We start from the raw sequence: 109,630 nt of genomic DNA on the forward strand, positions 1-109,630 counted from the left end.
CCCAGGCCGGCCTCGCGGTCGGCGAGTTCGTGTGGACGGGCGGGGACTGTCACATCTACGACAACCACGTCGAGCAGGTGCGGTTGCAGCTGAGCCGCGACCCCCGGCCGTACCCGGAACTCGTTCTGGGCGCCCGGGATTCGATCTTCGATTACACCTACGACGACGTCGTCGTAAAGAACTACGACCCACATCCGGCGATCAAAGCCCCAGTCGCTGTATGAAGCGCGCCGGCCACCAGGCCGGCTGGGGCGGCTCGCAAGCCGGGATCAAGGAGTAGCGCGTATGACCGAGGTGGGCCTGGTGTGGGCTCAGTCGACCTCCGGCGTCATCGGGCGCGGCGGCGACATCCCCTGGAAGGTGCCGGAGGACCTTTCCCGGTTCAAAGAGGTGACCATCGGACACCCCGTGATCATGGGCCGGCGGACCTGGGACTCGTTACCGGCGAAGGTGCGCCCCCTGCCGGGCCGGCGCAATGTGGTCCTGTCCCGCGACACCGGCTTCGTCGCCGAGGGCGCGCAGGTGGCCGCGACCATGGAGGAGGCCCTCGCCCACGGCGCGGACGGCCCCGAGACGTGGGTCATCGGCGGCGAGCAGATTTATTTGCTGGGGCTGCCGTATGCCAGCCGCTGCGAGGTCACCGAGATCGAAATCGATTTGCGACGCGACGACGACGATGCGCTGGCGCCGACACTGGACGACACTTGGGTAGGTGAAACGGGGGAGTGGCTGGCCAGCCGCTCGGGGCTGCGGTATCGCTTCCACAGCTATCGGCGGCCCTCCGCGCACCCGTTCGCGCCCTCGGCCTGACCTGACATACTCGGACTCGGGGCGGGTCGGACAGCGTCAACCAGGCGTTTGGAGAGAAGGGGGAATTGGCAGTGAAAACCGAACCCGTGAAGACGTTCTCTCGAAAATTCATGGGCTACGACGCGGCCGCGGTTGATGCTCACATCGAGATGCTGACCACCAAGCAGCAGCTGCTGCTCGACGACGTCGAGAGCTTACGGGCCCGGCTGCAGGAATCCGGCGATCAGACGGCCGCGCTGCGCAAGGAGGTGGCCGTGCTCACGGACACCTCGCCGTCGCCGCACGCGGTGCAGCAGCGGATGGCGAAAATGCTGAGCCGCGCGGTCGACGAGGTGGCCGAGATGCAGGCCGAGGCGCGGGCCGAAGCCGATGCGCTGATCGCGGCGGCCGAAGCCGAGGCCGAAGCCGCGGAGCGAAAGCGCGACGAGGTGCTCTCCGACATGGCCGCCCAGCAGAAAGCCCTGGAAACCGAGTACGAGGAGACCAAGGAAAAGCTGGAGGCCGAACTGGCCGAGATGCGCGCCGAAACGCAATCGGCGATCGAGAAGGCGCGCCAGGACGCCGAGCGGGAGTGCGAGCAGCTCCTCGGCGACGCGAAAAAGGGCGCCGACCATTACCGGGAGAAGGCGCGGCGCGCGGTGGACGAGGCGACGGCGCAGCGCATCAAGATCCTCGAGCAGCTGATGGGCGTGTACCGCGACCTCGACGAGGTTCCGAAGGCCCTCGAGGCGGCTTACGAGGAACAAAACGACTCGGACGACGAGGGCGTGTTGAAACCGCTGGACCGCAAGGTCGCCGCGGGCTGACCCCACGCCGGCCCGGCCACCGGGGGTTGTCGCACCCAACAGGTATTCTCGGCGCCGTGCCAACCCGTAGGCTGTCGGCCGCCCAAGCCCGGCGGATAGCCGTTGCGGCCCAAGGCTTTATCGAGCCTCGGCCCGGTGGCGGGATCACCCGGGCGCACTTGAAGCGCCTGATATCCAGGATCCAAGTGCTGCAACTCGATTCGGTCTCGGTGGCGGTGCGCGCGCACTATGCCCCCGTCTTCAGCAGGCTCGGCTCCTACGACCGGGACGTGCTCGACCGCGCCGCCTGGGGTCCGCGGTCGTCGCGGCTGCTGGCGGAGTACTGGGCGCACGAGGCCGCGCTGATGGCCGTCGAGGACTGGCCGCTGTTGCGCTGGCGAATGCGCCAGTACACGCACGGCCGCTGGGGTACCCACATCGTCAAGGCCAATCCGCAGCTCGCCGACAAGATCGTCGCCGCCGTCGCCGAGCTCGGGCCGAGCACCGCCGGACAGATCGAGGCCCACCTCGAGGCCGGTTCGCGTGGGCCCAAAGGAAGCTGGTGGGGCAGCCGCAGCGACACCAAGTGGGTGGCCGAGGCGCTGTTTTCCGCCGGGGTGCTCACCACGGCCACGCGGGTCGGCTTCGCTCGCCACTACGACCTGGTGGAGCGGGTGCTGCCGGCCGCGGTGCTGGCCCGCGAGGTCGACGACGACGAGGCGATCCGCGAACTCACGTTGCGGGCCGCCACCGCGCTGGGCGTGGGCACCGAGGCCGACATCCGCGACTACTTTCGGTTGTCGGCCCAGCAGGTCAAGCCGGCGATCGCCGCGCTGGTGGCCGCCGGTGACATCGAACCGGTCGAGGTCGACGGGTGGTCGGCGCCGGCCTACCTGCGGGCGGGGCGCACCGTGCCCCGCGCCGATCGCGGCACCGCGCTGCTGTGCCCGTTCGACCCGCTCATCTTCTTCCGCCCGCGCGTCGAGAGATTATTCGAATTCCATTACCGCATAGAGATTTACACGCCGGCCGCCAAGCGGCAGTACGGCTACTACGTGTGGCCGCTGCTGATGGACGGGCGGCTGGTGGCGCGGGTGGACCTCAAGGCCGACCGCGCCGCCAACTCGCTGCGGGTCCTCGGCGCGTTCGGCGAGGCTCATCTCGCCGGCCGCATCCCGCGGCAAAAAGTCGCCGCGGCGCTGGCCGGTGAGCTCGAGTCCATGGCGTCCTGGCTGGGTCTGGGCGGGTTCAGCGTCGCCGGGCGCGGCGACCTGTCCGGCGAGTTGCGCGTGGCGGCTAAGCGGGTCAGCTGATGCCGGCGTCGACGTCCAAGGAGCTCAAGGCCACGCTGTGGAAGGCGGCCGAGAAGCTGCGCGGCTCCCTGTCGGCCGGCGAGTACAAGGACGTGATCCTGGGGTTGGTGTTCCTCAAGCGCATCTCCGAATCGCACTGGAAAGCGTTGGCGGACAACGTCACATCCGACGACCTCGGCCGCCTGGCCGACGACGCGATGGACGCGGTGATGACGGCGAACCCGGCGCTGGCCGGGACGCTGCCCCGGCTGTACGAAAAGCTCGACCCGCGTCGCCTCGCCGAGCTGGTGACCGTGCTCGACGGCGCACGAATCGGCGACGGCGGCGGGCGGGCCGGGGACCTGATGGGCGAGGTGTACGAGTACTTCCTGGGCAATTTCGCGCGCGCGGAAGGGCGCCGGGGCGGCGAATTCTTCACCCCGCCCAGCGTCGTGCGGCTGCTCGTCGAGGTGCTCGCACCCACCGGTGGGCGGGTGTATGACCCGTGCTGCGGCTCGGGCGGGATGTTCGTGCAGACCGAACACTTCATCGCCGAACGCGACGGCGATCCCGCGAAAGTCACCGTCTACGGGCAGGAAAGCGTCGAGCAGACCTGGCGGATGGCGAAGATGAACCTCGCCGTGCACGGCATCGACAACTCGGGCCTGGGCCCGCGGTGCGCCGACACGCTCGCCACCGATCTGCACGCCGGCGTGCAGATGGACTACGTGCTGGCCAATCCGCCGTTCAACATCAAAGATTGGGCCCGCGACGAAAACGACCCCCGCTGGCGCTTCGGTGTTCCGCCCGCGACCAACGCGAATTACGCCTGGATTCAGCACATCCTGTCCAAGCTGGCCCCGGGCGGCACCGCCGGTGTGGTGATGGTCAACGGCTCGATGTCGTCGAACGCGCTGGGCGAGGGCGACATCCGGGCCCGGATCATCGATGCCGACCTGGTGTCGTGCATGGTCGCGCTGCCCGCGCAGCTGTTCCGCAGCACCGGAATACCGGTGTGCCTGTGGTTTTTCGCCATGGACAAGGCGCACCGGTCCGGACAGGTGCTGTTCATCGATGCGCGCGGCCTCGGCTACCTGGTGGATCGGGCCGAGCGCGCCCTGACCCGCGCGGAGATCGCCCGGATCGCTGACACCTACCACGCGTGGTCGGGTGCGGCGTCCGCGCTCGCCAAAGGCGTTGCGTATCAAGATGTTCCGGGGTTTTGTCAGTCCGTGCCGGTGGACGCCGTCAGGGCCGCGGGCTACCCGCTGACGCCGGGACGCTACGTGGAGGCACCCGCCACGCCGGACGACGGCGAACCCGTCGACGACAAGATCGCGCGGTTGACCGACGACCTGCTGGCCGCGCTGGACGACTCGGCCCGCGCGGAAAACATGGTGCGCCAACAGGTGGAGCGGCTGCGGTGAAGACCGTCCTGGGCGAGCACCTCGACTTCAGCGCCGGAAGCAGCGCCCCGCCGCGAGACTGCGACGGGCGCGTCCCCGTCTACGGCGCCAACGGCGCGATCGGTTACGCCGCTGTCCACAACGCGACCGGGCCCTTGATCGTGCTCGGCCGCGTCGGCTCGTACTGCGGCAGCCTGCGCTACTGCGACTCCGACGTCTGGGTCACCGAGAACGCACTGGTGTGCCGCGCCAAAGACCCGCAAGAGACCCGGTATTGGTATTACGCCCTGCAGACCTGCCGGCTGGCCGATCACCGATCCGGGTCGGGGCAACCACTGCTCAACCGGAGAATCCTGAACGACGTTCCGGTGCCGACCGTCAACGGGCGCGAACGGCGGCGCATCGCCGAGCTGCTGGGAGCCTTCGACGACAAGATCGCCGCCAACGATCGGGTGATCGAGACGGCGGAACGCCTGATGGTCGCCCTCGCCGAATCGGCGCCGGATCGGGTGCGGCTGTCGAGCCTGGCCACCCGGTCGACGGCGACCCGCAACGTCAGCGAGTTCGACGCTCGCCTTGCCCACTTCAGCCTCCCGGCGTTCGACGACGGGGCAAGGCCCCGCCTGGTCGGCGCGGCGCAGGTGCGCAGCGCCAAGCTGCTCCTGACCCAGCCGTGCGTCCTGTTCGCCAAGCTGAACCCGCGGATCCCGCGGATCTGGAACGTGGTGGGCCTGCCGTCGGACATGGCGGTGGCCAGCACGGAGTTCGTCGTGCTGCTGCCGGTCGGCATCGATTCCTCCGCGTTGTGGTCGGCGCTGCGACAACCCGACGTCTCGCAACGGCTGCAGCGCCGGGTCGCGGGAACCTCGGGCAGCCATCAGCGAATTCAGCCCCGCGACCTGCTGGAGGTGTCGGTCCCCGACGTGCGCCGGTTGAGCCCCGAGGCGCTGCGGACGCTCACCGGCCTGGGTGCGCTGTGTCACGCACGCCGCACCGAGAGCGCGCGGTTGGCGGGGCTGCGCGACGCGCTGCTGCCGTCGCTGATCTGCGGCAGGGTGCGGGTCAGAGACGCCGATCCGCCCGGCACGCTTTAAGGTGAGCGCCGTGGCCGAGATCGCGCCGCTGCGCGTGCAACTGATCGCCAAGACCGACTTCTTGGCGCCCCCGGACGTGCCGTGGAGCACCGACGCCGACGGCGGCCCCGCGCTCACCGAGTTCGCCGGCCGGGCCTGCTATCAAAGCTGGTCGAAACCCAACCCCAAGACCGCGACCAATGCCGGCTACATCAAGCACATCATCGACGTCGGCCACTTTTCGGTGCTCGAACACGCGAGCGTGTCGTTCTACGTCACCGGCATCTCGCGATCGTGCACCCACGAGCTGATCCGGCACCGGCACTTCTCCTATTCGCAGCTGTCCCAGCGCTACGTCCCCGAGAAGGACTCGCACGTCGTCGTGCCGCCGGGCATGGAAGACGATCCGGAGCTGCAGCAGATCCTGGCCGCGGCCGCCGACGCCAGCCGCGCCACCTACAGCGAATTGCTGGCGAAACTCGAAGCGAAATTCGCCGACCAACCCAATGCGGTGCTGCGGCGCAAGCAGGCCCGTCAGGCCGCCCGCGCCGTGCTGCCCAACGCGACCGAAACCCGCATCGTCGTGACCGGCAATTACCGGGCGTGGCGCCACTTCATCGCCATGCGCGCCAGCGAGCATGCCGACGTGGAAATCCGGCGGCTCGCCATCGAGTGCCTGCGCCAGCTGGCGGCTGCGGCACCCACGGTGTTCGCCGACTTCGAGATCTCCACGCTGGCCGACGGCACGGAGGTCGCGACCAGCCCACTGGCAACCGAGGCCTGACGCGTAGACGCGCAACGCGCGCGTCTACGTGGGTGCTAAATACCTTGCTGCCGCCAGGTAACCTGAACACCGTGAGCACGGTCGGATTCGACGCCCCAGCGCGGTTGGGAACCGTGTTGACCGCGATGGTCACGCCGTTTCGCCCCGACGGCTCCGTTGACACCACCGCGGCCGCTCAGCTGGCCAATCACCTGATCGACGCGGGCTGCGACGGTCTGGTGATCTCCGGAACCACCGGAGAGTCCCCGACCACCACGGACGACGAGAAGCGGGAGCTGCTGCGCGTCGTGCTGGAGGCCGTCGGCGACCGGGCCCGCGTCATCGCCGGCGCGGGCACCTATGACACAGCCCACAGCGTCCGGCTGGCCAAGGCCTGCGCGGCCGAGGGCGCCCACGGGCTGCTGGTGGTCACCCCGTACTACTCGAAACCGCCGCAGAGCGGGCTGATCGCCCACTTCAGCACCGTCGCCGACGCGACCGAGTTGCCGGTGCTGCTCTACGACATCCCGCCGCGTTCGGTGATACCGATCCAGCCCGAGACCATCCGCGCGCTGGCCGCCCACCCGAACATCGTCGGGATCAAGGACGCGAAGGCCGACCTGCACAGCGGTGGTCAGATCATCGCCGACACCGGCCTGGCCTACTACTCCGGCGACGACGCGCTGAACCTGCCATGGCTGGCCATGGGCGCCATCGGATTCATCAGCGTGATTTCTCACGTGGCGGCGGGGCAGCTGCGGGAGATGTTGTCCGCCTTCAACTCCGGAGACATCGCAACCGCCCGCAAGATCAACGCCACCGTCGCCCCGCTGTGCGACGCGATGGCCCGCCTGGGCGGCGTGACGATGTCCAAGGCGGGCCTGCGCCTGCAGGGCATCGACGTTGGGGACCCGCGGTTGCCGCAAATGCCCGCGACGCCAGAACAACTCGACGCGTTGGCCGCCGATATGCGCGCGGCCTCGGTGCTGCGGTGACCCGAGGAGTTTCCGAGAAGTGGATGTAGACCTCGCCCCGCCAGGCCCGTTGGCCGCGGGAGGGTTGCGGGTCACTGCTCTTGGCGGCATCAGCGAAATCGGCCGCAACATGACGGTTTTCGAGCACCTGGGCCGGCTGTTGATCATCGACTGCGGCGTGATGTTCCCGACCCACGACGAGCCCGGGGTCGATCTGATCCTGCCGGATCTGCGGCACATCGAGGACCGGCTCGACGACATCGAGGCGCTGGTGCTCACCCACGCGCACGAGGACCACATCGGCGGCATTCCGTTCCTGCTCAAGCTGCGCCCCGACATCCCGGTGGTCGGTTCGAAGTTCACCCTCGCGCTGGTCGCCGCGAAGTGCCGCGAACACCGCCTCAAGCCGGTGTTCGTCGAGGTGGCCGAGGGCCAGAAGAGCACCCACGGCGTGTTCGAATGCCAGTACTTCGCCGTCAACCACTCCATCCCCGACGCGCTGGCGATCGCCGTGCACACCGGCGCGGGAACGATCCTGCACACCGGCGACATCAAGCTCGACCAGCTTCCGCTGGACGGCCGGCCGACCGACCTGCCCGGCATGTCCCGGCTCGGCGATGCCGGGGTGGACCTGTTCCTCTGTGACTCAACCAATGCCGAGCACCCCGGCGTCGGGCCGTCGGAAAGCGAAGTGGGCCCGACGCTGCACCGCCTGATCCGCGGCGCCGACGGCCGCGTCATCGTGGCGTGCTTTGCGTCCAACGTGGACCGGGTTCAGCAAATCATCGATGCCGCAGTCGCTTTGGGCCGGCGGGTTTCGTTCGTCGGCCGATCCATGGTGCGCAACATGGGCATTGCCCGCGAACTCGGATTCCTGCGGGTGGCCGACTCGGACGTGATCGACATCGGCGCCGCCGAGATGATGCCGGCCGAGAAGGTGGTGCTGATCACCACCGGCACCCAGGGCGAACCGATGTCGGCGCTGTCGAGGATGTCGCGCGGCGAGCACCGCAGCATCACGCTGACCGCGGGTGACCTGGTGGTGTTGGCGTCGTCGCTGATCCCGGGCAACGAGGAAGCGGTCTACGGCGTCATCGACGAGCTCGCCAAGATCGGGGCCCGCGTCGTCACCAATGCCCAAGCGCGCGTGCATGTTTCGGGACACGCCTACGCCGGGGAACTGTTGTTCCTGTACAACGGGATTCGGCCGCGCAACGTCATGCCGGTGCACGGGACGTGGCGCATGCTGCGCGCCAACGCCAAACTGGCGGCCCGCACCGGCGTGCCGGAGGAGTCGATCCTGCTGGCCGAGAACGGGGTGAGCGTCGACCTGGTCGCGGGTAAGGCCTCGATCGCCGGCGCGGTGCCGGTCGGAAAGATGTTCGTCGACGGCCTGATCAACGGCGACGTCGGCGACATCACCTTGGGCGAGCGGCTCATTCTGTCGTCGGGTTTCGTGGCGGTGACCGTGGTGGTCGCGCGCGGCACCGGGCGTCCGGTCGCACCGCCGCACCTGCATTCGCGCGGATTCTCCGAGGATCCCAAGGCGCTCGAGCCCGCCGTGCGCAGGGTGGAGGCGGAGCTGGAAGCGCTGCTGGCCGAGAACATCACCGATCCGAGCCGCATCGCGCAGGGCGTGCGGCGCACCGTCGGCAAATGGGTGGGTGAGACCTACCGCCGGCAGCCGATGATCGTGCCGACCGTCATCGAGGTCTGACCCGTTAGATCTTCTCCGCGTAGGCCGACCATTCCAGTTGCGAGGCTTTGAGTTTGCGGCCGGTGGGCTCGACATAGCGCTGGACGAGCTCGTCGGGACCGGCCTGCTCGACCAGCCGCCAGCCGTACTCGCCGAGGAACGCGGCGACCTCGTCGGGCTGCAGGCCGAAGTGCCACAGCTGCCGCCGCTGGCGCACGGTGCGGTACAGCGTGCGGGTGCCATACCGGTTGGTGCCGTCGATGAAATCCCTACGGACGTAGGTGAACACCAGACGGCTGCCGGGTGCGGTCACGCGCAGCCCGTCCAGCGTGCGCCGCACCGTCGCCTCGGTGAGGTACTGGGTGACGCCTTCGCAGATGAAGAAGACCCGGTAGTCGGTGCGGTAACCGTGCTCGGCGAGCGAGGTGAGCAGGTCGTCGTGTTCGAGATTCAACGCCACCAAGCGAACCGACAGCGGCAGCTCGCCGAGCACCCGGCGCACCGTCTTGAACTTCCTGGCGACGTTGACCGGCAGATCGACCTCGAACACCGGGATGCGCACCCGCCGCGTCAACAGATAGGCGCGGGTGTCCAGCCCCGCCCCGAGGATGACGACGGCGTTGATGTCGTCGAGCGACTCCTTGAGCTTGTCGGCGATAAAGCGCTTGCGGCAGGCCAGATTCGCCCACAATCCCGGACCGGTGAACTCCGAGCCGCGGATCATCAGCCGGCGAACCGGCGCGAACCGGGTCGCGCCGACGAGCCACCGCAGCGGGCCGGGCAGGAAGAGCTCGGCGAAGTCGTCGTCGACCAGGCGGCGTCCGGGCGGCTCGTTCTGCTCGACGGCGGCCAGCACCATCGGGCCAAATGCAGTCTGCGCAACCGGGTTTCGTGCCATGGCGGCTACTTGTTCAGGAATCCCGCGTCGACAGGCAGGGTCACACCGGTGATGTAACGCGCCTGGTCGGACACCAGCCACGCCACCGCGTTGGCGATGTCCTCGACGTCCAGCACCTCGACCGGCATGGCGTTGCCCATGGCTCCCGGTGTGTCCGTCGCGGCGGCCATCTTGGCCAGCCACTCGCGGGTGAACTCGTTGTTGATCATCGGCGTCTCGACGCCGGACGGGTGGATCGAGTTGACCCGGATCATCTGCCCGGCAAGCAGATTCGCGTAGACCCGCATCAGCCCGACCACTCCGTGCTTGGCGGCGGCGTAGCCGACGGAACCGGCGTCCGGGCTGCCGACCCCGGCCAGTCCCGCGCTCGAACTGATCAGCACGATCGACCCGCCCGTGCCCTGCTTGACCATGGTGGGTATCGCGACCTTGATGGTGTGGTAGACCCCGGTCAGGTTGACGTTGATGACGTCGTGCCAGCCGTCGTCACCGGATTGCATGGGGGCGATCCCGGCGTTGGCCACCACGATGTCCAGGCGGCCGAACTCGTCCAGGCCCGCCTGCAGCGCCGCCGACAGCGAGTCGCGGTCGCGGACGTCGCCCTGTCGGGCCACGATGCGGGCGCCGGTGTCTTCCACCAGCTTCACGGTGGCCGCCAGGTCGTCGGCGGTGGCCAGCGAGTAGGGGACGCTGGCGATCTGGTCGCACAGGTCGACGGCGATGATGTCCGCGCCGTCGGCGGCCAGCCGCACCGCGTGCGCGCGGCCCTGACCGCGCGCCGCGCCGGTGATGAAGGCGACCTTGCCCTTCAGGGGCCCTTGCGACGAGCGGGTCATCAGGGCCGCAACTGCCCTTTGGCCGGGTCGCCCGCCGGGACCGGCTGCAGCATCTTGATGTCGGGGGCCCCGTCCAGGTGCTCGCCGGCCGCGGTGAACATCTTGGTGACCGCCGGCGCGGTGCTGTGCGCCTTGAGCGCCTCGGCGTCGGCCCACTGCTCGACGAAGACGAAGGTCTCGCCCGACTGGTGCAGCGAATAGATCTGGCAGCCCGGCTCGTCATGCACTTCCTCGACCGCCCGCGTCAGGATGTCGCGAACGGTGTCGACCGACTCAGGTTTGACAGTCAAGGTGGCGACGACGACAACGGGCATTGCTGGCCTCCTGGGGCGCGGTGGGGGTGGGTGACGAGCACGACTTCTTGCAACCGAATGTCACCCTACTCACGCGATTTGGCGGCCGATTGGCCCCATGCCCGACAAGCCGGGCCGTTACCAGTGTGGCGGGTGGTGTAGATGATGCCGTTGCGACTACGCTTGCCGTCATGCCCAGTAAGACCGCCGCCCGCTCCGGAGGCCGAACGAGCAGGTCAAAGGCCACTTCGCGCGCCACCGGGTCCCGGGGTGCACGCCCGGCGGCGCCCCGCAAAAAGGCCGGCAAACCCGCCAGGCGGCGTAATCACGCGCCGCTGGTCGGCGCCGGGCTGACCTGCGGTCGTGCCGCGCGCGCCGTCTGGCTGATGGCCGCGCGGGGGACCGGCGGAGCGGCCCGGTCGATCGGGCGGGCCCACGACATCGACCCCGGGCATCGCCGCGACGGGATCGCGCTGCTGTTGCTGGGCTTTTCCGTGGTGGTCGCCGCGAGCTCGTGGTTCCACGCCGCCGGACCGGTCGGCACGTGGGTCGACACGCTGCTGCGGACCTTCATCGGCGCGGGTGTGCTGGCGCTGCCGGTCGCCACCGCCGCGGTGGCGGTGACCCTGATGCGCACCGAGCCCAATCCGGATGTGCGGCCCCGGCTGATCCTGGGCGCCAGCCTGATCACGCTGTCGGTGCTCGGCCTGCGCCACCTGTGGTCCGGTTCGCCGGAGGACCCCGAAGCGCGCCGCCGGGCGGCCGGCTTCGTCGGCTTCGCGATCGGCGGCCCGCTCTCGGACGGGCTCACGCCCTGGATCGCCGCGCCGTTGTTGTTCATCGGCTTCATGTTCGGCCTGCTGCTGCTGACCGGCACCACCATCCGCGAGGTGCCCGTGGTGATGCGCAACCTGTTCCACACCCGGTTCGTCGACGAGGACTACGACGACGAGCCCTACGACTACGCCGACGAGTTCGACGACGACGCCGAGGCGCAGCCCGCCGACTACCACGACGACGCGTCCTCCGTCCCGGACGAGGCGCCCCCGGCGTGGTCGCCGGACGACGATGCTCAGGCCGCGCTGCAGGACGACATTCCCACCGTGCCCGAGCCCGCCGTCCAGCCCGGCTTGCAGGGCTCGCGGGGCCGCAAGCGCGGGCGGTCGGCGGACAAGCACGACACCGTCGAACTGGACCGGGTCGTCGAGGGGCCCTACACGCTGCCCTCGCTGAGTCTGCTGGTGGCGGGCGATCCGCCCAAGAAGCGCAGCGCCGCCAACAACGTCATGGCCGACGCCATCACCGAGGTGCTGACCCAGTTCAAGGTCGACGCCGCCGTCACCGGCTGCACCCGCGGGCCGACCGTCACCCGCTACGAGGTCGAGCTGGGGCCGGGCGTGAAGGTCGAGAAGATCACCGCGCTGCAGAAGAACATCGCGTACGCGGTGGCCACCGAGAGCGTGCGCATGCTGGCCCCGATCCCGGGCAAGTCGGCCGTGGGCATCGAGGTGCCCAACACCGACCGGGAAATGGTACGGCTGGCCGATGTGCTCACCGCCCCGTCGACCCGGCGCGACCACCACCCGCTGGTGATCGGGCTCGGCAAGGACATCGAGGGCGACTTCATCTCGGCGAACCTGGCCAAGATGCCGCACCTGCTGGTGGCCGGCTCGACGGGTTCCGGTAAGTCCAGCTTCGTCAACTCGATGCTGGTATCGCTGCTGGCGCGCGCCACCCCGGAAGAGGTCAGGATGATCCTGATCGACCCGAAGATGGTGGAACTCACGCCGTACGAAGGCATTCCGCATCTGATCACCCCGATCATCACCCAGCCCAAGAAGGCGGCGGCCGCGCTGGCGTGGCTGGTGGAGGAGATGGAGCAGCGCTACCAGGACATGCAGGCGTCCCGGGTGCGGCACATCGACGACTTCAACGAGAAGGTCCGCTCCGGTGCCATCACCGCGCCGCTGGGCAGCCAGCGCGAGTACCGGCCCTACCCGTATGTGGTGGCGATCGTCGACGAGCTGGCCGACCTGATGATGACGGCGCCGCGCGACGTCGAGGACGCCATCGTGCGGATCACCCAAAAGGCCCGCGCCGCAGGCATTCACCTGGTGCTGGCCACCCAGCGCCCGTCGGTGGATGTGGTCACCGGTCTGATCAAGACCAACGTGCCGTCCCGGCTGGCGTTCGCCACGTCGTCCCTGACCGACAGCCGCGTCATCTTGGACCAGGCCGGCGCCGAGAAGCTGATCGGCATGGGCGACGGCCTGTTCCTGCCGATGGGCGCCAACAAGCCGATCCGGTTGCAGGGCGCGTTCATCACCGACGAGGAGATCCACGCCGTCGTCACCGCCTGCAAGGACCAGGCCGAACCCGAATACACCGAGGGCGTCACCACCGCCAAGCCCACCGGCGAACGCACCGACGTCGACCCGGACATCGGCGACGACATGGACGTGTTCCTGCAGGCCGTGGAGCTGGTGGTGTCCAGCCAGTTCGGCTCCACGTCGATGCTGCAGCGCAAGCTGCGCGTCGGCTTCGCCAAGGCCGGCCGGCTGATGGACCTGATGGAGACCCGCGGCATCGTCGGGCCGTCGGAGGGCTCCAAGGCGCGCGAGGTGCTGATCAAGCCCGACGAACTGGCGGGGACGCTGGCGCTGATCCGGGGCGGCAGCGACGCCGACGGCGGCGACGACGAGGACACCGAATAGCGCCGAACGTCACGCCAGCGTCACGTTGGGCCGCGAGCGTCAAGCCAGCGTGACTCTCGGCGGCCTAGAGCCTCAGCAGCATCCGCGAGTTGCCGAGGATGTTGGGCTTCACGTAGCTCAGGTCCAGGAACTCCGCGACACCGATGTCGTAGGAGCGGCACATCTCCTCGAACACCTCGGCGGTGACCGGCGTGCCCTCGATCTCGGTGAACCCATGCCGGGCGAAGAACTCGGTCTCGAACGTCAGCACGAACAGCCGCCTCAACTGCAGCTCGCGGGCGACCTCGAGCAGCCGGTCGACGATCGCATGGCCGATGCCGTGTCCGGTCAGCGCCGGGGTGACCGCGACGGTGCGGACCTCGCCGAGGTCCGACCACATCACGTGCAGCGCGCCGCAACCGACCACCTGGCCTGGAGAATCGGGGTGCTCGGCCACCCAAAACTCCTGGACAGCCTCGTAGAGCGTGACGAGGTTCTTCTCCAGCAGGATCTTTCCCGCGTAGGTGTCGACCAGGTCCTTGATGGCCGGCACGTCGGACGTTCGCGCGCGCCGAACCAGCGGACGAGGGCGCTGCGGACTTTGGGTCACGGCTAACAGTATCGACATCTGAAACGGGTGCGCTGGTCAACCGTTATTCTGATGCCGTGTCGGGGCAGCCGCAGACGGGTCCGATGGTAGGCCGCGCGAACATCGCCAACCTCGCCAATACGCTGACCCTGTTGCGGCTCGTGCTGGTGCCCATCTTCCTGCTCGCCCTCTTCGCCGGAGACGGCCACCAAAACGGTTTCCGCGTGGTCGCTTTCGTCATCTTCGCGGCCGCCTGCATCACCGATCGGCTGGACGGCCTGCTGGCCCGCAACTACGGCATGGCGACGGAATTCGGCGCGTTCGTCGATCCGATCGCGGACAAGACGCTGGTGGGGTCGGCGCTGATCGGGCTCTCGATGCTCGGCGAGCTTCCGTGGTGGATCACGGTGCTGATCCTGGTCCGCGAATTCGGGGTCACCGTGCTGCGGCTGGCCGTGATCCGCCGCGGCGTCATCCCGGCCAGCTGGGGCGGCAAGGTCAAGACCGTGGTGCAGGTGCTGGCCATCGGCCTGTTCGTGCTGCCCTGGGCGGCGACGCCGGGGCCGTTCCGGGTGATCGCCGCGGTGGTGATGGCCGTGGCGATCGTGCTGACGGTGATCACCGGGATCGACTACGTCGTGTCGACCGTCCGGGAAGTGCGCCGCACGCCCGGCTGAATCCGGCGCCATCCGACGGGAACCAGACCACCGCTGTCGGCGTTCACCTAATGAGCACCTGCCGGAGGCAAGCTGAGTACGTGCCGCGCAGGGCCGACTGGACGAAGGAGGGCGGGATGCCGCCATTGGTGCGAGAGGTCATCGGCGACGTGCTGCGCGAGGCCCGCACGACACAGGGCCGGACGCTGCGCGAGGTGTCCGATTCGGCGCGGGTGAGCCTCGGTTACCTGTCCGAGGTGGAGCGCGGCCGCAAGGAGCCGTCCAGCGAGCTGCTGAACGCGATCTGCGATGCACTGGACGTCCCGTTGTCGTCGGTTCTCACCCACGCCGGCCAGCGGATGGCCAGCGAGGAGCAGGCGGCCGTCGGTGCGGCCACGGACGGGGCGAGCGGCACCAGCATCAAGGTCGTCATCCCGCCGGTGGCATCGTTGGCGCTGGCCTGAGCGCCGGGGACCGATCCCGCGTAAGGGGTGGGGCGATTGGCGCCGACCCACTAAATTGAGCGACAGGCGCGGAGCCCCTCAGGCCCATCCGGGGACCATCCGGATCCTCAAGAAGCGAAGGTGGAGCTAACTCATGGCCAATCCGTTCGTCAAGGCGTGGAAGTACCTCACGGCGCTGTTCAACGCCAAGATCGACGAGTACGCAGACCCCAAGGTGCAGATCCAGCAGGCCATCGAGGAAGCGCAACGCACGCACCAGGCGCTGACCCAGCAGGCCGCGCAGGTGATCGGCAATCAGCGGCAACTCGAGATGCGGCTGAACCGCCAGCTCGCGGACGTGGAGAAGCTGCAGGTCAACGTGCGTCAGGCATTGACGCTGGCCGACCAGGCCACCGGGGCCGGTGACGCCGCGAAGGCCACCGAGTACAACAACGCCGCCGAGGCGTTCGCCGCCCAGCTGGTGACCGCCGAGCAGAGCGTCGAGGACCTCAAGACGCTGCACGACCAGGCGCTGGGCGCGGCCGCACAGGCCAAGAAGGCCGTCGAGCAGAACGCGATGGTGCTGCAGCAGAAGATCGCCGAGCGCACCAAGCTGCTCAGCCAGCTCGAACAGGCCAAGATGCAGGAGCAGGTGAGCGCCTCGCTGCAGTCGATGAGCGATCTGGCCGCCCCCGGCAACGTCCCCAGCCTCGACGAGGTGCGCGACAAGATCGAGCGGCGGTACGCCAACGCGATCGGGGCCGCCGAGCTCGCGCAGGGTTCGGTTCAGGGCAGGATGCTCGAGGTCGAGCAGGCCGGCGTGCAGATGGCCGGTCACTCCCGCCTGGAACAGATTCGCGCCTCGATGCGTGGTGAGGCCCTGCCGACGGGCGGGACGTCGGCCGCCGGGTCGACGCCCGCCACTCCCGCGCCCGCGGAGAGCACCAGCGGCTCGGTCCCCGAGAAGCCACTTGGCCAGTAGCCGAAGTGTCATGGCGGTGAAAGCGACGCAGCCCGGTCCGTGGCGCGCGCTGCTGCATCGGGGCCTGGCCACCGCCGCCGACCTCTCCGACCTGGTGGCCCGCCGGATCAGCGCGGCCGCGGATCCGCGCGCCCGGCTGCTGCGGCGGCGTCGCCGCGCGCTGCGGTGGGGCCTGATCTTCAGCGCCGGATGCGTGTTCTGGGCCGCGGTGACGATGCTGCTCGCGGCCTGGGGCTGGTTCGCCTTGCTGCTCGAAATCACCGGCGGCGTCGCGGTTTTCATGGCCATTCCGGCGACGCTGCTGCTGCTGCGCTATCGCTGGCTTAAGTCCGAGCCGTTGCCGACGCCGCGGACCACGAACGTGCGCCGGCTGCCGCCGCCGGGTTCGGCGGCGCGCCCCGCGATGTACGCGCTGGGCGCCTCCGAGCGCGGGTTTGCCTCGCTGGTGGCGGTGATCGAGCGGGGCGCGATGTTGCCCACCGCCGAGATCCGCGACCTGACCGCGGCCGCCACCCGGACCTCGGCGGCCATGGCGTCCACCGCCGCGCAGGTGGTGTCGATGGAACGGGCGGCACAGGCCAGCGAGGAATCGCGGTCGTATCTGGTGCCCACCATCAACGCGTTCACCGCGCAGCTGGGTGCCGGCGTCCGCCAATACAACGAAATGGTCACCGCGGCAGCGCAATTGGTGTCGTCGGCGAACGGCGACGCATCGGCCGCGTCGCAGCACTACCGCGCCGAACTGGCCGGGGCAACCGATCGCCTGATCGGTTGGGCGCAGGCGTTCGACGAACTCGGTGGATTGCGCGGCACCGGCTAGGCGCCGGGATCAGAACGTCAGAACGTCGCTTTCAGCGACGGCAGCACCAGCGCCGCCAGGCCGCGCGCGGTGGCCTTGAGCATGTCGAAGAAGTCGAAGTAGTCCCGCCACAACGTGATTCGCCCGTTCTGGACCTCGAACACGCCGCACACCCAGAACTGCAGCCGCAGCGGGCCGAAGATCAGCGCGTCGGTGCGTTCGGTGAGCACCGCGCCGCCGTCGGCCGCGATGCGGTGGATCTTCACCTCGAAGGCGGCGCGGCCCTCCATCTGGCGAAACAGCTTGATGGCCCTGGCCCGGCCATGGATGGTGGGCAGGCCGACGTTTTCGTAGACGAGATCGTCGGCCAGCGCGGCGCCGGCGGCGTCGTAATCCGCCTCCTGCAGGGCGTTCAGGAATCCTTCGACCGTGCGGGTGTTCGCAACGGTTGTCCCAGTCAGCTCGGTCATCTTGCCAGCGTAGGCGCGTGGCAACCGGGCGCTGTGGCAGGGTAAGCACGATGCGCGTCGCCGTGGTCGCCGGGCCGGATCCCGGGCACTCGTTCCCGGCGATCGCGCTGTGCCGGCGCTTCGCCGAAGCCGGCGACGAGCCCACCCTGTTCACCGGCTCCGAATGGCTGGACACCGCCCGCGGCGCGGGCATCGACGCCGCCGCGCTGGACGGGCTGGCGGCCACCGACGACGACGTCGACGCCGGGGCCCGGATCCACCGGCGCGCCGCGCGGATGGCTGTGCTCAACGTGCCCGCGCTGCGCGAATTGGCGCCCGACCTGGTGGTCTCCGACGTCATCACCGCCGGCGGCGGCATGGCCGCCGAGCTGCTGGGCATCCCGTGGATCGAACTCAACCCGCACCCGCTGTACCTGCCGTCGAAAGGGCTGCCGCCGATCGGCAGCGGGCTGGCGCCGGGCACCGGCATCCGGGGCCGGCTGCGCGACGCCGCGATGCGCGCGCTGACGGCGCGATCCGTGCGCACCGGCCTGCAGCAGCGCGCGAACTCGCGCGCCGAGATCGGGCTGCCGGCGCGCGATCCCGGGCCGCTGCGCCGGCTGATCGCGACGCTGCCCGCGCTGGAGGTTCCGCGCCCGGACTGGCCCGCCGAGGCCGTCGTCGTCGGGCCGCTGCATTTCGAGCCGACCGACCGGATCCTCGAGGTCCCGGCCGGCTCCGGACCGGTGGTGGTCATCGCGCCGTCGACCGCCCTGATCGGCACCGAGGGCCTCGCCGAGGTCGCACTGGGGTGCCTGACGCCGGGGGAGACCCTGCCGGCCGGATCGCGCCTGCTGGTGTCGCGGTTGGACGGACCGGAGCTGGCGGTGCCGCCGTGGGCGACGGTCGGGCTGGGACGCCAGGACGAGCTGTTGGCGCACGCCGACCTGGTGATCTGCGGTGGCGGCCACGGCATGGTGGCCAAGACGCTGCTGGCCGGCGTGCTGCTGGTGGTGGTGCCCGGAGGCGGCGACCAATGGGAGATCGCCAACCGGGTGCAGCGCCAGGGCAGCGCCCGGCTGATCCGGCCGCTGACCGCCGACGCGCTGGTGTCGGCAGTGAACGAGCTGCTGTCGTCGCCCGGGTACCGCGCGGCGGCGCAGGCGGCGGCCGCCGGCATCGCCGACGTCGCCGACCCGGTGCGGGTCTGCCGCGAAGCGCTGGCGGTGGCCGGATGATCCGCAGGGCGCCGCCTTTATGCTTCGGCGGGAGGCACCGATGAGGATCATCACGACAATCGCCACCGGCGCCCTGCTGGCGGGCGCGCTGGCCGGCGTGGCCGTCGCGCACGCCGACAGTCCCGAGGAACAGCAGGCCTGCCAGTTGATGGACGATCCGGCGGCCACCCAACAGGGACTCGCGCCGGCCGAATACGCCTTCATGCAGTTGCGCGCCACCATGTCGGCCCAACGCGCGCGCGACGTGATGTCCATTGCGGTGCAGGAGGACTGCCCCAACCACATCATCGACCTGCCGGCCAGCTGGCGGTAGCGCGCTTCGCTCAGGTGTCCGATGCCTGCGGGCTGGGTATGTTGACTGGCGTGCGGCTAACGGAGTTTCACGAGCGGGTAGTCCTGCGCTTTGGCACGACCTACGGGTCCTCGGTCCTGGTGGATCACGTGCTGACCGGCTTCGACGGACGCACGGCCGCCCAAGCCATCGAGGCCGGGATCGAGCCCCGCGACGTCTGGCGGGCGTTGTGCGTGGACTTCGACGTCCCCCGGGAACAGTGGTGAGCGCAGCGCGCTATTCGTATTTCGGGTACGCGTTCTGCCGCAACACCGTGGCGAGGTGCACGGCATTGCGGACGGCATTGCCGGTCGCGGACGCGACGGCTTCCGGCACATCGTCGAGGTCGGTGTAGTCCGTGCCCTGCATGGCCTCGCCGTTCCAATAGGTGCAGCCCTGCGCGGCGATGGAGAACCCGATGTCGTTGAGCGCCTGGAAAAGGTCGGCCACGATCTTGTGCGCCCCGTCCTCGTTGCCCACGACCGCGGCCAGGACCACCTTGCCCACCATCCGCGGCCTTCCCGCGTCGTCCGTGTCGGATAGCTCGGCATCGAGGCGCTCCAGGACGCGCTGCGCCACGCTGGACATGTGACCGACCCAGGTGGGTGTCGACACGATGACGATGTCCGCCGCCTTGACCTTGGTCAACAGCTCCGGCCACTCATCGCCTGGCCCCATGTCGGCCTCGACACCGGGCAGCAGGGCCAGGTCGACGCACCGCACCTTCTCGCCCTCGACGCCCGCACCGCGCAGCTGATCGAGCAACTGGTCGGCGAGCTTGTCGCTGCTGGACGGCGCCGGACTCTTCTTCAGCGAGCAGACCAACGCGATGGCGCGCAGGGACGGCGTTGCGGGTGCGGACATGCTGGCCACATACCCGGGCTCTTCGACGCCAAACGACGCCCGCGCCGTCCATCGGTCTACCGTGTCGTCCGGTGCAGCACGCAGTCGCCGCACAGAGAACTCCCCGGCAGTCGATAGAAAAGGCAGCAGCTGCGGCGCCTGAAGTCCAGGCCGGTGATGACGCCGGCCCCGGCCAGCACGCCGGTGTTCAGCAGCGACTGGGTCATCTGGACGATCGCGGGGCGCAGGCTGGGGCGCGCCGACGCCAGGGCCCGTGCGGCTCCCACCAGCGCGGAGGCGATGTTGCCCGCGAGCAGGGCGGGCGCCAGGTTGACCCGCAGGCCGGCGGCGAGCGGCCGCATGTGCTCGCTCACCACGATCCGGTAGAGCATGTCCGGTGCGGGGGAGGCGACGGGTTTCCCGGCGGGTTCGGGCAGTCGTAGCTGTGCACCGTCGTCGGCGCGTTGCAGGTCGTCGAGGTCGGGGACGACGCCGTGGCCGATCGCGCAGGCGAGCACCGGTGACCACAGCCGGGTGGCGTGAGCGAGGTGGACCAGTGACGCGCCGATCCGCAGATCGGTCGTGTGGTAGCGCCGAATGGTGGCGTCGATCAGGTCGGCGCAGCCGCCGGCGTAGGACTGTTTGACCGGATGCCAGCCCGCCGCGTCTCCACCCACGGTCAGGGTGAAAAAGCCTCCATAGCAAGCTATTTCAGCCAGCTGAGCGGAGATGTCCATTGCTTCGCAACCGCCTCTCGGGGAGTTCCGCCCCGGTTGTGGTGAGGATGCGTCGACGGCGAGTATCTGGCTCTCTCGGGTGGGCATGCCCATGGAGATCACAGTGGCCGGACCGCACCGGATTCACACCGGTTTCCTCGGGCTTTCCGGCCGGAAGGCCCGTCGACGCCGTTCGGTAGCCGATGGTGCCACACGTGATGGGAGACAACGGCGTGTCGAACTTGAATCGAACACCTGTTCGGCTACTGTGGGGAATGTTCGGCCAGTCACTTGTCGGTGGCCTTCTCTAGTGTCACCGCCAACCGACCGATACCGGTCAGACGAACACCGACTATAGGAGAGGCACCATGGCGCAAGCCCCCGACCGCGAGAAGGCTCTCGAACTGGCGATGGCCCAGATCGAAAAGAGCTACGGCAAAGGCTCGGTGATGCGTCTCGGCGACGAGACACGTCAGCCGATTTCGATCATCCCAACCGGATCCATCGCACTGGACGTGGCCCTGGGCATCGGCGGGCTGCCCCGCGGCCGGGTCGTGGAGATCTACGGCCCGGAATCCTCGGGTAAGACCACCGTCGCCCTGCACGCGGTGGCCAACGCCCAGGCCGCCGGCGGCGTCGCCGCCTTCATCGACGCCGAGCACGCCCTGGACCCGGAGTACGCCAAAAAGCTCGGCGTGGACACCGATTCCCTGCTGGTCAGCCAGCCGGACACGGGGGAGCAGGCCCTCGAGATCGCCGACATGCTGATCCGCTCCGGCGCCCTGGACATCCTGGTTATCGACTCGGTGGCCGCGCTGGTGCCGCGCGCCGAGCTCGAAGGCGAGATGGGCGACAGCCACGTCGGGCTGCAGGCCCGGCTGATGAGCCAGGCCCTGCGGAAAATGACTGGCGCGCTGAATAATTCGGGCACCACCGCGATCTTCATCAACCAGCTGCGCGAGAAGATCGGGGTGATGTTCGGTAGCCCCGAAACCACCACGGGTGGAAAGGCTTTGAAGTTCTACGCGTCGGTGCGCATGGACGTGCGCCGGATCGAGACGCTCAAGGACGGCACCAACGCGGTCGGTAACCGCACCCGGGTCAAGATCGTCAAGAACAAGGTGGCGCCGCCCTTCAAGCAGGCCGAGTTCGACATCCTCTACGGCCAGGGGGTCAGCCGGGAGGGCTCGCTGATCGACATGGGTGTGGAGCAGGGCTTCATCCGCAAGTCCGGCTCCTGGTTCACCTATGAGGGCGAGCAGCTCGGCCAGGGCAAGGAGAACGCCCGCACCTTCCTGAAGGAAAACGACGAAGTCGCCAACGAGATCGAGAAGAAGATCAAGGAAAAGCTCGGCATTGGCGCGGTCGTGACCGATGACGAAGTCCTGCCCGCCCCCGTCGACTTCTGAGCCCTCCCGCGAAGAGCAGGCGCGGGCGCTGTGCCTGCGCCTGCTCACCGCGAGAGCGCGCACCCGGTCCGAGCTGCACGGCCAGCTGGCCAAACGCGGCTACCCCGACGACGTCAGCGAACGGGTGCTCGACCGGTTGTCCTCCGTCGGCTTGATCGACGACGCCGACTTCGCCCAGCAGTGGGTGCGGTCCCGCAGGGCGCACGCCGGAAAAAGCAAGCGCGCCTTGGCCGCCGAGCTGCACACCAAGGGCGTCGACAACGAGGTGATCACTGCGGCGCTGGCCGGGATCGACGCCGGCGCCGAGCGGGACCGGGCGGAACAGTTGGTCCGGTCCAAGCTGCGCCGCGAGACGCTGAACGACGACGACGCGCGGGTGACCCGCAGGCTGGTGGGGATGCTGGCGCGGCGGGGCTACAGCCAGAACATGGCGTGCGAGGTCGTGTTCGCCGAGTTGGCCGCCGAGCGGGAGCGCCGCCGGGTCTAGGCTGGTGACGTGCGGTTTCTCGCACGCCGACTGGTCGCCGTACCATGGCCCCGTGACTCCGATGGTGCGAGAGACCGTGGCGGACGCCGCACCGGCGCGCACCTACCAAGTCCGCACCTACGGCTGCCAGATGAACGTCCACGACTCGGAGCGGTTGGCGGGCCTGCTGGAAGCGGCCGGGTACCGGCGGGCGGCCGAGGGCGCCGACGCCGACGTGGTGGTGTTCAACACCTGCGCCGTGCGCGAGAACGCCGACAACAAGCTCTACGGCAACCTCAGCCACCTCGCACCGCGCAAGCGCGGCAACCCCGAGATGCAGATCGCCGTCGGCGGCTGCCTGGCCCAAAAGGACCGGGACACGTTGCTGCACAAGGCGCCCTGGGTCGACGTCATCTTCGGCACCCACAACATCGGGTCACTGCCCACGCTGCTGGAGCGCGCCCGGCACAACAAGGTCGCCCAGGTGGAAATCGCCGAGGCGCTGCAGGAGTTTCCGTCGTCGCTGCCCAGCGCACGCGAATCAGCGTATGCGGCTTGGGTTTCCGTCTCCGTCGGATGCAACAACAGCTGCACGTTCTGCATCGTCCCGTCGCTGCGCGGCAAAGAGGTCGACCGCAGCCCCGGCGACATCCTGGCCGAGGTGCGGTCGCTGGTCGACGACGGCGTGCTCGAGGTCACGCTGCTCGGCCAGAACGTCAACGCCTACGGGGTGTCCTTCGCCGACCCCGCCCAGCCCCGCGACCGCGGCGCCTTCGCCCGCCTGCTGCGTGCCTGCGGCGACATCGCCGGCCTGGAGCGGGTTCGGTTCACCTCGCCGCACCCGGCCGAATTCACCGACGACGTCATCGAGGCCATGGCGCAGACCCCGAATGTCTGCCCCGCCCTGCACATGCCGCTGCAGTCCGGGTCCGACCGGGTGCTGCGCGCGATGCGACGGTCCTACCGCGCCGAGCGCTACCTAGGCATCATCGACCGCGTCCGGACCGCCATGCCGCACGCCGCCATCACTACCGACCTGATCGTCGGATTCCCCGGTGAGACCGAAGAGGACTTCGCCGCCACGCTGGACGTGGTGCGCCAGGCCCGGTTCTCGGCCGCGTTCACCTTCCAGTACTCCAAGCGGCCCGGCACCCCGGCCGCCGAACTCGACGGACAGATCCCGAAAGCCGTTGTGCAGGAACGCTATGACCGGCTGATCGAGCTGCAGGAGGCGATCTCGCTGGAGGGCAACCAGGCCCTGATCGGCCAGACCGTCGAATTGCTGGTCGCCACCGGCGAAGGGCGTAAGGACAGCCGCACCGCCCGCATGACCGGGCGGGCCCGCGACGGCCGGCTAGTGCATTTTGGCGTCGACACACCCGGGGACGTCAGGCCCGGCGACATCGTCACCACGGTGATCACCGGGGCCGCCCCCCACCACCTCATCGCCGACGCGGGCGTCGTCACGCATCGCCGCACCCGGGCGGGTGATGCGCAGGCCGCCGGGCAGCGCCCGCGCGGCATCGGCCTCGGCATGCCCGCCGTCGGGCCGCCCGTGGGCCCGGCCGAACCCCTTGGATGTGCGCTGTGAAAAAAGAGATGAACAACGACGACGTACAACTCGGCGCCCTGCGGAGCGAGATCGAGGCCGCCGAACGCCGCGTGGCCCGCGGAATCGACCCCGGCCCGCGGGCCTTCTTCGTGTCGATCCTGGTGTTCGTGCTGCTGGCGTCGTTCATCCTGCCGCACACCGGTGACGTGCGCGGCTGGGACGTGTTGTTCGCTAGCCACGGTGCCGGCGCGGCCGCCGTCGGCCTGCCGTCGCGCGTGTTCGCCTGGCTGGCGCTGGTATTCGGCGTCGGCTTCTCGATGCTGGCGCTGGTGACGCGGCGCTGGGCGCTGGCCTGGGTCGCGTTGGCGGGCACGGCGATCGCGGGTGCCGCGGGCATGCTGGCGATCTGGTCGCGTCAGACCGTGGCCGCGGGGCACCCGGGGCCGGGCTGGGGCCTGATCATCGCCTGGCTCACCGTGCTCGTGCTGACCTACCACTGGGCCCGCGTGGTCTGGTCGCGCACCATCGTGCAGCTCGCCGCCGAGCAGCAGCGGCGCCGTGTCGCGGCGGCGCAGCAGTCGGTCACGCTGCTGGACGGGCTGGACGATCCGGCGCCGCCCACCGCGGAGACGCGCGACGACCCCGGCGCGACCGACGGGGTCTGACGGGCCTAGGGCTTTCGGCGGCGACCCGCTGCGCCCGGCTGCGCCGCGCTAGCGATCGCCGCTAGGGCTTGCGGGTCAGGGCCTCGACGGCCGCCTGCGCCCACTGCCGCCACTGCTCGGCATTGGCCTTGGCCTCTTCGGCTTCCTTGGTGCGGCCCGCCGCCGCGGCCTTCTGCGCCTGCTGTTCGTATTGCTCGGCGCGGGCCTGGAACTGCTCGGCCCGGGCCTGCGCCTGCGGGTCGGACCAGCCGGTGTCGCCGGCGTCGCGCACCTTCTTCTCGACCGCGCGCAGCCGGCGCTCCAGCTCGGCGGACCGCTCGCGCGGGACCTTGCCGATCGCGTCCCACTTGTCGGTGATCGTGCGCAGCGCCGCCCGGGCGGCGTCGTGGTTGCTGGTGTCCAGCTTCTCCGCCTCGGCCAGCAGCGCCTCTTTGGCGGTCGCGTTGGCCCGGAACTCCGCGTCCTTCTCCGCCGTCACCGCGTTGCGGGCGGTGAAGAACACGTCCTGGGCGGCCTTGAATCGCCGCCACAGGGCGTCGTCGACCTCCCGGGTCGCCCGGCCGGCCGCCTTCCACTCGGTGAGCAGCTTGCGGAATTCGGCGCTGGTGGCGGCCCAGTCGGTCGAGTCGGACAGCGCTTCGGCCCGCTCGCACAGGTTTTCTTTGGCCTGGCGGATCCCCGAGCGCTCCCGGTCCAGCTCCGCGAAGTGCGCTCCCCGCCGCCGATTGAAGGCCTCCCGGGCAGCGGAGTAGCGCTTCCACAGCGCGTCGTCGACCTTGCGGTCCACCCCGCTGATCGTCTTCCACTCGTCGAGGATCGCGCGCAACCGGTCACCCGCGGCCTTCCACTGCGTCGAGTTGGCGGCCAACTCCTCGGCCTCCGCGGCGAGTGCCTCCTTGCGGGCGGTCTGGGTGGCGCGATGCTCCTCGCGCCGGGAGCGCTCTGCGGCGACGGCCGCCTCGGCGTGCTCGGCGATGGTGGTCAACCGGGCCGCCAGCGCATCGATATCGCCCAGCACGGCCGCCGTCGGCAGCGTCTCGGCCAGCTCGGCCGCGTGCGCCTTGATCTTGCGTGCGTCACCGGACCCGGAGGCCAGGCGCTCTTCCATCAGCGTGACCTCGGTGGCCAGGTCGTCGAAGCGACGGCCGAAGTGGGCGAACGCCGCCTCGCGATCACCGGCCTGCCAGGAGCCGACGATGCGCTCGCCGGCGGAGCTGATCAGCCATACCGTGCCGTCGTCGTCCACGCGCCCGAACTGGTGCGGATTGCTGCGCGGCGGCACCACCAGCGGGTGCGCGGTGGTGGGCCGCGGTGTCGGCCGGGGACCGGGCCGCGGTCCCGGACGCGGCGCGGGCCGAGCTGAATCGTCGCGAGGCTCGTCACCGGTCATGCGCTCGTCACTACCCTTTCAAACCCTTCCGCGCGGTCCGTGTCCCGCGCGCCTGCCGCGCGTAGCGGCACCGTCTCCTGCCTCTGCCGGATGCCCCGGGCCGGGTTCTCCCAACAGCTGCTTAACAGTATTCAAGCAGCTTGCACTGGCACGCGCCGCCACTTGCCATTCCCGACCAACCCGGCGGCCGCGAGGCACCCGTGCCGTCTCCGCGTGGGCGGGTACCGTCGTGCTATCGCGTCACCCCCTCGGAATTCGTCCAATCCTGGTGAGCGTTGTCTTCGGCTCTCGTCGGGGTCGCACGTCGATGGGAGGTCACCATCGCCAAAGTGGATATCGCCGCGCTGCTCGCGCTGATCGCCGCGCTGATGTCGGGCGTCGGCGACGTGATCCGGCAGCGCTCCGCGCAGGAAATCACCGACGAACAGGTGGGCCACCTCGAGCTGTTGCGGATGTCGTTGCGCGACGTCCGGTGGTGGCTGGGCGGGATCGCGGCGGTGGGCAGCTTCACGCTGCAGGCGGTGGCGCTCAGCCTGGGTTCGGTGGTGCTGGTGCAGGCCTTGCAGGTGACCGCGCTGCTGTTCGCCCTGCCGGTCTACGCCTGGCTGACCAAGCACCGGTTGAGCCGACGGGAGTGGGTGTGGGCGGTCCTGCTGGCCAGCGCGGTGGCGGTCTTCGTCACCGTCGGCGAGCCGGCCGCCGGCTACCAGCGGGCGTCGCTGGATTCCTGGGCGGTGGTCGCGATGGTGATCGGGCCGGCGATGGCGTTCTGCGTGCTGGGCGCGCGCCTCTGGTCGGGCCCGCTGGCCGCGGTGCTGCTGGCGTTGGTGTCGGCGTCGTCGTGGGCGTTGTTCGCGGTGCTCACCAAGGCGGTCGTCGCCGTGCTGCCGGGCGGGCCGGGGACGCTGCTGCGCACCCCGGAGCTATACGGCTGGTTGCTGGTCGCGGTGCTGGGGACGATCTTCCAGCAGTCGGCGTTTCGGGCCAGCGCGCTCACCGCGTCGTTGCCGACGATGACGGTGGCCGAGCCGCTGGTCGCGTCGGTGCTGGGGGTCACCGTGCTCGGTGAGACGCTCGGCGCCAAGGGCCCCGCCGTAATCGCCTTGGTGGCCGCGGTGGTCGTGGTCGTCGTCGCGACCACCGCCCTGGCCCGGGGAGAGGCCGCATCCATGAACGCGGCCGACGACGCGCCGGACGATCAAAGCGATGGTGTGACGCTGATCCCATCGCGCGCGGCGGGCGAGGTGTGGAAAAGGGCTGGCAGCGAACGGGCCTAGCCATCGCACACAGCTACCTGTGTAGTTCTCTTAGAGTTATCCCACGCGTTACATAGATTGCTGAAGTAATAGTTGAACGGTTACCTGCGGCGCAGTCAGCAGCGTGTGGAACGTCATAAATTTGTAGTTGAACTGAACGCAAATTGTGCGTGTATTTCCTTGCGCCACGGGGAAAGCTGGGTCGAACGGTCGCGAGGCGGAGGGGTCGAGAATGTCGAAAGTTGATGTCGCAGCGTTACTGGCTTTGTGCGCGGCGCTGGCATCGGCGGTCGGCGACGTGGTCCGGCAGCGCTCCGCGCACGAGGTCACCGACAAGCAGGTCGGCCACCTCGAGCTGTTCCGCATGTCGCTCAAGGACACCCGGTGGTGGCTGGGCGGCCTGGCCGCGATCACCAACTACAGCCTGCAGGCCGCCGCGCTGGCGTGGGGCTCGGTCGTGATGGTGACCGCGCTGCAGGTGACCGCGCTGCTGTTCGCGCTGCCCATCTACGCGCGGCTTGCCCAGCACCGGGTGAAGCCCCGCGAATGGGGGTGGGCGCTCATCCTGGCCGCCGCGCTGGCGGTCGTCATCATCGTCGGCGACCCGGCGGCCGGACATCAGCGCGGGCAGTTGCAAACCTGGCTCATCGTCGCCATGGTCATGATCCCGCTGCTGGTGGCCTGCGTGGTGGCGGCGCGGCGCTGGTCCGGCAGCCCATTCGCGGCCGTGCTGCTCGCGGTGGTTGCGGGTTCCTCGCTGGCGCTGTTCGCGGTGCTGACCAAGGGCATCGTCGAGATGGCCGAGAACGGCCCGCTGGCCGTGCTGACGTCGCCGGAATTCGTGCCCTGGCTGCTGGTGGCCCTGGCCGGGATGATCTTCCAGCAGTCGGCTTTCCGCGCCGGCACGCTGACCGCGTCGCTGCCGACCATGACGGTGGCCAAGCCGGTGGTCGCCGGCCTGCTCGGGGTTTTGGTGCTGGAGGAGACGATGAACGCCAGCGGCCCCAGAGCGTTCGTGCTGATCGGGGCGGTGGCGGTGGTCATCATCGCGACGATCGCGCTGGCGCGCGGCGAAGCCGCCACTATCGACCAGGCCGAGCAAGGGCCGGGTGGTGTCCCACGAAAAATACCGGCCCGAGAGATAACCGAAGACGACGATTTCGGCCCCTTCAGCGACCGTCTGGTCGTGGCGGACGGCTTCCCCCGGTGACGTCAGGCCCGGCACACCGCACTGGCGCCGGGCCGCCGCGTTAGTTTGGTGGCGTGCTGAGCGCCATTGCGATCGTCCCGTCGGCGCCGGTCCTTGTCCCCGAACTCGCCGGAGCGGCCGTCACCGAGGTGGCCGACCTGGCCGCGGCCACTCTTGCCGCGGCCGCTCTGCTGCCCGACCGCTGGGTGGTGATCGGGGTGGGACCCGACGACGACGTGCTGGGTCCCGACGCGGTGGGCACCTTCGCGGGTTTCGGCGCGGACGTCCGCGTCCGGGTGTCCCCGGAGGCCGACCAGGACGCCCCGCCGATGGCACTCCCGGTCTGCGCGCTGCTCGCCGGCTGGGTGCGCGGCCAGGCGCAGCCGCACGCCAGCGCGCAGGTCCGCGTCTACCGCGCCGACCACGACGCCGACACCGCGCTGCGCCTCGGCACACAGCTGCGCGCCGAGATCGACCGGGTGGCCGAGCCGGTCGGGGTGCTGGTCGTGGCCGACGGCGCGAACACACTGACTCCGGCCGCCCCCGGCGGATACGACCCGGACAACGCCGACGCTCAACGGGCCCTGGACGACGCGCTGGCCGGCGGCGACCTCGCCGCGCTGCGCCGCCTGCCGCAGCAGATCCACGGCCGGGTCGCATTTCAGGTGCTGGCCGGACTGGCCGAGCCCGGACCCCGATCGGCCAAGGAGCTGTACCGCGGAGCGCCCTACGGGGTGGGCTACTTCGCCGGCGCCTGGCAGCTGTGACCCCCGCCGTGCGCCCCCTGGCGATCATCGGCCCCACCGGCACCGGCAAGTCGCAGTTGGCCCTCGACTTCGCGGAGCGGGTCGAGCGGCTCGGCGTCCGCGCCGAGATCGTCAACGCCGACGCGATGCAGCTCTACCGCGGCATGGACATCGGCACCGCCAAGCTGCCCGTCGGCGCCCGCCGCGGCATCCCGCATCACCAGCTCGACGTCCTCGACGTCACCGAGACCGCGACCGTCGCGCGGTATCAGGCCGCCGCCGCGGCCGACGTCGAAGCGATCGTGGCCCGCGGCGCGCTGCCGATCATCGTGGGCGGCTCCATGCTCTACATCCAGTCGCTGCTCGACGACTGGTCGTTTCCGGCCACCGATCCCGCGGTGCGCGCGCGCTGGGAGCAGCGGCTCGCCCAGATCGGGGTCGGCGAGCTGCACGCCGAGCTGGCCCGCCGCGATCCGGCCGCGGCCGCGTCCATCCTGCCCACCGACGCCCGGCGCACGGTGCGGGCCCTGGAAGTGGTCGAGCTGACCGGTCAGCCGTTCGCCGCCTCCGCGCCGCGGATCGGCGCCCCCAGATGGGACACCGCCATCGTCGGATTAGACTGCGACACAACACTTCTCGACGAGCGGCTGGCCCGGCGCACCGACGCCATGTTCGACCAGGGTCTGGTCGGCGAGGTGATCGCGCTGCTGGACAAGGGCCTGCGCGACGGGGTCACCGCGTCGCGGGCGCTGGGTTACGCGCAGGTGCTGGCGGCGCTCGACGAGAGCGGTCCGGCGGGCCCCGGCGCCGATCAACTGCGGGGCGCGCGCGAGCAGACCTTCTTCGGCACCCGGCGCTACGTCCGGCGCCAGCGGTCCTGGTTCCGCCGCGATCACCGGGTGCGGTGGCTGGACGCGGCCGAGGGCGCCGCGATCGTCGACGCCGCCGTGCGAGCGTGGCGCCACGTATCCTGAGCAGGTGAATTTCGCGAAGGGCCACGGCACCGAGAACGACTTCGTGGTGCTGCCGGACCCGCAGGCCGAGCTGAGCCTGACCGGGGCGCGGGTGGCCGCGCTGTGCGACCGGCGCCGCGGGCTGGGCGCCGACGGGGTGCTGCGGGTCACCACGGCCGGCGCGGCGCTGTCGGCCGGCGTGCTCGACCGGGTGCCCGACGGGGTGGGCCCTGACGACTGGTACATGGACTACCGCAACGCCGACGGGTCCGTCGCGCAGATGTGCGGCAACGGCGTGCGGGTCTTCGCGCACTACCTGCGTGCCAGCGGCATGGAGTCTCGCGACGAATTCGTGGTCGGGTCGCTGGCCGGCCCGCGGCCGGTCGCGGTGCATCGCGCCGACGCGACCACCGCCGACATCAGCGTCGACATGGGCAAGGCCAACACGCTGGGCCCCGGTGACGCGGTCGTGGGCGGCCGGCGGTTCGCCGGACTGGCGGTGGACGTGGGCAATCCGCACCTGGCCTGTGTCGACCCACAACTGACGGCCGAGGGGCTGGCGGCGCTGGACGTGGCCGCGCCGGTGAGCTTCGATGCCGCCCAGTTCCCGGACGGGGTGAACGTCGAGATCGTCACCGCACCGGCCGGCGGGGCCGTGCGCATGCGCGTGCACGAGCGGGGAGTCGGCGAGACGCGCTCGTGCGGCACCGGGACGGTGGCGGCCGCGGTCGCCGCGCTGGCCGGTGCCGGGGCGGCCACCGGCGCCCTGACCGTTCGGATGCCCGGCGGCGAGGTCGTAGTCACCATCACCGACGCCACCAGCTTCCTGCGAGGACCGTCCGTACTGGTAGCCCAAGGAGAACTCAGCGAGGAATGGTGGCGCGCACAGCAGCGTTAAATCAGGTGCACGACACCGTTTTCGCGTGCATCATCTTTTATTGCCTATGACAGAACCAGAATTTCGTGATCACGCTCCGGGAATTGCGGAGCCCAGCACGGGCGAACTCGCCCTCGAAGATCGGTCTGCGCTGCGCCGGGTCGCCGGCCTGTCGACCGAACTCACCGACATCTCCGAAGTCGAATACCGCCAGCTCCGGCTCGAGCGGGTCGTCCTGGTCGGCGTGTGGACCGACGGCACCGCCGCGGACAGCGAAGCCAGCATGGCCGAGCTTGCCGCCCTGGCCGAAACCGCCGGCTCCGAGGTGCTCGAAGGGCTGATCCAGCGCCGCGACAAGCCCGACCCGTCGACCTACATCGGCTCGGGCAAGGCGCAGGAACTGCGGGAGGTGGTGCTGTCGACCGGCGCTGACACCGTCATCTGCGACGGTGAACTGTCCCCGGCTCAGCTGACCGCTCTGGAAAAGGCCGTCAAGGTCAAAGTGATCGACCGCACCGCGCTGATCCTGGACATCTTCGCCCAGCATGCCACCAGCCGGGAGGGCAAGGCGCAGGTCGCGCTGGCCCAGATGGAATACATGCTGCCGCGACTGCGCGGCTGGGGTGAATCGATGTCCCGGCAGGCCGGTGGCCGGGCCGGCGGCAGCGGGGGAGGCGTGGGCCTGCGCGGTCCCGGTGAAACCAAGATCGAGACGGACCGGCGGCGCATCCGCGAGCGGATGGCCAAGCTGCGCCGCGAGATAAAAGACATGAAGCAGGTCCGCGATACTCAGCGCAGCCGGCGGGTGCACAGCGACCTTCCCGCGATCGCGATCGTCGGCTACACCAACGCCGGCAAGTCGAGCCTGCTCAACGCGCTGACCGGGGCCGGGGTGCTCGTGCAGGACGCGTTGTTCGCCACCTTGGAGCCCACCACCCGGCGCGCCGAGTTCGAGGATGGCCGCCCGTTCGTGCTCACCGACACCGTCGGATTCGTCCGGCACCTGCCCACCCAGCTGGTCGAGGCCTTCCGCTCGACGCTGGAAGAGGTCGTCGACGCCGATCTGCTGGTGCACGTCGTCGACGGCTCCGACGTCAACCCGCTGGCGCAGATCAACGCGGTCCGCCAGGTCATCTCCGAAGTCGTCGCCGACTACGGGAGCGACCACGACGGCGCCGCGCCGCAGGAGCTGGTGGTGGTGAACAAGGTCGACGCCGCAAGCGATCTGACGCTGGCCAAGCTTCGTCACGCCCTGCCGGGCGCCATGTTCGTGTCCGCGCGCACCGGCGACGGCATCGACGCCCTGCGACGCCGGATCGCCGAGCTCGCGGTCCCGGCCGACACCGCCGTCGACGTGGTGATCCCGTACCACCGCGGCGACCTGGTGGCCCGCCTGCACGCCGACGGGCGCGTCCAGCAGGAGGAGCACAACGCCGAGGGCACCCGCATCCGGGCCCGGGTTCCGGTGGCGCTGGCCGGCCGGCTGCGCGAGTTCTCGGCCGACTGACCGCGCGTTCGCCCCGGCATCAGGGGCGATCCGTGCAGCGCAGGGCCCATCCGACCCCCTCGAGGCGGCGGTAGGCGACCCCGCCGGCTGCCTACCAACCGTCCGGTTGGTATATCTTGGGCTGCAGAATCCCCAGTCGCCGGAGGTCTTTCCATGAGCAGCGCCATCAAATACCAGCGCACGCTTTTCGAGTCAGAGCACGACCTGTTCCGTGAGTCCTACCGGGGCTTCCTGGAGCGCCACGTCGCGCCCTACCACGACGAGTGGGAGAAGGCGAAGATCGTCGACCGCGGTGTGTGGCTGGAGGCCGGCAAGCAGGGTTTCCTGGGCATGGCGGTGCCCGAAGAGTACGGCGGCGGCGGCAACCCGGACTTCCGGTACAACGCGATCATCACCGAGGAGACCACCGCCGGCCGCTACAGCGGCATCGGTTTCGGCCTGCACAACGACATCGTCGCGCCGTACCTGCTGGCCCTGGCCACCGAGGAGCAGAAGCAGCGCTGGCTCCCGAAATTCTGCACCGGAGAGCTGATTACGGCGATCGCGATGACCGAGCCGGGCACCGGTAGCGACCTGCAGGGCATCAAGACCCGTGCGGTCAAGCAGGGCGACCACTACGTGCTCAACGGCTCAAAGACGTTCATCACCAACGGAATCAACTCCGATCTGGTGATCGTGGTCGCGCAGACCGACCCGGAAAAGGGCGCGCAGGGCTTCTCGCTGCTCGCCGTCGAGCGCGGCATGGAGGGCTTCGAGCGCGGTCGGCACCTGGACAAGATCGGGCTGGATGCCCAGGACACGGCCGAGCTGTCCTTCACCGACGTCAAGGTGCCGGCCGAAAACCTGCTGGGCCAGGAGGGGATGGGGTTCATCTACCTCATGCAGAACCTGCCGCAGGAACGCATCTCGATCGCCATCATGGCGGCCGCGGCCATGGAGCAGGTGCTGGAGCAGACACTGGAATACACCAAGGAGCGCAAGGCATTTGGGAAGCCGATCGGCAGCTTCCAGAACAGCCGCTTCGTGCTCGCCGAGCTGGCGACGGAGGCGACCGTGGTCCGCATGATGGTCGACGAGTTCATCCGCCTGCACCTGGACCACAAACTGACCGCCGAGCAGGCCGCGATGGCCAAGTGGTACTGCACCGAAAAGCAGGTGCACCTGATCGACCGCTGCCTGCAACTGCACGGTGGCTACGGCTACATGCGCGAATACCCCGTTGCCCGTGCCTATCTGGATGCCCGGGTGCAAACCATCTACGGCGGCACGACCGAGATCATGAAGGAAATCGTCGGCCGCAGCCTGGGCGTATAGCGTTTCGTTTGCTGGATAGCGGCCGAGCTCGCCGAAAGGGGCGCGGCGAACGTTCGCCGTCAGCTCGCGCTGCGTATTGGCGGTGAGCGACGAACGAGTGTGCCGACCGCGTCATCACACGTAGTCAGGCCCTGATCGCGGTGCCGCGACGGCTCATGCGCCCCGCTCGGGGCGTGTACCACGCAATTCCACTGTGCGAGTCGCAAGTCCGGCGGGGCGCTACTCGATGCCGCCTTTCGGTGCGCCATCCGCAACACGCGAACGTTGCCGCAGTGGGTCGCGATTGGGCCATGGGCACGCATCATTTCGACGTCGATGTGGTATCCGTTTTTGTAAAATTCGTGATTTGACTTCGCATTTCTTGTTGGCTGGAGCAAAGTTATGCGAGCCCGGCGATAAGGCCGATCGTGTGCGGGTCCATTTTCCGCGCAAGGACCGCCCGCTCGCCGGTTATGCAGGTAAGGGCATAGCCGCAGATAGAGCCATATCCGCCGGCTGGAAGGCTTGGTGAAGGTGCAGAGAGGTCACATGCGCAAGCTGATCGGAAGCGCGCTGGTCAGCTTGACGACCACAGCACTGGCCGCCGTGTTGCTGGCCCCCACCGCGGCAGCGAGTCCGATCGGCGACGCCGAGGCGGCGATGATGGCCGCATGGGACAAGGCCGGCGGCGACACCTCGCCGCTGGGCGCCCGCAAGGGCGACGTGTACCCCGTCGGCGACGGTTTCGTCCTGGACTTCGACGGCGGCAAGATGTTCTTCACCCCGGCCACCGGGGCCAAATTCGCCTATGGGCCCGTGCTGGACAAATACGAGCAGCTCGGCGGGCCGGCCGGCAGCGATCTCGGCTTCCCGGCCATCAATGAGGTGCCCGGTCTGTCCGGCCCGGACAGCCGGGTGATCACCTTCTCGGCCAGCGACAAGCCGGTGATCTTCTGGACGCCCGAGCACGGCCCGTTCGTGGTGCGCGGCGCCCTGAACACCGCCTGGGACAAGCTGGGCAGCTCCGGCGGCGTTCTCGGCGTGCCGGTCGGTGACGAGACCTACACCGGCGAGGTGTCCTCCCAGAAGTTCAGCGGCGGGCGGGTCTCGTGGAATCGGCAGACGAAGCAGTTCACCACCGAACCGCCGGCGCTGGCCGATCAGTTGAAGGGCCTGCAGGTGGCGATCGATCCCACCGCGGCGATCAACACGGCCTGGCGCGCGGCCGGCGGCCCAACCGGACCCTTGGGCGCCAAGCAGGGCGGGCAATATCCCGTCGGCGGTGACGGAATCGCCCAGAACTTCGCCGGCGGCAAGGTCTTCTTCACCCCGGCCACCGGCGCGAACGCCGTCGAGAGCGACATCCTGGCGAAATACGAATCGCTGGGCGGACCGGTCGGCAGCGACCTCGGATTCCCCACCACCAACGAAACCGACGGCGGCATAGGGCCTTCCAGCCGCATCGTCACCTTCTCGGCGGCCGACAAGCCGGTCATCTTCTGGACGTCCGACCGCGGCGCGTTCGTCATCCGCGGGGCGATGAAGGCCGCATGGGACAAGCTGCGCGCCCCCGCCGGCAAACTCGGCGCACCCGTCGGCGACCAGGCCGCGAACGGCGACGTGATTTCGCAGCAGTTCACCGGCGGCAAGATCTCGTGGAACCGCGCGAAAAATACGTTCAGCACGGAACCGGCCAACCTGGCGCCGTTGCTGTCCGGCCTGCAGGTGTCCGGTCAAAACCAGCCGAGCAATTCGGCCATGCCCGCGCACCCGAAGAAGTTCACCTGGCACTGGTGGTGGCTGATGGTCGCCATTCCGGTGCTGGCGGCGCTCGTGCTGCTGGTGTGGGCGCTGTTCGGCCGGCGCCGGCCCGGGCAGGACGCCGCGGGCTACGCGCCCGGCCACCGCGGCGACTTCGGCTACGACGCCGACGAACGCTGGGGACACGACGAACCCGACCACGACGCCGAGGCGTTCGCGCTCAGCGCGCCGCGCCAGCCTGAACCCGAACCCGACGCCGGGCGGGTCAGTTGGCAACGCCAGGCTCCCGCCGAAAGCGACTACGGGTTCACCGACGAAGACCCCGACGCCGTCGACACCGACTCCATCCCGGTGGTGTCCGAGGAGATGCTGTCGGAGGCAGAGTATTCCGACGCCGGAGCCGACTACACCGACTACACCGACGCCGTTCCCGACGTCGCCGAACCCGAGACGGCGGACGACGCCGCCTACGTCGACGCCGAGGACCCCGATGCCGGCTACGCCGAGGAGGTGTATCCGGACGACGAATATCCCGATGTCGCCGTTCCGCACACCCCGCCGGACAGCGAGGCCGTGACCGGCGCGCTGGAAGCCGCCGAGCCCGAGGACGAATACGCCGACCTCGCGGCGCCGGAGCCGGATGTCGAGCCCGAAGCGGACACACCGGCGGGAGCGGACGTGGCGGAGGCCGTGGTCGCGGGGGCCGTCGCAGCCGGGACGTCGGCACGAAGCGGTCGGCACGCCGCCGACGACGCCTCGGAGAACGGCCTGGCGGGCCCGGAAGGGCGACCCACGATCCACCTGCCGCTCGACGACCCGTACCAGGCGCCCGACGGATATCCGATCAAGGCGAGCGCGCGCTACGGCCTGTATTACACGCCGGGCAGCGACCTGTACAAGGACACGCTCGCCGAAATCTGGTTGTCGAGCGAAGAAGTCGCTCAGGCCAACGGATTCACCCGGGCCGACTGACTCGGCCCGCCGTCGGGTCAGACCTTGCGGATGACCGTGACGACCTTGCCCAGCACGCTCGCGTCGTTGCCGGGGATGGGGTCGAACGCGGGGTTGTGCGGCATCAGCCACACCTGACCGCCCGCGCGTTTGAACGTCTTGACGGTGGCCTCGCCGTCCAGCATCGCCGCGACGATGTCGCCGTTGTCGGCGACGTTCTGCTGACGGACCACCACCCAGTCGCCATCGCAGATCGCGGCCTCGACCATCGAGTCACCGACCACCTTGAGCAGGAAAAGCGTTCCCTCACCGACCAATTCGCGTGGCAGGGGAAAGACGTCCTCGACGGCCTCTTCGGCGAGGATGGGTCCGCCGGCCGCGATGCGCCCGAGCACCGGGACGAACGTGGGCTCCGGCAGGGCGTCGGAGCCGGCCACCTCGGTGGCGGGTGCCGCCACCTCGTCATCGGCCCCGCGGACATCGACGGCCCGCGGGCGGTTGGGGTCGCGGCGCAGGTATCCCTTGCGCTCCAGGGTGCGCAGCTGGTGTGCCACAGATGATGTCGACGTCAGACCGACGGCATCGCCGATCTCGCGGATGCTCGGCGGGTAGCCGCGGCTGGTGACCGAGGCGCGGATGACATTCAGAATGGTGCGCTGCCGTTCGGTCAGCGAGGCGTCCACGGAGTGCAACCGACCCTCGGGGCCGGCCGATGAGATGTCGTTGCTGTCGCCCATGGCACTGAATGTAGCCGCACCGCGAACAAGAATCAAACATGTGTTCGAGTGGCGTGTCGTGTCGCCCGGATCGCCCGCGGGAAAAGGCCGAAGTCGAGTGAATCACAAATGTGTAACTCTTCGGGTTATCGGGTATTTGTGCCTCGTGACAGTGGTAGAGGCCGACGAACTTGTCGGTGGTGTGATCTAGCGTTTGCTCGTGCGACACGCTTCGCTCAAATGTTCGGGTTTCGAACATACAAGCGATTAGAGTCGAACACACGAGCGAGAGCTAGTTGACCGGAGGAACGAAGATGACAGTCATCCACACGCCTGCGCCGCGTACCAGCAGTCTTCGGCGCCCGATCAACGGACCCGTTCAGGGTGCACGCTACGGGCGGGACGGCCTGGCCAGGTCGCGCAGGCCCGCGCCCTCGCGGCCGGCGGGCGCGGCGACGCGCTACTACGGCACCGGGGTGGCAATGTCGGTCGCTCCGCACCGCAGGCGCGCCACCACCTGGGCGTCCACCATCGGGTTGGCGCTGGCCGCCGGGGCGATCACGCTGTGGCTGGGTCTCGTCGCGAACGTCGGCCAGGCGCTCAACGGCGACTCCACTAACTCCGCGGCTCACGTTCCCGACCGGCTCGCCGTTGTCCGCGTGGATGCGGGGGAGTCGCTTCAGGACTTCGCACACCGGGTGGCGCCCGACGCGCCGACCACCCAGGTCGCCGACAAGATCCGCGAACTCAACGATCTGCGCTCGTCCAACCTGATGGCGGGCCAGACCCTGATCGCTCCGGTCGGCTGACAACCGTTGTGCGAGGACGGTTCTGGACTGACGCTCCCCGGACGCCGGCGACGAGCCCGTATGCCTGGCGGCTCCATTAGCCGTGCAGGTCAGCGCGCGGGTACGCTCGAAGTCCAGCGGTACCTTGTCGGCGCGATGAAGGAGCGGTCATGCACTGTCCGTTCTGCCGCCATCCGGACTCCCGGGTGATCGATTCGCGCGAAACCGATGAAGGGCAGGCCATCCGGCGCCGCCGATCCTGTCCCGAGTGCGGACGACGTTTCACCACCGTGGAGACCGCGGTCCTGGCGGTGGTCAAGCGCAGCGGCGTCACCGAACCGTTCAGCAGGGAGAAGGTCATCAGCGGTGTGCGCCGGGCCTGCCAGGGGCGCCAGGTCGATGACGATGCGCTGAATCTGCTGGCCCAGCAAGTCGAAGACACCGTGCGCGCCGCGGGCTCGCCCGAGGTCGCCAGCCACGAGGTGGGCCTTGCCATCCTGGGGCCGCTGCGCGACCTCGACGAGGTGGCCTACTTGCGGTTCGCCTCTGTGTATCGGTCGTTTGAGTCCGCGGACGATTTCGAACGGGAGATCCAGGCGCTGCGCGATCACCGCGGAGTGGCGACCCCGGGCTGACGGAATCCGACGACCCGTCCCGGCCAGTCGGAATTGCCCGGCTCCTCAGCGGGCCATCCGGGCCCCCATCGTCACCGGGCTAGGCTCGGTTCATGCCCCCTGACTTGCATCCCGACCTTGCGGCGCTGGCCCCGCTCCTCGGAACCTGGGCCGGGCAGGGTTCGGGTAAGTACCCGACGATCCCGCCCTTCGACTATCTCGAGGAAGTCGTGTTCGCCCATGTGGGTAAGCCGTTTCTGGCCTACGGGCAGAAAACCAAGGCGGTAGCCGACGGCAAGCCGTTGCACGCCGAAACCGGTTATCTTCGCGTGCCCCAACCGGGTCACGTCGAACTGGTGCTGGCGCATCCCAGCGGCATCACCGAAATCGAGGTCGGCACCTATTCGGTCACCGGCGACCTCATCGAGATGCAGATGTCGACGACCACGGTCGGGCTGACTCCCAGCGCCAAAGAGGTGACGGCGCTTGGGCGTTCCTTCCGCATCGACCGCGACGAGCTGTCCTACACGGTGCAGATGGGCGCGGTCGGGCAACCGATTCAGGACCACCTCGCCGCGGTGCTGCACCGGCGGCGCTGAACGCGCGGACGCGGCAGCCCTCAGTCCAGTTGCCGCACACCGTCATTGACGACCCGCCCGGCCACCCCGACCCAGCCCTCGGCGCTCCACGTCGTGTCGATGACGGAGCCCTTGCCCTGGGTGATCCGCAGGCTCTGGCTCAGGTAATCGGTGATCCTCATCGCCGCAGATCCGGTCGCCTCGTCCTCGACCACACCGAGGTTGGCGGCGAACATGCGCGACCGTAGCGACCCGGCCGCCTGATCGGTCCAGGCCCACAGGTAGTGCGCGGTGTCGTCGGGATAGTCCGACGGGTCGGCGGCGAGAACCTCGTCGGCCGAAGCGAATTCGTGCAGGGCGAATTCGGGCGCCCAGTCCGCGCGGGCGTTGATGCCGGCGCGGTGTTCGTCGTAATCCACCTGCACGATCCCGGCCGGCACCCGCAGCGTGTTGATCGGTGAACCGTTCTCGCGCAGCCACCACGCCGCGCCGACGGTCGGGTGCCCGGCGAACGGCAGTTCGGTTCGCGGCGTGTAGATGGTGGCGTGCGCGGTGGCGGATCCGGGACCGGGAAGGCCGACGAAAACCGTCTCGCTGTAGCCCAATTGGCGTGCCAAGCGCTGCCGGGCCGCGGCCTCGACCCGGCGGGCGTCCACCACACCCAGCGGATTACCGAAATTGCCGTCCGAGTCGGTGAACACCCGCAACACCGTCACGTCGATCCCCATGGCCCGACTGTACGACGCGGCATCGGGCCGCATCGACCAAGGTGATCAGGTGGCGCTGCGCTCGTCGGAGCCCATGGCGTTCAGCACCGCGACGCGAGTGGGAGCGGGGCCCGAGACGGCCTGCTCGCCGCCGCCGGTGCGGAGCAAACCGCGAAGGCTGGCCTGGTCGTATTCGGCGGGGTCGGTGGAATCGATGAAGCGCTCGACGACGTCGATGAACCGCGCCGGGTCGTCGTGGAAGGGGAAGTGGCCGGAGCCTTCGAAGATTTCCAGACGCGAGCCCGGCATCGCCGCATGCGCCATCCACGCGTGCCGGACCGGAACCACCACATCCTTTGTGCCCCAGACGATCTGCACCGGAATGGCTTCGGTCAAATAACATCGGTCGAGCATGGTGACGATCTGCCCACGCCAATCCACCACCGCCCGCAGCGTCCGGCTGAATGCCGCGGACGCCGTCGGCTCGGGCAGGTCGTCGAGGATCCGCAGCACGTTGGGCAGGTCGCGGCCCAGCCCGGTGCTGCCCAGCGCCAGGCCCAGGACGCGTCCCATGGCCTGGACCGCCGGCAGCACCAGCGGCAATCGCAGCAGGGCGATCGCCTCGCTGCCCATCGGCAGCGAGGCCCAGCGCAGCACGAAGTTGACGTCCTTGGTCACGCCGCCGGCGCCGACCAGGATCAGCCGTTCCACCAGATGCGGGAATTGGTAGGCGAATTGCATGGCCACGCCGCCGCCGAGCGAGTGACCGATGATGGTGGCCCGCTCGATGTCGAGCACGCTGAGCAGGTCACGCATCCCGTTCGCGTACGCCGCAATCGAGTAGTCGGCGCGCGGCTTGTCGGATTGTCCGTGGCCCAGCAGATCCGGGGCGATCACCGTGAAACGCTGGGCGAGCTTGGCCTGCACGGCATTCCACGTGGTGGAGTTGTCGCCGATGCCGTGGATCAGCAGAATCGCCGGCCCGGAGCCGGCGATGCGGTAGGCCCGCTTGTAACCGTGGATGGTGCGGAACTCGAGTTTGGGTACGGTGACCTCACGCACCGGGCGGAGCGTGGGATTGCGCTTCCGCTCGGTCATATCGCCAACCTCGGTGTCGGGCCGGGCTAGGGGCGGCCTGGCTGGGGCGTCGTGCTGAGTGGATCAGGCTTTGTCGTCGTCGTCGAACTTCTTCTCCGCCTGCTGGGCCAGAAATCGCTCGAACTCCGCGCCCAGCTCGTCGCCGCTAGGCAGATCCTCGTCGCGAGCCAGTAACGATCTGTTCTCCTGAGCGTCGATGAAGGCATCGTACTGGCGCTCCAGCGCGGCCACCACTTGAGCGACCTCCGCGCTCGCTTCGACCTGCTCGTCGATCTTGGCCCGAATCACCTCGGCCGCTTCGGTCAACGCCGTCAGCGGCAGCTCCAGCGACGCGGTCTTGGCGACCTGCTCGAGCAACGCCTGCGCGGCGGCCGGGTAATCGGTCTGGGTGAGGTAGTGCGGGACGTGCACGGTGTAGCCGACGACCTCGTGACCGTGCTGGCCCATCCGGTACTCCAGCAGGTTGGACGCGCTGCCGGGAACCTGGATCTCCGAGATCCACGGCTGGAAGTCGGCGATCAATTCCGGGTTGTTGGAGTGTGCGGTCATGGTGGTCGGCCGGGTGTGCGGGACCGCCATCGGGACCGTGCCCAGGCCGATGGTCTGGCGCACGTTGAGGCGCTCCGCCAGCAGCCGAACGGCGGTGATGAAGCGCTCCCACTTGAGGTCCGGTTCCATGCCGGCCAGCAGCAGGAACGGCGTGCCGATCGTGTCGCGCATCGCGTACAGGCTCAGCTCGGGATCCTCGTAGTGGGTGAAGTGGTCGGTCTTGAAGGTCATCAGCGGACGCCGCGAGCGGTAGTCCAGCAATTCGTCGATCGCGAAGGACGCGACCAGCTCGGTGTCCAGCACCGCCTTCAGGTGCGCGGCCGCCAGCTTGATGGCATGACCGGCGTCGGAAAAACCCTCCAGGGCATGCACCAACACGGGACCGCGGCCGTCGGACGTCGATAATTGCGGTGCCGGCAGCTCGAGTTCGTACATCCCAGCCTGCCCTGGCTGGTACTGATCACCTGGGTCTCGGTGGTGAGACATCTGCGATCGCCTCCTCTCGGGGGTCTATCCAGGGTGCCCTACCAAGTCTCCCCCGAATCAGGCGGCACCAACATCTATCAGCGAACTTCGCAGTCACGCTGTGAGCTGAAACGCTGTATTCCCCAGGCGTAATCCGTGAACGGCGCCGCGGGGGAGGCCGGCGCGCACACCAGCAAACCCGGTGGCGCACCGCGAGGTGGTGGAAGTCGGCTTGCCGACCACCGGTCAGGCATGATGAAGGCGATGCGCATTCGGATCCTGATGCTCTGCTTGGTGGTGGGGGTGGCTACGTCGCTGACGGCCTGTCGTCCTCCGGTCCAGCATGCGTCGGGTGCCCCGGTGTCCGCCCCGCGCGTCGGCGGGCCGGTGCAGCGGCTCAGCCAGCCCGAGCAGAAGGCCGTCGCGGGCCCGGTCGAGCCGGATCGGCGCATCGGGGCGATTTTCATCGACGGGGGCCCGCTGCACGTCTGCACCGGCTCGGTGGTGCATTCCACGGGCGGCAACCTGATCATGACGGCCGCGCACTGCCTGGCCGGGGCCTCGCTGATCACCTTCGTCCCCGGTTTCGCCGGGGACGCCGCACCCGGTCCCGCCGATGTGTGGAAGGCCGACGCGGTCTACCTCGATCCGCGCTGGATGGCCAGCAAGGACCCGCACGCCGACTACGCGATCGCGCGCGTCAGCAACGACGCCGGTGCTCCGGTCGAGTCCCGGGTCGGCCTGGCGCTGACGCTGGGCGTGACCCCCCCGCCGGGCAGCCGCGTCACCGTCCTGGGGTATCCCGCGGGCGTGGGTGGCTCGCCCATCGGGTGTCAGGCCAGCACGTCCGTCACCGACACCGGGTTCCCCGCGTTGGCCTGCGAGGGCCTGGTGGACGGCACCAGCGGTGCGCCGTGGGTCAGCGGCACGACGCTCATCGGGCTGATCGGTGGTCTCGAGCGGGGCGGCTGCGCCGCGAACATGTCGTATTCGGCGCCGTTCGACGCGCAGACCGCGGAGCTGCTGCATCGCGCCGAGGTCGGTGGCCCCGGCGATCCGGTCCCGAACGACCTCACCGACGCCTGCTAGGCGCGGAACTGGTTGAGCGCCCGGACTTTGTTCATCACGTCGAGCGCCGCCACCTTGTAGGCCTCGGAGAACGTGGGGTAGTTGAACACCGCGTCCACCAGGTACTCCACCGTGCCGCCGCAGCCCATCACGGCCTGCCCGATGTGCACCATCTCGGTGGCGCTGGTCCCGAAGATGTGCGCGCCGAGCACCTTGAGGTTCTCGGTGGAGACCAGCAGTTTGAGCATCCCGTAGGAGTCGCCGGCGATCTGGCCGCGGGCCAGTTCGCGGTACCTGGCCACGCCGACCTCGTAGGGCACCGCGTTCTTCGTCAGCTCCACCTCGGTGGCGCCGACGTAGGAGACCTCGGGGATGGAGTAGATGCCGATCGGTTGCAGCTCGGTGATGCCGTCGCTCGCTTCCCCGAACGCGTGGTAGGCGGCCAGGCGTCCCTGCTCCATCGACGTCGCGGCCAGCGCGGGGAAGCCGATCACGTCGCCGACGGCGTAGATGTGGGGCACCTTGGTCTGGAAGTTGTCGTCGACGAAGATCCGCCCGCGGTTGTCGGCTTCCAGCTCGGCGTTGTGCAGGTCGAGGTGATCGGTCTGGCCTTGCCGCCCGGCCGAATACATCACCGTCTCGGCGGGGATCTGCTTGCCGCTGGCCAGGGTGGTGACGGTGCCCGCCGAGCCGACGTCGACCGCGGTCACCTCCTCACCGAATCGGAACGTCACCGCCAGGTCGCGCAGGTGGAACTTCAGCGCCTCGACGACTTCGGGGTCGCAGAAGTCGAGCATGTCGTCGCGCTTCTCCACGACGGTGACCTTGGTGCCCAGCGCGGCGAACATCGAGGCGTACTCGATGCCGATGACGCCGGCGCCGACCACCACCATCGAGGTGGGCAGCGACTTGAGATCGAGGATCCCGTCGGAGTCGAGCACCCGGTGCTCGTCGAACTCGACGCCGGAGGGCCGGGCCGGCCGGGTGCCGGTGGCGATGACGACGTATTTGCCTGTGATGGTTATCTTTTCGCGCCGCGACGGATCCTCGACCTCGATGGTGTGTGGGTCGACGAAACGCCCGTGGCCGATCAGCAGGTCGATGCGGTTGCGCATCAGCTGGTTGCGGACCACGTCGACCTCCTTGCCGATCACGTGCTGGGTTCGGGCCAGCAGGTCGGCCGGGGTGATCTTCTCCTTCACGCGGTAGCTCGCGCCGTAGAGTTCGCGCTGGCTCATCCCGGTGAGATAGAGGACCGCCTCGCGCAACGTCTTTGACGGAATGGTGCCGGTCTGGACGCAGACACCGCCGAGCATTTGGCCGCGCTCGACGACGGCGACCGACTTACCGAGCTTGGCCGAGGCGATGGCGGCCTTCTGTCCGCCGGGCCCGGACCCGATGACCACCATGTCGTACTCTTGCGCCGAACTCATGGCTTAAACAGTAAGGCAGCACAACGCACAGTGCTGGGTTCATCCACAGGTCCGCTGGCGCACCCGCGCTCGCGCGCACCGGTTGACGGTGGCGGCCGTCAGCGTTGGTGCTCATGACGACGCGTCGCGAAGACTTCGAACTTTCCCGCCCCGGTGCACTCATCGCCGCGCTGCCGGCCGTTCTCGGCTTCGTTCCCGAAAATTCATTGGTATTAGTGTCTTTGGGCGACGGGCAACTCGGCTCGGTGATGCGCGTCGACCTTTCCGAAGAACTTGCCGAACGGGTGGAGCACCTGGCGGAGGTCGCCGCCGCGGCGGCCCCCGAGGCCGTGATCGCGGTGATCGTCGACGCGGACGGCGCCTACTGCCCTAGCTGCAACGAGGAATACCGGCAGCTGGCGGGGGCCCTCGCAGAAGCCTTGTCGCAGCACCACATTGAGCTGTGGGCCACGCACGTGGTCGACCACGTGGCCCTCGGCGGCCGCTGGCACTGCGCCGAGCGCTGCGGGTCGAGCGGGGTCGTCGACGATCCCGCGGCCTCCCCGCTGGCCGCCGCGGCGGTGCTGGAAGGCAGACGGCTCTATCCGCGGCGGGCCGACCTGCAGGCGGTCATCGCGCCCGACGATCCGGCGCGCACCGCCGCGCTGGCCGACGCGGTTCGGCAGCAGGCCGCCCGGCGCCGGGCGGCGCATCGCGCGCATCCGGTCCGCTGCACCCGCGGCGACGTGGAGACGGCGCTGGCCGCGGCCGGCCGGGTTGCGGCCGGGGAATTGCTGTCCGACAGCGAGATGGCGACGCTGGGCTGTGCGCTGACCGACGCGCAGGTGCGCGACATCCTGTATGCGCTTGCGGTCGGGGAGAGCGCCGGCGAGGTCGAGTCATTGTGGGCGCTGCTGGCGCGCACGCTGCCGACACCGTGGCGGGTCGAGGCGCTGGTGCTGATCGCGTTCAGCGCGTATGCCCGCGGCGACGGCCCGCTCGCCGGCGTGTCGCTGCAGGAGGCGCTGCGCTGTGCGCCCGATCACCGGATGGCGGGCATGCTGGACACCGCGTTGCAATCGGGGCTGCGGCCCGAGGACATCCGGGACCTGGCGCTGACCGGCTACCGGCTGGCCGAACGGTTCGGCGTGCAGCTACCGCCGCGACGGCCGTTCGGCCGCAGGGCGGGATAGGCCGCAGGGCGCGATAGGTGGGCGCGCACGGCCCGGGTCAGACCTTCTCGACCTTGACCGCGTGCGCCATCTCGTGCGGCAGGGTGACGTTCTCGTGGCCCGGAATGACGATGGTCACCCCGGCGGACCCGTTCTCGACGGTGACGCGCGCGTTCGGGACGACGCCGGCGTCCTTCAGGCGTGAGATCAGGTCGATATCGCCCTGGACGTGCTCGGTCAGCTGGCGCACCACCACGGCCACCGGCGCGCCGGCGGGCAGCTCGGTCAGCCGGACCAGGGGGCCGTCCTCGGACCAGGACTCGGGGCCCACGCCCAGGTCCAGGAGTCCAGGGATCGGGTTGCCGAAGGGCGAGGTGGTCGGGTTGTTCAGCACCTTCACCAGGCGCCGCTCGACGTCCTCGCTCATCACGTGTTCCCAGCGGCACGCCTCGGCGTGGACCTCTTCCCACGGCAGGCCGATGACGTCGACCAGCAGGCGTTCGGCGAGGCGGTGCTTGCGCATCACGGAAATGGCCAGCGCACGGCCCTTGTCGGTGAGCTCGAGGTGGCGGTCGCCGGCCACGTGAAGTAAACCGTCCCGCTCCATGCGCGACACGGTTTGGCTGACAGTCGGCCCGCTCTGATCGAGGCGTTCGGCGATGCGGGCACGTAGCGGCGTCACGCCCTCTTCCTCGAGGTCGTAGATGGTCCGCAAATACATCTCGGTGGTGTCAACCAGGTCGTTCATTCAGCACCCTCCGTCGACGCTGAGTCTACTTGGCCAGCTGCGTGAATGGTTGTAACGCCTCCCAGGCAAGCAGTATGCCCGCCGCTGACGCGGCGGGCATACCGTCTGTACCTAGCTTGAGTGAGGTGTTAGCTCGCGTACGACCGTAGCCTGTCGGCGCGCTCCCCGTTGCGGAGTTTGGACATTACGTCCCGCTCGATTTGGCGGACCCGCTCGCGGGACAGACCGAAAAGCTTGCCGATCTGGTCCAGGGTGCGCGGCTGGCCGTCGTCCAGACCGAAACGCAACCGGATCACCTGGTGCTCACGCTCGTCCAGGGTGGCCAGCACGCTGCGGATGTCGGTGTGCAGCAGCTCGGCGATCACCGCGTTCTCGGCGGACATCGCCTCGGCGTCCTCGATGAAGTCGCCCAGCGGGGCCTCCTCCTCCGAGCCGACGGGCATGTCCAGGCTGACCGGGTCGCGGCTGTGCTCGAGCAGGTCGTTGATCTTCTCGACCGGGATGCCGGACTCGGCGGCCAGTTCCTCGTCGGTCGCCTCGCGGCCCAGATTCTGATGCATCTCGCGCTTGATCCGCGCCAGCTTGTTGACCTGCTCCACCAGATGAACCGGCAGCCGGATGGTGCGGCTCTGGTCGGCCATGCCGCGGGTGATGGCCTGACGGATCCACCACGTCGCGTAGGTCGAGAACTTGAATCCCTTTGTGTAGTCGAACTTTTCCATCGCTCGGATCAAGCCCAGGTTGCCTTCCTGGATGAGGTCCAGCAGCGGCATGCCGCGACCCGTGTAGCGCTTGGCCAGCGACACCACGAGGCGCAGGTTCGCTTCCAGCAGGTGACGGCGCGCCGCTTGGCCGTCGCGAACCACGGCTTCCAGATCGCGTTTGCGGTTCTCCCCGAGGCGCTTACGCGTTCCGAGCAGGTGTTCGGCGTAAAGCCCGGCTTCGATGCGCTTGGCGAGTTCGACCTCGCCGGCCGCATTGAGAAGTGCCGTCTTACCGATTCCATTGAGATATACGCGCACTAGGTCCGCTGCGGGGCTCTGAGCATCCAGATCGCCGTCAAATCTGCTCGTGCTGGCATTCGCCATAGCGACCTCCCGTTCGGCTTTGTTCTGTCATGGAGTTCAACGACAGATCAGCTCTGAGAGTTCCCATCGATTCGCCATCTCACACGTCTTGACGTGCAGGAATGTGCCGCAGACCTGAGAATGTCCTGAGAAGTCGGCCGGGGCGGCACCTTCAGCGGAAACGGCGGCTAGCCGTGATCGAGTCCGTCCCGCGCGCCCGGGGGCCACTCCGGTTGCGGGTGCCGCGGGGCCTCGAGCGCGGGATGTTCGGCCCGCGGGAACAGGGGGGTGCGCTGGCGGGCGTTGTCGAACCGGCGCGGCTCGTCGGCACTGCGCGGCGGCCGGTCGTTCGCGATCAGAACGGCCATCCACGGCAACGGAATTGACAGCGCCACGATCGCCAGGGAGATCAGCCCGTTGTGCCATGCGCCATAGGCGACCGCGGCCAGGATGAGCGCCGGGATCCGGAAAGCCATCAAGGTCAGGTATTTACGGACCCGCGCACGGTGTTGCTCCTCATACGAGGTCGCTGCGGCGGTGATGAGCACTGGGCGGCCTTTGTGGCCGTCAAAGTCATCGAACCCCGGATCGGAGCCGTGCTTCATTTCTCCACTGTCCCACAACTGGCCCATTCCGGCTTGGCCGGTTTCCGGGCCTGCTGGGCAGTGCACAATGTCAGTTATGCAGACCCAAACGATCGAACGCACCGAGACCGACGAACGCGTCGACGACGGGACCGGCAGCGACACCCCGAAGTTCTTCCACTACGTCAAGAAGGACAAGATCGCCGAGAGCGCGGTGATGGGTAACCACGTCGTGGCGTTGTGCGGCGAGGTATTTCCTGTGACCAAGGCGGCCAAGCCGGGCTCACCCGTCTGCCCGGACTGCAAGCGGATCTACGACCGGATGAAGAAGGGCTGATCAGCCGGGCGGTTCTACCGTTGCAACATCGCGTTGCGCGGTGATGGGGTTCGTCGTCACGGGATTCGACAGCGTGTCCGCTGCCTTCGCCAGCGTGGGCGAGTGTGACAACAGCCATTTGCGCAGCCGGTGCGCATGTGTCCTGGGCGCGGGGAATTCCTCCTGGATGGCGGCATTGAGTTCGGCGCCGATCATGATCGCGAAGCCCCCGAAGAACGAGAACAGCAGGAATGCGATCGGCGTGGACAGCGCGCCGTAGGTGTAGCCCGTGCTGGTGATCCATTGCAGGTAGATCCGCAGGCCCAGGGTGGCGATCACGAACACGGCGGTGGCCAGCGCTGCGCCGAAGAGCAGCCGATGCGTCGGCAGCGGCTCCGGCAACGACACCCGGTACAAGATCACCACCCCGACCATCAAGACGAGGATCAACGCGGGGTAGTAGCCGTAGCGCAGCAGGTTGGCCAGGCTCACCGGAATGTGCTCACCCACCTTGCGCGGTCCCAAGACCACCAGCGGCGCGGTCGCCACCACGAACACCAGCCCCACCACGTAGAGGAACAGCGCGAACAGGCGCTGGCGCACCGGGTGGCGCAGCGGCGTCTGGTCGTGCGCCTCGACCACCGAGTCGACGAACGCCGAGATGGCCGACGATCCCGCCCACAACGAGATGATGAACCCCAGCGACACCACCTCGCCGCGGGCGTTGTTGGCGATGTCCCGGACGGTCGGCTCGATGATCTCGTTGACCACGCTGCGCGAGAACACGCTGTGTGCGGTGGAGATCAGCTGGCGCAGGATGCTGGGCAGCATGTCCGGGCCGAACAGCGGCGCCACGTAGGCCAACGTGCCCAGCAGCCCGAGCAGCAGCGGCGGCAGTGACAACGCCGACCAGAAACCAGCCTGAGCCGACTCCGAGAAAATCGAGTCGTCCCAACTCTTGGAAAGAGTCCTCAGGGTGATTCGCCAAATGTGGTGGCGCGACGGTTTCGCGACCTGCTCGCTCATACCCGTCCAGCATTACCGAAAATCGCTCGCACCGCCCACATTGGCGATGGGCGAGTTCGGCTGCGGGCTAGCTTTCGCTGAACTCCAGCACGGCGTCCAGCTCGGTGAGCTTCGCCTCGTGCTCGTTGGCGTGGTGCTGGCAGAAGAGAAGCTCCAGTCCGGAAGGCAGCTTGGCGCGTACCCGTGCCGCAGCACCGCAGCGGTCGCAGCGGTCGGCGCGGGTCAGTTCTGGACTCGTCAGAGTTGCATTCATGCCTTCTCCGTTCTCGTACATTCACTTTCTCAGACGTATGGCGTTTTCGCCTTGTTCCCCGATCGTTATCGGGTGTGTCGTTTCTCACGGGCTGGTCAGGTTTGGTTTGAGCGGTCTCTAGGGTGTCGAAGTTGTGACCTTCGTTCCCGATACCCTGGTGCACCTGTGCGGAACCGAGCAGTGGGCGCAGGCCCGGCGGGTGGGGGCCATCCACCCGGACGCCGCGGGCGGTGGCGAGTTCATCCATCTGTCGACCCCGGAGCAGGTGCACCTGCCGGCCAACCGGCTCTACCGCGGTCGTGACGACCTGGTCCTGTTGCACATCGACCCGGCCCGGCTTGCCGCGCCGGTGCGGTGGGAGCCGGGGGTAGCAACCGACCCGGAGTCGATGTTGTTCCCGCATCTGTACGGCCCCCTGCAGGTGGCCGCTGTGGTCCGGGTCACCGCCTACCCGCCGGCCGGCGACGGCTCCTTCGCGCCGATCTCTGGGGCCGGGGAGTCGACGTAGGCGTCGGCCTCGATCTCCACCAGCAACTCGGGCGCGATGAGCGCCGAGACCTCGACCATGGTGGCTGCGGGGCGTATCGCGCCGAAGACCTGCTCGTGCACGGCTCCCACCTCGCGCCAGCGCGAGATGTCGGTGACGTAGATGCGGGTGCGTACCACGTCGGTGAGCGCGGCGCCCGCTTGGTGCAACGCAATCTCGATGCGGCGCAACGCATCTCGGGCCTGGGCGGCGATGTCGCCGGCGGGCCCGGTGCCGGTCGTCCCGGCCACCGCCACGTGCGGGCCGACCCGTACCGCGCGCGAATAGCCGACCGCCGATTCGAAATCGGATGCTGACGAGACGAGGGTGCGGTCCGCGGACATGGACGTCACCGTACGGCGCCCGTGCACCGACCGCAGCCGAATTTCAGCGCCTCTCGAGATAGCCTGTGGCGCAGCGCTTTCGAACGACGGCCGATCCGGCTAGTCGAGGTAGTCGCGCAGCACCTGCGAGCGGCTGGGGTGACGCAGCTTCGACATCGTCTTGGACTCGATCTGGCGGATGCGCTCACGGGTCACGCCGTAAACCTGCCCGATCTCGTCCAGGGTGCGGGGCTGACCGTCGGTGAGACCGAAGCGCAGCCGTACCACGCCCGCCTCGCGCTCCGACAGCGTCTCCAGCACCGACTGCAGTTGGTCCTGCAGCAGCGTGAACGACACCGCGTCCACGGCCACCACGGCCTCGCTGTCCTCGATGAAGTCGCCCAGCTGGCTGTCGCCCTCGTCGCCGATGGTCTGGTCCAGCGAGATCGGCTCGCGGGCGTATTGCTGGATCTCCAGCACCTTTTCGGGTGTGATGTCCATTTCCTTGGCCAGCTCTTCGGGCGTGGGCTCGCGGCCCAGGTCCTGCAGCAGCTCGCGCTGGATACGGCCCAGCTTGTTGATGACCTCGACCATGTGCACCGGGATGCGGATGGTGCGGGCCTGGTCGGCCATGGCACGGGTGATGGCCTGACGGATCCACCACGTCGCGTACGTGGAGAACTTGTAACCCTTGGTGTAGTCGAACTTCTCGACCGCGCGGATCAAGCCCAGGTTGCCCTCCTGGATGAGGTCCAGGAACGCCATGCCGCGGCCGGTGTAGCGCTTGGCCAGCGACACCACCAGTCGCAGGTTGGCTTCCAGCAGGTGGTTCTTCGCGCGGTCGCCGTCGCGGCAGATCCACACCATGTCGCGGCGCTGGGCGGCGGGCAGTTTGTCGCCGCGCTCGGTCATCTCGGTCATCAGCTGCGTGGCATACAGCCCGGCCTCGATGCGCTTGGCCAGCTCGACCTCTTCCTCGGCGTTGAGCAGCGCGACCTTACCGATCTGCTTGAGGTACGCGCGAACCGAGTCGGCGGAGGCCGTCAGCTCGGCGTCCTTGCGGGCCTGCCGCAACGCCTCGGATTCGTCCTCGTCCCACACGAAATCGCCGGAGGCTTTGTCCTTTTCGCTGGGCTCGGCGATTTCCTCGTCTTCCTCCGCGGCGGCCTCGCCGGCCTTGGCGGCAGGCTTCACGGCGGCTTCTTCCTCGCCCTCGGCCTCGTCGGGATCGGCGTCGCCCTCCTCGGAGTCTTCTCCGTCGGACGCTACGTCCTCCTCGAGGTCATCGAGGCTGAGGTCGGCGTCGATATCGAGGTCTTCGCCGGGCTCGCCCTCGAGGTCGGGTTCGTTGTCGAGATCCTCGACGGCACCGTCGGAATCGATGGCGTCCGGATCCGCCGGCCCGCCCTTGGCCGCTTTGGTTCCGCGCGCCGACGGCGCCTTGGCGCCCTTGCCCGCGGCGCGGGTCTTCTTGGAGTCGGCCGCGTCCGCCTCGGACTTGGTGGACGGCGTTGCCTTGGCGGCCCGCTTGGCCGGCGCCGACCCGTTGGCGGCCTTGGCCGCCGGTCGCTTGGCGGGGGACGTCGGAGACTTCGTGGCGGTGCGTTTCACCGGCCCGTCCGTCGCCGGGCTTGCTTTCGTCGCTGCCACTTACACCCCTTCGTTTGGGCTCACCTTCGGTGGGTATTGGGCATGGTTAACCGAAAGTGTCTGCTATGTCGATGTCGGCGTTGGTATCAGCGTGGTAGGTGCACGCTATCGGTTGGGCGTTCGCCGAAGACCATTGTAACGACAGTGCGCGGTACTACGGCTCTGCCGGGCGAAATCAGTGGGTCACGTCCGAGGTGGCGGCCATGGCCGCGCCGACGATCCCGGCGGTGTTGAGCAGGGCCGCGGCCACCACCGGGGTGCGGTTGGTCAGCAGGGGCACCCATTTCTCGGCCTTGCGGCTGATTCCGCCGCCGGCGATGAACAGATCCGGCCACACTGCGTTCTCGATGCTCACCAGCACTTTGGTCACCTGCTTGGCCCACTTCTCGTAGGACCAGTCGTTCTTCTCCTTTACCGAGGACGCCGCCCGCTGCTCGGCCTCCTTGCCGCCGACCTCGAGATGGCCGAACTCGGTGTTGGGTATCAGCGTCCCGTTGTGAATCACCGCGGAGCCGATCCCGGTGCCGAAGGTCAGCAACACCACCAGGCCCGACTGGCCCTTGCCGGCGCCGTAATGCTCCTCGGCCAGTCCCGCCGCGTCGGCGTCGTTGAGGACGATGACTTCCTGACCGTTGAGCTCGGCGCTGATGACGTCGCGCGCGTTGGTGCCGATCCAGGCCTTGTCCACGTTGGCCGCCGTCTGCACCACGCCGTGGGTGACGACTCCGGGATAGGTCACTCCGAGGGGGCCGGTCCATTCGAAGGCGTTGACCACCTGGGCGATGGTCTTGGCCACCGCCGAGGGCGTCGCCGGCTGAGGGGTCAGCAGCTTGACCCGCTCGCCGATCAGCTGCCCGGTGTCCATGTCGACGATGCCGCCCTTGATGCCGCTGCCGCCGACGTCGATGCCGAATCCGCGACGCTGCGGCCTGCCGTCGGCGACGGCGGTGCCGGGCGTGTCCGTGGTCGAGTCGGTGCTGGTCATCGAATCTCCTCGGCGTGACTGAGCTGTCCGCCCACCTTAGCGCCGCGGCGGTGTCGCCCGTGGCGTCTGCGCGGCCGTGGCGACTGTGATGCGATAGACCGGTGACCCCTTCCGATGACGAGCTCGTACGGCTGCGCTCGGTCGCCGAAACCCTGGCCACGGAGGCCGCCGCGTTCGTGAGGCGTCGGCGGGCAGAGGTTTTCGGCGCCGAGGCGGGCGGCGTGCACACTCCAGACAGTGGCGCGGTGCGCTCGAAGAGCACCCCGACCGACCCGGTGACCGTGGTCGATACCGAAACGGAACGTCTGTTGCGCGATCGGCTGGCCGAATTACGGCCCGGGGAACCAATTCTCGGCGAAGAGGGGGGCGGGCCCGCCGATCCGGCGGGCACACCGGCCGGATCGGTCACCTGGGTGCTCGATCCCATCGACGGCACGGTGAATTTCGTCTACGGCGTCCCCGCCTATGCGGTGTCGGTCGGCGCACAGGTCGACGGCGAGTCGGTGGCCGGGGCGGTCGCCGACGTGGTCGGAAACCGGGTGTACTCGGCGGCGCTGGGCCTGGGTGCGCATGTCACCGACGACGAGGGGACGCAGCTGTTGCAGAGCTCCGCCGTCGACGATTTGTCGATGGCGTTGCTGGGCACCGGTTTCGGCTATTCGCGGCAGCGCCGTGCGGCGCAGGCGGCGCTGTTGGCGCGGATGCTGCCGGTGGTCCGCGACGTCCGTCGCATCGGTTCTGCGGCACTGGATCTGTGCATGGTCGCCTCGGGCCGGCTCGACGCCTACTACGAGCACGGCCTGCAACTGTGGGATCGCGCCGCCGGTGCGCTGATCGCCGCGGAGGCGGGGGCCCGGGTGATGCTGCCCGCGCCCGGCGTGAACGGGGCCGGCCTGGCGCTGGCCGCCGCGCCCGGCATCGCCGACGAACTGCTGGCCGTCCTGGGGCGCTTCAACGGCCTGGATCCGATCCTGGATTGACCGCCCGGGTCAGCAGCTGCTGGCGTGAATCTTGGCCAGCAGCGTGGGATCTGAGGGCTCGGTGGCGCCGGGACGCAGGGTGGCGAGCACCGCGTCGATGTCGTCGTTGTGGGCCAACGCGCTGAAGTCGGTGCCCAGGGACAGGTCGACGGAATCGTCGGCGCGGTTGTCGTTGAACAGCTCGGTGCACGGCGCCACCAGCCACACGGCCGCCGCGGTGGCCTGTCCAGCTGTGCCGAAACGGATCTGGCCCTGGCAGGTGAGTCTGGTGCCCGCATAAAGGGGGTCGTTGGCGGCGGTCGGTTGGGCGAAGCCGAGGTCTTTCATCGCCCCGGCGACATCGCCCGCCTGCCCGCCCCTGCCGCTGGCGTTGAGGACGCGAACCTTGGTGTCGGCGAGTTTGGCGGGCGTCACGTCCATCATGGCGCTGCGCGACACCTGCTCACCGAGCTGGGCCGGTGACGAGCCGGCCGCCGCCTCGGGCGGGGGATTGCACACCACGGCCTCGTGCACCTTGGCGGGCCGCGTCAACGCGATCGTCCAGATCACGCCGGTGGCCACCGTGAGAAGCGCCACCACGACGATGGCCGGCCGGGGGTTGCGTCGTCGAAAGGGCCGACCGTGCTTGTCAAAGGCTGTACCCTCGGTGATTTGCGTGACCACAGCTGCACTCTAGCCGCACGCTAAACCCACTGTTCAGACACGAGCGCAAGGGTAAAAATAGGGGTGTGATGCAAATCACACCTTAATGGGCCGGGATACGGGCACGAATCGTTTGGTGGATGCGTTCGACGCTGGTACAAAGCGATGCTTGGATAACGAGGGCATGTGAGGGGATAGGGCAATGCCTACCGACTATGACGCTCCACGGCGTACCGAGACTGACGACGTTTCGGAGGACTCGCTGGAGGAGCTCAAAGCGCGACGGAACGAGGCGGCTTCGGCCGTCGTCGATGTCGACGAATCTGAATCCGCAGAGAATTTTGAACTCCCTGGTGCCGACCTGTCTGGCGAAGAACTGTCGGTGCGTGTGATCCCGAAGCAGGCCGACGAGTTCACCTGCTCGAGCTGCTTTTTGGTGCAACACCGCAGTCGGCTGGCGAGCGAGAAGAACGGCGTGATGATCTGTACCGACTGCGCGGCCTGATCGGATCAGCTGCGCAATGCCGACAGCACCCGCTCGGGGTGACGGCAGCTCACCAGCCAATACGGCGTCGGATCGTCCGGATCGTCGAGTACCGCCAGGATCATCGGCCCCACCCATGCCCTGTGAACCACGTACGCCGCCGGGTCGAGTTGCCGGCCCAAGGCGGCGGACTTGGCCGAGGGCGCTATCTCGGCGGACCGGGAGATCACGGTGACTGGCAGATGCGCCTGGCCGGCCCACAGCTGCACCTCGCCCGGCGCCGCCGGGTCGGCGGTGACCCGGATCTCGATGCGGCCCAGCCACAGCAGCGCCGCGGCCGCAACCGCGAACAGCGTCGCGTACGGCCACCAGGACGACTGGCGGGTGACGCCCATGTTGAATTCGAAAGCGATGATGCCGGCCAGCGCGAAGGCCGGTGGCCACCACCACCACGGAACCCACAATCGTTCGCGATACCGCACGTTGTGCGGCGCGACGCGCGTATCGGACACGCAGTCAAGGGTAGTCTGTGGCCCCGTGTCGACCAGTCTGGCCATCGTCCGTCTTGACCCCGAGCTTCCGCTGCCCAGCCGTGCCCACGAAGGCGACGCCGGGATCGATCTCTTCAGCGCCGAAGACGTCAAACTGGAACCCGGGCGGCGCGCCCTGGTGCGGACGGGGGTCGCTGTCGCCATCCCGTTCGGAATGGTCGGCCTGGTGCATCCACGCTCGGGATTGGCTGCGCGAGTTGGGCTTTCGATCGTCAACAGCCCGGGTACCATCGACGCGGGCTATCGCGGCGAGATCAAGGTTGCGCTGATCAACCTGGACCCGACCGAGCCGATCGTGGTGCACCGCGGCGATCGCATCGCCCAGTTGTTGGTGCAGCGAGTCGAATTAGTGGAGTTGGTCGAGGTGTCGTCGTTCGACGAGGCCGGGCTGGCCGAAACATCCCGTGGCGATGGTGGTCACGGTTCCTCCGGCGGACATGCGAGTTTGTGATGGCATTCGGTAAACGCACACCCAAAGACGACGACGCCTCCGGCGCCGGCACCTCTGCGGCCGATGAGGCCGCTGCTCCCGACGCCGCCGAGCCGGCCGCCGAAGAGCTCGAGGGCCCGTTCGACATCGAGGACTTCGACGACCCCGCGGTCGCGGAGCTCGCGCGGCTCGACCTGGGCTCGGTGCTGATCCCCATGCCGGAGGCCGGCCAGCTGCAGGTCGAGCTGACCGAAACCGGTGTGCCGAGCGCGGTCTGGGTCGTCACGCCCAACGGACGCTTCACCATCGCCGCCTACGCCGCGCCCAAGACCGGTGGCCTGTGGCGCGAAGTGGCCGGCGAGCTCGCCGAATCGCTGCGCAACGACTCGGCCCAGGTCAGCATCAAGGATGGCCCGTGGGGTCGCGAGGTGGTGGGCACCGCGACGGGAGTGGTGCGCTTCATCGGCGTCGACGGTTACCGCTGGATGATCCGCTGCGTCATCAACGGCCCGCACGAGACGATGGAGGCTCTGGAGCAGGAGGCGCGGGCGGCCTTGGCGGACACCGTGGTTCGGCGTGGCGACACGCCGCTTCCGGTGCGCACACCGCTGACAGTGCAACTGCCCGAGCCGATGGCGCAGCAGCTGCGCGAGGCCGCCGCCGCGCAACAGGCCGCACAGCAGGACAACGCCCAACAGGTCGAGGGGCAACAGGCGCCGGCCAACGAGCCGGCCGCGCGCCGCAGCGTCGACGGGTCGGCCATGCAGCAGCTGCGCACCACCACCGGGGGCTGAGCCGGCTACAGGTCGGCCAGCGCGCTCAGGCAGGCCGCCCCCAAGGCGGCCGGGTCCGCGCCGATCTGATCCAGCGTCACCGTCCGCAGCGCAGCGCGCGGCGCCGCGGCGACCCAGTCGAGCCCGGCCTGCAACGGATGGATCGGATCGTCGACCGCGGACACCACGCCCAGCGGCGCGGTCAGCCCGGCCAGCTCGTCGCAGCTCGGCGCGACGTAGGCGGCCGCCTCCTCCATGGCGTCGGGCAGATGCGGCCACTGGGTGCCCCACGACCGGGTCAGCTCGTCGGCCAGCCAGGGCGGGCTGGACGCCCGCATCTGGGTCGTGGTCGCCGCCAGCCCGTCGGCGCGCAACTGTGACGCCGAATACCTCGCCGCAAGCGCCGCGGGCGCGGCCCCGGGCGCGCCCGCCCAGGCGGGCAGCGCGGCCAGCACCGCGACCGTCCGGCCGGGATGGGCCAGCGCCCAGGCGGCCGCCACCGCGGCGCCGATCGAGACCCCGCCCACAGCGATCGGCCCTTGGTGGCCCGCGTCATCCAGCGCCGCCCGGTAGCCCTCGATCAACCGGTCGGGACGCGGCGGCGGGGTCACCAGCAGCGCGCCGAGCTCGGACAACGGGCCGGAAAATGCCCGGTGAACGTAGTCGTCGTCAGAGCCGGTTCCGGGCAACAACACCGTCGTGACACCGCGCAGATCGACCACCACCTCTTGATAGTGCCCCGCCGTTCGGTTGCCCTCCAACACGACGTTTGAGTCGGTTGGCGCTGGGGAACCAAGAGGTCTACGGTGTCCGTTGGCATAAATGGAAGCGTCGAGGCTTATCAGCATTGTCAGGAGTGGCCATGGGGGCCCAAGGGTATCTGCGCCGGCTCACCCGTCGGTTGACGGAGGATCCAGAACAGCTCGACTCGGAGGAACTGTCCGACGAGGTCGCAAGCACCGGTGCGCAACGGGCGATCGACTGCGAGCGTGGCCAAGAGGTCACGATGGTGGGCACGCTCCGTAGCGTCGAGTGCAACGGCAGGGCCTGCGCCGGCGGAGTTCGCGCCGAATTTTTCGACGGCAGCGACACCGTCACGCTCGTGTGGCTGGGACAGCGCCGCATCCCGGGCATCGACTCGGGCCGGACCCTGCGAGTGCGTGGGCGCCTCGGCAAGCTGGAGAACGGAACCAAGGCGATCTATAACCCGCACTACGAAATTCAGCGGTGACCGAGCCCGAAGATCTGGGGGCAACCCCGCGGGAGTCGGCCGCATCGGAACACATGACCTCTAACCGCATCAACCCGGAACGTCTGCTGGCACAGGCAGGCGGGGTCAGTGGTGTCATCTACTCGTCGCTGCCGGTGGTGGTCTTCGTCGTCGCCTCGAGCGTGTCCGGACTGGTTCCCGCGATCGTGGCCGCGCTGGCGGTGGCCGCGCTGATCCTGGTGTGGCGGCTGATTCGCCGCGACTCGCCACAGCCGGCGTTCTCCGGCTTCTTCGGCGTCGCGCTGTGCGCGCTGATCGCTTACGTGTTGGGGGAGTCCAAGGGCTACTTCCTGCTGGGCATCTGGATGTCGCTGGTGTGGGCCGTGGTGGTCGCGGGTTCGGTGCTGATCCGCCGTCCCCTGGTCGGCTACGGGTGGAGCTGGGCCACCGGGCGTGGGGACGGCTGGCGCGACGTGCCCCGGGCCGTCTACGCGTTCGACATCGCCTCGGTGGGCTGGGTGCTGGTGTTCGCCGCCCGGTTCGTGGTTCAGGGACTGCTGTACGACGCCGACCGGACCGGGTGGCTGGCGGTGGCGCGGATCGCGATGGGCTGGCCGCTGACCGTGCTGGCCGCGCTGGCGACCTACGCGGCGATCAAGTCGGCACAACGGGCCATCGCCGCCGCCGGTGCGCCCGCGGTCGACGTGGAACCCGGCGCCGTCACCGACTGATCAGCCGCCGGCCGGGTTGTGGCTGCCCAGTAGGAGCTTCTGCAGGTCCTCTTCCGCCTCGGCGACCGCGACGAACAGCAGCTCGTCACCGCCCTCCAGCGGCTCGTCCTCCTCGGGCACGATCACCCGCGGGCCGCGCAGGATCGTCACCAGCGAGGTGTCCCGCGGCAGTTGCAGTTTGCGCACCGGCTTGCCGCCCCACGGCGTGTCGTCGGGCAGCGTGATCTCGACCAGGTTGGCCTGCCCCTTGCGGAATTCCATCAGCCGCACCAGATCGCCGACGGCGACGGCCTCTTCGATGAGCGACGCCAGCATGCGCGGCGTCGACACCGCCACGTCGACCCCCCAGGCGTCGGTGAACAGCCATTCGTTGCGGGGATCGTTGACCCGCGCCACCACCCGCGGCACCGCGAATTCGGTTTTGGCCAAAAGGCTTAACACGACGTTGGCCTTGTCGTCGCCGGTCGCGGCCACCACCACGTCGAACTCCTGCAGGTGCACCGACTCCAGCAGGCTCAGTTCGCAGGCGTCGCCGAGTCGCCAGTGCGCGGCCGGGATGGCGTCGACGTCGACGTGATCGGGATTACGTTCGATCAGCGTCACATCGTGGCCGTTGCCGATGAGTTCGCGGGTGACCGAGCGGCCGACCGCGCCGGCGCCGGCTACAGCTACTTTCATCTGCGCCGCTCCTCAACGCTCGAATTCATCACAGGTCTTCACTGGGTGGCAGGGCGGCGATGGCCACCGCCTCGGCGGCGCGGCCGGAGATCGCGGCGACATACACCTGGTCGCCGGCCTGGATAACCGATTTGGGTTCCGGCAACACGCCGGCCCCGAAACGGATGAGGAACGCCACCCGGGCGCCGGTGGCCTGCTCGAGATCGGTGACCCGATGCCCGATCCAGTCTTCGTGCAGGACGACCTCGGACACGGCGACCGTGCCGGTCGGATCGCGCCACTTGGCCGTCTCGGTCTCCCGCAGCAGCGCGTTGAGCAGGCGGTCGGTGGTCCACGGCACGGTCGCGATGGTGGGAATGCCCAGCCGCTCGTAGACCTCGGCGCGCTTGGCGTCGTAGATGCGGGCCACCACCCGCTTGACGCCGAACGTCTCCCGGGCCAGCCGCGCCGAGATGATGTTGGAGTTGTCGCCGGAAGACACCGCGGCGAACGCGTCCGCTTCCTCGATGCGGGCCCTCAGCAGCACATCTCGGTCGAATCCCTGGCCCAGCACCCGTTCGCCGGCGTATTCGGGGCTGAGTCGGTTGAACGCGGTGCTGTCACGGTCGATGACCGCGACGTCGTGACCGATGCGGGAGAGCCCGTCGGCGACCGAGGAACCGACCCGGCCGCAGCCCATCACCACTACTCGCAACTTGAGGTCCTCTCGACCGCGTCCTGCGCACTTCACCGGCAACCCACGTCGGCCAGCCGTTTCGGTCGGCGAACATTCTGCTACGAACGCTACCGCCAAACCCGTCTGGGCTTACTCTTGGCTCTCGTGTCCAAACTTTCAACCGCCACCCGTCGGTTGCTTATCGGTCGGCCGTTTCGCAGCGACCGGCTGAGTCACACGCTGCTGCCCAAGCGGATCGCCTTGCCGGTGTTCGCCTCCGACGCGCTGTCCTCGGTTGCGTACGCGCCCGAGGAGGTCTTCCTGATGCTCTCGGTGGCCGGGGTGACGGCGTATGCGCTGACGCCGTGGATCGGGCTCGCGGTGGCCGGGGTGATGCTGGTGGTGGTGGCCAGCTACCGGCAGAACGTCCACGCCTACCCGTCCGGCGGCGGTGACTACGAGGTGGTCACCACCAATCTCGGTGACACCGCCGGGCTCGTGGTCGCCAGCGCGCTGATGGTGGATTACGTTCTGACAGTTGCGGTCTCGACGGCCTCGGCGATGGCGAACATCGGCTCGGCGATCCCGATCGTGGCCCAGCACAAGGTGTTCTTCTGTGTGGTGTCCATCCTGCTGGTGATGGCGCTGAACCTGCGTGGGGTGCGCGAGTCCGGGTTGGCGTTCGCCATCCCGACCTATGCGTTCATCATCGGCGTGCTGGTGATGATCGGCTGGGGTCTGTTCCGGATCTTCATCCTGGGCAATCCGCTGCGGGCCGAATCCGCCGGATTCCAGATGCACTCCGCGCACGGCCAGGTCGTCGGTTTCGCGCTGGCGTTCTTGGTGGCGCGGTCGTTCTCGTCGGGGTGTGCGGCGCTGACGGGTGTCGAGGCGATCAGCAACGGGGTGCCGGCGTTTCAGAAACCCAAGTCGCGCAACGCGGCGACCACCCTGCTGATGCTGGGCGGCATCGCGGTGACCCTGCTGATGGGCATCATCGTGCTGGCCCAGCAGATCGGGGTTCAGCTCGTCGAGGATCCCGCGACGCAACTGGGCGGGGCGCCGAAGGGTTACTACCAGAAGACCCTGGTCACCCAGCTGGCGCAAACGGTGTTCGGCAGCTTCCACATCGGGTTCCTGCTGATCGCCACGGTGACCGCCCTGATTCTGGTGCTGGCGGCCAACACCGCCTTCAACGGGTTCCCGGTGCTCGGCTCCATCCTGGCGCAGCACAGCTATCTGCCGCGCCAATTGCATACCCGCGGAGACCGATTGGCGTTCTCCAACGGCATCCTGTTCCTGTCCGGGGCGGCACTGCTGGCGATCATCGCGTTCCGCGGCGAGGTCACCGCCCTCATTCAGCTCTACATCGTCGGGGTGTTCATTTCGTTCACCCTGAGTCAGATCGGCATGGTGCGGCACTGGACCCGGTTGCTGCGCACCGAAACCGATCCGCGGGCGCGGCGCAAGATGATGCGCTCGCGGGTGGTCAACACGGTCGGATTGCTGTCCACCGGCACGGTGTTGCTGGTGGTCCTGGTGACCAAGTTCGCATCCGGGGCGTGGATCGCGCTGTTCGCGATGAGCCTGCTGTTCGGAATCATGAAAATGATTCACCGGCACTACAACACCGTGAACCGCGAACTGGCCGAGCAGGCCGCCACCCAGGGCGACGTGGTGCTGCCGAGCCGCAATCACGCGGTGGTGCTGGTGTCGAAGCTGCACCTGCCGACGTTGCGTGCGCTGGCCTACGCCAGGGCCACCCGGCCCGACGTGCTGGAAGCGGTCACGGTAAGCGTCGACGACGCGGAAACCCGCGAGCTGGTGCACAAGTGGGAAGAAAGCGATATCAGCGTCCCGCTCAAGGTCATCGCCTCGCCGTATCGTGAAGTCACCCGCCCCGTCCTGGAATACGTCAAACGGGCCAGGGAAGAGTCGCCGCGCACCGTGGTGACGGTGTTCATTCCGGAGTACGTGGTGGGCCACTGGTGGGAGCAGGTGCTGCACAACCAGAGCGCACTTCGACTGAAGGGCCGCCTGCTGTTCATGCCGGGCGTCATGGTGACTTCGGTTCCGTGGCAGTTGAGTTCGTCGGAACGGCGCAAAACCCTGCAGCCGCATGTGGCGCCGGGTGACGCTCGTCGGGGAATCTTCGATTGACCCGCGAATCGGCGCGCGGGCCGCGCGCGACTCCACCCGCCGTGGGGGAGCTGACCCTGACCACCGATGCCCCGGCCAACGGCGGTAGCTGCGTCGCGCACCACGAAGGCCGGGTGGTGTTCGTCCGGTATGCGTTGCCCGGTGAGCGGGTGCGTGTCCGGGTCACCGCGGATCGCGGATCCTATTGGCACGCAGAGGTTATCGAGGTCATCGACGCGGCGGCCGGCCGTATCGCGCCGCTGTGCCCCATCGCCGGGGTGGATGGCGCCGGCTGTTGCGACCTGGCGTTCGCCGACCCCGAGGTGACCCGCACGCTCAAGGCCGAGGTCGTGGCCAATCAGCTCGAGCGCCTCGGCGGGCATGCGTGGAGCGGAGAGGCCGAGCCGCTGGCGGGTTCCGCGCCGACCGGGTGGCGCACCCGCGTTCGGCTCGACGTGGGCCCCGACCGTCGCCCGGGCTTTCACCGGTACCACAGCGACGATCTGGTGACCGACCTGCGTTGTGCGCAGCTGCCGGCGGGCATGCTCAACGGGATCGCCGAGGGCGAGTGGCCGCCGGGCGCCCAGCTGCACGTGGCCGTCGACGACGACGGTGCGCGCCACGTGGTGCGCACGCTGCGGCAGGGCAGGCAGACCGCGACCAAGGTGGTGGAGGGTCGCTACGAGGCGGTGCAGCGAGTGGCCGGGCGCAGCTGGCAGGTGCCGGTGACCGCGTTCTGGCAGGCGCACCGCGATGCGGCGGGCGTGTACAGCGAGCTGGTCGCCGACTGGGCGCAGCTGGGCACCGGCATGCGCGCGTGGGATTTGTACGGCGGCGCAGGCGTTTTCGCCGCGGTGCTCGGCGACGCCGTGGGCCCGTCCGGGCGGGTGCTCAGCGTCGACACCTCGCGCACGTCGACCCGGGCCGCCCGGGTCGCCCTGGCCGATCTGACGCAGGTGCACATCGTCACCGACTCGGTGCGGCGCGCGCTGGCGGCGCAGCGCGGGCGAGCCGATCTGGCGGTGCTGGATCCGCCGCGGGCGGGGGCCGGGCGCGAGGTCATCGATCTGCTGGCCGCCGCCGGCATTCCGCGGGTGGTGCACATCGGTTGTGAGGCAGCATCTTTCGCCCGCGACATCGGGACCTACCTCGGGCACGGTTACACCGTCGAAAAGATCAAGGTCTTCGACGCGTTCCCGCTGACGCATCACACCGAATGCGTCGCGCTGCTGACTCGTTAGGGGTTTCTCGCGGCGACGGGTCCGCTGGCGCTTCACCGCAATGTCGCCCGGGTGAGTCACGACCGGATAGACTGCGTCGCGGTGTGCCGGGAAGTCTGGTCGGCGGTGTCGTTGTCGATCGAGAGGCGCGCGTGCTTAGCATCAAAGAACCGGCCGTGACTGTCGAGTCATGTCGATTGCGTATCCGGTCCGTGCTCACCGGTACTCGGTTGCTGCCGTCGTGAACGAGACTTTTCGTTACGCGCTGTTGGTGTTGTTCTCCAGCGCGCTCGGTTTGGTTGCGGTGTTGGCGAATCGACTCACCGAGCGGGTCAAGATCCCGGTGCCGCTACTCGTGCTGGTCGGGGCTGCCGTCGCGGTGCACGCCGTGCCCGCGGTGCAGCCTCCGTCGGAGCGGATCGTGGAACGGGTCATCACCATCGCGCTGGTGCTGGTGTTGTTCGACGGCGGCATGCACATCGGGCCATCGCGCTTCCGCGCGGCAGCCGTCCCCATCCTGTCGCTCGGCGTCGTGGGCACCGCCCTGACCGCGGCAGGGGCGGCACTAGTGCTGCACTACCTATGCGGAATCAGCTGGTTTCCCGCGGTGCTGGTGGCCACGGCCGTGGCGCCGACTGATCCGGCCGTGGTGTTCTCTGTTCTGGGCAAACGCGAGATCAGCGGCCGCAGCGGCACCATCCTGGAGGGCGAGTCGGGTGCCAATGATCCTGTCGGGATCTCCTTGATGTCCAGCCTGATCGCCGCAGGCGGTCTCAGCGCGGCCGGATTCGCAAGCGTGGGAACACAATTCGCCCTACAAATGGCGGTCGGTCTGGCCGTGGGGGCGCTCGGCGGTCGCGTCCTACTCGCGTTCATGCGTCGCGTCGCGTTGCCGAGCGAGGGCCTGTACTCGCTACGAACGCTGGCATCCTGCCTGATGCTGTACGGCATTGCCACGCTCGCGCACGGCTCGGGATTCCTGGCCGTGTTCGTAGCCGGCATCATGATCGGCGACGCTCGCGCGCCCTACAAGCCGGAGATCAAGCGATTCCACGCCGCCCTGGCCGGTCTGGCGGAAATCGTCGCGTTTGCCGTTCTGGGTTTGACCGTCGATCTCAATGTCCTTGCCCATCCCGATGTGTGGGTTACCGGGCTTGTCCTCGCGGTGGCCCTGACGGTGCTGATTCGGCCGTTGGCGGTGGGCTCCTGCCTGATTCCTGTGCGACTGCAGCGAAACGAACGGGCCTTCATCCTGTTCGCCGGGCTCAAGGGCGCGGTGCCGATCCTGCTGGGCGAGTTGCTGCGCGCCGCGCACGTCCCCAACGCCGAACGCCTGTACGGCGTCGTGGTCGTTGTCGTCATCTTCTCGGTGCTGGTGCAGGGCAGCTCGGTGCCCGGTGTCGCCAGACTGTTGCACCTGCCCATGCGCACGGTGGAGACCCGGCCGTGGGAGATAGGCGTCCGGCTCGCGGACGAGCCGGAGGGGGTCCATCGCTTCAGCGTTGCCAAGGGGGCTGTTATCCAGGGGTGCACGGTCGAGGGTCTCGGTGACCGTGTCGGCGACATCTGGGTGAGCATCGTGGTCCGCACCACGGGTCTGGTCCCGGTGCGGGGCGATACCGAACTCATGGCCGGGGACGAGGTCGTCATCTTGGCAGACCCCGAACTTCACGACACCCTGGCCGAACTGTTCGGCCCCGCGCGGGCGCGGTGAACGCGCGCGCGTTCGTCAGTAGTGTTCCTCGGGGCGCTGCGTAGACTGACTGGATGCTGGAACAGATCCGTGGGCCCGCCGATCTGCAGCACCTTTCCCACCATGAACTTCGCGAACTGGCCGCTGAGATTCGCGAGTTCCTGATTCACAAGGTTGCTGCCACGGGGGGACACCTGGGGCCGAATCTGGGCGTGGTCGAGCTGACGCTCGCCCTGCACCGGGTGTTCGACTCACCCCACGATCCGATCATCTTCGACACCGGCCATCAGGCCTACGTGCACAAGATGTTGACGGGCCGCTCCCACGAGTTCGAGAGTCTGCGCAAGAAGGGCGGCCTGTCCGGGTATCCGTCGCGCGCCGAGAGCGAGCACGACTGGGTCGAGTCCAGCCACGCCAGCGCCTCGTTGTCCTACGCCGACGGCCTGGCCAAGGCCTTCGAACTGAGCGGGCACCGCAACCGGCACGTGGTCGCGGTGGTCGGCGACGGCGCGCTCACCGGTGGCATGTGCTGGGAGGCGCTGAACAACATCGCCGCGTCCGGCCGCCCGGTCATCATCGTGGTCAACGACAACGGCCGCAGCTATGCCCCGACGATCGGCGGTGTCGCCGACCATCTCGCCTCGCTGCGGCTGCAGCCGGTCTACGAGCAGGCCCTGGAGAAGGGTCGCGACGCGCTACGCGCGCTGCCGCTGGTCGGCAAGATCGCCTACCGCGTCATGCACAGCGTCAAGGCTGGCATCAAGGACTCGCTGTCGCCGCAGCTGATGTTCACCGATCTGGGCCTGAAGTACGTCGGCCCGGTCGACGGTCACGACGAACGCGCGGTGGAGGCCGCGTTGCGGCACGCCCGCGGGTTCGGTCGCCCGGTGATCGTGCACGTGGTGACCCGCAAGGGGATGGGCTTCGCGCCGGCCGAGGACGACGAGGCCGAGCAGATGCATTCCTGCGGCGTCATCGACCCGGTCACCGGCCAGGCGACCAAGATCGCCGGACCCGGCTGGACGGCGACGTTCTCCGACGCCCTGATCGGCTACGCCAGGAGGCGCCGCGACATCGTGGCCATCACCGCGGCCATGCCCGGCCCGACCGGGCTGACCCCGTTCGGGCAGCAGTTCCCTGATCGCCTGTTCGACGTCGGCATCGCCGAGCAGCACGCGATGACGTCGGCGGCAGGACTGGCCATGGGTGGCATGCACCCGGTGGTAGCCATCTATTCGACGTTCCTCAACCGGGCCTTCGACCAGATCATGATGGACGTGGCGCTGCACAAGCTGCCCGTCACCATGGTGCTCGACCGGGCCGGCATCACCGGTTCGGACGGCGCCAGCCACAACGGCATGTGGGACATGTCGATGCTGGGCATCGTGCCCGGCATGCGGGTGGCCGCACCCCGGGACGCCACCCGGTTGCGCGAGGAACTCGGTGAGGCGCTCGACGTCGACGACGGCCCCACGGCGCTGCGCTTCCCCAAAGGTGATGTGGGCGAAGACATCCCGGCGATCGAGCGCCGCGGGTCGGGCATCTCGGGCGTCGACGTGCTCGCTTTCCCGGCCGCCGGGTGCAACCACGACGTGCTGCTGATCGGCGTCGGCGCGTTCGCGCCGATGGCGCTGGCGGTGGCCAGGCGGCTGCAGGACCAGGGGATCGGCGTCACCGTCATCGACCCGCGCTGGGTGCTGCCGGTCTCGCAGAGCGTGCTGGAATTGGCGGCCCAGCACAAGCTGGTCGTCACCTGCGAGGACAACGGGGTCAACGGCGGGGTGGGCTCGGCGGTGTCCGCCGCCCTGCGCCGCGCCGACATCGACGTTCCGTGCCGCGATGTCGGTCTGCCGCAGCAGTTCTACGACCACGCCTCGCGCGGTGAGCTGCTGACGGATCTGGCGCTGACCGACCAGGACGTGGCCCGCCGCATCACCGGTTGGGTCGCCGCGCTGGGCAGCGGTGTCGCCGAAGCGGAGATTCGCGAGCACCTCGACTAGTCAGCGGCCTCGGATTCCGTCGGCGGGGCCTGCAACGCCCGGGCCAGAACCGGATCCACCAATTCCCGCTGCCACGGCCGCGCCTGCCCGGCGCGCAGGAACGTTTCGACGGCGTCGAACGGATCGGGTGCGGGCGCCCAGTCCCAGCACAGCCGTCGCACCAGGTCCGGCGAGACCAGGTTCTCGGTGGGGACGTGGACCCGCTCGGAGACCTCGGACAGCGCCGAGCGCGCGGCCTCCAGCCGGGCGGCGGCCTCCGGCTTGCGCCTGCTCCACCGCGCCGGCGGCGGCGGACCGTTCGGCGCCTCGCTGTCCCCGGGTGGGTTCTTGTTCCGCCGCGCCTCGTCCAGCGCCCCCAGCCACGTGGCGGCGCTGCGCCGCTGATTGCGCCCACCGAACACCGGCAGCGCGACGAGCTCCTCGACGGTCGTCGGGTTGGCCAGGGCGGCGTCGATGATGGCCGAGTCGGGCAGGATGCGCCGCGGCGCGATGTCGCGGCGCTGCGCGATCCGGTCGCGCGTCAACCACAGTTCGCGGACCGCGGCCAGGCCCCGCTGATCGCGCACCCGATGGATGCCCGACGTTCGCCGCCACCGGTCCCGCCGCACGGCGGCGCCCGGATCTTTCGTACCCACGTCGCGCAGATAGTCGAATTCCTGTGCGGCCCAATCGGTTTTGCCCTGCTCGGCCAGGACGTCGGCGATCGCGGCGCGCAGCTCGATGAGCAGTTCCACATCCAGCGCGGCGTAGTTGAGCCATTCGGCGGGCAGGGGCCGTTTGGACCAGTCGGCGGCGCCGTGCCCCTTGGCCAGCCCGAAACCCAGGAGCCGCTCGACCATGGTCGCCAGGTTCACGCGTTCGAACCCGGCCAGTCGTCCGGCGAGCTCGGTGTCGTACAGCGCCGGCGGCCGCATGCCCACCTCGGCCAGGCAGGGCAGGTCCTGATCGGCGGAGTGCAGGATCCATTCGTCGCTGCCCAGAACCTCGGCCACTGGCCGCAGGGCCTGCACCGGGTCGGCGCCGTGGCTCACGGGATCGATCAGCACGGTGCCGGAACCGGCCCGGCGGATCTGGATCAGGTAGGCCCGGTTGGAGTAGCGGAAACCCGACGCCCGCTCGGCGTCGACCGCGAACGGCCCATGCCCGCGGTCCAGTCGCTGTGCGGCGGCCTCGATCTCGTGCACGCTCACCGAGATCGGCGGGACGCCCTCGGAGGGTTGCGGCAGCGGGGTGGGGGCGGGGTCGGTGCTTATGTCGCCGGGCGCGCTGCTACCCGGCCCGTCGGCCGACGGTTCGCCCATGCTAGGCGCGTGACCGGGAGCTCAGGTCGGTGACTCCAGCGGGGGGCAGGCCCGCGGCGTGCTCCAGTACCTCGCAGAACGCCTCGACGTGCCCGCCGACCGCGGGCGACGTCGCGGTCCACGACGCGCGGAGCTCGAGCTGGTGGGCGCGCGGTGGCCCGGAGATGTCTCCGTAGCGCACCGATGTGGTGGCGGTGACGGTACCGCCCAGGGCGACGACTTGTTCCATACGTGACTCCAGTGCCTCGACTAGCCAGCTCCACGCTACTTCGGGCAGCAGCGGGTCGACCGCCTCACTGGGGTCAAGGTCGGCCTGGATGTAGGCGACCATGCGGATGGTGCCGTCCCACGCATCGGCCCCTTCGGGGTCGTACAGCAGGATCAATCGTCCGAAGGCGTCGCCGTCGGACCGCTCAGGAATGATGTCGCTATCGGGATGTTTGACCTCGGCGCCCAGGGCGTAACTGTGGGGAGCCAAGCGTTGCGGCGGCCGGATGGGACCCAACTCGATCTCCGACCGCACGACGACGGCGTTCATCGCCGCTACCGCTTCGCGGAATGGGGCCGGTTCGGATGAGGTCACTTGGCGCCGCTCCTGTTCATCCCGACCGTTCTGCATCGTCACGGCACGGGTCACAGGGATCGACGCTAGACCTACAGCCCGACACGCCGCGACAGGCGCGCCGCGTTTCAAACCGGCCGCGACCAAGCCGTTACCAGGCCTCCACCAAAGCTATATGTGCAGCTCAGGCGGCGGTCAGCGGGTGAAACGCGCCTGGCGCTTCTCGCGGTGTGCGGCCAGGCCTTCCTGCACGTCGGGGCCGCTGAAACTGAGGAATTCCAGGCCCACCGAGGTCTCGAAGGTGGGGCCCATCATGCGATACCAGTGGTTGAGGCTGCGCTTGGTCCACCGGATCGCGTTCTGCGCGCCCTGCGCCAGGTTCTCGGCGATGCGGGTGGCGGTGGACAGCACGTCGTCATCGTCGACGCAGGTGGACACCAGCCCGATCCGCTCGGCTTCCTCGCCCAGCAGCGTCTCGCAGGTCAGTAGGTAGTACTTGGCCTTGGCCATGCCGACCAGCAGGGGCCAGCAGATGGCGGCGTGGTCGCCGGCCGCCACGCCCAGCTTGGTGTGCCCGTCGATCAGCTTGGCGGTCCGGCCGGCCACCGAGATGTCGGCGAGCAAGGCCACCACCAGGCCCGCGCCCACCGCCGGCCCCCGGATGGCCGACACGACGGGGGTGTCGCAATTGATCATGTTGTGCACCAGGTCGCGGGCTTCGCGCATGATGCGCAGCCGGCCCTCGTAGTCGTTGATCGTCTCGTCGATCAGGTCGAAGCTGCCGCCGGAGGAAAAGGCCTTACCTTCGCCGCGGACCAGGACGGCGCGCACGGCGGGATCGCGGTCGATCACCGGCCAGATGTCGGCGAGGTCGCGGTGCATCTGCGGCCCGACCGAATTCAGGCCGGGGGAGTCGAGAACCAACGTCAGCACCCCGTTGTCCCCGAGTTCGCAGCGCAGGCTGGGAAACGCGTCGTAATCCGCTGGGGGCTGACTCACTGGCATCTGGAAGCTCCTGACGTTCAAACGGTCGCGGTCGTTGATCGTACGCAGCGCAGTTCGGTGTTCTCCGGTCATGGCAGCATTAAGGCTGATGAGTACTCGCCGCGACCTTCCCGAGTCGCCGTATCTGGCCGCCGTGAGCGGCCGCAAACCCAGCCGGGTGCCGGTGTGGTTCATGCGGCAGGCCGGTCGCTCGCTGCCCGAATACCGGGCGCTGCGGGCCCAGACCGACATGCTGTCGGCCTGCTTCGACGCCGAGCTGGTCTCCGAGATCACCCTGCAGCCGGTGCGCCGCCACCACGTCGACGCGGCGATCCTGTTCTCCGACATCGTGGTGCCGTTGCTCGGTGCGGGCATCGACCTGGACATCGTCGCCGGGGTCGGCCCGGTCATCGAATCGCCGGTGCGCACCGCCGCCGACGTAGCCGCGATCAAACCCCTTGAGCGGCAACGGGTTCAGCCGGTGTCCGACGCGGTGTCGCTGCTGGTGGCCGCGCTCGGCAACGTCCCGCTGATCGGCTTCGCCGGCGCCCCGTTCACGTTGGCGTCCTATCTGATCGAGGGCGGCCCAAGTCGCCACCACGCGCGCACCAAGGCGATGATGCTGGCCGAGCCGGACACCTGGCACGCGCTGATGGAGAAGCTGACCGACATCACCGTGGGCTTCTTGCGGGTGCAGCTGGAGGGCGGGGTGGACGCCGTCCAGGTCTTCGATTCGTGGGCCGGGGCGCTGTCGCTGGCGAATTACCGCACCTACGTGCAGCCGCACAGCACCCGGGTGTTCGCCGCGCTGTCCGACTACGGCGTGCCGATGACCCACTTCGGGGTCGGCACCGCCGAACTGCTGGGCGCCATGTCCTCGGTCGGCGCCAACGTGGTGGGCGTGGACTGGCGCACCTCCCTGGCCGACGCGGCCGCCCGCGTGCAACCCGGTACGGCGTTGCAGGGCAACCTCGATCCGGTGGTGGTACTGGCGGGCTGGCCGGTGGTGGAGCGCGCGGCCCGCGCGGTCGTGGACGACGGCCGGCGTGCGATCGACGCCGGCGCCGCCGGTCATGTCTTCAACCTCGGCCACGGCGTGCTGCCCGAAACGGATCCCGGCGTGCTGACCGACCTGGTGTCGCTGGTCCACTCCCTATGAGTTCTCCCTCGTATTGTGTTGTGGGGGGCGGTATTTCGGGTCTGACGGCGGCCTATCGGCTCCGTGCGGCCGTCGGCGACGACGCCGCGATCACGCTGTTCGATCCGGGAGACAGGCTCGGCGGCGTCCTGCGCACCGAGGTGGTCGGCGGGGTGCCGATGGACCTGGGTGCCGAGGCTTTCGTGCTGCGCCGACCCGAAATGCCCGCCCTGCTGGATGAACTGAATTTGTCTGGACGACAGCGGGTTTCGACGGGCGCGCGCCCGCTGATCTACAGCCGGCAAGAGTTACGCCCACTGCCCGCGGGCACCGTAGTCGGGATACCGTCGTCGGCGGCGTCGGTGGCGGGACTGGTCGACGAGGCCACGGTGGCCCGCATCGAGGCCGAGCCCGCCCGCCCGCTGGCATGGGAACCGGGCGCCGACCCCGCGGTGGCCGACCTGGTGGGCGATCGATTCGGCGAGCAGGTGGTGGCCCGGTCGGTGGATCCGCTACTCAGCGGGGTCTATGCGGGTTCTTCGGCCACCATCGGCCTGCGCGCGGCCGCCCCGACGGTGGCGGCCGCGCTGGACGGCGGCGCCACCAGCCTGACCGACGCCGTGGGTCAGGCGCTGCCGCCCGCCACCGGCGCGCCGGTGTTCGGGTCGCTCGAGGGCGGCTACCAGGTGCTGATCGATGAGCTGCTCGCGCGCGGGCGCCCGCGCTGGGTGCGCGCCGCGGTGTCGCGGCTCGAGCGCGCGGGCGCCGGCTGGACGGTGGTCGACGACACCGGCGCGCCTTGGGCCGCCGACGCAGTGATCCTGGCCGTGCCGGCGGGGCAGTGCCGCCGGCTGCTGGCCGAGATCGCCCCGCGCAGCGTCGCGGCGGCCGGCCGCATCACCAGCGCATCCTCGGTGGTGATGGCGCTCGCCGTGCCCGGCGATACCGCGTTCCCGGACTGTTCTGGTGTGCTGGTGGCGACCGGTGAGCGATTGCGGGCCAAGGCCATCACGCTCTCGTCGCGCAAGTGGGGCGCCCGGGGTGACGCCCAACTGCTGCGGCTCTCGTTTGGGCGGTTCGGCGATCGCGTGGCGGCCGACACGTCCGACGACGAGCTGCTGACCTGGGCGCTGGGCGACCTGGCCACCGTGTTCGGGTTGACCATCGACCCCGTGGACGTCCGCATCCAGCGCTGGATCGAGGCGATGCCGCAGTACGGGCCGGGCCATGCCGACCTGGTCGCCGAGGTCCGGGCGGGCCTGCCCCCGACCCTCGCGGTGGCCGGCAGTTACCTCGACGGCATCGGCGTGCCGGCCTGCGGCGGCGCCGCCGGGCGCGCTGCCGAGCGTGTGATCAGGGCCATCGGAGACTTGGACGCGCGGGTGGCACGATAGGTTCCATGGCCAAGCTCGACTACGACTCGCTCAACTCCACGATCCGCTACCTGATGTTCTCGGTGTTCTCCGTAGAGCCCGGTGAGCTCGGTGAACAGCGCGACGACGTCATCGATGAAGCGTCGACGTTCTTCAAGCAGCAGGAGGAGCGCGGCGTCGTGGTGCGCGGCCTCTACGACGTCGCGGGTCTGCGGGCCGACGCCGACTTCATGATCTGGACCCACGCCGAGCGCGTCGAAGCGCTGCAGGCCACCTACGCCGATTTCCGGCGCACCACGGCGCTGGGGCGGGCCAGCTCGCCGGTGTGGAGCAGCGTGGCGTTGCATCGGCCGGCCGAGTTCAACAAGAGCCACATCCCGGCGTTCCTGGCCGGCGAGGAACCCGGCGCCTACATCTGCGTGTATCCCTTTGTGCGGTCCTACGAGTGGTACCTGCTGCCCGACGAGGAACGCCGCCGCATGCTGGCCGAGCACGGCATGGCCGCGCGCGAATACAAGGACGTCCGCGCCAACACGGTCCCGGCGTTCGCGCTCGGCGACTACGAATGGCTGCTGGCCTTCGAGGCCCCCGAACTGCACCGGATCGTGGACCTGATGCGGGAATTGCGCGCCACCGACGCCCGCCGGCACACCCGCGAGGAGACGCCGTTCTTCACCGGCCCCCGCGTTGCCGTCGAGCAACTGGTGAACGCCCTGCCATGACAACGCCCTTCGACCCGACCGACCCCACCCGCTTCGAGGAGATGTACCGCGACCAGCGGACATCGCACGGCCTGCCGGCCGCCACACCGTGGGACATCGGCGGCCCGCAGCCGGTGGTCCAGCAGCTCGTCGCGCTGGGCGCCATCAAGGGTGAGGTGCTCGACCCGGGCACCGGCCCGGGTCATCACGCCATCTACTACGCGTCCAAGGGATATTCGGCGACCGGCATCGACGGCTCGGCGGGCGCCATCGAGCGGGCCCGGGAGAATGCCCAAAAGGCCGGGGTGTCAGTCAATTTCGAGCTGGCCGACGCGACGAAGCTGGAGGGGTTCGACGGCCGCTTCGACACGGTGGTCGACTGCGCCTTCTACCACACCTTCAGCACCGAGGCCGAGCTGCGCCGGTCCTATGTGCAGGCGCTGCACCGCGCCACCAAACCGGGCGCGCGGCTGTACATGTTCGAGTTCGGCGAGCACAACGTCAACGGCTTCAAGATGCTGCGGTCGTTGTCGGAGAACGACTTTCGCGACGTACTGCCGGACGGTGGCTGGGAGATAACCTATCTTGGCACGACCACCTATCGGGTCAACGTCAGCGTCGAGTCCATCGAGGCGATGGCCAAACGCAACCCGGACATCGCCGATCAGGCCGAGAAGTTGCTGGAGCGCTTCCGGGCGATCGAGCCGTGGCTGGAGGGCGAACGGGCGCACGCCCCGTTCTGGGAAGTGCACGCCACCCGGGTGGACTGAACTGCCGTCAGCGGTACGCGCCACGCCGCGCCTGATGCCGCGAAACTTAAACCATGGCGCCGGTTTTCGGCGTGTCGTGTGCGTGGTTTAAGTGTCGCGGCATCCGCGACGGACAAGGGCGTCGCGCACGCGGCGCACCACGTCCTCGGGCTTGTCCTCGGCGATCACCCGGATGACGGTCCAACCCAGTTCTTCTAGCTTTCGCAGCCGATTCTGGTCATGGGCGTACTGCCGCCGGTTGGCGCGATGATGGTCGCCGTCGTACTCGGCGGCCACTTTGTAGTCCTCCCACCCCATGTCGAGGCAGGCGATAAGCCGCCAGTTCTGTTCTACCGGTATCTGCGTGGCGGGCACGGGAAGTCCGGCATCAATCAAAAGTAAGCGAAGCGAGGTCTCCTTGGGCGACGCGGCGCCGGGATCCACCAGCGGGAGCGCCGCGCGTAGCTGCCGCAGCCCGCGTGCTCCCGCGTGCCGCTCGGCCAGCACCAGCACATCGTGGGTCGAGAATGGCGCCGCACGCATCAGCGCGTCCAGTCGCGCCACCGCCTCGCCGATCGGCAGTTGTCTGGCCAGGTCAAATGCCGTCCTGGCCGAAGTGGTGACCGGCAGACCGCCGACGCTGATGACTTCGTCGGGATCGACCCGCTGATTACGCGTGATCACGCCGGCGGGTGGATGCGTGTTGCGCCAGATCAGCTCGATGGGTTCGTAGTCGTCGACCCAGCTCGCACCGTGCAGCGCCGCGGCAGCCAGGCCCGCGAGGACGCCGCGCCGGCCCGACCACAACCACGCTGCTGCCGATCGTGTGCGGAGCGATGGAGTGGTGTTCACCGGCAGGTAGATATCGGGATGGATGGCGCGGAATTGGGAGCGCAGCCGATACCGGCTCAAGTTTCCTTGCCGTACGGCCTGACTGCCGACAAACGCGTCGTCCATACCTGGAAGACGTCACAACACCGCCTCGGGATCCGCGAAACTTAAACCATGGCGCCGGTTTTCGGCGTGTCGTGTGCGTGGTTTAAGTGTCGCGAAGACGGAAACGGCCCGGGCTATCCGCCCGCCGGCACCAGCCGCAGCGAGACCGAGTTGATGCAGTAGCGCTGATCCGTCGGCGTCGGGTAGCCCTCGCCGGCGAACACGTGGCCCAGGTGGCTGTGGCAGTTCGCGCACAGCACCTCGGTGCGCGTCGTACCCATGGAATGGTCGGGCCGCAGGATCACCGCGTCGGACTTCGCCGGGTCGAAGAACGACGGCCAGCCGCAATGCGACTCGAATTTCTCTGTGCTGCGGAACAATTCGGCGCCACAGGCCCGGCACTGGTACACACCTTCGGTTTTGGTGTCGGTGTATTCACCGGTAAAGGGCCGCTCGGTGCCGGCCTGGCGCAGCACGTGGAACTCTTCCGGGCTGAGTTTCTTGCGCCACTCGTCGTCGCTCAGTTGCACCTTGGGCTGCGACACGTCGGGGGAGGTCATGCATCCACGCTAGCGCGCATGACGGCGATCCGCCGCGCCTGGCCGACGGCGCCCGCGATCACCGCGAGGCTCAGTGGACGTGAGCCGCCGCGCCGGGCTCCGCCGCGGGCGCGATCGCCTCGCGCTCGCGCTCGGCGGTCAGCCACGCCGGATCGATGCCGTCGTCCAGCCGGTTCTCGGCCCTGGCATCGAGGTAGCGGAAGAGCAGCACGGTGAAGGCGACGATCAGCAGCAGCGACCAGCCATAGGTGATCTTGAGGTAATGCAGGGCACGGCCGTACCTCATGTACTTGTAGATCAGCCAGTCGTCCAGCGCCATGAAGCCATAGATCCCGAGCCAGGCCGGCCAGTTGCGGATCAGCGAGTTACGCAGCACCACCGTCATCAAGAACGGGAACAGCATCATCGAGTAGTAGCCCTGGGCCAGTGACGACACCAGGAACGACCACAGCAACAGCACGCCCGACGAGCTGGTGAACCAGAACAACGGGTCTCGGGTGCGGTAGTAGCGGTACAGCAGCCACATCGCACCGATCATCAGCAGGGTGAACAGGATTCGCATGAACACGATCAGCCAGGTGGGCAGGCCGAAGTACACGCCGTTGCCCTCGACGGAGCTGTTGAAATAGTCCCGGGTGCCCAGGAAGTAGGGCACCGTTTTCGTGACGAAGTCCATGGGATCGCTCACCAACGGCCATGCGGCCACGTTGACCGCGACGGGGACCGCGATGGCCGGCACCAGCGTCCGCCACTGGCGATTCAGCAGCGGCAGCAACAGCAGTGGGCCCAGCACGGGTTTGAGCGTGAGCGTCAGGCCGATCACCAAGCCGGCCCACCACTGGCGCCCGACCCTCCCGTCCAGCAACCAGCGGAAGAACAGCACCTCCGCCAGCAGCACACAGCCGTTGATGTTGGTGAACACCAGCGTGCTGGTCACGCTCTCCGTGCAGAACATGGCCAGCAGCAGGGCGGGCGCGGCCACCGAGGACAGAGTGAATTTGAACATCCGCAACAGCAGATACCAGGCGATCAGGATGGCCACGGCGTTGATCAGGATGAACAGGTAGCGCGACGGCGTGAAGGGCAGGTATCCGAACGGCGCCATCAACAGCGTGCCGCCCGGCGGATACAGGTAGTGCGGGTCGACGTAGTCGAAGTGCTCGTTGTAGATGTCCCAGCCGTGCCGGAAGTTGAGGACCGCGCGGTACACCGGTTTGAAGTCGTCGGTGATGTTGCCGTTCAGGCTGAGGATGATGCTGCGGTGCAACACCGACATGATGGCCACCGGCCACAGCGCCATCCGCAGCACGGTCGATGTGCTCAGCGGTCCGGTGCGGGGACTAAAGGCGGCCAGGGTCCGATCGCGCAGGCCGGTTCGGGTCGATTCAGCTGCCGTCACCAGCGCACCGTACACCGGCGCCCGCGCGGGCCGGAAAGCAGCGTCAGGCCGGGCAGTAGGTGTCGGTGTTGGGCAATTTGCCGCTGTTGAGGTAGCCGATCAGCGGCGGAACGGCGCAGCCCGAGAAGATGCTGGCGCCGTGGCCGATGCCCTGCCACATGACCCGCTTGCTGGCGGCGTTGGCGTTGATGATGCTGGCCGCGGTCGCCGCGACGCCGTCGGTGCCGACGATCGGGTCGTTCTGCACGCCGAGCAGCAGCACGTCGACCTTCAGTGTCTTGGGCGTGGGCGGGGGTGAGCCGGTGGGCCAGTGCACGCACTTGACCATGTTGAGCGCGGCGACGGTCCCGAACTCGGGGTAGAGCTTGCCCCAGGCGACGACGAGTTCGCGCACCCGGTCCGGCGTGGGGCGATTGACCGCGTCGCTGCACACGTTGACGAACTGACCGTCGGAGTCCTGGATGGCGTTGGCGTGGTTGATCAGGTTGTTCAGCGCGTTGGTGTCGCCGGAGCGGGCGCCGGCGAGCGCGTTGGCCAGGTCGGTGGTTGCGTTGACGCGGCCGCCGGCGGGATAGCCGAGCGCGACGGTGATGGCCTTGGCCACCTGCGCCACCGACGCGCCGCCCGGCCCCTTACCTGCGCGGGCGTCGGCCAGCAGGGCGCTGACGGCACCCTTCGGGTCCGCGCCGAGCGCGCAGTTCACCGCGATGCACTGCGCGGCGAAGGCGTCGAGCGCGCCCTGCTGCCCCTTGGCCTGCTGCTCGGCGGCGGCTTCGGCGTTGGTGCCCAACGCAACCGGTGAGTCGAGGATCAACCGGGCCACCTTGTCCGGCCGTGATCCGGCGTAGGCCAGCGCCACCTGCGCGCCGTTGCCGATGCCGACCAGCGCGAGGGTGGGCACGTCCCACAGGGTGCGCAACCGCTCGATGTCGGAGGCGGCGTGCGCGTCGTCGTAGGAGGACGCGTTGGGCCCGATTCCGACCGCGTCGCCGCAATTGGTGGTAGCGGTGTTGGAGATCTCGGAGAGGTTCGCCACCGGGTCGTCGCCGGTCTGGAATTGCGACTGGTCGCGCATCTGCTGACGGTCGAACTTGTCGCGGCAGTCGATGGGGCTCGACATCCCGATGCCGCGGCGGTCGACGGAGACGATGGGGTGGGTGGCGAGCACGTCGGCGCCGGCCCGCGACAGCCAGATCGGCAGTTGCGCCGAGGACGGCAGATCCGAGCCGGTGGTGAAGACCAGCGGTCCGGCGTCCTTGGGTGTCTTGTCGGAGCGGGCGCGCACCACGCCGATGCTCAGGCTGCCGCCGCCGCCGTTGACCGGGTCCAGGTCGGCGTCGTAGTTCGCGCAGTCCAGCTGGACGCCGCCGGCGGCGGGGACGGCCGCGTCGGCGAACACCTTGGAGGTGCAGTCGTGCCACGCCAAGTCGTTCTTGGGTGCGGCGATCGGCGGCGGGCCGCTGGGCGCCGGCTTCGACGTAGCCGCCCCCTGCGGACGCGCACCGGAATTGGTGGCGAACCGCGGATCGGCGGCCAGGCCCGGGACGCAGCCGGCCAGCAACGCGGTCACCGCAACCAGGATCGTGGCGCACGTGTACGGCCGACTCATGCCGACCACAGTAGCTAGGCCTTGACGTAGCGGGTGTAAAGGTAGCCGGCGTCGTCGGTCAGGACGTGGGCACACCGCATCCGGGTGAGCAGCTGCCCCGAGCCGGTCGCGATGCGTGGTGCCTGGCCGCCGACGAGGCAGGGCGCGATCGTCAGGCACAGCTCGTCGAGCATGTCGCGCTGCATCAGCGAGTCCAGGAGTGTCGGCCCGCCCTCGGTGAGGATGCGGCGCATGCCGCGCGCGCCGAGGGCCGCCAGCAGGGCGGCCTCGTCGACCTTCTCGGGATCGCGGCCGGAGCAGTCGAGCACCTCGCACAGGCCGCTGAGCGCGCGGCGCGTCTGCTCGGCCGCCGCGGTGCAGGTGAGCACCAGCGGCTGCACCTCGGTGCGGGTGAACACCGTCATATCCCGGTTGAGGTGGCCCGATCCGGTCACGATCGCCAGCTGCGGGACCTCGCTCTGGCCGCGGCCCTGCCGCCGCTGACGCTCGGCGGCGCCGACCTGCGCGCCCGAGTAGCCCTCGATCCGCACCGTGCCCGCGCCCACCACGATGACGTCGGCGAGCTCGCGCAGCAGGTTGAAGATGAACCGGTCGCCCGGTCCGCCCATCGCGCCGCTGCTGCCGCCCGTGGTGGCCCCGCCGTCGACGCTGGTGATGAAGTTCGCCCGCACCCACGTGCCGTCGTGTTCGGGATAGTCGTAGAGCCGGGGGAGGTCGCCGTCGTCGAGTCCGCGAACCGAGCCGAGCAGCGACAGCGGCGTCTCCGAGTTCGCGGAGGTCGCGGAACTCTCGGGGCCGCCGGAGTCGGGCATGGGTCTGATTGCAGCACGCCGCTACAGTGCCTGCATGCACGGGTCCACCTCCGCGGGCGCTTCGGGCGGCGTGGCCCACCTGGTGGATCGGCACCCGACGGTGTCGCCGCAGCGGCTGATCGCCCAGTTGCGACCGCCCCCGACCTTCGCCGACGTGAGTTTCGCGACGTATCAGCCCGATCCGGCGGAGCCGACGCAGGCGGCCGCGGTGGTGGCGTGTCAGGAGTTCTGCCGGCAGGCCGTCGAGCGTCGCGCAGGCCGGCGAAAACTGTTGGGCCGACGGGAAGTTCTGCCCGGTGTCGGGCTCTACCTCGATGGTGGGTTCGGCGTCGGCAAGACGCACCTGCTGGCGTCGGCCTACTACGAGCTGCCCGGCGACGGTCCCGGCGAATCACCGGATGGCCCGGCGCCCAAGGCGTTCGCCACGTTCGGTGAGCTGACCCAGCTGGCCGGGGTGTTCGGCTTCGTCGAGTGCATCGACTTGCTGGCCGGTTACACGGCGGTCTGCATCGACGAATTCGAACTCGACGACCCGGGCAACACCACGCTGATCTCGCGACTGCTCTCCTCGCTGGTCGAGCGTGGGGTCTCGGTGGCCGCCACCTCCAACACGCTGCCCGAGCAGCTCGGTGAGGGCCGGTTCGCGGCGCAGGATTTTCTGCGCGAGATCAACACGTTGGCAAGCATTTTCACGACCGTGCGGATCGAGGGGCCCGACTACCGGCACCGCGGGCTGCCGCCCGCGCCCGAGCCGCTGTCCGACGACGAGGTGGCCGCGCGCGCCGCGCGGGTCGACGGCGCGACGCTCGACGACTTCGATGCGCTGTGTGCGCATCTGGCCACCATGCACCCGTCGCGGTATCTGACGCTGATCGAGGGGGTGAGCGCGGTGTTCCTGACCGGCGTGCACGGCCTGGACGATCAGAACGTCGCGCTGCGGCTGGTGGCACTGACCGATCGGCTCTATGACGCGGGCATTCCCGTGGTGGCCTCGGGCACCAAGCTGGACACCATCTTCAGCGAGGAGATGCTGGCCGGCGGATACCGAAAGAAGTACCTGCGGGCCACTTCCCGGCTGCTGGCGCTGACCGCGGCGGCTAATCCAGCTCGCGGATCATGACATAGTCGCTCTCGACGCCGGCGCCGAGTTGAAACGTCCTGGTGCCGCTGATCCGGAAGCCGCTCTTGGCGTAAAAGCGTTGCGCGCGTTCGTTTGCCTGGTTGACGCCCAGCCACACGCGCCGCGCGCCCCATTCGCCGGCGGTGGCCAGCGCGAGGCCCATCAGCGCGGTCGACGCCCCGCCGCCGTGATACTCGGGCAGCACGTAGATCTTGGACAGCTCGGCGGCATCGGCGCCAGCGTCGCGAACCAGCATGGCGTAGCCGACAATCCGGCCGTCCTGGCGCGCGGTGACGACGGCGCGGTCCGGATCGCCGAGATACTGCGCGAAGTGGGCGGCCGACAGGTTGGCGTCGATGAACGACGCGATGTTCTCCGGGATCGCCGACGGCGGACACGCCAGCGGAAAGGTTTGTGCCGCAACGGCGGCCAGCTCTATGGCGTCACCGGAATCGGCCGGCGCGACCTCAAACGTTCCGGTCAGAGGTTCCACTGCGCGAGGTGATAGCCCGTCTTCTTGTCCAGCAGGACGACGGTGGAGACGGGATCGCGGTAGGCGTCCCAATACACGCCGCCGCGCACGATCGCCCCGTTCGGGGCGTTGACGAGCACGCTGTCCAGCGCGTCGGGTGCATCGGAGGCCCGCGGCTTGTAGGCGTCGGCGTTGGGGGTCACGCCGTTGAAATCCATCACTGTCGCCATGACGTACGGGTTGGGCACGCGGATCGCTCGGATGGTCACGTCGGCGCGCTCGACGGTGCTGCCCGGAAATCCCTTGTAGGTGCCTTCGCGGGTGTAGCCGAATCCGGGCGGCGGATCGCAGGGCCCCACGCCGCTCACGGTGACGTCGGCGATGAACGTGCCGTTGTCCACCCGCAGGGTGTCACCGATGTGGCCGATCGGCGCATCCCCGGCCCACGCGCGGGGCATCGGAACCGCGCCGACCCCGACGGCGATGACGCCGGCGACCGCAACCAGAAAGGCGGACGCCGCCATCGGCCAGCGGTGCATCTTCGCCATGTCGTGCCTCCTTGGCGCCGTTGCAGGGGAACCCTCGCATGATTGCACACGCGGCGATGCCGAAGGGAGGGGTCGGCCGCGCCGGTCAGCCTGCTCCGGCCGCGCCCGGCGCGACATTCCCGCCGCCGGACAGCGATTGCAGCGCCGTGATCAGATCCGTCTCGACCCGGTCTTTGTCGACGCCGCATCGGTGCAACGGCCCGTCCCCGCCCTCCAGCTCCAGCAGCGCCAGCAACTGGTGCTCGGTGCCGACATAGTTGTGGCCGAGGCGAAGTGCTTCGCGCACGCTCAGCTCGAGCGCCTTGCGCGCCGGCCCGCTGAACGGAATGAGCTGCGGCGGTTGGGCATCCGCGCGCAGCGCGGAGATCGCCTCGGTCGCGGCGGCGCGCAGCTCCTCGGTGTCGACCTTCTGCAGGTGCAGCAACACCGTCGCCAGGGCGGCCGCGTCGCCGAGCACACCGAGCAGCAGGTGATCGGGGGTGATCTCGCCGTTGCCCGCTTCGTGCGCGGCGTTCTGCGCCGCCACCACCGCGCCCCGCGCCCGCGGGGTGAAGCGCGCGAACCCCTGTTCGAGATCGAGGGCGGTGGCCTCGGCGCGCGGGACGAAGCGCTTCTGGGCGGCCTGCTTGGTGACGCCCATGCTCTTGCCGATGTCGGTCCAGGACGCGCCGGAGCGGCGCGCCTGGTCCACGAAGTGGCCGATCAAATGGTCGGCGATCTCGCCCAGGTGCTCGGCGGCCAGGACCGCGTCGGCCAGCTGGTCCAGCACGTCGGGTCGGGTGGACTTGATGGCGTCGATCAGCTCGTCGAGGCGGATCGGGTAGGCGATGCGGACGGGCTCGGACATGGCGTCAACGCTAGGTTGACGGCGACTGTGCTGTCAACCCTGGGTTGACGAGGTTGCGAGGGGTTGTCACGGACACAAGGGATTGGTCCGCACAACGTGCGTCAAAGTTTGCTCCACGGGATGCGTGGCGTTCGCTTGTCTGTCAATCTGAGGTTTATGAAACTTCTTCTCATTGTGGCAACCGTCGCCGCCGCAGTCGGAATGGCGGTGCCTGCGCACGCCGATGACGCCGATGACGCCTTCATCGCTTCTCTAGACAAGGCCGGCATCACCTATGCCGACCCCGATACGGCCGTCGGGGCCGCTAAATGGGTCTGTAAGACGGTAGTAAACGGAACCGGCATGTCGGACGTCGTGAGCACCTTGCAGTCGAAGAACTCCGACCTGAGTGACGACAAGGCCAATCAGTTCGCGGCGATCGCCGCCAATGCGTACTGCCCATACGTGGTGTCCGGCAAGAGCTCGCCCGCCCCCAGCGTGACCACCACCAGTTCGTCGTCGTAGCTGCCCGCTCGCGGGCGATCCGTGTGCGGCGAATGTGATCTGCTTTTTACAGTTCCGCGCGCCAACGTCGGGTTGACGAAATCTGTCGTCAACATTTCACCCTTAGTGTTTTGGTGACCGGACGCGGCAGACGTTGAACGGGAAAGGGTCTCAAGCGTACGTCCGGCCAATTTGCTGCGCGGTGGTTCTCGGCCATTCACGGTGTGCAACCGATCCAATTGAGATCCGCTATTTCGGCACCTGACGCGCCATCCACCGCGATCGTCCGCGGCCTGACCGCGAAGCGGGACGGGTGAACGTTCACGCCGCGGTCGCCCTAGGAGATGCCGATCACCGACAGGTTTGCGACAATCACTGCGTTATGCGATTTCTCCTGGGGCTGACGAGCCTCGCCACCATGCTCGTCCTGGCCGCGCCGGCGCACGCGGACATCGACAACGACCAGGACTTCCTCAAAGACCTCCGCGACGCCGGCCTCACCTACCAGGACGGCGGCAACGCGATCACCATCGGCAAGTCGGTGTGCGATCTGCTCGACGACGGCCAGTCGGACGCGAAGATCGTGACCGACCTGCGCAACCAGAATCCTGGCTTCCAGGGCGCCGCCGCGGCCAAGTTCACCTACCTCGCGGCCGCCCATTACTGCCCGAAGTACATCACCGGCGAGGACCGCGGTCCGAAGCCGGAAGGGGCCGTCGGCAACTGAGCCGATTGCGGCCGCAATAGGCTGGTGGCCGTGCGCGTCGATCCCGGACCGCTGACATGGGACGCGGCCGCTGCGACCTGGCATGTCGACCTTCTCTCGGCAGCCGTCGTCGCGGCGCTCGCCACGGGATACGCCTGGTGCTATCGGCGGACCCGTGGGGCCGAGCCTGCGGTCCGTGCCGCGAATGCCGCGTGCTTCGGCGCGGGCATGCTGGTGTGGCTGCTGGCCACGATCAGCGCGCTCGGTGCCTACGCCTACGTTCTGTTCTGGGTGCGCGCGCTGCAGGTGTTGCTGCTGCTTTACGTCGTGCCGTTGCTCGTCGCGCAGGCCAAGCCGGTCACCGTGTTTCGCGATGCCGTCGGGCCGGCGGGCCGCGACCGCATCGATCGGGTGTTGGCGACGCGGTTCGCGCGCGTGCTCGTGCATCCCGCGACCACGTCGGTGGCGATGCTCGCCACGCCGTGGCTGTTGTATTTGACGCCGTGGTACACCGCGGCCCTGCGGACCGAGTGCATCGGTGCGCCGACGCGAATCCTGTTGGTGGCCTTGGGCTTCTGCTACTTCTATGCCCGGCTGCAGGAAGACCCGGTACCACGCAGGTACCCGCAGTCGATCTCGCTGCTGATCAGTGTCGCCGAGGCGCTGGGCGACGGTGTCCTGGGATTGGTCATCTGGCAGGGCTCGTTGATCGGCGCGTCGTATTACGCTGCGCTGCAACGGTCTTGGGGCCCCGACCCGCGGCTCGATCAGACGATCGGTGCCGGCGTCTGGTGGATTCTCGGGGATCTGGTCGGGTGGCCGTTCGTGCTGCTGTTGATGCGCGCCATGTCGCGCGACCAGAAGGCGCACGCGGTCGCGGTCGATGCCGAACTGGATGAGGCCGAGGCGCGAAGCGCCCAGACCGACGGCGCCGAGAGTGAAACCCCTGCGCCGTCGGGGCTTTGGTGGGAGAACGACCCGCAGCTGCGGGAGCGGTTCCGCCGCTGACGCGTTAGCTCAGGCCGCCCGTGCCGTCCACGTGAAGCTCTGCATCTCCGGGATCTGGGGAGCCAGCGCCGCGGCGACGCTGCGACCGATCTGGTCGGAGGCCGCCAGCGACGTGTCGGCGTTCAGAAACCCTTCCACCTCGACGCGCAGGGTCCGCCCGGTCCACCTGGCCCGGGCGTGCGCATGCGTCACACCGGGGACCGAGGCGGCGACGGCCTCGGCGGTGGTGATGACTTCGGGGTCGACGCCGTCGAGCAGGCGGTGTGCGATATCGGCGGTCACCTCCCAGCCGACGTGGCAGATGAACCCGGTGACCACGATCCCGGCGACCGCGTCGGCCCAGCCCCAGCCCAGTGCCACGCCGATCAGCCCCAGCACCGCACCGCCCGACGACAACGCGTCCAGCCACGAATGTTTGGCGTCGGCCACCATGGTCGCCGACCGAATTCGCCTGCCCACCACCAGTTTGTAGCGAGCCACCAGCTGATTGCCGACCACGCCGACGACCGCCGCGCCGATGCCCCAGCCCACGTAACCGGTGCCGCCGTGCCGAAGCAGCTTGGTGACGGATTCGAAACCGGCGACGACGGCGCTGCCCCAGATCACCAGCGCCACCCCGATTCCGGCGAGGTCTTCGGCGCGTTCGTAGCCGTAGGGATACCGTTCGGTGGGCAGCTTGCGCGACGCGCGGAAGCCGATGAACACCAGGGCACTGGTGGAGACGTCCGACAGGTTGTGCAGCGCGTCACCCAGCAGCGCCACCGAGCCGGACAGCAGCGCGATAACCAACTCGACCAGGCCGGTCAGCGCCAGTCCGACGGCGCTGACGGCAACGGCGCGATTGGCCTGCCGGCGCTCGCCGGCATCGTCCGCCGCGTTGTCGAGGGGAAAGCCTGCCGCCGGGTCACGCACTCCGTTGATCACATGCATACCGCCAGCATGCCCGACTCGGCGGCGGCTCCCAAGTCCCGGGGTTACCGGGCAGTCGCGTTCGTACACCGTCACCCGGTCGCATTGGCCCCGCCACAGCACCGGTTGGCGGGAATCGACTTCGGCCCACTGTGTTTCGAGGATTTGATGCACCTGGTCGTCACCGGTGCCGCCGCTTCGGCGCAATCCTTGGCGACGATTGGGCGTACAGGTTGTCGCCGTGCCAGCCATTGGTGAGCAGGTCCGTGCCCGGGTTCAGGTCGTAGCAGACGCCCGTCGACACCCAGCTGGGTCAGCAGGTAGGCCCGGTAACCCGTGCCCGCTACGGGATCGAGCAGCCCGCCTTCGGCGTGGTCGCCGCCGACGCTGTCGGTGTCGACGCAGTCCTTGACCGCGTCCCAGTACGGGTTGTCGATGGTCACCGTCGGTGGTCGCGCCGTGGGAACCCGCCGCCTTTGCGGAACCGCTACTTGGCCTGTTCGGGGTTGGACGGTCCATCGCGCCAGGGGCGGGGGCTCTTCGGCAGAATCATGAACGCCACGGGCAGGCGTACCAGCGCGTCGCGGGCGGCGACCTCGAGGAACACGATCTCCATTTCCAGGCGGTTCAACGGCCGCGTTTCCATCATGAAACGCGTCCGCAGATAGCGGGGCGTCCTGAGCCACTCGACCAAATTCATGCCCGCGACTCTACCCCTTTAGCGGAAATACTTGGTCTGCACAATGTTTCACGGCAACCACTGCCGGTTGGGGCCCAAATTCGAGAACGTCAGCTCATGCCGATGCGAATGTTCTTCACCTGCAGAAACTCGTGCAGGCCTTCGACGCCGCCGGTGCGGCCGAACCCGCTCTGCTTGTAGCCGCCGTAGGGGCCCTGGGGCTCGATGTCGCTGTGCCTGTTCACCCACACCGAGCCCGCCTGTAGCTGACGCGCAACCCGGTGTGCACGTTCCAGGTTGGAGGTCGCCACGAAGGCATTGAGACCGTAGCGGGAATCGTTGGCGATCCGGACCGCCTCCGCCTCGTCGCCGAAGGGCATCACCGAAGCCACCGGGCCGAAGGTTTCGGTCTGCGCCAGTGACGAACGGTTATCCACGTTGGTGAAGATCGTCGGCTCGATGTAATAGCCGGACGCCAGCTCGCCACCCAGTCGCCGTCCGCCGGTGACCAAATCACCGGCCCTTTCGCTGACCGCCCGGTCGATGACCCCGAGGATGCGTTCGGCGGCGGCTTCGGTGATGACGGGGCCGAGCATCACGTCGGGCTGCAGCGGATCACCGATCTTGGCGGCCTGCACGGTCGCCACGAGTTTCTCCACGAAGCGGACGTACACGGATGCTTCGACGAGGATCCGCGAGGCGCAGGCGCAACTTTGGCCCGCCTGGGTGATCGGCCCCTGGTGCGCCGCGATGACGGCGGCCATGTCGAGGTCGGCGTCGGCGAACACGAGATAGGCGGATTTCCCGCCCAATTCGGCCGTCACGGGGGTGAGGTTGTGCGACGCGGCCTGCAGCACCTTCTGGGCGGTCGCCTGGCCGCCGGTGAAGTGGATCTTGCCGATCCGGGGATGACGCACCAGCGCGTCGCCGCCCGCCGGGCCGGCCGGCAACACATTCACCAGTCCCGGCGGCAGGCCCGCTTCGATGCACAGTTCACCAAAGCGCAAGGGCGCCAACGACGCAAGCTCGGAGGGTTTGAGGATCACCGCGTTGCCCGCCGCCAGCGCGGGAGCCACCGCAGCGCCTGCGACCACCAGCGGCCCGTTCCACGGCGCGATGACACCGACGACGCCGTAGGGCTCGCGTTCGACGAGATTGACGTCGAACGCGCCGGCGACGGGAGTGCTTGCCCCGTGCGTCTTGTCGGCATAACCGGCGTAGTAACGCAGGAATCGTTCGGTCAGCACGGAGTTACCGGCCACCGAGACCGGGACGCCGTAGTCGTGCACGTTGAGCTCGGTCAGCTCCGCGAAGTGATCGCACACCACATCGGCCAACGTGAACAGCAGATCGCGACGGCGATCGACGGGATAGGACACCCATTCCCGGTGCGCCTCCCAGGCGCTGTCCACTGCCCTGTCGATCTCGCTCTCGCCGGCTATGGGAATGGTCGCGTTGGGCCGCCCGGTGCCCGGGTAGACGTGCTCATAGGTGCCACCCGATGCCGCGGTAATGCGTTCTCCGCCAATGAGTAACGCACCCGAGCGCGTAGGCGAGGACGCGGTTGCCGTCATGGGAGAGTTTTCCTTTGTGGTGGTGTCAGCCGGCGGACGTGTGCTCGGCCTGGTTCTCGGCCGTCACTCGCTGCTTTTGTTCCGCGATCACCTGGTTGAGGTATTCGGCTTTGGCGCAGCCGTAGTACGCCGCGAACTGCAGCGCGAGTTCGTCCATCTCCTCGAAGGAGACGTCGCCACTCTTCAGTGCCGCGTAGACGTGCGACATGATCGGGATTTCGGCGTCCTGAAAGGCGACGCAGGCGACGGTGATCAACCGGCGTTCCTTCATGCCCAGGCCGGGGCGCAGCCACATCTCACCGAAGACGAAGTTCAGAATGCCCGCACCCGAGTACGGGTTGTCGCGCATCGGCGCGAACGGCAGGCAGTTGATCTCCTTGAACGACTCCTCGCCGCCAAGCAGTCGCTGCTCGGGGTCGCTGGCGGTGACCAGCGGCAGCAACGGTTCGGGGGGAGGGGGTGGTTCGCCGCGCGCTTCGGCGATCTTGGCCCACTGCACGTCCACCGCGATGTTGAACCGGGACGCCTTCGGCCAACCCGCGTAGACCGCGAAATGTAGTACGGTTTCCCGCATTTCGGTGATGGTGAGGTCGCCGCTGTTGAGTGCGGCGTAGACGTGGTGTTCCAGCGGGGCCTGCGCGTCGGCGGCCGCGACGCAGGCCAGGGTCACGAACCGTCGATCGCGGCGGCTCAGCCCCGGTCGTGTCCACACCTCGCCGAAGACGAAGTCGATCAGCCCGCCCGCGTACGGGCTGTCGCCATCGGGCGGGTCGAACGTCATCACCTCGGCGAAGGCGCGCACCCCGCATTCATGTCGCGCACCGTCGCGGATAGCAGCCTTATCGGATTGTGACACCGGCGTCGACTTTCAGTTCGAGTCCTGTGACGTAACGGGATTCATCGGACATGAGATAGAGCACCGCGTTGCTCACGTCGGACGCTTCGATCAGCGGTGCGGGCAGGGCGTTGAGAAAGATGGGCACCAGGTCGGGCCGCTGCTCGGCGATCAACGTGTGCATGCTCGGCGGCGCCATGCCGGTGGCCACCCCGGTGGGGTGCACCGTGTTGACGCGAATGTTCTGCGCGGCAAGCTCGTTGGCCAGGGCCAGCGTCATCCCGACGATGCCGTGCTTGGACGCCGTGTAGGGCACGTGCAGCGGGGTGCCCTTGATGCCGGCCGACGAGCTGATGTTGACCAGGCTTCCGCCGCCCTGGGCGACCAGGTGGGGGAGTGCGGCCGCGCAGGTGTTCCAGGCGCCGATGAGGTTGACGTCGAGGACCAGCCGCCACTGTTCGGCGGTCGTGGTGTCCCAGGTACCGACGGTGAGCACGCCGGCGTTGGCGACCGCGCCGTCGAGTCCGCCGAGTTCGCCCGCCGCCGCGTCGACCGCCGACTTCATGGCGGCCTCGTCGCGCACGTCGACGACTTTCGCGATCGCCCGGCGGCCGTGTTTCTCGACCAGCCGCACGGTCTCGTTCAGGTCATCCTCGGTGGCCAGCGGATATTCCAAACCCTCTGGCGTGGAACAGATGTCCACCAGGATGCAGTCGGCGCCCTCTTCGGCCAGCCGCGCCGCGTGCGAGCGTCCCATGCCGCGCGCCGCCCCGGTGATCAAGACCCGCTTGCCCGCGACCCGGCCCGTTGCGTTGTTCGTTGTCATCCGCGTATCAAACCTTGTTGCAGAAGCCCGCGTCGACGGGGAAGGTCACGCCGGTGACGTACTTCGCCTCGTCGGACACCAGGTAGGCGATCGCGGCGCTGACGTCCTCGGGTTCCATCATGCCGACGGGCATCGGGTTTTGCAGGTGGGGCCCCGCGCCGGGATTCTTCTCCAAGAACTCGGTCATGTCGGGATTGGTCGCCATCATCGTGTTGACCGCCGTCGGGTGCACCGTGTTCACCCGGATGCTCAGCGGCGCAAGGGCATTGGCCAGGGTACGCATCAGTCCGACGATGCCGTGCTTGGATGCCGCATAGCCCAGGCCGCCGCCCTGCAGGCCGCCGAAACCCTTGATGCCGGCGGTCGAGCTGGTGAAGATGATGACCCCGCCACGGTTGCCGGACAACAGATGCGGGACGGCCGCCCATGCCGTGTGATAGGCCCCGTCGAGGTTGACGCCGGTGACCGCTCGCCACTGTGCCAGCTCCTCCTCGATGCTCAGCTGCCGAAACGCCAACGGCGCGATCCCGGCGTTGGCCAGCACGATGTCGAGGCGGCCGAAGTGTTCGACGCCGGCGTCCATCGCGGTCTTGACTTGGTCGAAGTCACGGACGTCGGCGACCGTGCCCAGCATCTTGCCGCCGGCCTCTTCGACCAGCGCGACGGTTTCCTCCAGCTCCTCATGGGAGGCCATCGGATAGCCGTTGGCCGGAATGTCGGCGCAGATGTCGATACCGATGATGTTGGCGCCCTCGCGGGCGAGCCGCACCGCGTGGCTGCGGCCCTGGCCGCGCGCCACCCCCGTGATGAAGGCGACTTTGCCATCAATAGAACCCACGGCGCTCGTCCTCTCTCTTCATCGGCCCAGATCAGGGCAGAGTAACGCCGTTACTCATCTGCGCACAGTAACATGGTTACTGTGACGGCAAAAGGGGCCTCGGTGCGGGCCGCGGCGGGCGCTGCCGGGCGGCAAGCCGATCCGATCCTGGACATCGTGGTCGAGATGCTCGATACCGAGGGCTACGAGGCCGTGCAGTTGCGCGACGTGGCCCGGCGGGCCCGGGTTTCCCTGGCGACCATCTACAAGCGGTATCGCACCCGCGACGAGCTCATCGTCGCGGCCCTCGACGGGTGGATGGACGCCAATCGCTATGCGGCCCTGCCGTCGCTGATCGACGATCTGCCCGGCGAGTCGATCTATGTGGACCTGATGCACGTGATGAGGACCATCTTCGAACCCTGGGAACGCCATCCGTTGATGCTGCGCTCCTACTTCCAAGCGCGATCGGGCCCCGGCGGAAAGCGCCTGATCCAGCGCGGTGTCGACGCCGTGGTGCCCGTTGCGAAAGCCGTTCTGGCACAAGCGGAGCCGGGATTCGCCAAGGATCTCGAGCTCATCCTCACCGGCGTGGTCTACGGGTTTCTCACCCGGTTCGCGCAAGGGGAGATCGAGGTCACCGAAATCGTGCCGGGGATCGAGCGCACGGTGTTCTGGTTGACCATCGCGTACGAGCATGGTTCGGCCGGCGTGCCACAGGCCTGACGCCGAAGTCGCGCGCCTTCAGCGGCGCCGAATTCTGATTATTCAGCCGTTCATAAGCCATTTTTTCCCGGTTGTCCCTATTCTTCGTTTTCATGCCGCTATGGGTCGACGGCATCGTGAACGTCCCGAAGAAAGGAAGCGCATGATGTCCTCACCTCGCCGGCTGGCCGCGTTGGCCGTCCCGGTCTTGGCGGGCGCGGCCCTGGTTGCCAGCGCCGCGGTCGCTACCGCCGATCCGCTCGACGACGCGTACCTGGCTCAGCTGCGCGGCGCCGGTTTCAGTTGGCCGCCCGAGCACGACGCCGCCCTCACCGGGATGGGCCGCCTGATCTGCGACGACATCGGGTGGGGCTGGACGTATGACCAGATCGCCCAGAGTATCCACCAAATTCTGGATCCGAGGAACGTGACGTTCGGAGACGTCGGATCCATGGTGAGCCTTGCGCATTCGACCTACTGCCCGCTGCAGCGGTGCTGGACCGACCACTGCTGAGCGAGCCGAAACCCCTTGTGTTGCCGTAGCGACGGTTACATAAGCGGGGGTCCCGGCAGCATCCAGATAACGGAAGGGTCGATGTCTTCCTTGTATTGCGGGCAATAGGTGGCTATCGACAGGCCGACGAAGTAGGCGGACTGCCGGACCGAAAGGTCCGTTTGCCGCGCCAGCTGAATCGCCAGCACCGATGCGTTCGGGTTGGCAGCGATGCCGGCGCACACCGTGCGGGCCTTGGCAATCGCATCGTCGTTGTCCGGCATGGTGACTCCGCCCTTGGAGAGGTTCGCGATGAAGGCGTCGTCGGTCTCATCCGCTGCGGCCGGCGTTGCGAAGGCGAGCGCGCCAGCGGACAGCAGAACCGCACAGGCGGCCGACCACGTTCCAGCCTTCATCGGTGTGATGCCTCCCTCGGTGCGCGGGCCAAATCGGCGGCGAGTCAAGGACGATTCTTTGAACGATAGTCGAAATCGCGGTGTCTTGGGCGCTGCGCGCTGACATACGTCAGGACGAGCAGTGTGTGGTCTTGACCCGACCGTTGGGTGACCCCAGCTTGGCCAGCGCGTCGTTCGCGGACGCCGTCGTGTCGGGACCCGAGCCGCCCTGGAACCGGCCGGAGGCACGGTCGAACGCGACCGATGCGCAGCCGTTGCGCGTGCCGGCCACCACCTCACAGGCGTCACCGGCTTCGGCGGTGCAGTGGGCCAGCGCGATTTGGTTCGCCTGGTCCTGAGTGCCCCCGGTGCCCCAGCCGGCGGCTCGTCCGGTTCCGACGGACACAGCCAGGGCAACGAAGTCGTCGTCGGCCCGGGCCGTCGGCGTCGGCAGCGCGACGAGCCCGCTTACGACCGCAACGACGATGGCACTGATCGACCGCACCGCTTCACTCCTTTGCAATGCTCAGGAGAGGAATTTAGCGCCAAGGACAGTGACCGCGCGGGCAAATGGGCCGCGGCGCCGACGGGCTACGCGTTGTCTTCGGGATCTTCGGCCAGGTAGATGACGTCGTACCACCGCCGGCTGCGTTCGGCGTCGAAAACTTCGGCCGCGGTTGCCCGCTCGAGCCGGACGTCGGTCAGATGCGGATTATCCACGCGGATACGGTCTTCGAGCTCGGCATGCAAAGCGTCGCCGTCCAGGGCGATATCCGCGTCCGCTCGGCCCGTGTACCTCGTCCAACTCACGCCCCACATTGTGCTCCGGCGATGACGCCGCACGAAATCCTCGGGCCAGCTGTGGGTCTCACGAACCCCTTCGCGAGTCGATCGGTTTCTTCTATACTCGGCATACTCTCGTGGAGGATGCGATGGCTACAATCTGGGACACGCTCGATCGCTATGTCGTCATCTCGACGGACACCCACGCCGGGGCGGATCTTTACGGCTACAAGCCGTATCTGCCGGCGCGGCTGCACGAGGAGTTCGATGCGTGGGCCAAGGCCTACGCCAGCCCGTTCGACGATCTGATCGTCGCCACCGCCAATCGGAACTGGGACCACGACCTCCGCATCTCGGAGATGGATGCCGACGGGGTGGCCGCCGAGGTGCTGCTGCCCAACACCGTTCCGCCGTTCTTCCCGAGCACCCCGAACATCACCATCAGCCTGCCCCGCACCCGAGCGGACTTCGAGAAGCGTTGGGCCGGTGTGCAGGCCCACAACCGCTGGCAGCTCGACTTCTGTTCGCTGGCCCCGGCCCGGCGCCGTGGGTTGATTCAGATCTTCCCCAACGACATCGAGCTGGCGCTGGAAGAAATCCGCTGGGGCGCTGAGCAGGATTGCTTTGGTGGCGTGCTGATCCCGGCGGTCTCGCCCGGCGACCCGCACGTGGCCCCGCTTTTTCACACCCGCTATGAACCGATCTGGGCGCTGTGCGCGGACCTGGACCTGACGGTGGTGCAGCACGCGGGTGCCGGCAGTCCCGAGATGCCGATGGACCAGCCGGCGTCCAACGCGGTGTTGATCACCGAGATGGCGATCTGGGCCCAGCGCACCCTCGGTCACCTGATCCTGGCCGGGGTTTTCGAGCGCTATCCGACCTTGCGATTCGTGCCGACCGAGCAGGGCACGCTGTGGGTGCCCGGGCAGATCGGCATCCTCGACGCCATGGTGCCCACCATGAAGTCCGACGCCGGCAACCGCACCTATGGGATGTTCGGCGGATCCTCCGTCGACGCGCTGACCCTGACTCCGAGCGAATACGTGCAGCGGAACTGCTATTTGGCCAGTGAGCTGATGCCGTTCGACGGCGCGATGATCGACTTCATGGGCCCCGATCACATCATGTGGGGTAGCGACTATCCCCACGAGGAAGGCTTTGCACCCCACTCCAAGTTGGCCATTCGCTGGGCCCTGCACGACAGGCCGCAGGACGCGTGCCGAAAGATCTTGGGCGGCAACGCCGGTCGCCTCTACCGATTCGATCTTGACGCATTGGTGCCCGTGGCCGCCAAGATCGGCCCCACTGTCGACGAGGTGCACACTCCGTTGGAGGACACGGGCTATCGCGCCCCGGCCGCTTTCGGCTACCGACCGTTCGAGGGAGGGCTGGCCCTCAAGCGGCTGGCTCCGGAACGACGCTAACCGGACTCTTCGGTCAACGCGGCGCTGAGTCGCCTTGTCGCAGCAGCGAGTTGGGCTCCCAGGCGGGTGACCGCCGCGCCGCTCATCGGCTCGGCGCTGGGGACCAGGCTGAGCATCAGCGCGATGCGCGACCCGCGTTCCAGGATCGGCGAGTCGATGTGGCTCACCTCGTAGGTGCGGTCCGGGTCCAAGTCGACCGGGAACCACTCCTCCTGGTGGATGAGTTCGTCGGTCAGCTCCTGCGCCAGCCGGCTCAGCCGGGTGGAACGCACCTCGGCACTGCGCACGATTTGCGCCAGTTCTCGCAGGCGCAGATCGGGCAGGATGTGCAGACCGACGGCGTAGCCGCGCTGCTGGGCGGAGGTGATGGCGTGGCGGTAGCGATCGCGCACGTCTTCGGGCAGCGCGGCCAGCCAACCCTCCCGGGCGTCCGGCCCGGCCCAGGCGACGGTCGACGCCCCATACGGAGGGCGGTGCGGGAACTGGGTGCCGATGGGCATCGGGTGACCGCCGCCGTGCGGAATTCGCACCTGATCGACGACGGTGGAGTAGTCGTCGCTCACCGAGAACGCAACGCAGTGGGCGCCCGTCGCGGCCGACAGCTCGGCCATCGCGGAGCGGGCCAACACCAGGGCCGGATAACGGGCCGACGCCTCTCGGCCCAGGCGGACCAGGGCGGGACCGAGGTGATACGTCTTGCGAACGGGGTCGCGCAGCAGCCAGCCGGCGCGGAGCAATTCGGAGAGCATCGAATGGCAGCTGGCCTTGTGCACGCTCAACTGGCGTGACACCTCGGCCAACGTCATGCCCCGGCTGGTGTCACCTGCCAGCTGCTCGAACAGGTTCACCACCCGCTCGGTCTGCGGGGAGGGGCGTGGAGCCATATCCGCAATAGTCGCATAATGCGACTGCTTGCGGTGCTATGCGCGACCATGTGACGATGCTCACGATGACGGACCTTCGGGGCAAGGTGGCGGTCGTAACCGGCGGGGCCGGGGGCATCGGCCGGGCAATCGGGCGTCGTTTCGGCCAAGAGGGCATGAAGGTGGTGCTGGCCGACGTCCTCGCCGAACCGCTGGACAGGGCGACCCGGGAACTCGCCGACGAGGGCATCGAGGTGGCCGGGGTGGTCACCGACGTCACCGACTATTCGTCGGTCGAGTCGCTGGCCAAGGAGGCGCTCTCTCGCTTTGGCGCGGTGCACGTCGTGTGCAACAACGCCGGCACCGGCGCGGTCTCCGAGGGGTACATGTGGGAACACGACCTGGCCGACTGGCGGTGGGGGATCGACGTCAATGTGCTGGGCGTCATCCACGGCATCAAGGCCTTCGTGCCCATCCTGCTCGAGCAGGGCGAAGGACACGTCGTCAACACCTGTTCGGGCAACGGCGGATTCGCGCCGATCGCCCGAGGCGCCATGGGCGGACCGGCCACCGCGGTCTACCCGATGACCAAGGCCGCGGTGCTCTGCCTGACCGAGAGCCTCTACACGCACCTGGAGATGACCGGGACGCGCGTTCGGGCGCACGTTCTTTTTCCCGGCGGCTTTTTGAACACCGGCATCTGGGAGTCGTGGCGGCACCGGCCGCAGCGCTACGCCGCGACCCAGGAACGTCGCACACCCGACCAGACGCTGGCCAAGGTCGTGGCCCGCTTCGAGGCCGCCGGTGCGCATGTCGAATTCACCCCGCTCGAGACCGTCGCCGACCAGGTGATGGACGGGATTCAGGCGGACCGCTTCTGGATGATGGGTCCGCCCACCCCGGCCGATGAGGTCGTGAGCAGCAAGGCGGCATCGATCCTGAACCGCGGCGCGCCCGATTACCTGGTCGACGTCCTCGGCCGACATGCCGGAAGCGACTCAGAAACGGAAGGAGAAAAGCGGTGAGCAGCACAGCAATTCGCTATGGTCCCCGCCCACCCGAGGCGCAGGTCGACCACGAGATCGATGCCACCAAGGCGCCCATCGCCACCGAAGCGGTGACCGTCACCTACCTCACCGATCCCGAGATCGTCGCGGCCGTGCTACCGAAACCGCTGGAGCCGGCGGCCGAACCACTGGTGCGAATCCAGTTGCAACGGGTCCGGATAGAGGGCATGGCGCCCTTCGGGTCGGCGGTGTTTTCGGTGACCGCACGGCACGGCGAACGCGAGGGCGACTACCCCCTGTTCATGCCCCAGTCCACCGAGCAGTCCGTCACCGGCGGCCGCGAAACATTCGGCGAACCAAAGAAATTGGCCCACATCGAGGTGGACCGCGACACGGACCGCATCACCGCCACTGTTGACCGGCTAGGCTATCAGCTCATCAAAGTGAGCGGTCAAGTCGACGGTCCGGCGGAGTTGCCGCCCGACCAGATGAACACCGAGTTCTACTTCAAGTTCCTGCGTGCGCCCGATGGCGGCGGCATCACCGACCCCCACCTGGTCTACGGCGAGTATCACCGGCATTACGAGCTGTTGGAGAACCTCGACGGAACCCTCGAGTTGGGGGAGTCGCCGTTGGATCCGGTGGCCGACATCGTCGTTCGCCAAATCCGGTCGATCACCTGGTGTCGCCGGCGCACCATCCAGGTGGGGCGGATCGCGGCGCGGGTGCCGCAGGAATGGCTGCTGCCTTACGTGCACCAGCGCTACGACGACGTGGCCCTGCTCGCGGCCCCTCGGCCCGAGCCGGCGCGGGCATAGCGCAATGGACCGGTACACGGTCATTTCGGCCGACTGCCACGCCGGCGCCGACCTGCTCGGCTACCGCGAGTACCTCGATTCGCAGTACCGGGACGAATTCGACGGCTGGGCAAAGACATTCGTCAACCCGTTCGGTGACCTCACCGAGCCCGAGGCGGAGCGCAACTGGAACAGTGATCGGCGCAACTCCGATCTGGATCGTGAAGGCACCGCGGGGGAGGTCATCTTCCCCAATACCGTGCCGCCGTTCTTTCCTCAGGCCAGCCTGGCCGCGCCCCCGCCGGAGACCGCCCGGGAACTCGAGCTGCGCTGGGCCGGGCTTCGGGCGCACAATCGCTGGCTGTCCGACTTCTGCTCGTTGTCGCCCGAGCGGCGCGCCGGGGTGGGCCAGATCCTGCTGTCAGACCTCGACGAAGCCGTGACCGAGGTGGCACAGATCGCCAAGCTGGGGTTGCGCGGCGGTGTGCTGCTGCCCGGGGTCGCCCCCGGCACCGGCATTCCCCCGCTCTACGCCGAGCACTGGGAGCCGCTCTGGGTGGCGTGCGACGAGGCGGGCCTGGTGGTCAACCATCACGGCGGCAACGCCGGACCGACCCCGACGGACGGGTGGGGCAGTTCGTTCGCGGTGTGGGTGTACGAGACACACTGGTGGGCGCATCGGGCGTTGTGGCACTTGATCTTCAGTGGTGTGCTGGATCGCCATCCGGACCTCACCGTGGTGTTCACCGAGCAGGGCGCCGGGTGGATACCGGCGACCCTGGACTCGCTCGACGTCGCGGCGGTCCGGTACGGGCGAGCGAATTCGGCGATCGCGCGGTTCGCGGGGCCCACCGCCGGCTCGCTCACTCTGAAGCCCAGCGAGTACTGGTCGCGTCAGTGCTACGTCGGTGCCAGCTTCATGCGACCCGTGGAATGCGCCGAGCGCCACGGAATCGGCATCGATCGAATCATGTGGGGAAGCGACTACCCGCATTACGAGGGGACCGCCCCCTACACGCGAGAAGCGTTGCGCCACACCTTCAGTGACGTCCCGGCGGAAGAGGTGGCGGCGATGGTGGGCGGCAATGCTGCGGCTGTGTACGGCTTCGACCTCGACGCCCTCGCACCCCTGGTCGACCGAATCGGCCCGACTGTGGCCGAGGTTGCCGAACCGCTGGCGGCGGTCCCCGCCGACGCGCGCAGCACCGTCTTCGAACCCGACCCCATCCGTACCTGGTAGCGAAAGGTCCACCGTGAACCCCTACATCATCATCTCCGCGGACACCCACGCCGAGCTTCCGACCGAGCGGTACCGCGAATACGTCGACCCCGAATATCGGGAGGACTTCGAGGTCTACCTGGCCGAGAAGACGGCCGCGGCACAGGCGGGCGGGTTCATCGACGAGGAGTTCGCCGAGCAGTGGTTCTCCGAGCATGGTGACGGCATCGCCGGCGGATGGGATGTTGGCCTGCGGGACAAGGAATTAGACGGCGACGGGGTCGTCGGCGAGGTCATCTTCCCCGACGCCGACGCCGTCACCGGGGTCGCCGGGGCACCGTTCGGGGCCGGCCTGGGCCAGTCGGGCGACCTCGACCCCGGGCGCGCGATGGCCGGCGCGCGGGCCCACAACCGCTGGTTGGCCGAACTGTGCAGCCACAACCCCGAGCGACGGGCCGGGGTCGCGGTCGTGCCGATACTGGCGGACATCGACGCGGCGGTCGCCGAGATCACGCGGGCGGCCGAGTCCGGACTGCGGGGCGGGATCCTGATTCCGGCGCGCTGGGTCGGTTACCCGCCCTACCACGACCGTCGTTACGACAAGGTCTGGGCCGCGTGCCAAGACCTGCAGATGCCGGTTCATACCCACTCCGGTCCGGCCCCTCAGGAGGAGTACGGAGGACACCTGGGTATCTATGTCACCGAGGTGCGCTGGTGGGGCGCCCGGCCCCTGTGGTTCGCGTTGTGGTCGGGCGTGTTCGAGCGCTTCCCCGGGCTGCGATGGGGGGTCACCGAGTGCGGTGCCTTTTGGGCCAATGATCTTCTCTGGCTTATGGATACGCGGTATCTGCGTGAACACTCGGCCAAGAAGATGAGTCACATGATGGAGGGTGACCTGACGATGCCGCCCTCGGCCTACTTCGACCGGAATTGTTTCATCGGGGCGACCACCACGGAGCGCAGGGAGCTGGCGCGGCGCTACGAGATCGGCGTCGCTAATCTGCTGTGGGGCAATGACTTTCCTCATCCGGAGGGGACCTGGCCGCACACCCGCGACTGGCTACGCCGCTCGTTCTGGGACATCCCGGTCGAGGAGACGCGGCAGATGCTGGGCCTGGCGGCGGCCGAGATCTACAACTTCGATCTGAATGCCCTCGCCGGGCTGGCCGACCGCATCGGCCCGACCCCCGAGGACCTGGGCCAGGACGACGCGGTGAGCATCCCCAAGTGGGAGGCGGCCCGTCGGGCCGGACGTCACTGGCTGACGGACGCGGAGCCCATCCCCGACCTCGTCGAGAACTGAGCGGGAGGACCAGGGCGCGGACGTGACACGCGCGCACGGCGGACAGGCCATGAGGTGACTCCCAGATGCGCTAGCGCGGACGCTAGCGCGGACGCTAGCGCTTTCGAGATTCACCTAGTGGGTTGGTCACCCGGGCCGCGGCGCCGGGAACGCTGCCGCGGGCTGGCGGCTGACGACAGCAGCCGACCCATGGTTCAATGCATCCGTGCTATACAGGCGTACAGTGTGTTGCGGCCCAGTCGATGACCACGAGGAGGCGGTGTGCGGCTGCACTTCGATGCCGATGTCGAGGCCTTTCGGGCCGAATTCGTCGACTTCCTGACCCAACGTCTGCCTAGCGAGGCCGAAGCCGAAACGCAGCGCTCCCGCTCCAGTGCCGACGTTCCGCCGTGGGCCCGCCGGTGGCAGCGCCTGCTGTTCGACAACGGGTGGCTGCAACCGGGTTATCCACCGGCCTTCGGTGGTCGCAATGCGACGGTCATCGAGCAGTACGTGTATTTCCAGGAATTATCGCGGCGGCGAATCTATCAAACGTTCAACCCGCAGGGTGTCGGGATCATTGCGGCGTCGCTGATCCAGCACGGCACCCCCGAACAGCATCGACGTTGGGCGGTGCCCATACTGCGGGCCGAAATCGTCGCGGCACTGGGAATGAGCGAGCCGGGAGCCGGCTCGGATCTCGCGTCGCTGCGCACCCGAGCGGTGCGCGAGGGGGACCACTTCGTGGTCAACGGGCAGAAGGTGTGGACCTCGGGAGCGCACGACGCCGACGTTCTGTTCACCTTGGTCCGCACCGACTCTTTTGCGCCCAAGCACAAGGGAATCAGCGTCCTGCTGATTCCGACCGACACCCCTGGGGTTACCCGGCGTCCGTTCCCCTCGGCTTGCGGGCTCGACGACGTCGACTTCAACGAGGTCTTCTTCTCCGATGCTCGGGTGCCGGCCGAGAATTTGGTGGGCAACATCAACGAGGGCTGGAAGGTCGCCAATTCCTCGCTCGGTCATGAACGAACCTTGTTGTGGCTCAGCTACGTCGACCGACTACAGGAGTTTCTCGATGACTGGATGCCGGGCAGCGCGGTGGAACGGGACGCCTACGCCACACTCGCCATGGACACCTGGTCGCTGCGCTTGCTCGGTTCCGCGGAACTGGCCCGCGCCGATGGCGGCACCAGCGACCCGGCGTCGATGTCGGTTCTCAAATTGCTTGGTTCAGAGTCTATTCAGACCGCAGCGCACACTGCGCTCGCGACCGCCGGTGTCGAAGGCCTACGCCGTTCGGGCCAAACAAGCCCGTTTTCGCCCTACCACCTGGAGGCCTACACCAGTACATGGTTCGACCGGTATCTGCGCAGCTTCGGTGCCACCATCGCCGGCGGTACCTCCGAGATTCAACGCAACATCATCGCCCAGCGCGTACTCGGATTGCCGCGGGGCTAAAACCATTCACTCCACCGAATGCCCTACGCGCTCAGCCGAACTGTGTGATCCCGCCATCGACGACGAGTGACTGCGCGGTGATGTATGCGGACTCCGGGCCCAGCATGAAGACCGTCGCGTAAGCGATGTCCCATGCACTGGCCTGGCGACCGAGCGGCCAACGGATCTTCGTCCGCCCCGTCACGGTGCTGTCGCCGACGCGACCAAGCGGGGTGTCGACCGGACCGGGGATGACGTAGTTCGCCCGGATGCGGCGGGGCGCTCCTTCGAGGGCCACGTGGCGAGTGAGCCCGAATAGGGCCGCCTTGGTGGAGTCGTAGGCGGGAAATCGCGTGCCTGCCTTCAGTCCTGCCGCCGACCCGATGAACACGAATGCCGCGTCGTGATCGAGCAGGGGCATCGCGGCTCGGGCTATCAAGAAGTGCGACCGCACATTTACTGCGAAGATGTCGTCCCACAGTTCGGGTGTCGTGCCCTCCAGCCCCTTGCCTGCTCCATATCCGACATTGGCTACCACGCCATCAATGCCTGCGAGCTTCTCGTTTGCTTCTTCGACGAGTCGCTCGCATGCGTCGGCATCGCGAACGTCGGCGACCACAGTTGCCGCCGGGCCGTTGCCCTCCTGTTCGATGAGATCGGCCGTGTGAGCGGCCGCGTCCTCGTCGACGTCCACGCACGCGACGCGCGCGCCTTCTCGCGCACACAGCACGGCGATGGCCCGGCCGTTGCCGACGGTGACCTCTGGGTCCGGCGATGGACGTGTTCCCGCGCCGACCACGATGATGCGCCGGCCTTGGAGTCGACCGCGCCCGGGCGCCGTGCCGGCTGATTCGGGAGCAAGGGTCATGATGCCGAACGTAGCACCGATGCTGTACATCTGTACAGTCGAAGGCATGACTGCGGATGATTGCACCGGCGGCGCGCCTCGCTTGGCGCCCCTTCCGAACGACCAGTGGGGTGCCGAGCACGTGGAGGCATTGCGCGATGCCTTTCCAGACAAGGCCGTTGCGGCGTTTCAGCAGCCGGGCCAGGCGCCCAATGTGCTGGCGACGATGCTGCACAACCCTGCACTGGCCGGTCCGTTCAACCGGTTCGGTAACGTGCTGTTGCAACACCCCGCGACCGGTCACCGCGCGCGCGAGTTGATGCTGCTGCGGGTCGCGTGGCGCACGCGCGCCCGGTACGAGTGGGTGCACCACGTCCGGCTTGCGGAGCGTTACGGACTGACAAAAGACGACGTCGCCGCGATTGCGGTGGGTTTCTCTGAATCGTGGGCGCCCTTGGAGCGCGACCTGGTTGCCGCCACCGACGAACTGCTGGACCACTACCGCATCGAGGCGGATACCTGGAACCGCCTCGCCGAAGCGCTCGATGAGCGCCAGCTCGTCGAATTGCCGCTCATTGTCGGCACCTACGCGTGCCTGGCCATGGCGTTCAACAGCTGGGGTCTGCAAGTCGAGGACGGCGTCGATACGAGCGGCGTGCCGGCGCTGCCGACGTCGGTCTTCACACCCTTGTCGTGAATCGCTGTCAGGCGATGATCGCCGGCATGCTGTCCCAGCCGCGCACGGTCGACGTACGCGAGCGTCGCGCGCCGGCCATGTCGATGTCCCACTCCGGCCACCGCTTGAGCACCTCTTCGAGGGCTACCCGGCCCTCCAAGCGGGCCAGCGGAGAACCGACGCAGAAGTGCGCTCCACGACCGAAGGTGAGGTGACCGCCGGGCTTGCGGTGGATGTCGAACTCGTCGGGATTGTCGAAGTGCCGTTCGTCGCGGTTGGCCGAGGCCAGCATCAGTAACAGCGCGCTGCCCGCCGGAACAACCTGGCCCTGAAAGGTCACGTCGTCGGTGGCGACGTAGCGTGCCACGTGCGGGCCTGGTGGTTCGTAGCGCAGCAGTTCTTCGATGGCCGTGGGAATCAACCCGTGGTCCTGGACCAACTCCTTGCGCTGATCGGGATGTTCGGCCAATACCTTGCCCATCCAGCCGAACAGGCGACCGGTCGTTTCGACACCCGCGCCGGCGACAACGGCCAGGAACACGATGAGTTCCTGCTTGGTCAGTTTGCGTGTCGTTCCGTTCTCGTCTTCGAACTCGACGTTGAGCAGTTCGGTGATCAGATCGTCCGACGGATTCTTCTCACGCCACTCGACGTACTCGCCGAACATCTCACCGGTGAAGTAATGATCCTTCTTGATTTCCATGGGCTGGCCCGGCTTGTTGCGGAGCACCTGGGTGGCGTGTGCGCGTACCGCGGGCTGTTCGGCGTCCGGAATCCCGGCCAGCATGCCGATGGTGCGCATGGGAAGTTCGGCGCCAAGGTCTTGCACAAAATCAAAGTGACCCCCACCAACGAGCGGGTCCAGGCAGGCGACACAGAAGTTGCGGACTTTGTCCTCGATCGCGCGCATCTTCTTTGGGGTGAAGGCGCGCGAGACGATGGCGCGATGAATCGTGTGCAGCGGTGGATCCTCGTTGATGAAGATGCCCGGCGGCATCACGGGATCAGCCATGACGACTTCCAAGATGTCGCCCTTGGCCGAGCTGAGCCGCGCCGTGTCCTTGAGCGCGGAATCGACATCGGCGTAGCGGCTCACGCCCCAGAAGTCATGCCGATCGTTGTAGTAGACCGGGCACTCGTCTCGAAGGCGGCGGTAGGTGGGGTAGGGATCGAGGTCGATGTCGAAGTCCCATGGGTCGTAGTACAGATCGCTCAACGTCGGCTCCTCGGGGGTCATTCGGCAATCCGCGCACCAGGCGTATGCTGTACGACCGTACAGTAGTCGGTGTCCGCCAGGCAACACGCCTGCTATACGATCGTATAACTGACCGCCGACCGCTTGGCTCGGCTGTAAGCGAACTTGAGGAGCGCTATGAGCAGTCGATTCTCACTCGATGGACGCGTTGCCGTCATTACCGGCGGCGGCACGGGTATCGGCCGCGGCACGGCTTTGGTGCTGGCCGAGCACGGGGCCGACGTCGTGCTGGCCGGCCGCCGCCCCGACCCACTCGAGTCCACCGCCAAAGAGATCATGGCGCTGGGGCGACGCGCCGTCGCTGTGTCGACGGACGTCACGACGGCCGAGGCCTGCCGCGAGCTGGTGGACACCACCATGGCCGAGTTCGGCCGACTCGACGTGCTGGTGAATTGTGCCGGCGGGGCCGAGACCAAGTCGATCCTCAAATGGCCCGACGACGACTTCGAGAACGTCCTCGCCTTGAACTTCAAGGCCGTATGGCATCTTTCGAAGGCGGCGGCGAAGCCGATGATGGATCAGGGCAAGGGCGCGATAGTCAACATCTCCTCGGGCGCAAGCCTTCTGGCGATGCCGCAAGCGGCGCCGTACGGCGCCGCCAAGGCCGCGGTGAACAACCTGACCGGGTCGATGGCGGCGGCATGGGCGAAGAAGGGGATCCGCGTCAACGCGATCGCCGTCGGCGCTGTTCGGGCCGCCACCTTGACCGACGACGCGGCGCGATACGGGTTGGATCCGGAGGCCATCGCGTTGAGCAACGGCCTCGGTCGGCTCGGTGAGCCGGACGAGATCGGTTACGGCGTGCTGTTCTTCGCCTCCGACGCGTCGAGCTTCTGCTCGGGTCAGACCCTCTACATGCACGGCGCGCCCGGACCCGCCGGCGTCTGACAGCCTTGTGTTCAGTAGACCGCGTGCGCTATACACTCGTACAGCGATGGTGACGTATTCGAGGGATGGTGCGATGTGAGCCGAGTAGCGGTCGTGACCGGCGGGGGGTCGGGCCTGGGACAGGCGATCAGCATGAAACTCGCCGCCGACGGTCACCGGGTGGCAGTCATGGACGTCAACGTCGAAAAGGCAGACATCGTGGCCGCCGAGGCGCGGGCCGCCGGTGGCATTGCGCTTTCCGTCGGCGTTGATGTGTCCGATGAAAACGCGGTGGCATCGGCTTTCGGCGTGGTCCGCAATTCCCTTGGTCCGGCAGGGATTTTGGTGACCAGCGCGGCTATTGCCGGCTTCACGCGATTCGACAAGATCACCCTCACGGAGTGGAACCGATACCTCGCCGTCAATCTCACGGGTACCTTCTTGTGCGTCAGGGCCGTGTTGTCCGACATGGTCGCGGCCGGATGGGGCCGCATCGTCACCATCTCGTCGGCGGCCGGCCAGCGGGGCGCGCCGGCGCAGGGCCACTACTCGGCCACCAAGGGTGGCGTGATCGCGATGACGAAGACCCTCGCCCTGGACTATGGGGCCAAGGGCATCACGGCGAATACGGTTCCGCCGTTCGTCATCGATTCGCCGATGCTGCGTGAACAACAGCGTGAAGGCAAGTTGCCGCCGGCCGAGCAACTCGCCAAGGCGATTCCCGCCCGGCGCCTGGGTGCGGGCGAGGACGTCGCCGCCGTGTGCTCCTTCTTGTGTTCGGAGGCCGCGGGTTACGTCAACGGACAGGTCATCGGTGTCAATGGCGGCGCGGTCATCTGATTCGCCGAATCCGATAAATCTGCGCGACAACGGAATACGTGGAGGAATGACGTGAGAGTAAGGGTGGACGGATCCCGCTGCCAGGGCCACACACTGTGCGCGATGATCGCGCCGAATTCCTTTGAGCTCGATGATGTCGATGGGCACGCCCACGCCGCGACCGAGGTCGTCGCCGGCGAGAATTACGACGCGGTCGTAGAGGCGGCCCGGTCGTGCCCCGAACAGGCCATCGAGGTCGTCGTGGATCCGCAGGGTCGCGCCCGCCCGGAGCGAAACGGCGCGGTGCTGTGATCGCCGACCACGACGACTCCGGCGTCGCGTCATCGACCGCGCGATATCACTTCGACCGGCATGCCGCTGACTACCGGGGCAAGTTCCTCGACATCACCCACGAGATGCATCGCAGCTGCCCCATCGCGTGGACGGATACCTACGACGGTCACTGGGTGGCGGCGGGCAGCGATGAGGTGTTTGAGCTCGCCCGTTGTCCGCACGTGTCCAACGACCACGACGTCAACCATGAGCGGCGCGGCTATAAGGGCATCTCCATCCCGTTGATGGTGGAGGCCGAGAATTTCCGCGGTGGAATGCTCGAAATGGACGATCCCGAACACCGTTACTACCGGACGGCGCTCAACCCGTATCTCTCACCCGCCGCGGTGAAGCGCTGGGAGCCTTTCGTCGATGAGATCGTGCGTGCCTGCATCGACGACCACATCGAGTCGGGCAGTATCGATTTCGTCGATGACCTCGCCAATGTGGTGCCCGCAATACTGACGCTGGCCATGCTCGGTGTGCCGCTCGACAAGTGGGTCATGTACAACGAGCCGGCCCACGCGTCGATCTATACCCCGCCCGATTCACCCGACGCGGCGCGCGTGAGGGAGCAGTACATGGAGATGGGGATGGACCTGTTCGCCAACCTCGTGGAGATCCGCGAGCACCCCCGGCCCGGGATCATCGATGCATTGGCGAAGCTGCGCATCGATGGGCAGGCGCCGCCCGACATCGAGCTGATCGGCATGCTGAACCTGTTGATCGGCGGGGGATTCGACACCACCACCGCGCTCACCGCGCACGCGTTGGAATGGTTGTCGCACCATCCCGAGGAGCGTGCGCGGCTGAGCCGCCACCGTCAAACCCTGTTGAATCCGGCGACCGAGGAATTCCTGCGGTACTTCACTCCGGCGCCGGGCGACGGCCGGACGGTCGCCCAGGACATGGAACTCGGCGGCATTGCTTTCAAGGAAGGTGACCGCTTGTGGCTGTCGTGGGCGATGGCCAACCGCGATCCGGCGTTGTTCGACCAGCCCGATGCCGTCATGCTCGATCGGAAAGGTAACCGCCACTTCAGCTTTGGCCTGGGCGTGCACCGATGCATAGGGTCCAATGTCGCCCGGACGGTATTCAAGTCGATGCTGACCGCAGTCCTCGACCGGCTGCCGGATTACGGATGCGTGGCCGAGGGGACTGCGCACTACGACAGTATCGGCGTGATCCAGGGAATGAAGCATCTGCCGGCTACGTTCACCCCCGGCCGCCGCCGCGGGCCTGGAGTGTCCGAGACGGTGCGGCGGCTGCAACGCGTGTGTGACGAACAGGGTTTGGCGCGGCCGATCACCGAGCTGAAGGAGTCCGCGCAGATCGCGGACTGATAGGAGGAAACGATGACCGAACCCCGCACCGTGGCATTGGTGACGGGAGCAAGCCGTGGCGCGGGCGCAGGTATTGCCCGGGCATTGGGGAGCCACGGCTGCACCGTCTACGTCACCGGCCGCACTCGCAGTGGCGACGGATCCTCGCAGAACGGCACCATTGACGAGACGGCCGCGCAGGTGAACGCCGCCGGTGGACGCGGTATCGCGGTACGGGTTGATCATGGCAACGACAACGACGTCAAGGCGCTCTTCGACCGGATTCGTGACGAGCAGGGCCGCCTGGACATCCTGGTGAACAACGCCGCCATTATCCGTGACGAGATGATGGGTCGGACTAAGTTCTGGGAGGAACCACTCAACGTCGTCGACAACTTGGACGTCGGCGTCCGCAGCAGCTATGTGGCCACGGTTTACGCTGCCCCACTGATGATTCCGCAACGCAAGGGGCTTGTCGCCTTTTCCTCGTCATCGGGGTCGGTCCATTACGCGTTCGGGCCCGCCTACGGCGTGCCGAAGGCCGCCACCGACAAGATGGCCGCCGACATGGCTTTCGACTTCCGCGAGTTCGGCATCGCCGCAGTGTCGATCTGGATGGGCTCGCTACTGACCGATCGAGTTAGGAAAATTATCGCGAGCAAGCCGGAGAAGTTCGGACACATCCTCGAAACAGCCGAAACGCCGGAACTGACCGGCCACGTCGTCTGGGCACTGCACAAGGACCCCGAGCTGATGACGCTCAGTGGTCAGACGCTGATCGGCGCGGAGCTGGCAGCAAAGTACGGCATCGAAGACGAGAACGGCCGGCAGCCGCCGTCCTATCGCGACATGTTCGACGTCCACCCGAGCCGGCAATACCCACACGTTATGCGGTGACAAACGGAAAGGCTTGACGTGCAATCCTATCGGACTGCCAGCGCGCAGGCGTTGAGCGCTGAGCGATTGATCGACGCTGCAACCGACGCCACCGGCCTGGACGACTTCGGTCCCGACGGTTGGCGCGAGGGACTCGATCGGCTGGTAGACGCTCTCGTGGTGGAGGCCGCACTCAACGACGCCGGAGTAGCTGCGGCGTGCAAGGAGCTGAAGTACTTGCTCATCGCCCGATTGGGTGTCGTCGCACACCGTAACGCTCATTCCGGCATCGCGGAGGTCGACGTCCTCCCGCCGGTGGTGATCATCGGTCAGGCCCGCACGGGCACCACCATCCTGCACGACCTGCTGGCCCAAGACCCGGTCGCACGCGTACCGCTTACCTGGGAGGTGGAGCGGCCGTGCCCACCGCCCGAGGCGGCCAGCTATACGACCGATCCGCGGATCGACGCCGTCAACGCCCGGATCGCCGCGGTGGGTGCCGCGCTGCCCGGGCTCTTCGGAATGCATCCGATGGGGGCGCAGTTGGGTCAGGAATGTGTATGCATCACGGCCTCTGACTTCCGGAGCATCCTGTTCGCCACCGAATACCGCATTCCCTCCTATGCGCGATGGCTCTTCGGCGAAGCCGACCACGCTGCCGTCTATGGATGGCACCGGATCTTTCTGCAGCACTTGCAATCTCGCCATCCCACCGACCGATGGGTGCTCAAGTCACCCGGTCACATCTGGACGCTGAACGACATGACCACGGCCTACCCCGGCGCGCTGCTCGTGCAGACGCACCGCGATCCGCTGCGCATCATCGCCTCGGTGACGTCGATGTACACCACGTTGCGGGGCGTCACCAGCGATTCGGTCGATGCGCGGGAGATCGCCTCGGAATGGGGCGAGTACATCCTCGACGGACTCGACCGGTCGGTGACGGCGCGCATCGACGGAACCGTGGAGTCTGCGAACGTGATTGACGTCAACTTCCGTGATTTCGCGGATGACCAGGTGGGAACGGTCGAAAAGGTATACGACCGCTTCGGATTTCCACTCACCGATGACGTTCGGGGACGGGTGGCCGACTTCCTGGCCAACCATCGCCAAGACCAGCACGGCGGACACCGCTATACGTTCGCGGCCACGGGTCTGGACGCGGGGGAGTGGCGTGATCGGGCCCGCCGGTACCAGGAGTACTTCGACGTGCCATCGGAGAGGCTGGACTGATCGTGCCGAATGAGATGCTCTGTGACCGAGTGCTTTTCCTGGCCGGCGCCGGCCCCCAGATCGGCGCCGCGACGGCCCACATCGCCGCCAGGGAAGGTGCGCGCGTCGCGCTGGCCGCGCGTCGCCTGGACGTTGCCGAAGAGATCGCGACTTCTGTGCGGGCGGCGGGCGGTCAGGCCATCGCCATGCGGTGCGACGTCACCTCCGACGAGGACATCCAGAGCGCCCTTACCGCCACCAGGTCCGAGTTCGGCGTCATCGACCGCGTGTTCTTCAACGCCGCCTACTACGACAACCGCCAGGCATCCATCGACGTCGACGATGATGCATGGGACACCTCAATCGACGTCAACCTCAATGCGGCCGTACGGATCGCGCGTCGCACGGTGCCGGAAATGATCGAGCACGGGGGCGGGTCGTTCGTGTTCACCTCGTCGGCGGCGTCCCTCGTGGCTGGTGACACGCGCTTCGGATACCAGGTCTCGAAGGCAGGCTTGAACGCCGTCACCCGGTTCATCGCGGGAAAATATGGTAGGCAAGGCATTCGAGCCAACGCCGTGCTCCCGTTCGTGCTGGAGGGCCCCTTCGGTCAGGCCGCCGCGTCGCTGAATTGCCTCGGCCGATCACCGACCGCC

The 109,630-nt window shown here is 68.3% G+C and carries 119 protein-coding genes, 1 pseudogene and 1 riboswitch (2 of these 121 cut by a window edge); of the genes and pseudogenes, 70 read left to right on the forward strand and 50 right to left on the reverse strand.

Going from position 1 to position 109,630, the window contains the following annotated elements; all coding sequences use genetic code 11:
• The 9 genes from A5732_RS18330 to A5732_RS18370 all read left to right on the forward strand — a co-directional run.
• Positions 1-224: the 3' end of a thymidylate synthase gene (locus A5732_RS18330; RefSeq protein ID WP_076051806.1), read on the forward strand. 577 nt of this gene lie to the left of the window's left edge; the window shows 224 of its 801 coding nt (coding positions 578-801); its start codon lies beyond the left edge, outside the window; it ends in the stop codon at positions 222-224.
• A 61-nt stretch (positions 225-285) separates the two neighbouring features.
• Positions 286-810, forward strand: coding sequence for a dihydrofolate reductase (locus A5732_RS18335; RefSeq protein ID WP_076102938.1), 525 nt, complete (start codon positions 286-288; stop codon positions 808-810).
• 71 nt (positions 811-881) lie between these two features.
• Positions 882-1,616 (forward strand): cell division protein DivIVA, encoded by a 735-nt coding sequence (locus A5732_RS18340; protein WP_076051808.1) that lies wholly within the window; start codon positions 882-884, stop codon positions 1,614-1,616.
• A gap of 26 nt (positions 1,617-1,642) precedes the next feature.
• The gene (locus A5732_RS18345; protein ID WP_171975047.1) at positions 1,643-2,908 is read left to right on the forward strand and encodes a winged helix-turn-helix domain-containing protein; all 1,266 of its coding nucleotides are present in this window, start codon (positions 1,643-1,645) and stop codon (positions 2,906-2,908) included.
• The gene (locus A5732_RS18350) at positions 2,908-4,314 is read left to right on the forward strand and encodes a type I restriction-modification system subunit M (RefSeq protein WP_076102940.1); all 1,407 of its coding nucleotides are present in this window, start codon (positions 2,908-2,910) and stop codon (positions 4,312-4,314) included. The genes A5732_RS18345 and A5732_RS18350 overlap by 1 nt, the downstream gene beginning before the upstream one ends.
• Positions 4,311-5,387 carry a restriction endonuclease subunit S gene (locus tag A5732_RS18355; RefSeq protein ID WP_076102941.1) on the forward strand — a complete coding sequence of 359 codons (1,077 nt, stop codon included), beginning with the start codon at positions 4,311-4,313 and terminating at the stop codon, positions 5,385-5,387. Before A5732_RS18350 ends, A5732_RS18355 begins: the two co-directional genes overlap by 4 nt.
• Positions 5,388-5,397: 10 nt before the next feature.
• Complete coding sequence (gene thyX / locus A5732_RS18360; RefSeq protein WP_076103036.1) at positions 5,398-6,150, forward strand: FAD-dependent thymidylate synthase; 753 nt, start codon at positions 5,398-5,400, stop codon at positions 6,148-6,150.
• Between the two features lie 71 nt (positions 6,151-6,221).
• Entirely contained in the window at positions 6,222-7,124 is a 903-nt protein-coding gene (gene dapA / locus A5732_RS18365) for a 4-hydroxy-tetrahydrodipicolinate synthase (RefSeq protein ID WP_076102942.1), read from the forward strand.
• A 19-nt stretch (positions 7,125-7,143) separates the two neighbouring features.
• Positions 7,144-8,820, forward strand: coding sequence for a ribonuclease J (locus tag A5732_RS18370; RefSeq protein WP_076051813.1), 1,677 nt, complete (start codon positions 7,144-7,146; stop codon positions 8,818-8,820).
• Between the two features lie 4 nt (positions 8,821-8,824).
• On the opposite strand, the gene A5732_RS18375 is transcribed toward A5732_RS18370, so the two are convergent.
• From A5732_RS18375 to A5732_RS18385, 3 genes are read right to left on the reverse strand one after another with little or no spacing between them, the layout of a single operon-like run.
• Positions 8,825-9,697 carry an SAM-dependent methyltransferase gene (locus tag A5732_RS18375; RefSeq protein ID WP_076102943.1) on the reverse strand — a complete coding sequence of 291 codons (873 nt, stop codon included), beginning with the start codon at positions 9,695-9,697 and terminating at the stop codon, positions 8,825-8,827.
• Positions 9,698-9,702: 5 nt separating this feature from the next.
• Positions 9,703-10,533, reverse strand: coding sequence for a mycofactocin-coupled SDR family oxidoreductase (locus A5732_RS18380; RefSeq protein ID WP_064952835.1), 831 nt, complete (start codon positions 10,531-10,533; stop codon positions 9,703-9,705).
• A complete protein-coding gene (locus A5732_RS18385) occupies positions 10,533-10,847 on the reverse strand; it encodes a putative quinol monooxygenase (RefSeq protein WP_064952834.1) in 315 nt (104 codons plus the stop codon). Before A5732_RS18385 ends, A5732_RS18380 begins: the two co-directional genes overlap by 1 nt.
• Before the next feature lie 170 nt (positions 10,848-11,017).
• Between A5732_RS18385 and A5732_RS18390 the strand changes: the two genes are divergently transcribed.
• Positions 11,018-13,540, forward strand: a complete 2,523-nt coding sequence (locus A5732_RS18390) for an FtsK/SpoIIIE family DNA translocase (protein WP_216351586.1) — start codon at positions 11,018-11,020, stop codon at positions 13,538-13,540.
• A gap of 64 nt (positions 13,541-13,604) precedes the next feature.
• On the opposite strand, the gene A5732_RS18395 is transcribed toward A5732_RS18390, so the two are convergent.
• Complete coding sequence (locus A5732_RS18395) at positions 13,605-14,147, reverse strand: amino-acid N-acetyltransferase (protein ID WP_076102945.1); 543 nt, start codon at positions 14,145-14,147, stop codon at positions 13,605-13,607.
• Between the two features lie 65 nt (positions 14,148-14,212).
• On the opposite strand from A5732_RS18395, the gene pgsA reads away from it, so the two are divergent.
• The 4 genes from pgsA to pspM all read left to right on the forward strand — a co-directional run bounded on the left by pgsA (position 14,213) and on the right by pspM (position 17,009).
• Positions 14,213-14,785: a CDP-diacylglycerol--glycerol-3-phosphate 3-phosphatidyltransferase gene (pgsA, locus tag A5732_RS18400; protein ID WP_076051817.1), complete on the forward strand. Its 573-nt coding sequence runs from the start codon at positions 14,213-14,215 to the stop codon at positions 14,783-14,785.
• Between the two features lie 116 nt (positions 14,786-14,901).
• Positions 14,902-15,228 (forward strand): transcriptional regulator ClgR, encoded by a 327-nt coding sequence (gene clgR, locus A5732_RS18405; protein WP_064952831.1) that lies wholly within the window; start codon positions 14,902-14,904, stop codon positions 15,226-15,228.
• 133 nt (positions 15,229-15,361) lie between these two features.
• Entirely contained in the window at positions 15,362-16,189 is an 828-nt protein-coding gene (gene pspA, locus A5732_RS18410; protein ID WP_076051818.1) for a phage shock protein PspA, read from the forward strand.
• 10 nt (positions 16,190-16,199) lie between these two features.
• Positions 16,200-17,009: a phage shock envelope stress response protein PspM gene (pspM, locus tag A5732_RS18415; protein WP_076102946.1), complete on the forward strand. Its 810-nt coding sequence runs from the start codon at positions 16,200-16,202 to the stop codon at positions 17,007-17,009.
• 17 nt (positions 17,010-17,026) lie between these two features.
• Here pspM and A5732_RS18420 read toward each other — a convergent pair whose 3' ends face one another.
• Positions 17,027-17,458: a limonene-1,2-epoxide hydrolase gene (locus A5732_RS18420; RefSeq protein ID WP_064952828.1), complete on the reverse strand. Its 432-nt coding sequence runs from the start codon at positions 17,456-17,458 to the stop codon at positions 17,027-17,029.
• 50 nt (positions 17,459-17,508) lie between these two features.
• Here A5732_RS18420 and A5732_RS18425 point away from each other — a divergent pair, with 50 nt between their 5' ends.
• The 3 genes from A5732_RS18425 to A5732_RS18435 are packed head-to-tail and all read left to right on the forward strand — an operon-like array spanning position 17,509 to position 19,233.
• Positions 17,509-18,675 carry a glycosyltransferase gene (locus A5732_RS18425; RefSeq protein WP_076102947.1) on the forward strand — a complete coding sequence of 389 codons (1,167 nt, stop codon included), beginning with the start codon at positions 17,509-17,511 and terminating at the stop codon, positions 18,673-18,675.
• 40 nt (positions 18,676-18,715) lie between these two features.
• On the forward strand, positions 18,716-18,988 hold the full coding sequence (locus tag A5732_RS18430) for a hypothetical protein (protein ID WP_076102948.1): 273 nt from the start codon (positions 18,716-18,718) through the stop codon (positions 18,986-18,988).
• A gap of 50 nt (positions 18,989-19,038) precedes the next feature.
• Positions 19,039-19,233, forward strand: a complete 195-nt coding sequence (locus tag A5732_RS18435; RefSeq protein WP_411431584.1) for a DUF3046 domain-containing protein — start codon at positions 19,039-19,041, stop codon at positions 19,231-19,233.
• Between the two features lie 10 nt (positions 19,234-19,243).
• Here the strand turns inward: A5732_RS18435 and A5732_RS18440 are convergent, their stop codons facing one another.
• Positions 19,244-19,870: a flavodoxin family protein gene (locus A5732_RS18440; protein WP_076103037.1), complete on the reverse strand. Its 627-nt coding sequence runs from the start codon at positions 19,868-19,870 to the stop codon at positions 19,244-19,246.
• A 56-nt stretch (positions 19,871-19,926) separates the two neighbouring features.
• Positions 19,927-20,586: a (2Fe-2S)-binding protein gene (locus tag A5732_RS18445; protein ID WP_076102949.1), complete on the reverse strand. Its 660-nt coding sequence runs from the start codon at positions 20,584-20,586 to the stop codon at positions 19,927-19,929.
• A 40-nt stretch (positions 20,587-20,626) separates the two neighbouring features.
• A riboswitch (cobalamin riboswitch) is annotated at positions 20,627-20,765 on the reverse strand.
• Positions 20,766-20,933: 168 nt separating this feature from the next.
• Here A5732_RS18445 and recA point away from each other — a divergent pair.
• The 4 genes from recA to A5732_RS18465 all read left to right on the forward strand — a co-directional run bounded on the left by recA (position 20,934) and on the right by A5732_RS18465 (position 24,657).
• A complete protein-coding gene (gene recA, locus A5732_RS18450; protein WP_064952822.1) occupies positions 20,934-21,974 on the forward strand; it encodes a recombinase RecA in 1,041 nt (346 codons plus the stop codon).
• Positions 21,940-22,461, forward strand: coding sequence for a recombination regulator RecX (recX, locus tag A5732_RS18455; RefSeq protein ID WP_076051824.1), 522 nt, complete (start codon positions 21,940-21,942; stop codon positions 22,459-22,461). The genes recA and recX overlap by 35 nt, the downstream gene beginning before the upstream one ends.
• A gap of 61 nt (positions 22,462-22,522) precedes the next feature.
• The gene (miaB, locus tag A5732_RS18460) at positions 22,523-24,031 is read left to right on the forward strand and encodes a tRNA (N6-isopentenyl adenosine(37)-C2)-methylthiotransferase MiaB (protein WP_216351587.1); all 1,509 of its coding nucleotides are present in this window, start codon (positions 22,523-22,525) and stop codon (positions 24,029-24,031) included.
• Between the two features lie 8 nt (positions 24,032-24,039).
• Positions 24,040-24,657, forward strand: a complete 618-nt coding sequence (locus A5732_RS18465) for an Rv2732c family membrane protein (protein WP_081389491.1) — start codon at positions 24,040-24,042, stop codon at positions 24,655-24,657.
• A gap of 61 nt (positions 24,658-24,718) precedes the next feature.
• Here A5732_RS18465 and A5732_RS18470 read toward each other — a convergent pair whose 3' ends face one another.
• Complete coding sequence (locus A5732_RS18470; RefSeq protein ID WP_076051827.1) at positions 24,719-26,047, reverse strand: DUF349 domain-containing protein; 1,329 nt, start codon at positions 26,045-26,047, stop codon at positions 24,719-24,721.
• Positions 26,048-26,367: 320 nt separating this feature from the next.
• Here A5732_RS18470 and A5732_RS18475 point away from each other — a divergent pair, with 320 nt between their 5' ends.
• The 8 genes from A5732_RS18475 (at position 26,368) to A5732_RS18510 (ending at position 36,601) form a co-directional block, all read left to right on the forward strand.
• Entirely contained in the window at positions 26,368-27,324 is a 957-nt protein-coding gene (locus tag A5732_RS18475; RefSeq protein WP_212568077.1) for a DMT family transporter, read from the forward strand.
• Positions 27,325-27,535: 211 nt separating this feature from the next.
• Positions 27,536-28,513 (forward strand): DMT family transporter, encoded by a 978-nt coding sequence (locus A5732_RS18480; protein WP_076051829.1) that lies wholly within the window; start codon positions 27,536-27,538, stop codon positions 28,511-28,513.
• 53 nt (positions 28,514-28,566) lie between these two features.
• Complete coding sequence (locus tag A5732_RS18485) at positions 28,567-29,259, forward strand: hypothetical protein (RefSeq protein WP_076102951.1); 693 nt, start codon at positions 28,567-28,569, stop codon at positions 29,257-29,259.
• 8 nt (positions 29,260-29,267) lie between these two features.
• Complete coding sequence (miaA, locus tag A5732_RS18490) at positions 29,268-30,212, forward strand: tRNA (adenosine(37)-N6)-dimethylallyltransferase MiaA (RefSeq protein ID WP_076103038.1); 945 nt, start codon at positions 29,268-29,270, stop codon at positions 30,210-30,212.
• A gap of 4 nt (positions 30,213-30,216) precedes the next feature.
• Complete coding sequence (gene dapF, locus A5732_RS18495) at positions 30,217-31,089, forward strand: diaminopimelate epimerase (RefSeq protein ID WP_076102952.1); 873 nt, start codon at positions 30,217-30,219, stop codon at positions 31,087-31,089.
• Positions 31,090-31,135: 46 nt separating this feature from the next.
• A complete protein-coding gene (gene hflX, locus A5732_RS18500) occupies positions 31,136-32,575 on the forward strand; it encodes a GTPase HflX (protein ID WP_076102953.1) in 1,440 nt (479 codons plus the stop codon).
• Between the two features lie 153 nt (positions 32,576-32,728).
• A complete protein-coding gene (locus A5732_RS18505; RefSeq protein ID WP_076102954.1) occupies positions 32,729-33,889 on the forward strand; it encodes an acyl-CoA dehydrogenase family protein in 1,161 nt (386 codons plus the stop codon).
• A 528-nt stretch (positions 33,890-34,417) separates the two neighbouring features.
• Positions 34,418-36,601: a sunset domain-containing protein gene (locus tag A5732_RS18510; protein ID WP_076051833.1), complete on the forward strand. Its 2,184-nt coding sequence runs from the start codon at positions 34,418-34,420 to the stop codon at positions 36,599-36,601.
• A 17-nt stretch (positions 36,602-36,618) separates the two neighbouring features.
• Here the strand turns inward: A5732_RS18510 and lexA are convergent, their stop codons facing one another.
• Positions 36,619-37,317: a transcriptional repressor LexA gene (lexA, locus tag A5732_RS18515; protein WP_076102955.1), complete on the reverse strand. Its 699-nt coding sequence runs from the start codon at positions 37,315-37,317 to the stop codon at positions 36,619-36,621.
• Positions 37,318-37,610: 293 nt separating this feature from the next.
• Here lexA and A5732_RS18520 point away from each other — a divergent pair, with 293 nt between their 5' ends.
• From A5732_RS18520 to A5732_RS18530, 3 genes are all read left to right on the forward strand, one after another.
• Positions 37,611-38,105: a LysM peptidoglycan-binding domain-containing protein gene (locus A5732_RS18520; RefSeq protein WP_075233361.1), complete on the forward strand. Its 495-nt coding sequence runs from the start codon at positions 37,611-37,613 to the stop codon at positions 38,103-38,105.
• Positions 38,106-38,254: 149 nt separating this feature from the next.
• On the forward strand, positions 38,255-38,719 hold the full coding sequence (gene nrdR / locus A5732_RS18525) for a transcriptional regulator NrdR (RefSeq protein ID WP_064951802.1): 465 nt from the start codon (positions 38,255-38,257) through the stop codon (positions 38,717-38,719).
• Between the two features lie 92 nt (positions 38,720-38,811).
• Positions 38,812-39,297 carry a peroxynitrite isomerase gene (locus A5732_RS18530; RefSeq protein WP_076102956.1) on the forward strand — a complete coding sequence of 162 codons (486 nt, stop codon included), beginning with the start codon at positions 38,812-38,814 and terminating at the stop codon, positions 39,295-39,297.
• A 20-nt stretch (positions 39,298-39,317) separates the two neighbouring features.
• On the opposite strand, the gene A5732_RS18535 is transcribed toward A5732_RS18530, so the two are convergent.
• From A5732_RS18535 to A5732_RS18545, 3 genes are all read right to left on the reverse strand, one after another.
• The gene (locus tag A5732_RS18535; RefSeq protein ID WP_076102957.1) at positions 39,318-40,004 is read right to left on the reverse strand and encodes a PhzF family phenazine biosynthesis protein; all 687 of its coding nucleotides are present in this window, start codon (positions 40,002-40,004) and stop codon (positions 39,318-39,320) included.
• Between the two features lie 45 nt (positions 40,005-40,049).
• The gene (locus A5732_RS18540) at positions 40,050-41,081 is read right to left on the reverse strand and encodes an alpha/beta fold hydrolase (protein WP_076102958.1); all 1,032 of its coding nucleotides are present in this window, start codon (positions 41,079-41,081) and stop codon (positions 40,050-40,052) included.
• 63 nt (positions 41,082-41,144) lie between these two features.
• Positions 41,145-42,116: a proteasome assembly chaperone family protein gene (locus A5732_RS18545; protein ID WP_076051838.1), complete on the reverse strand. Its 972-nt coding sequence runs from the start codon at positions 42,114-42,116 to the stop codon at positions 41,145-41,147.
• 231 nt (positions 42,117-42,347) lie between these two features.
• On the opposite strand from A5732_RS18545, the gene A5732_RS18550 reads away from it, so the two are divergent.
• Positions 42,348-43,184, forward strand: coding sequence for a trypsin-like serine peptidase (locus tag A5732_RS18550; protein ID WP_065052404.1), 837 nt, complete (start codon positions 42,348-42,350; stop codon positions 43,182-43,184).
• On the opposite strand, the gene sthA is transcribed toward A5732_RS18550, so the two are convergent.
• A complete protein-coding gene (gene sthA / locus A5732_RS18555) occupies positions 43,181-44,596 on the reverse strand; it encodes a Si-specific NAD(P)(+) transhydrogenase (protein WP_076102959.1) in 1,416 nt (471 codons plus the stop codon). The genes A5732_RS18550 and sthA overlap by 4 nt on opposite strands.
• Before the next feature lie 113 nt (positions 44,597-44,709).
• On the opposite strand from sthA, the gene A5732_RS18560 reads away from it, so the two are divergent.
• On the forward strand, positions 44,710-45,768 hold the full coding sequence (locus A5732_RS18560) for a DUF4192 domain-containing protein (RefSeq protein WP_076102960.1): 1,059 nt from the start codon (positions 44,710-44,712) through the stop codon (positions 45,766-45,768).
• A gap of 37 nt (positions 45,769-45,805) precedes the next feature.
• On the opposite strand, the gene A5732_RS18565 is transcribed toward A5732_RS18560, so the two are convergent.
• The 3 genes from A5732_RS18565 to A5732_RS18575 all read right to left on the reverse strand — a co-directional run bounded on the left by A5732_RS18565 (position 45,806) and on the right by A5732_RS18575 (position 48,185).
• The gene (locus tag A5732_RS18565) at positions 45,806-46,495 is read right to left on the reverse strand and encodes a metal-dependent transcriptional regulator (RefSeq protein ID WP_064951794.1); all 690 of its coding nucleotides are present in this window, start codon (positions 46,493-46,495) and stop codon (positions 45,806-45,808) included.
• A 128-nt stretch (positions 46,496-46,623) separates the two neighbouring features.
• Positions 46,624-47,583, reverse strand: a complete 960-nt coding sequence (sigB, locus tag A5732_RS18570) for a sigma-70 family RNA polymerase sigma factor SigB (protein WP_064879658.1) — start codon at positions 47,581-47,583, stop codon at positions 46,624-46,626.
• 167 nt (positions 47,584-47,750) lie between these two features.
• Positions 47,751-48,185, reverse strand: coding sequence for a DUF3099 domain-containing protein (locus tag A5732_RS18575; RefSeq protein WP_139334578.1), 435 nt, complete (start codon positions 48,183-48,185; stop codon positions 47,751-47,753).
• A 58-nt stretch (positions 48,186-48,243) separates the two neighbouring features.
• Here A5732_RS18575 and A5732_RS18580 point away from each other — a divergent pair, with 58 nt between their 5' ends.
• Complete coding sequence (locus A5732_RS18580) at positions 48,244-48,483, forward strand: DUF3039 domain-containing protein (protein WP_076051841.1); 240 nt, start codon at positions 48,244-48,246, stop codon at positions 48,481-48,483.
• On the opposite strand, the gene A5732_RS18585 is transcribed toward A5732_RS18580, so the two are convergent.
• Together A5732_RS18585 and A5732_RS18590 are read right to left on the reverse strand one after the other, a co-directional pair.
• Positions 48,484-49,488, reverse strand: a complete 1,005-nt coding sequence (locus A5732_RS18585) for a YihY/virulence factor BrkB family protein (RefSeq protein ID WP_064951791.1) — start codon at positions 49,486-49,488, stop codon at positions 48,484-48,486. It abuts the gene before it with no gap.
• Between the two features lie 67 nt (positions 49,489-49,555).
• A complete protein-coding gene (locus tag A5732_RS18590) occupies positions 49,556-49,741 on the reverse strand; it encodes a DUF7455 domain-containing protein (RefSeq protein WP_007774888.1) in 186 nt (61 codons plus the stop codon).
• Between the two features lie 133 nt (positions 49,742-49,874).
• On the opposite strand from A5732_RS18590, the gene A5732_RS18595 reads away from it, so the two are divergent.
• Complete coding sequence (locus tag A5732_RS18595; RefSeq protein WP_076102961.1) at positions 49,875-50,249, forward strand: DUF952 domain-containing protein; 375 nt, start codon at positions 49,875-49,877, stop codon at positions 50,247-50,249.
• Here the strand turns inward: A5732_RS18595 and A5732_RS18600 are convergent.
• The 3 genes from A5732_RS18600 to ppgK form a co-directional block, all read right to left on the reverse strand.
• Positions 50,189-50,611 (reverse strand): RidA family protein, encoded by a 423-nt coding sequence (locus A5732_RS18600; RefSeq protein WP_076102962.1) that lies wholly within the window; start codon positions 50,609-50,611, stop codon positions 50,189-50,191. The two genes, A5732_RS18595 and A5732_RS18600, sit on opposite strands and share 61 nt — an antisense overlap.
• Before the next feature lie 99 nt (positions 50,612-50,710).
• On the reverse strand, positions 50,711-52,240 hold the full coding sequence (locus tag A5732_RS18605; RefSeq protein ID WP_142256636.1) for an RNA polymerase sigma factor: 1,530 nt from the start codon (positions 52,238-52,240) through the stop codon (positions 50,711-50,713).
• Positions 52,241-52,415: 175 nt separating this feature from the next.
• A complete protein-coding gene (ppgK, locus tag A5732_RS18610) occupies positions 52,416-53,225 on the reverse strand; it encodes a polyphosphate--glucose phosphotransferase (protein WP_064951788.1) in 810 nt (269 codons plus the stop codon).
• Between the two features lie 101 nt (positions 53,226-53,326).
• On the opposite strand from ppgK, the gene A5732_RS18615 reads away from it, so the two are divergent.
• A complete protein-coding gene (locus tag A5732_RS18615; protein WP_076102964.1) occupies positions 53,327-54,205 on the forward strand; it encodes an inositol monophosphatase family protein in 879 nt (292 codons plus the stop codon).
• A 9-nt stretch (positions 54,206-54,214) separates the two neighbouring features.
• Here the strand turns inward: A5732_RS18615 and cei are convergent, their stop codons facing one another.
• Positions 54,215-54,868: an envelope integrity protein Cei gene (gene cei / locus A5732_RS18620; protein WP_064951786.1), complete on the reverse strand. Its 654-nt coding sequence runs from the start codon at positions 54,866-54,868 to the stop codon at positions 54,215-54,217.
• 181 nt (positions 54,869-55,049) lie between these two features.
• On the opposite strand from cei, the gene A5732_RS18625 reads away from it, so the two are divergent.
• The gene (locus tag A5732_RS18625) at positions 55,050-55,352 is read left to right on the forward strand and encodes a DUF4193 domain-containing protein (RefSeq protein WP_036468275.1); all 303 of its coding nucleotides are present in this window, start codon (positions 55,050-55,052) and stop codon (positions 55,350-55,352) included.
• 5 nt (positions 55,353-55,357) lie between these two features.
• On the opposite strand, the gene A5732_RS18630 is transcribed toward A5732_RS18625, so the two are convergent.
• Positions 55,358-55,843 carry a DUF3093 domain-containing protein gene (locus A5732_RS18630; RefSeq protein ID WP_064951785.1) on the reverse strand — a complete coding sequence of 162 codons (486 nt, stop codon included), beginning with the start codon at positions 55,841-55,843 and terminating at the stop codon, positions 55,358-55,360.
• A 25-nt stretch (positions 55,844-55,868) separates the two neighbouring features.
• Here A5732_RS18630 and dut point away from each other — a divergent pair, with 25 nt between their 5' ends.
• Together dut and A5732_RS18640 are read left to right on the forward strand one after the other, a co-directional pair.
• Positions 55,869-56,333: a dUTP diphosphatase gene (gene dut, locus A5732_RS18635; protein WP_007774869.1), complete on the forward strand. Its 465-nt coding sequence runs from the start codon at positions 55,869-55,871 to the stop codon at positions 56,331-56,333.
• Positions 56,333-57,106, forward strand: coding sequence for a DUF3710 domain-containing protein (locus tag A5732_RS18640; RefSeq protein WP_371915827.1), 774 nt, complete (start codon positions 56,333-56,335; stop codon positions 57,104-57,106). The genes dut and A5732_RS18640 overlap by 1 nt, the downstream gene beginning before the upstream one ends.
• A gap of 5 nt (positions 57,107-57,111) precedes the next feature.
• Here the strand turns inward: A5732_RS18640 and A5732_RS18645 are convergent, their stop codons facing one another.
• Positions 57,112-57,810 (reverse strand): hypothetical protein, encoded by a 699-nt coding sequence (locus A5732_RS18645; protein WP_076103039.1) that lies wholly within the window; start codon positions 57,808-57,810, stop codon positions 57,112-57,114.
• Between the two features lie 137 nt (positions 57,811-57,947).
• Between A5732_RS18645 and A5732_RS18650 the strand changes: the two genes are divergently transcribed.
• The gene (locus A5732_RS18650; RefSeq protein ID WP_076051846.1) at positions 57,948-58,316 is read left to right on the forward strand and encodes an OB-fold nucleic acid binding domain-containing protein; all 369 of its coding nucleotides are present in this window, start codon (positions 57,948-57,950) and stop codon (positions 58,314-58,316) included.
• 53 nt (positions 58,317-58,369) lie between these two features.
• Positions 58,370-59,026: a DUF3159 domain-containing protein gene (locus A5732_RS18655; protein WP_065050659.1), complete on the forward strand. Its 657-nt coding sequence runs from the start codon at positions 58,370-58,372 to the stop codon at positions 59,024-59,026.
• On the opposite strand, the gene A5732_RS18660 is transcribed toward A5732_RS18655, so the two are convergent.
• Positions 59,027-59,704 (reverse strand): potassium channel family protein, encoded by a 678-nt coding sequence (locus tag A5732_RS18660; RefSeq protein ID WP_064951782.1) that lies wholly within the window; start codon positions 59,702-59,704, stop codon positions 59,027-59,029.
• A 28-nt stretch (positions 59,705-59,732) separates the two neighbouring features.
• Positions 59,733-60,398: a potassium channel family protein gene (locus A5732_RS18665; RefSeq protein ID WP_120312186.1), complete on the reverse strand. Its 666-nt coding sequence runs from the start codon at positions 60,396-60,398 to the stop codon at positions 59,733-59,735.
• A gap of 126 nt (positions 60,399-60,524) precedes the next feature.
• On the opposite strand from A5732_RS18665, the gene A5732_RS18670 reads away from it, so the two are divergent.
• The 4 genes from A5732_RS18670 to dxs all read left to right on the forward strand — a co-directional run bounded on the left by A5732_RS18670 (position 60,525) and on the right by dxs (position 67,411).
• Positions 60,525-62,519 (forward strand): APC family permease, encoded by a 1,995-nt coding sequence (locus tag A5732_RS18670; protein WP_065127089.1) that lies wholly within the window; start codon positions 60,525-60,527, stop codon positions 62,517-62,519.
• Positions 62,516-63,739 (forward strand): class I SAM-dependent RNA methyltransferase, encoded by a 1,224-nt coding sequence (locus A5732_RS18675; RefSeq protein ID WP_436971833.1) that lies wholly within the window; start codon positions 62,516-62,518, stop codon positions 63,737-63,739. The genes A5732_RS18670 and A5732_RS18675 overlap by 4 nt, the downstream gene beginning before the upstream one ends.
• Before the next feature lie 220 nt (positions 63,740-63,959).
• Positions 63,960-65,432: a cation:proton antiporter domain-containing protein gene (locus tag A5732_RS18680; RefSeq protein WP_076103040.1), complete on the forward strand. Its 1,473-nt coding sequence runs from the start codon at positions 63,960-63,962 to the stop codon at positions 65,430-65,432.
• Between the two features lie 53 nt (positions 65,433-65,485).
• On the forward strand, positions 65,486-67,411 hold the full coding sequence (dxs, locus tag A5732_RS18685) for a 1-deoxy-D-xylulose-5-phosphate synthase (RefSeq protein WP_076102966.1): 1,926 nt from the start codon (positions 65,486-65,488) through the stop codon (positions 67,409-67,411).
• Here the strand turns inward: dxs and A5732_RS18690 are convergent.
• The 3 genes and pseudogenes from A5732_RS18690 to A5732_RS18700 form a co-directional block, all read right to left on the reverse strand.
• A complete protein-coding gene (locus tag A5732_RS18690) occupies positions 67,408-68,712 on the reverse strand; it encodes an HRDC domain-containing protein (RefSeq protein ID WP_076102967.1) in 1,305 nt (434 codons plus the stop codon). The genes dxs and A5732_RS18690 overlap by 4 nt on opposite strands.
• 1 nt (position 68,713) lies before the next feature.
• Positions 68,714-69,380, reverse strand: a pseudogene (locus tag A5732_RS18695) (DUF3000 domain-containing protein).
• Positions 69,381-69,469: 89 nt separating this feature from the next.
• Positions 69,470-70,279, reverse strand: a complete 810-nt coding sequence (locus tag A5732_RS18700; protein ID WP_076051978.1) for an enoyl-CoA hydratase/isomerase family protein — start codon at positions 70,277-70,279, stop codon at positions 69,470-69,472.
• 88 nt (positions 70,280-70,367) lie between these two features.
• Between A5732_RS18700 and hemE the strand changes: the two genes are divergently transcribed.
• Genes hemE through A5732_RS18720 form a run of 4 tightly spaced genes read left to right on the forward strand, consistent with a single transcriptional unit; the run spans position 70,368 to position 74,240 of the window.
• Entirely contained in the window at positions 70,368-71,417 is a 1,050-nt protein-coding gene (hemE, locus tag A5732_RS18705) for a uroporphyrinogen decarboxylase (RefSeq protein WP_076051851.1), read from the forward strand.
• Positions 71,414-72,790, forward strand: coding sequence for a protoporphyrinogen oxidase (locus A5732_RS18710; protein ID WP_076102968.1), 1,377 nt, complete (start codon positions 71,414-71,416; stop codon positions 72,788-72,790). Before hemE ends, A5732_RS18710 begins: the two co-directional genes overlap by 4 nt.
• Before the next feature lie 5 nt (positions 72,791-72,795).
• Complete coding sequence (gene hemQ, locus A5732_RS18715; protein ID WP_064951775.1) at positions 72,796-73,491, forward strand: hydrogen peroxide-dependent heme synthase; 696 nt, start codon at positions 72,796-72,798, stop codon at positions 73,489-73,491.
• Positions 73,488-74,240 (forward strand): class I SAM-dependent methyltransferase, encoded by a 753-nt coding sequence (locus A5732_RS18720; protein ID WP_076102969.1) that lies wholly within the window; start codon positions 73,488-73,490, stop codon positions 74,238-74,240. Before hemQ ends, A5732_RS18720 begins: the two co-directional genes overlap by 4 nt.
• Before the next feature lie 87 nt (positions 74,241-74,327).
• Here A5732_RS18720 and A5732_RS18725 read toward each other — a convergent pair whose 3' ends face one another.
• From A5732_RS18725 to A5732_RS18745, 5 genes are all read right to left on the reverse strand, one after another.
• Complete coding sequence (locus A5732_RS18725; protein ID WP_076102970.1) at positions 74,328-75,176, reverse strand: endonuclease domain-containing protein; 849 nt, start codon at positions 75,174-75,176, stop codon at positions 74,328-74,330.
• Positions 75,177-75,289: 113 nt separating this feature from the next.
• The gene (msrB, locus tag A5732_RS18730; protein WP_065026817.1) at positions 75,290-75,715 is read right to left on the reverse strand and encodes a peptide-methionine (R)-S-oxide reductase MsrB; all 426 of its coding nucleotides are present in this window, start codon (positions 75,713-75,715) and stop codon (positions 75,290-75,292) included.
• Positions 75,716-75,785: 70 nt separating this feature from the next.
• Positions 75,786-77,129: an arabinofuranan 3-O-arabinosyltransferase gene (gene aftC / locus A5732_RS18735; protein ID WP_076051855.1), complete on the reverse strand. Its 1,344-nt coding sequence runs from the start codon at positions 77,127-77,129 to the stop codon at positions 75,786-75,788.
• A gap of 28 nt (positions 77,130-77,157) precedes the next feature.
• Positions 77,158-78,723: an alpha/beta fold hydrolase gene (locus tag A5732_RS18740; RefSeq protein ID WP_076051856.1), complete on the reverse strand. Its 1,566-nt coding sequence runs from the start codon at positions 78,721-78,723 to the stop codon at positions 77,158-77,160.
• A 14-nt stretch (positions 78,724-78,737) separates the two neighbouring features.
• Positions 78,738-79,535, reverse strand: coding sequence for a pyrimidine reductase family protein (locus tag A5732_RS18745; protein ID WP_076051857.1), 798 nt, complete (start codon positions 79,533-79,535; stop codon positions 78,738-78,740).
• Here A5732_RS18745 and zapE point away from each other — a divergent pair.
• Positions 79,534-80,655 (forward strand): cell division protein ZapE, encoded by a 1,122-nt coding sequence (gene zapE / locus A5732_RS18750; protein WP_142256637.1) that lies wholly within the window; start codon positions 79,534-79,536, stop codon positions 80,653-80,655. The genes A5732_RS18745 and zapE overlap by 2 nt on opposite strands.
• Here the strand turns inward: zapE and A5732_RS18755 are convergent.
• The 3 genes from A5732_RS18755 to A5732_RS18765 all read right to left on the reverse strand — a co-directional run bounded on the left by A5732_RS18755 (position 80,633) and on the right by A5732_RS18765 (position 82,522).
• Complete coding sequence (locus A5732_RS18755) at positions 80,633-81,148, reverse strand: GNAT family N-acetyltransferase (RefSeq protein ID WP_076051859.1); 516 nt, start codon at positions 81,146-81,148, stop codon at positions 80,633-80,635. The two genes, zapE and A5732_RS18755, sit on opposite strands and share 23 nt — an antisense overlap.
• A complete protein-coding gene (locus A5732_RS18760) occupies positions 81,136-81,666 on the reverse strand; it encodes a DUF1942 domain-containing protein (RefSeq protein WP_076051979.1) in 531 nt (176 codons plus the stop codon). The genes A5732_RS18755 and A5732_RS18760 overlap by 13 nt, the downstream gene beginning before the upstream one ends.
• A 94-nt stretch (positions 81,667-81,760) precedes the next feature.
• Positions 81,761-82,522, reverse strand: coding sequence for a Clp protease N-terminal domain-containing protein (locus A5732_RS18765; protein WP_076102972.1), 762 nt, complete (start codon positions 82,520-82,522; stop codon positions 81,761-81,763).
• 156 nt (positions 82,523-82,678) lie between these two features.
• Here A5732_RS18765 and A5732_RS18770 point away from each other — a divergent pair, with 156 nt between their 5' ends.
• The 3 genes from A5732_RS18770 to A5732_RS18780 all read left to right on the forward strand — a co-directional run bounded on the left by A5732_RS18770 (position 82,679) and on the right by A5732_RS18780 (position 84,719).
• Positions 82,679-83,026: a DUF732 domain-containing protein gene (locus A5732_RS18770; protein ID WP_076102973.1), complete on the forward strand. Its 348-nt coding sequence runs from the start codon at positions 82,679-82,681 to the stop codon at positions 83,024-83,026.
• 361 nt (positions 83,027-83,387) lie between these two features.
• A complete protein-coding gene (locus A5732_RS18775) occupies positions 83,388-83,732 on the forward strand; it encodes a DUF732 domain-containing protein (RefSeq protein WP_065076236.1) in 345 nt (114 codons plus the stop codon).
• 30 nt (positions 83,733-83,762) lie between these two features.
• The gene (locus A5732_RS18780; RefSeq protein ID WP_076103042.1) at positions 83,763-84,719 is read left to right on the forward strand and encodes a cytochrome c oxidase assembly protein; all 957 of its coding nucleotides are present in this window, start codon (positions 83,763-83,765) and stop codon (positions 84,717-84,719) included.
• Positions 84,720-84,728: 9 nt separating this feature from the next.
• Here A5732_RS18780 and A5732_RS18785 read toward each other — a convergent pair whose 3' ends face one another.
• The 7 genes from A5732_RS18785 to A5732_RS18815 all read right to left on the reverse strand — a co-directional run bounded on the left by A5732_RS18785 (position 84,729) and on the right by A5732_RS18815 (position 90,380).
• Positions 84,729-85,649: a cation diffusion facilitator family transporter gene (locus A5732_RS18785; RefSeq protein WP_076102974.1), complete on the reverse strand. Its 921-nt coding sequence runs from the start codon at positions 85,647-85,649 to the stop codon at positions 84,729-84,731.
• 71 nt (positions 85,650-85,720) lie between these two features.
• Positions 85,721-86,071 (reverse strand): hypothetical protein, encoded by a 351-nt coding sequence (locus tag A5732_RS18790; RefSeq protein ID WP_076102975.1) that lies wholly within the window; start codon positions 86,069-86,071, stop codon positions 85,721-85,723.
• Between the two features lie 44 nt (positions 86,072-86,115).
• Positions 86,116-86,328: a hypothetical protein gene (locus tag A5732_RS18795; protein ID WP_007774815.1), complete on the reverse strand. Its 213-nt coding sequence runs from the start codon at positions 86,326-86,328 to the stop codon at positions 86,116-86,118.
• Between the two features lie 89 nt (positions 86,329-86,417).
• Positions 86,418-87,881 carry an aldehyde dehydrogenase family protein gene (locus tag A5732_RS18800; protein ID WP_076102976.1) on the reverse strand — a complete coding sequence of 488 codons (1,464 nt, stop codon included), beginning with the start codon at positions 87,879-87,881 and terminating at the stop codon, positions 86,418-86,420.
• Positions 87,882-87,906: 25 nt separating this feature from the next.
• On the reverse strand, positions 87,907-88,737 hold the full coding sequence (locus A5732_RS18805) for a carboxymuconolactone decarboxylase family protein (RefSeq protein ID WP_170879976.1): 831 nt from the start codon (positions 88,735-88,737) through the stop codon (positions 87,907-87,909).
• Positions 88,721-89,542 (reverse strand): mycofactocin-coupled SDR family oxidoreductase, encoded by an 822-nt coding sequence (locus tag A5732_RS18810; protein ID WP_076102977.1) that lies wholly within the window; start codon positions 89,540-89,542, stop codon positions 88,721-88,723. Before A5732_RS18810 ends, A5732_RS18805 begins: the two co-directional genes overlap by 17 nt.
• 7 nt (positions 89,543-89,549) lie before the next feature.
• Positions 89,550-90,380 (reverse strand): mycofactocin-coupled SDR family oxidoreductase, encoded by an 831-nt coding sequence (locus tag A5732_RS18815; RefSeq protein ID WP_076102978.1) that lies wholly within the window; start codon positions 90,378-90,380, stop codon positions 89,550-89,552.
• 72 nt (positions 90,381-90,452) lie between these two features.
• On the opposite strand from A5732_RS18815, the gene A5732_RS18820 reads away from it, so the two are divergent.
• Both A5732_RS18820 and A5732_RS18825 read left to right on the forward strand, forming a co-directional pair.
• Entirely contained in the window at positions 90,453-91,085 is a 633-nt protein-coding gene (locus tag A5732_RS18820; RefSeq protein ID WP_076102979.1) for a TetR family transcriptional regulator, read from the forward strand.
• 142 nt (positions 91,086-91,227) lie between these two features.
• Positions 91,228-91,578, forward strand: a complete 351-nt coding sequence (locus tag A5732_RS18825; RefSeq protein WP_419538517.1) for a DUF732 domain-containing protein — start codon at positions 91,228-91,230, stop codon at positions 91,576-91,578.
• 35 nt (positions 91,579-91,613) lie between these two features.
• On the opposite strand, the gene A5732_RS18830 is transcribed toward A5732_RS18825, so the two are convergent.
• The 3 genes from A5732_RS18830 to A5732_RS18840 all read right to left on the reverse strand — a co-directional run bounded on the left by A5732_RS18830 (position 91,614) and on the right by A5732_RS18840 (position 92,762).
• Positions 91,614-91,973 (reverse strand): DUF732 domain-containing protein, encoded by a 360-nt coding sequence (locus tag A5732_RS18830; RefSeq protein WP_076051869.1) that lies wholly within the window; start codon positions 91,971-91,973, stop codon positions 91,614-91,616.
• A gap of 109 nt (positions 91,974-92,082) precedes the next feature.
• A complete protein-coding gene (locus tag A5732_RS18835; RefSeq protein WP_076051870.1) occupies positions 92,083-92,457 on the reverse strand; it encodes a DUF4189 domain-containing protein in 375 nt (124 codons plus the stop codon).
• A gap of 86 nt (positions 92,458-92,543) precedes the next feature.
• Positions 92,544-92,762, reverse strand: coding sequence for a hypothetical protein (locus tag A5732_RS18840; RefSeq protein ID WP_076103043.1), 219 nt, complete (start codon positions 92,760-92,762; stop codon positions 92,544-92,546).
• A gap of 122 nt (positions 92,763-92,884) precedes the next feature.
• On the opposite strand from A5732_RS18840, the gene A5732_RS18845 reads away from it, so the two are divergent.
• Positions 92,885-94,159 carry an amidohydrolase family protein gene (locus tag A5732_RS18845; RefSeq protein ID WP_076103045.1) on the forward strand — a complete coding sequence of 425 codons (1,275 nt, stop codon included), beginning with the start codon at positions 92,885-92,887 and terminating at the stop codon, positions 94,157-94,159.
• On the opposite strand, the gene A5732_RS18850 is transcribed toward A5732_RS18845, so the two are convergent.
• Positions 94,156-95,043, reverse strand: coding sequence for a helix-turn-helix domain-containing protein (locus A5732_RS18850; RefSeq protein ID WP_076102980.1), 888 nt, complete (start codon positions 95,041-95,043; stop codon positions 94,156-94,158). The genes A5732_RS18845 and A5732_RS18850 overlap by 4 nt on opposite strands.
• Positions 95,044-95,108: 65 nt before the next feature.
• On the opposite strand from A5732_RS18850, the gene A5732_RS18855 reads away from it, so the two are divergent.
• From A5732_RS18855 to A5732_RS18875, 5 genes are all read left to right on the forward strand, one after another.
• Positions 95,109-96,047 carry an SDR family NAD(P)-dependent oxidoreductase gene (locus tag A5732_RS18855; protein WP_076103044.1) on the forward strand — a complete coding sequence of 313 codons (939 nt, stop codon included), beginning with the start codon at positions 95,109-95,111 and terminating at the stop codon, positions 96,045-96,047.
• The gene (locus tag A5732_RS18860) at positions 96,044-96,847 is read left to right on the forward strand and encodes an acetoacetate decarboxylase family protein (protein WP_076102981.1); all 804 of its coding nucleotides are present in this window, start codon (positions 96,044-96,046) and stop codon (positions 96,845-96,847) included. The genes A5732_RS18855 and A5732_RS18860 overlap by 4 nt, the downstream gene beginning before the upstream one ends.
• A 4-nt stretch (positions 96,848-96,851) precedes the next feature.
• Positions 96,852-98,066, forward strand: a complete 1,215-nt coding sequence (locus tag A5732_RS18865; protein WP_076102982.1) for an amidohydrolase family protein — start codon at positions 96,852-96,854, stop codon at positions 98,064-98,066.
• 13 nt (positions 98,067-98,079) lie between these two features.
• Positions 98,080-99,348, forward strand: a complete 1,269-nt coding sequence (locus tag A5732_RS18870) for an amidohydrolase family protein (RefSeq protein ID WP_076102983.1) — start codon at positions 98,080-98,082, stop codon at positions 99,346-99,348.
• Positions 99,349-99,609: 261 nt separating this feature from the next.
• Positions 99,610-100,788: an acyl-CoA dehydrogenase family protein gene (locus A5732_RS18875; protein WP_076102984.1), complete on the forward strand. Its 1,179-nt coding sequence runs from the start codon at positions 99,610-99,612 to the stop codon at positions 100,786-100,788.
• A 31-nt stretch (positions 100,789-100,819) separates the two neighbouring features.
• On the opposite strand, the gene A5732_RS18880 is transcribed toward A5732_RS18875, so the two are convergent.
• The gene (locus A5732_RS18880) at positions 100,820-101,635 is read right to left on the reverse strand and encodes an SDR family NAD(P)-dependent oxidoreductase (protein WP_076103046.1); all 816 of its coding nucleotides are present in this window, start codon (positions 101,633-101,635) and stop codon (positions 100,820-100,822) included.
• On the opposite strand from A5732_RS18880, the gene A5732_RS18885 reads away from it, so the two are divergent.
• Complete coding sequence (locus tag A5732_RS18885) at positions 101,634-102,311, forward strand: carboxymuconolactone decarboxylase family protein (RefSeq protein ID WP_171975049.1); 678 nt, start codon at positions 101,634-101,636, stop codon at positions 102,309-102,311. The two genes, A5732_RS18880 and A5732_RS18885, sit on opposite strands and share 2 nt — an antisense overlap.
• Before the next feature lie 7 nt (positions 102,312-102,318).
• Here the strand turns inward: A5732_RS18885 and A5732_RS18890 are convergent, their stop codons facing one another.
• Positions 102,319-103,506 carry a cytochrome P450 gene (locus tag A5732_RS18890; RefSeq protein ID WP_076103047.1) on the reverse strand — a complete coding sequence of 396 codons (1,188 nt, stop codon included), beginning with the start codon at positions 103,504-103,506 and terminating at the stop codon, positions 102,319-102,321.
• Between the two features lie 156 nt (positions 103,507-103,662).
• Between A5732_RS18890 and A5732_RS18895 the strand changes: the two genes are divergently transcribed.
• The 7 genes from A5732_RS18895 to A5732_RS18925 all read left to right on the forward strand — a co-directional run.
• Positions 103,663-104,433, forward strand: coding sequence for an SDR family NAD(P)-dependent oxidoreductase (locus A5732_RS18895; protein WP_076102986.1), 771 nt, complete (start codon positions 103,663-103,665; stop codon positions 104,431-104,433).
• A 75-nt stretch (positions 104,434-104,508) separates the two neighbouring features.
• Complete coding sequence (locus A5732_RS18900; protein ID WP_076102987.1) at positions 104,509-105,252, forward strand: SDR family oxidoreductase; 744 nt, start codon at positions 104,509-104,511, stop codon at positions 105,250-105,252.
• 51 nt (positions 105,253-105,303) lie between these two features.
• Complete coding sequence (locus tag A5732_RS18905; protein ID WP_076102988.1) at positions 105,304-105,543, forward strand: ferredoxin; 240 nt, start codon at positions 105,304-105,306, stop codon at positions 105,541-105,543.
• Complete coding sequence (locus tag A5732_RS18910; protein ID WP_076102989.1) at positions 105,540-106,907, forward strand: cytochrome P450; 1,368 nt, start codon at positions 105,540-105,542, stop codon at positions 106,905-106,907. The genes A5732_RS18905 and A5732_RS18910 overlap by 4 nt, the downstream gene beginning before the upstream one ends.
• Positions 106,908-106,919: 12 nt before the next feature.
• Positions 106,920-107,783: an SDR family NAD(P)-dependent oxidoreductase gene (locus A5732_RS18915; protein ID WP_076102990.1), complete on the forward strand. Its 864-nt coding sequence runs from the start codon at positions 106,920-106,922 to the stop codon at positions 107,781-107,783.
• Between the two features lie 18 nt (positions 107,784-107,801).
• On the forward strand, positions 107,802-108,995 hold the full coding sequence (locus tag A5732_RS18920) for a sulfotransferase family protein (protein WP_081396056.1): 1,194 nt from the start codon (positions 107,802-107,804) through the stop codon (positions 108,993-108,995).
• A gap of 14 nt (positions 108,996-109,009) precedes the next feature.
• On the forward strand, positions 109,010-109,630 hold the 5' portion of the coding sequence (locus A5732_RS18925) for an SDR family NAD(P)-dependent oxidoreductase (protein WP_076103048.1). Its footprint extends 135 nt past the window's final position; the window shows 621 of its 756 coding nt (coding positions 1-621); its start codon is at positions 109,010-109,012; the stop codon falls past the right edge of the window.

This window comes from Mycobacterium colombiense (assembly GCF_001953985.1).
Classification (GTDB): Bacteria; Actinomycetota; Actinomycetes; order Mycobacteriales; family Mycobacteriaceae; genus Mycobacterium; species Mycobacterium colombiense_B.

Excerpts from the sequence above, each read along its gene's own strand:
- msrB (WP_065026817.1), bottom strand. The coding sequence starts at position 75,715 with ATGACCTCCCCCGACGTGTCGCAGCCCAAGGTGCAACTGAGCGACGAC.
- A5732_RS18470 (WP_076051827.1), bottom strand. The coding sequence starts at position 26,047 with ATGACCGGTGACGAGCCTCGCGACGATTCAGCTCGGCCCGCGCCGCGT.
- hflX (WP_076102953.1), top strand. The coding sequence starts at position 31,136 with ATGACAGAACCAGAATTTCGTGATCACGCTCCGGGAATTGCGGAGCCC.
- A5732_RS18505 (WP_076102954.1), top strand. The coding sequence starts at position 32,729 with ATGAGCAGCGCCATCAAATACCAGCGCACGCTTTTCGAGTCAGAGCAC.
- A5732_RS18590 (WP_007774888.1), bottom strand. The coding sequence starts at position 49,741 with ATGAATGCAACTCTGACGAGTCCAGAACTGACCCGCGCCGACCGCTGC.
- A5732_RS18845 (WP_076103045.1), top strand. The coding sequence starts at position 92,885 with ATGGCTACAATCTGGGACACGCTCGATCGCTATGTCGTCATCTCGACG.
- A5732_RS18480 (WP_076051829.1), top strand. The coding sequence starts at position 27,536 with ATGTCGAAAGTTGATGTCGCAGCGTTACTGGCTTTGTGCGCGGCGCTG.
- A5732_RS18535 (WP_076102957.1), bottom strand. The coding sequence starts at position 40,004 with ATGGGGATCGACGTGACGGTGTTGCGGGTGTTCACCGACTCGGACGGC.
- A5732_RS18710 (WP_076102968.1), top strand. The coding sequence starts at position 71,414 with ATGAGTTCTCCCTCGTATTGTGTTGTGGGGGGCGGTATTTCGGGTCTG.
- A5732_RS18800 (WP_076102976.1), bottom strand. The coding sequence starts at position 87,881 with ATGACGGCAACCGCGTCCTCGCCTACGCGCTCGGGTGCGTTACTCATT.
- A5732_RS18420 (WP_064952828.1), bottom strand. The coding sequence starts at position 17,458 with ATGACCGAGCTGACTGGGACAACCGTTGCGAACACCCGCACGGTCGAA.
- A5732_RS18785 (WP_076102974.1), bottom strand. The coding sequence starts at position 85,649 with ATGCATGTGATCAACGGAGTGCGTGACCCGGCGGCAGGCTTTCCCCTC.
- A5732_RS18700 (WP_076051978.1), bottom strand. The coding sequence starts at position 70,279 with ATGCCAGTGAGTCAGCCCCCAGCGGATTACGACGCGTTTCCCAGCCTG.
- A5732_RS18865 (WP_076102982.1), top strand. The coding sequence starts at position 96,852 with ATGGACCGGTACACGGTCATTTCGGCCGACTGCCACGCCGGCGCCGAC.
- A5732_RS18530 (WP_076102956.1), top strand. The coding sequence starts at position 38,812 with ATGCCCCCTGACTTGCATCCCGACCTTGCGGCGCTGGCCCCGCTCCTC.
- sigB (WP_064879658.1), bottom strand. The coding sequence starts at position 47,583 with ATGGCGAATGCCAGCACGAGCAGATTTGACGGCGATCTGGATGCTCAG.
- A5732_RS18765 (WP_076102972.1), bottom strand. The coding sequence starts at position 82,522 with ATGTCCGAGCCCGTCCGCATCGCCTACCCGATCCGCCTCGACGAGCTG.
- A5732_RS18650 (WP_076051846.1), top strand. The coding sequence starts at position 57,948 with ATGGGGGCCCAAGGGTATCTGCGCCGGCTCACCCGTCGGTTGACGGAG.
- zapE (WP_142256637.1), top strand. The coding sequence starts at position 79,534 with ATGGGTCTGATTGCAGCACGCCGCTACAGTGCCTGCATGCACGGGTCC.
- lexA (WP_076102955.1), bottom strand. The coding sequence starts at position 37,317 with ATGGGCGACAGCAACGACATCTCATCGGCCGGCCCCGAGGGTCGGTTG.
- ppgK (WP_064951788.1), bottom strand. The coding sequence starts at position 53,225 with ATGACCAGCACCGACTCGACCACGGACACGCCCGGCACCGCCGTCGCC.
- A5732_RS18795 (WP_007774815.1), bottom strand. The coding sequence starts at position 86,328 with ATGAATTTGGTCGAGTGGCTCAGGACGCCCCGCTATCTGCGGACGCGT.
- miaB (WP_216351587.1), top strand. The coding sequence starts at position 22,523 with ATGGTGCGAGAGACCGTGGCGGACGCCGCACCGGCGCGCACCTACCAA.
- A5732_RS18655 (WP_065050659.1), top strand. The coding sequence starts at position 58,370 with ATGACCTCTAACCGCATCAACCCGGAACGTCTGCTGGCACAGGCAGGC.
- nrdR (WP_064951802.1), top strand. The coding sequence starts at position 38,255 with ATGCACTGTCCGTTCTGCCGCCATCCGGACTCCCGGGTGATCGATTCG.
- A5732_RS18770 (WP_076102973.1), top strand. The coding sequence starts at position 82,679 with ATGAAACTTCTTCTCATTGTGGCAACCGTCGCCGCCGCAGTCGGAATG.
- A5732_RS18880 (WP_076103046.1), bottom strand. The coding sequence starts at position 101,635 with ATGACCCTTGCTCCCGAATCAGCCGGCACGGCGCCCGGGCGCGGTCGA.
- recX (WP_076051824.1), top strand. The coding sequence starts at position 21,940 with ATGACGAAGTCCTGCCCGCCCCCGTCGACTTCTGAGCCCTCCCGCGAA.
- A5732_RS18335 (WP_076102938.1), top strand. The coding sequence starts at position 286 with ATGACCGAGGTGGGCCTGGTGTGGGCTCAGTCGACCTCCGGCGTCATC.
- A5732_RS18625 (WP_036468275.1), top strand. The coding sequence starts at position 55,050 with ATGCCTACCGACTATGACGCTCCACGGCGTACCGAGACTGACGACGTT.
- A5732_RS18395 (WP_076102945.1), bottom strand. The coding sequence starts at position 14,147 with ATGTCGATACTGTTAGCCGTGACCCAAAGTCCGCAGCGCCCTCGTCCG.
- A5732_RS18565 (WP_064951794.1), bottom strand. The coding sequence starts at position 46,495 with ATGAACGACCTGGTTGACACCACCGAGATGTATTTGCGGACCATCTAC.
- pgsA (WP_076051817.1), top strand. The coding sequence starts at position 14,213 with ATGGTAGGCCGCGCGAACATCGCCAACCTCGCCAATACGCTGACCCTG.
- A5732_RS18580 (WP_076051841.1), top strand. The coding sequence starts at position 48,244 with ATGCAGACCCAAACGATCGAACGCACCGAGACCGACGAACGCGTCGAC.
- A5732_RS18660 (WP_064951782.1), bottom strand. The coding sequence starts at position 59,704 with ATGAAAGTAGCTGTAGCCGGCGCCGGCGCGGTCGGCCGCTCGGTCACC.
- A5732_RS18740 (WP_076051856.1), bottom strand. The coding sequence starts at position 78,723 with ATGAGTCGGCCGTACACGTGCGCCACGATCCTGGTTGCGGTGACCGCG.
- clgR (WP_064952831.1), top strand. The coding sequence starts at position 14,902 with ATGCCGCCATTGGTGCGAGAGGTCATCGGCGACGTGCTGCGCGAGGCC.
- A5732_RS18440 (WP_076103037.1), bottom strand. The coding sequence starts at position 19,870 with ATGTCCGCACCCGCAACGCCGTCCCTGCGCGCCATCGCGTTGGTCTGC.
- A5732_RS18375 (WP_076102943.1), bottom strand. The coding sequence starts at position 9,697 with ATGGCACGAAACCCGGTTGCGCAGACTGCATTTGGCCCGATGGTGCTG.
- A5732_RS18745 (WP_076051857.1), bottom strand. The coding sequence starts at position 79,535 with ATGCCCGACTCCGGCGGCCCCGAGAGTTCCGCGACCTCCGCGAACTCG.
- A5732_RS18690 (WP_076102967.1), bottom strand. The coding sequence starts at position 68,712 with ATGGGCGAACCGTCGGCCGACGGGCCGGGTAGCAGCGCGCCCGGCGAC.
- A5732_RS18390 (WP_216351586.1), top strand. The coding sequence starts at position 11,018 with ATGCCCAGTAAGACCGCCGCCCGCTCCGGAGGCCGAACGAGCAGGTCA.
- A5732_RS18465 (WP_081389491.1), top strand. The coding sequence starts at position 24,040 with ATGAACAACGACGACGTACAACTCGGCGCCCTGCGGAGCGAGATCGAG.
- A5732_RS18510 (WP_076051833.1), top strand. The coding sequence starts at position 34,418 with ATGCGCAAGCTGATCGGAAGCGCGCTGGTCAGCTTGACGACCACAGCA.
- A5732_RS18430 (WP_076102948.1), top strand. The coding sequence starts at position 18,716 with ATGAGGATCATCACGACAATCGCCACCGGCGCCCTGCTGGCGGGCGCG.
- dxs (WP_076102966.1), top strand. The coding sequence starts at position 65,486 with ATGCTGGAACAGATCCGTGGGCCCGCCGATCTGCAGCACCTTTCCCAC.
- A5732_RS18520 (WP_075233361.1), top strand. The coding sequence starts at position 37,611 with ATGACAGTCATCCACACGCCTGCGCCGCGTACCAGCAGTCTTCGGCGC.
- hemE (WP_076051851.1), top strand. The coding sequence starts at position 70,368 with ATGAGTACTCGCCGCGACCTTCCCGAGTCGCCGTATCTGGCCGCCGTG.
- A5732_RS18550 (WP_065052404.1), top strand. The coding sequence starts at position 42,348 with ATGATGAAGGCGATGCGCATTCGGATCCTGATGCTCTGCTTGGTGGTG.
- A5732_RS18915 (WP_076102990.1), top strand. The coding sequence starts at position 106,920 with ATGACCGAACCCCGCACCGTGGCATTGGTGACGGGAGCAAGCCGTGGC.
- A5732_RS18425 (WP_076102947.1), top strand. The coding sequence starts at position 17,509 with ATGCGCGTCGCCGTGGTCGCCGGGCCGGATCCCGGGCACTCGTTCCCG.
- A5732_RS18600 (WP_076102962.1), bottom strand. The coding sequence starts at position 50,611 with ATGTCCGCGGACCGCACCCTCGTCTCGTCAGCATCCGATTTCGAATCG.
- A5732_RS18850 (WP_076102980.1), bottom strand. The coding sequence starts at position 95,043 with ATGGCTCCACGCCCCTCCCCGCAGACCGAGCGGGTGGTGAACCTGTTC.
- A5732_RS18385 (WP_064952834.1), bottom strand. The coding sequence starts at position 10,847 with ATGCCCGTTGTCGTCGTCGCCACCTTGACTGTCAAACCTGAGTCGGTC.
- sthA (WP_076102959.1), bottom strand. The coding sequence starts at position 44,596 with ATGAGTTCGGCGCAAGAGTACGACATGGTGGTCATCGGGTCCGGGCCC.
- A5732_RS18545 (WP_076051838.1), bottom strand. The coding sequence starts at position 42,116 with ATGTCTCACCACCGAGACCCAGGTGATCAGTACCAGCCAGGGCAGGCT.
- A5732_RS18380 (WP_064952835.1), bottom strand. The coding sequence starts at position 10,533 with ATGACCCGCTCGTCGCAAGGGCCCCTGAAGGGCAAGGTCGCCTTCATC.
- A5732_RS18585 (WP_064951791.1), bottom strand. The coding sequence starts at position 49,488 with ATGAGCGAGCAGGTCGCGAAACCGTCGCGCCACCACATTTGGCGAATC.
- A5732_RS18760 (WP_076051979.1), bottom strand. The coding sequence starts at position 81,666 with ATGCACCGCTGGCCGATGGCGGCGTCCGCCTTTCTGGTTGCGGTCGCC.
- pspA (WP_076051818.1), top strand. The coding sequence starts at position 15,362 with ATGGCCAATCCGTTCGTCAAGGCGTGGAAGTACCTCACGGCGCTGTTC.
- pspM (WP_076102946.1), top strand. The coding sequence starts at position 16,200 with ATGGCGGTGAAAGCGACGCAGCCCGGTCCGTGGCGCGCGCTGCTGCAT.
- A5732_RS18540 (WP_076102958.1), bottom strand. The coding sequence starts at position 41,081 with ATGACCGAGCGGAAGCGCAATCCCACGCTCCGCCCGGTGCGTGAGGTC.
- A5732_RS18895 (WP_076102986.1), top strand. The coding sequence starts at position 103,663 with ATGAGCAGTCGATTCTCACTCGATGGACGCGTTGCCGTCATTACCGGC.
- A5732_RS18810 (WP_076102977.1), bottom strand. The coding sequence starts at position 89,542 with ATGACAACGAACAACGCAACGGGCCGGGTCGCGGGCAAGCGGGTCTTG.
- A5732_RS18560 (WP_076102960.1), top strand. The coding sequence starts at position 44,710 with ATGACGACGCGTCGCGAAGACTTCGAACTTTCCCGCCCCGGTGCACTC.
- A5732_RS18885 (WP_171975049.1), top strand. The coding sequence starts at position 101,634 with ATGATGCCGAACGTAGCACCGATGCTGTACATCTGTACAGTCGAAGGC.
- A5732_RS18855 (WP_076103044.1), top strand. The coding sequence starts at position 95,109 with ATGACGGACCTTCGGGGCAAGGTGGCGGTCGTAACCGGCGGGGCCGGG.
- A5732_RS18830 (WP_076051869.1), bottom strand. The coding sequence starts at position 91,973 with ATGAAGGCTGGAACGTGGTCGGCCGCCTGTGCGGTTCTGCTGTCCGCT.
- A5732_RS18825 (WP_419538517.1), top strand. The coding sequence starts at position 91,228 with ATGATGTCCTCACCTCGCCGGCTGGCCGCGTTGGCCGTCCCGGTCTTG.
- hemQ (WP_064951775.1), top strand. The coding sequence starts at position 72,796 with ATGGCCAAGCTCGACTACGACTCGCTCAACTCCACGATCCGCTACCTG.
- A5732_RS18775 (WP_065076236.1), top strand. The coding sequence starts at position 83,388 with ATGCGATTTCTCCTGGGGCTGACGAGCCTCGCCACCATGCTCGTCCTG.
- A5732_RS18445 (WP_076102949.1), bottom strand. The coding sequence starts at position 20,586 with ATGGACATCTCCGCTCAGCTGGCTGAAATAGCTTGCTATGGAGGCTTT.
- recA (WP_064952822.1), top strand. The coding sequence starts at position 20,934 with ATGGCGCAAGCCCCCGACCGCGAGAAGGCTCTCGAACTGGCGATGGCC.
- A5732_RS18350 (WP_076102940.1), top strand. The coding sequence starts at position 2,908 with ATGCCGGCGTCGACGTCCAAGGAGCTCAAGGCCACGCTGTGGAAGGCG.
- A5732_RS18725 (WP_076102970.1), bottom strand. The coding sequence starts at position 75,176 with ATGGACGACGCGTTTGTCGGCAGTCAGGCCGTACGGCAAGGAAACTTG.
- A5732_RS18640 (WP_371915827.1), top strand. The coding sequence starts at position 56,333 with ATGGCATTCGGTAAACGCACACCCAAAGACGACGACGCCTCCGGCGCC.
- A5732_RS18720 (WP_076102969.1), top strand. The coding sequence starts at position 73,488 with ATGACAACGCCCTTCGACCCGACCGACCCCACCCGCTTCGAGGAGATG.
- A5732_RS18820 (WP_076102979.1), top strand. The coding sequence starts at position 90,453 with ATGGTTACTGTGACGGCAAAAGGGGCCTCGGTGCGGGCCGCGGCGGGC.